Here is a 115,343-nt window from a genome sequence, read left to right on the forward strand (position 1 = left end):
CTTGGCCGTTATCCCGATCCGCCGGGCCGCGCCGACAAGCGCCAGCGCCGACTCCGGGCCGGGGCAGGTGATCTCCAGCGCGCAGGAGCGCCCGGGCTCGGTGAGCGAGCCGTGCGCCATGAACGCGCCCCGCCAGGCCGCGACCGCGCAGCAGGCGTTGCCGGAGATCACGTGGTGCGGGAGTCCGCGCACCGGCCAGCCGCGCACGTCGAGCAGCCCGGTCTGGCGGGCCAGCGCCTCGCCGTCCTTCACCACCCGGACGATGAAGTGGCTGCCCTTGCGCAGCCCACCGGAGGCGAGCACGTGCGTCTCGCTCGAGTAGCCGTACACCTCGGCGATCTCCCGCCGGAGGCGGCGCGCGGCCACGCCCGTGTCGAGCTCGGCCTCCACCACCACGCGGCCGGACACGATGTGCAACCCGCCCGAGAAGCGCAGGAGCGCGGTCATCTCGGCCCGCCGGCAGCACGGCTTCGCCACTTCCACGCGGCTCAGCTCGTCCTTGACGGCTGCAGTCATCGCCATATCGTCGTCACCTCGTGCACGCAATCCTTGAGTTGTGTTGAGCCATCTTCAACGTGACCTGTGTGGCCGGACGACGTGGCGTCGCCCGGCGGTTCGGATGCGCCAGGTTGACAAAAGCTCACTATCTCCGCTCGCCTCGCCCATGGCTTAACGATCGACTCCCAGCACCGGCACCAGCGCGACGCCCAGTGTGACCGGATCATGTCGCGGGCTGCCGTCCGGCACCGCGACGGACGCCAGCACCAGCCTGGCCCCAAGCGATTCTGCCGCACCCGCGACCGGTTCGGGGTCACCGACGGCCGCGGGATCCGCAAGCACCACGTCCGCACGCAGGCCGGGCAGGTACCAGCCGAGCGCGGCCAGATGATCGGCGGCGGAGAGACTGAGTGTCTCCTGTTCCGCCGCCAGGTTGAGCAGCACCGCCTTGCGGGCCCGGCTGCTCAGCACGGCCTCGGCCAGCTCCGGTACCAGCAGGTGCGGGATGACACTCGTGTACCAGCTGCCCGGCCCGAAGATCAGCCAGTCCGCCTCGGCCACGGCGGCGAGCGCCTCCGGGCAGGCGGGCGGGTCCTTCGGCGTGAGCCGGACCTGCTGCACGGTGCCGCGGGTGACCGCGACTGCGTGCTGGCCGTGCACGGTGCTCACCTCGTCCGGCCGGTCGGGGTCCGCGCCGCGCACGTCCGCCTCAAGCTGGACCTTGTGGGTGGACATCGGCAGCACCCGGCCCTGCGCGCGGACCATCCCGGCCGCGTGGTCGAGCGCGGCGACCGGGTCGTCGAACAGCTCCATCAGGCCGCAGAGCAGCAGGTTTCCGACCGCGTGCCCGGTGAGCGGGTCCTCGTCGCCGATCCCGGCCGGGACGAACCGGTGCTGGAACAACGCGGCGGTACGCGCGGAGATCTCGTCCTCCGCGGCGAGCGCGGCGAGCGCCTGGCGCAGATCACCGGGCGGGAGGATGCCCCGTTCGGCGCGCAGCCGGCCGCTGGACCCGCCGTTGTCGCCGACCGTGACCACGGCGGTGATCTCCAGGTCCAGCTCGGGCCGGACGGACCGCAGCGCCCGCAGCGACGCGCCGAGCCCGTGCCCGCCGCCGAATGCGACTACCTTCAAGCTCATTCGCGGCCCAGGTCGCGGTGCTGGGCGTTGGCGGAGAGGCGGGCGTCGCGGAGCCGGGCGGCCATCTCCTCGGTGATTGCCACGCTGCGGTGCTTGCCGCCGGTGCAGCCGATAGCGACCGTGAGGTAGCGCTTGCCCTCGCGCTCGAAGCCGGACGCGGTGGCCGCGATCAGCCCGGCGTAGGAGGCGACGAAGTCGATGGCGCCGTCCTGACCCAGCACGTACGAGCTGACCGCCTCGTCCCGGCCGGTGAACTCGCGCAGCTCCGGCACCCAGTACGGGTTCGGCAGGAAGCGGGCGTCGAGCACGAAGTCCGCGTCCGGGGGCAGGCCGTACTTGAAGCCGAACGACAGCACTGTCACCCGCAGCCGCCGCGCGTCCTCGCCGCCGAACAGCTCCTCGACGCGCCGCCGAAGCTGGTTCACGTTCAGGTGGCTGGTGTCGATGATGACGTCGGCCTCGTCGCGGGCCTCCTCGAGGAGCTTCCGCTCGGCCGCGATGCCGTCCGCGAGCCGGCCGTCGCCCTGCAGCGGGTGCGAGCGGCGCACGCTCTCGAAGCGCCTGATCAGCACCTCGTCGTCCGCGTCCACGAACACCACCCGCGGGTGGAAGCCCTTGTCCCGCAGCGCCTGGATCGCGCCGGTCAGGTCGGTGGAGAACGCGCGGCTGCGCACGTCAAGCACCATGGCGGTGTGCCGGGTGGCAGTGCCGCCGGCGGCGAACGCCAGCTCCGCCATGTCGACCATGAGCGCCTGCGGCAGGTTGTCGACGACGTAGAAGCCGACGTTCTCGAGCGCGCGGGCCACTGTGCTGCGGCCGCCGCCGGAGACACCTGTGACGACGACGAGACTGACCTCGGAGCGTCCCTCCAGCTCCGCCTCCGAGCGGTGCTCGCCGTGCCTGTCGGCCGAAGGCTCCACCGTCCGGTCCGCGGACGATCCCGCCGCCCGGTCGGCGGCGCGCCGTTCGGGCCGATCGGTCGCGGCCTCCTCCACTCGTTCTCCGCCGTGACGGTCGGGCCGATCGGTCACGACCATCCCCCTCAAGTGTCGAAGTGTGTGCGGGCCGGACGCCCGGCCGCCAATCCTAGAGTTCGCCGGTGGTGGCCCGCGCGCCCGCGTCCGCCACAACCTCGCCGGTGGGTGCGCTGTTCCCCGGCACATCCGCCGGTCCGGCCGGTGCGGACCCGGCCGGATTTTCACCCGTCAGGGCGGTGAGGATGGCCTCGGCCGTGCGCGGCCCGATGCCGGGCACCTCGGCGATCTCCTCCACAGAGGCGCCTGCCAGCTTCTTCACCGAGCCGAACTGGCGCAACAGCGCCTTCCGGCGTACCTCACCCAAGCCTGGCACGTCGTCGAGCGCGGAGACCGTCATCCGCTTGGAACGACGCTGACGGTGAAAGGTGATGGCGAAGCGGTGCGCCTCGTCACGGACACGCTGCAGCAGGTAGAGCGCCTCGGAGTTGCGCGGCAGGATCACCGGGAACTCGTCGTCCGGCATCCACACCTCCTCCAGCCGCTTGGCCAGGCCGCAGAGCGCCACGTCGGTGACGCCCATCTCGGCCATCACCGCTGCCACTGCCGCGACCTGGGGCGCGCCGCCGTCGACCACGATCAGATTCGGCGGGTACGCGAAGCGCCGCGGCCGGCCCGTGGCCGGGTCGATGCCGGGCAGCTCGGCGGGCACCGGCTCGCCGCGCGCGGTCAGCTCGACCGGCGCCAGCTCTCCGTCCGGAGTGACCTCGTCGTTCGGAGTGACGCCGTCGGTCGATGTGGCCTCGCCTGCCGGACTGACGTCGCCGGCGCCGGGTGCTGTGGCCCCGGCCGTCGGGCCTCCGGGTCGTACCGTGGCGGCGTTGTCGTTGATCTGGTCTTCCGGCCGGGCGTTGTCGGACTTGAGCCGGGCGAAGCGGCGGCGCATCACCTCGGACATGGCGGAGAGGTCGTCCATGCCGCCGCCGTGCCGGTCGCCGCGGACGATGAACCGCCGGTACTCGCCCTTGCGGGGCAGGCCGTCCTCGAAGACGACCATGCTGGCGACCACGTCGGTGCCCTGGATCTGGGAGACGTCGAAGCACTCGATGCGCAGCGGCGCGGTGTCCATGCCGAGCGAGTCCGCGATCTCCTCAAGCGCCTTGCTGCGGGTGGTGAGGTCGCCGGACCGCTTCAGCTTGTGCCGGGTCAGGGACTCGGCCGCGTTGCGGGCCACGGTCTCCATCAGCGTCTTCTTGTCGCCGCGCTGCGGGATGCGGAGCTGGACACGGCTGCCGCGCTTGTCGGAGAGCCAGTCGGCGAGCGCGTCCGCGTCGTCGGGCAGCGCGGGGACCAGCAGCTCGCGCGGCACGTCGGTCTCGCCCTGCTCCGCGCCGTAGACCTGGGTGCAGAAGTGGTGGACGAGGTCGCCGAGGGACAGCTCCTCGTTCTTCTCCACGACCCAGCCGCGCTGGCCCCGGATCCGGCCGTCGCGCACGTGGAAGACCTGGACGGCGGCTTCGAGTGGGTCGTCGGCGAACGCCACCACGTCCGCGTCGGTGCCGTCGCCGAGCACCACTGCCTGCTTCTCAAGCGCCCGGCGCAGTGCCGCGATGTCGTCGCGCAGCCGGGCGGCAAGCTCGAAGTTCAGCTCGTCGGAGGCGGCCATCATCTCGCGCTCGATCCGCTTGACCATGGTGTCGGTCTTGCCGGCCATGAAGTCGCAGAAGTCGTCGACGATGTCGCGGTGCTGATCCATGCTTACCTGGCCGGTGCAGGGCGCGGAGCACTTGCCGATGTAGCCGAGCAGGCAGGGGCGGCCGACCTGACCGGCGCGCTTGAAGACACCTGCCGAGCAGGTGCGGGCCGGGAAGACGCGGAGCAGCAGGTCGAGCGTCTCGCGGATGGCCCACGCATGCGAGTACGGCCCGAAGTAGCGCACGCCCTTGCGCTTGGCGCCGCGCATCACCTGGAGGCGGGGGTAGTCCTCGTCGAGCGTGACCGCAAGGAACGGGTACGACTTGTCGTCGCGGTACTTCACGTTGAACCGCGGGTCGAACTGCTTGATCCAGGTGAACTCCAGCTGGAGCGCCTCGACCTCGCTGCCGACTGTCACCCAGTCGACGGACGCGGCGGTGGTGACCATCTGCTGCGTGCGCGGGTGCAGTGTGAACGTGTCGGCGAAGTAGGAGTTGAGCCGGCTGCGCAGGCTCTTCGCCTTGCCGACGTAGATCACCCGGCCGGTCGGGTCACGGAACCGGTAGACACCGGGGGCCTCGGGGATGGTCCCGGTTGCGGGGCGGTAGGTCGACGGGTCGGGCACGGGTCCCAGCGTAATCCGGGGGTCTGACAACCAGTCCCCTGCGGCCGGGCATACGAGTGGCCGGGCGCCCGTGCGCCCGGCCACCGTGAGACGGAACTAGCCGAGCACGATCGAGTCGCCCTCGACGGTGATCTGCTTCTGCGCGAGCGCCTTCTTCGCCGGGCCCGAGGTCGGCGAGCCGTCCTCGATCGAGAAGATGCTGTTGTGGCACTTACACGTGATCGCGCCACCGTCCACGCTGGTCACCGGGCAGCCCTGGTGGGTGCAGATGTTGCTGAAGCACTTGAACGTGCCCTCGGTCGGCTGGGTGACGACCACCTTCTGGTCCGCGAAGATCTTGCCGCCGTTGACCGGGATGTCCGCGGTCTTGGCGAGCGCGTCGGCGGTGCTGCCACCGCCGGTCGCCGGTGCGCTGGTCGCCGCGGCCCCGGTCGTCGCCGGCGCGCCCGTGGTCGGGGTCGCGCCGGCGCCCGAGCTGGTGCTCGGCGCGTCCGCCTCGGTGCCGCAGGCCGCGAGCGCGGTGACCGCACCCACGGATCCGACGCCGGCAAGCAGCGTCCGGCGCGACGTGGCGGACGCGAGCATCTGCTCGTTCTTCATGCTGTAAACCCTCCTGTTAGCCCGCGGTACGCCGGCGTCGACGGCCGGTCGCATCCACGTCCATAGACACGGGTGGCGGGTCCGGCCGGTTCAAAGATCCGGCCGAACCAACCCAAGTCCGTTACTCACGGTAGAGAACACACCTGTGGGTAACATAAGAACCCGGACACGGTCTGCTGACTGAGGGTAGGTTTACCTGCCCCTGTTCATCGACTCGCCGTGGCCTTGGCCCGACTAGCACGAGCCTTCGTGGCGGCGGCGGGTTTCACCGAGTTGACCTTTTCACCGTTCGCCTTGGCGGCGCGCGCGGTGGCTTCCTTCGAACCGGCCGGTTCGCCCTCCAGGCCGAGCATCGGGCGCAGGAACTGCCCGGTGTGGCTCTCGGCCACCTCGGCCAGCTCCTCAGGCGTGCCGATGGCCAGCACGGACCCGCCGCGGTGGCCGCCCTCCGGGCCCATGTCGATCAGCCAGTCGGACGACTTGATCACGTCGAGGTTGTGCTCGATCACGATCACCGTGTTGCCCTTCTCGACAAGGCCCTCAAGCACGAGCAGCAGCTTGCGGATGTCTTCGAAGTGCAGACCGGTGGTCGGCTCGTCGAGCACGTAGATCGAGCGGCCGTTGGAGCGCTTCTGCAGCTCGGAGGCGAGCTTGACGCGCTGCGCCTCACCACCGGAGAGCGTCGGCGCGGGCTGGCCCAGCCGGACGTAGCCGAGACCCACCTCGACAAGCGTCTTCATGTGCCTGTGGATCGAGGTGATCGGCTCGAAGAAGGTAGCGGCCTCCTCGATCGGCATCTCCAGCACCTCGGAGATCGTCTTGCCCTTGTAGTGCACTTCGAGCGTCTCGCGGTTGTACCGCGCGCCCTTGCACACCTCACACGGGACATAGACGTCAGGCAGGAAGTTCATCTCGATCTTGATGGTGCCGTCACCCGCGCAGTTCTCGCAGCGGCCGCCCTTGACGTTGAACGAGAAGCGGCCGGGGCCGTAGCCGCGCACCTTCGCCTCGGTGGTCTCCGCGAACAGCTTGCGGATGTTGTCGAAGACGCCTGTGTACGTCGCCGGGTTCGACCGCGGGGTACGGCCGATCGGCGACTGGTCCACGCCGACGACCTTGTCGATCTGGTCGAGCCCGGACACCCGGGAGTGCCGGCCGGGCACCAGCTTCGCCCCGTTGATCTGGTTCGCCAGGACCTTGTAGAGAATGTCGTTGACCAGGCTGGACTTGCCGGAACCGCTGACGCCGGTGACCGAGATCAGCTGGCCGAGCGGGAACGGCACTGTCACGCCGCGCAGATTGTTCTCCCGGGCGCCCTGAACGACCAGCTCGCGCTCGGTACGCGGGCGGCGGACCATCGGGGTCGGGATCTTCTTCCGGCCGGACAGGTACGCCCCGGTCGCCGACTCCTTGTTCTTCAGCAGGCCGGCGAAGGTGCCGCTGTGCACCACGTTGCCGCCGTGCTCGCCGGCGCCCGGCCCGATGTCGACCACCCAGTCCGCCTGGCGGATGGTGTCCTCGTCGTGCTCGACGACGATAAGCGTGTTGCCCAGCTTCTTCAGCCGGAGCAGCGTCTCGATCAGCCGGTGGTTGTCCCGCTGGTGCAGGCCGATGGACGGCTCGTCAAGCACGTAGAGCACGCCGACCAGGCCGGAGCCGATCTGGGTGGCAAGCCGGATGCGCTGCGCCTCGCCGCCGGAGAGCGTGCCGGCCGGCCGGTCCAGCGACAGGTAGTCAAGGCCGACGTCGACAAGGAACCGCAGCCGCGCGTTGATCTCCTTCAGCACCCGCTCGGCGATCATCTTCTGCCGGTCGTTGAGCTGCATCTCGCCGAGGAAGTCCGCACACTCGCCGATCGAGAGGTTGCAGACCTCGGCGATCGACTTGTCGTTGAGCGTGACGGCAAGCACCTCGGGCTTCAGGCGGGTGCCCTTGCACGTGCCGCACGGCACGTCCCGCATGTAGCCCTCGTACTTCTCCCGGGACCAGTCCGACTCGGTGTCCGAGTGGCGGCGCTCGATCCACTGCATGACGCCCTCGAAGCCGGTGTAGTACGACCTGTCACGCCCGTACCGGTTCCGGTACTTGACGTGCACCTGGTCCTCGGCGCCGAACAAAATCGTCTTCTGCGCGGACGAGGACAGCTTGCGCCACGGCGTGTCGAGCGTGAAGTGCTCCTGCTCGCCGAGCGCCTCCAGCAGCCGCAGGAAGTACTCCTGGGTCTGGCCGCCGGCCCACGGCTGCACCGCGCCGTCCCGCAGCGTCCGCTCGATGTCCGGGATGACCAGCTCGGGGTCGATCTCCTTCTTCGTGCCGAGGCCCGTGCACTCCGGGCAGGCGCCGTACGGCGCGTTGAACGAGAAGACCCGGGGCTCCAGGTCCTCGATCGCCAGGGGATGCTCGTTCGGGCAGGCGAGGTGCTCGGAGAAGAGCCGCTCGCGGTCCGGGTCGTCCTCCGGCCGGTCGACGAACTCGAAGATCACCAGGCCGCCGGAGAGACCGAGCGCGGCCTCGACCGAGTCGGTGAGCCGCTGCTTGCCGCTCGCCTTCACGCTGAGGCGGTCGATGACCACCTCGATCGTGTGCTTCTCCTGCTTCTTCAGCTTCGGCGGCTCGGTCAGCGGGTGGACCACGCCGTCGACCCGGGCCCGCGCGTAGCCCTTGGACTGCAGCTCGGCGAAGAGATCGACGTACTCACCCTTGCGGCCGCGGACCACCGGGGACAGCACCATGAACCGGGTGCCCTCCTCGAGCGCGAGGATGCGGTCGACGATCTGCTGCGGAGACTGCTTGGAGATCAGCTCGCCGCAGACCGGGCAGTGCGGCACACCTGCGCGCGCGAAGAGCAGGCGCAGGTAGTCGTAGACCTCGGTGATGGTGCCGACGGTCGAGCGCGGGTTACGCGACGTCGACTTCTGGTCGATCGACACCGCGGGCGACAGGCCCTCGATGAAGTCGACGTCCGGCTTGTCCATCTGGCCGAGAAACTGCCGCGCGTACGAGGACAGAGACTCCACGTAGCGCCGCTGGCCCTCGGCGAAGATCGTGTCGAACGCGAGGCTGGACTTGCCCGACCCGGAGAGGCCGGTGAAGACGATCATCGCGTCGCGTGGCAGATCAAGGGAGACGTCACGGAGATTGTGCTCACGCGCGCCACGAATGATCAGTCGGTCGGTCACAGCCCGCCCACTTCCCAGCTCAAAAAAGTCATATCTGTGGTCTGTGTCACACCCGGCCGGTCGACGGCCCGGGATGTTCCAACGCCCTTCCCCCCGGTTGAACTCCCGCTTCCCCGATCGGGGTACTAACAGCAGGTCAGAACGCAGGCGAGCGCCGGAGCGACGGTACCCGAGGGGTATGACATTTTTCCGTGGGACGGGGTCAGACCGGCAGGTCCGACACCTCCCAGACCCAGGCGCCGCCGACAAGCCTCGGCTCCCGGCCCAGCAGGTCGGTCACCGTCGCCTTGAGCAGGTCCGCCCGCGCGTGCGTCTCCCCGAGCACAAGCGCGCCGGCCTTCCAGTATTTCAGGTCTTCCCGCGCGGCAGCCCGATCGACCGGGGTGACCACAGGTGCGTACCCATAACGGATGATGTTGAACAACATTTCCGAGGTGGGACGCAGTGGCGCGTTCCACGTGCCGGTCGTGTTCTCCTCGCCGTCCGTCGGGCCGAGGAAGTAGCCGCGTGGCACCGGCGCGTCCAGGCCGATGAACGAGGCCATCCGCATGCCCTCGCGGCCGACAGTCACCTCCGGCAGCGGCACCGGCACCAGCGAGCGCCCCTCCGGCACGAACTCCCGCCACTGGCCGGACATGATCAGCTCCGGCACCCGGGTCGGGTAGGCGGTGATCAGCGGCTTCGGCGCGACCGGGAGCAGCGCGACCGCCACCGTGACCCACCAGATGATGACCCGCCGCCCGCCGCCCTCGTTGTCCTTCAGCACCCGGGCGGTCGCGGCGGCAAGCAGGAACGCGCACGCCCAGACCACCGCCATGGTGAAGCGGGTGGTGGTGATCAGGTTGATCACCGGCAGGTGGCTGACGAAGAACAGCGGCATCGGCACGCCGGTGTCGACGCCCCCGGCCCGCAGCGTCGGCCCGGTAGCGATCAGCACGAAGACCAGCCCGGTGATCACCACCGCCCGGGTCGCCTTGTTCCGCCAGGTCAGGATGGTGCACACGACGAGCACCACGACCATCGGCAGGCCGAAGAAGCTGTTGTCCTCGGTCGGGCTCACGCTCAGCGTCTGCGCCACGGCCTCACTGCCGGCGATCGACTGACGCGCGTAGAAGATGTACGACGCGAGGTCTGTGACGTAGACGTCCGGCGTGAACGGCAGACCGTGGTAGTACTGCCGGCCGGAGAACTGCACCATCAGCGGGTACGCCAGGAGCGCGCCGGCGGTGAGCACCGCGACGCCGAGACCCTTCAGCCCGGGAACCAGCGCGGCCCTGAAGTCGCGCCACGCCGCCGGCGCCCAGGCGATCAGGAAGATCGCGCAGGCAAGCGCCACGAAGAGCAGGATCTCCTCGTTGATGAACGCCTGCACGGTGACCACCAGGCCGAGGATGACGCCGTTCCTGAGGCTTCTTCCGTTCTCGCGGAGGGTGGTGACGCGCCAGAACAGGAACGGCACCAGGATCAGCACAGTGAAGTTGATGTGCCCGTTCGCGTGGGAGATCATCGTCGGCGCGAAGCCGCCCCACAGTCCGCCGACGAACGCGGCGCTCCGCGCGTCGACGAAGTGGCGGCTCAGCACCCAGTACCAGGCCCCGGCCGTGCCGCCCAGCCCGATCGTGATCAGCAGCACCAGCGCGACGCCCGGCCCGAACCAGTGCGTGATCGGCGAGATCGGCACCCCGAGCGCCAGGATCGACGTGTTCGCCATCATGTTGATGCCGTCGGGGAAGTTCAGCCGGTCCGTGAAGAGCAGGTTCTCCCCGTGGAAGACTGCGCGCTCCGCGTGGGCGAGCACGAACAGGAAGAAACCGTGATCATCCTCGTTCGCCCGCAGCACCCGGCCGTCCGGATCAGCCCACAGGCGCGACGTGACCAGCACGGCCAGCGCGGTATAGACGACCGCGGCTATCGCGTCCCAGGCTCGGCCGGGCTTGCGCTGGTCGGCGGGCTGCGGTGTCGCCTCCTCGGGCGTACTCTCCAGGACTCGCACCCGCGCATCATGCCAGAACCACGTTCCACGTTTGCTGTGGCTAGGCTGGGTTTGAGTAGATCATCGATGCGGTTGGGGGCGTCATGACGTCATATTCCGGGCATGTCTCACCGGGGTCGGCACCTGCGGTACGCACGCTGCCGGCGTTGACCATCACGAAGAAGTCGGTCGGCGGGAAATACGACAACAACGCCTACCTGCTCCGCTGCACCGCCACCGGCGCCCAGCTGCTGATCGACGCCGCAAACGACGCGGCCGACCTGCTCGCGCTGATCGGCGACGGCGGCCTGGCCACCGTCGTCACCACCCACCGGCACGGCGACCACTGGGGCGCGCTCTCCGAGGTCGTGGACGCCACCCGCGCCGAGTCCGTCGCCCACCGCGACGACGCCGCGGAACTGCCGGTCGTCAGCCGTACCGTGGTCGACGGCGACACGATCACTGTCGGTGAGGTCAGCCTGGAGGTCATCCACCTGGTCGGCCACACGCCCGGCTCGATCGCGCTCCTCTACCAGGACCCGTCCGGGACCGCGCACCTCTGGACCGGCGACTCCCTCTTCCCCGGCGGCGTCGGCAACACCTTCGGCGACAAGACCGCCTTCGACTCCCTCATCACCGACGTCACCACCAAACTCTTCGACCGCCTCCCGGACGACACCTGGTTCTACCCGGGCCACGGCGACGACTCGACGCTCGGCGCCGAGCGCCCCTCTCTTCCGGAGTGGCGCGAGCGCGGCTGGTAGATCAGCGGGTCGTCTCATCGCCTTGGGTGGGTAGCGCGGCGCTGGACGACTCCATCTCCCTCCTCACTGGCATCAGACGCAGCGGACCCTCGCCGTATATACTCAGGACTTGCCCTAGATATACGGGAGGCTCACGTGGCAAAAGTCCTCATCGACATCGACGAGGTCGCGCTCGCGGAGGTGTCCGAGCTGCTCGGCACCAAGACCAAAAAAGATACCGTGAACTCGGCGCTCCGAACGACCGCGCAACAGCTCAAGCGGGCTCAGGCGCTCAGTCGCCTGGCGGAGCTCGGCGAGGCGGGCGCGTTTGACGAACTACTCGATAAGAGCGCCTACCGGGCATGACTCCGGCTAAATTCCTCGTCGACACGAGTGCCGTCGTCCGTCTGTCCCGTGACCCTGTCGTCCGGGAGCGCTGGCAGGGGCAAATCTTCGCCGGCGTGATCGGTCTATGCCCACTGACCGAGCTGGAACTCTTATATACAGCCCGGTCCAAGGCCGATCGCGAGGAGCAGTTGAATCTGCTGAACGCCACGTTCACCTGGGTCGCGGTGCCCGACCGTGTCTACGGCCGGGCCGCCGAGGTCCAGCAACTGCTCACGCATAACGGCACTCATCGCTCAGCCGGCCCTGTCGACCTGCTTCTGGCGGCAACCGCCGAGTTGCAGTCCCTGACGCTCGTCCACTACGACCATGACTTCGAAACGATCGCCAAGGTGACCGGCCAGCCCACCGCGTGGCTGGCGTCACCCGGATCGATCGTCTGACCGCCCTCCTGGCCACCGACTCGGCGACGGCCAGGAGGGCTGCTGGTCAGCTGGCCTTGCCGGTGCCGCGGATCTCGGTGGTGGCCGGGGCGGTGCGGTTGAGGACGATGAAGCGGCCGTCGGTCCAGGTGGTGCGGAAGCCCATCCGGTCGAGTTGGGCCGTGATGAGGGGCATGTCGTCGGGGCCGATGGGGCAGTCGGGGCGGACGGTGTCGAGGATGGCCCAGTCGCCCTTGTCGACGTTGGAGCCGATCAGGGTGACCGTGTTGGTGGGCAGCAGCGGGATCACCATGTTGTTGGTGGCCCGCACGTCGACGCCCTCGGGGACGTGAGAGAGCGCCTGCTTCGCGCCGTCGATCATGCCGCTGCTGTTCTTGAAGTCGACCTGGCCCGCGTGCCACTTGAGAATCCAGTTCTCCTGGTTCTCCTGGATCGTGAAGCCGAGGAAGACCACGGCGGCGACCGCGGCCAGGATCAGCCCGCTGCGGACCTGCCGGGCGGACCGTACCGGAGCCGGTTTCTCGTCGTCGTTCTTCTCGTCGTCGTCGCGCGTCGCCGGCGGCTCGTCACCACCAGAAGATCCCCGCGGGGGTACGGGTGTACCCGCCGAACCCGCGCCGACGAGCACCTCTTCCCGCTCCTCCGTCGACTCCGTCTCGGCGGGCGTGCGAGGCGCCCTGGCCGGGTCCTCGGTCGGGCCGAGGCCGCGGAAACGGTCGATCAGGCTGCCGACCCGGCGGATGCTGTCCGCCACGGCGGCGAACAGGACCGGCATGAGCGGCATGTCGTAGTAGAGGTTCGACGCCCACTGCGTGTCCCGGGACGAGAGCATCCGGCTCATCATGATCGGCACGATGAGCAGTGCGAGGGGCGAGGCGAGCGCGGCGAAACCGACCGGGAGCAGCAGCTTCATCCAGGTCTCGACCTTGGACGGGTGGTCGATCAGGATGCCGATGATCTCCACCGGGTGGGTGATCATGTATGGGATGCCTTCGAGGATCCCGTCCGCGTGCAGGCTCTGCTGGTAGTCGACCGCGTAGGTGAAACCACCGGGGTTGACGGTCGGGATGATCAGCTTCAGCGTCAGCACGAACCACACGACGCCCCAGGCGATCAGGAACGCGCCGTGCCGCCAGCGGCGGTTGAAGAGCGCGAACAGGCCGAGCATCACACAGAACAGGCCGCCGTCCTCCTTCACTGTCACCAGCAGCATGAAGATCGCGGTGGCGTGGTTCCACTTACCGGCGAGCGCGCGCTCCAGGCCCCAGGCGAGCAGCGGCGCGCCGAACATGACCTCGTGCACCGGGAACATGATCGTGCCGGTCACCGCGTGCGCGCCCAGGTAGGCGATGAGCATGCCGGCGCCGACCCAGATGCCGTACCGGCGGCGGAAGATGTGGTAGATCGGGATGCCGGAGAGGCAGATCAGGATGACCTGCGCATACACCAGCACGATCGCGGAATCGTAGATCCACAGGACCGGCGCGAGCAGCGCGAAGATCGGCGAGAAGTGGTCGCCGAGCTGCGGATATCCCTTGATCGGCACGTCCGGCCAGCCGCCGTACGCCCAGCCCTGCACCGCCTGGTGGAAGATGCCGAGGTCGCACGCGCCCGCATCGAAGGTGAGGAACTGCGCGCGCGCCCACCGCCCGAAGATGTAGAGCGCTACGAGCACGATCCAGGTGCACGGCGACAAGGCGGTTCTGATCGCTAATTCACGGACTCTCGACACGAAGGCGGATCTTAGCCAATGCCGGAGGACCGCATCGTCGGGAGAAGAGTCCATTGACGAACCGGGCGCCTCCTGCATAGGACATCGGCGACGAAACGGTCACGCAAAAGACACCTCACTCATCGCGACAGGCGGCGGACAAGCAGTCAGAAGACGGTGTCCACGTCGCGCGGGACGATCTCGTCAGAGCACGTTCCACCGGGGCGGCGACGGCGGTGGCCACCCGCAGTCTGCCCCGCCCGGCGCAACGACGCATGTCGATCACAGGCCGACCATGCCGCGCAGCGAGACCTTGGAGAACTTGCCTGTCGCGGTCTTCGGGATCTCGTCCAGGACGACGATCCGCCCCGGGATCCACCAGGACGCGACCCGGCCGGCCAGATGCGCGCGCAGGTCCCGCTCGTCGATCTCCGCGCCGGGCACCGGCACCACGCAGGCAAGCGGGCGCTCGCCCCAGCGCTCGTCGGCGACCGCGATGACGGCGGCCTCGTACACCGCGGGATGGGCCATGATCTCGTTCTCCAGCTGGACCGAGGAGATCCACTCGCCGCCGGACTTCACCAGGTCCTTCGTCCGGTCGAGGATCTCCAGGTAGCCGTACCTGTCGATCGCACCCACGTCACCCGTGCGCAGCCAGCCGTCCGCGGTGAATGAGGCAGGCGACCCTTCGGCGCCGTAGTAGGCGGCGGCCACCGTGGGCCCGTACGCCTGGAGTTCGCCCTCGTCGCCGGCGATCCTGATCTCGGTCAGCGGCAGCGGCGGCCCGGGGCGGCGGAGCACCTCCCGGCGGGCGTCCGCGTCCAGGCCGTCGTGCACCGTCGCCAGCCGCGCACAGGTCACCACCGGACTGGTCTCGGTCATCCCCCACGCGTTGGTGAGCGGCAGCCCGGCGCCGTCCTGCCACGCCTTGGACAGCGCGCCGGGCACCGCGCCGCCGCCCGAGACGACCATCCGCAGGCTGCTCAGATCCGCGGCGCCGAGCAGTGGTTGCAGCCCGCGCCAGACCGTGGCGACGGCGCCGGAGAACGTCACCCGGTGCCGCTCCAGCTGGTCGATCAGCTCCGCCGGGGCCGTCGCCGGGCCGGGCAGCACCAGGTCGGAGCCGGCGAGCATCGCCGCGTACGGCAGCCCCCAGGCGTTGACGTGGAACATCGGCACGATCGGCATCACCACGTCCCGCTCGCTGATCGCGAAGGTGTCCGCCCCGAGCAGCATCAGCGCGTGCAGCACGATCGACCTGTGGCTGTAGAGCACACCCTTCGGCCGGCCGGTGGTGCCCGAGGTGTAGCAGAGGCTTGCCGCGTCGTTCTCGTCCACCACGGCCGGGCGGGCCGGCTCCCGTACCCGGGAGAGCAGGTCCTCGTAGTCCGCGATCCGCGGGTCGTCCGGCAGATCGGCCCGGCCGCCGTCGTCCATCACCACGATCCGGCGGACCGTGGCCAGCCGTTCGACGATCGGCCAGACCCGCGGCAGCAGCGAGCGGTCGACGAACAGCACGTCGTCGGCCGCGTCACGGATGATGTGGGTGATCTCCTCCGCGAAGAGCCGGTGGTTGAGCGTGTGCAGCACCCGCCCGCTCGCGGGCACGGCCAGGTAGAGCTCCACGTGCCGCTGCGAGTTCCAGCCGAACGTGCCGACCCTGCCCTGATCAGGCACCCCGAGCGTGTCGAGCACCGCGGCCAGCCGCCGCGCGCGGGCGGCCACCTCGGCCCAGGTAGCGACCACCTCGCCGGTCGCGGTCGCGGTGATCACCCGTTTGTGCCCGAAGAGCCGCTCGACCCGGCGCATCAGGCCGGCCACGTCAAGCGGGGACTGCTGCATCAGACCGCGCATCGCTTCTCCTCGCCGGCGCCGCCCACGAGCGCCGAGTAGACACATTGGCTCAGCTCCCGGCGCAGCGGATAGGTGCTCGACGGGGTGAGCTGGCTGAAGAACAACGCGGTCACCCGGTCCACCGGGTCGACCCAGAAACTCGTGCTCGCGATGCCGCCCCAGTGGTACTCGCCGGCGTTGTGCGACAGGCGGCCCGGGACCGGGTCCTGGACGACCGCAAAGCCCAGGCCGAAACCCACGCCGTCGAACGTCGTCTCCGCGAAGCCGCCTGTCGACAACGCGCCCAGGTCCCGGCCGCCGGGCAGGTGGTTGCGGGTCATCAGCCGTACCGTGCGCGGGCCGAGGATCCGGCGGCCGTCCAGCTCACCCTCATTGAGCAGCATCTGGGTGAACCTGTGGTAGTCGCGGGCCGTGCAGATCAGCCCGTGCCCGCCGGCGCGCATGGTGGGCGGGCGCAGCGCCGCCTCGCCCGCACGCCGGTCCGGGACCGCCTGCCCGGTCATGGGATCCGCTGTGTACAGCGTCGCGAGCCGGTCCGCCTCCGCGTCCCGCACCCAGCGCCGGACGCCTGTCATGTCAAGCGGCGCGAAGATCCGCTCCTGGAACACGGTGTCGAGCTCCTGGCCGGACACCACCTCGACGAGGCGCGCAAGCACGTCGGTGGCGACCGAGTAGCCCCAGGCGGCGCCCGGCTGGAAGAGCAGCGGCAGCTCGGCGTACCTGTCGCAGGCGGTGGCGAGATCGAGCAGCCCGGCGTCGAGGCCGGGGAAGGTCTCCCGGTAGAGCCGGTCCACCACCGACGTGTGCAGGAAGCCGTACGTCAGCCCGGCCGTGTGGGTCAGCAGGTGCCAGATCCGGATCGGCTCCACCGCGGGCACGGTGTACGGCGCGAGCGCGGAACCCCTGTCGTAGACCCGCACGTCGCCGAAGGCGGGCAGCCACCGGCTGATCTCGTCGGTGAGCGCGAACCGGCCCTCCTCCCACAGCGTCATCGCGGCGACGGACGTGATCGGCTTCGTCATCGAGTAGATCCGCCAGAGCGTGTCCGGCTCGACCGGCGCGCCCGTCTCCAGGTTCCGGGCACCGTAGACGCCGCTGTACGCGATCCGGCCGTTCCGGGTGACCACGATCTGCCAGCCGGGCAGCAGCTTGTCGTCGACGTACCGCCGGAAGTGCCTGTCGATCGTGCGCAGCCGGTCCGGCGCGAAACCGAGGTCCCCCGGCTCGGCCTCCACCTCCACAGTCACGGTTCTGACCGCACAGACGGCCGCGTGGCGGTGGACTCGCGCCGGACCGCAAGCGCCAGCACGCCCACGACCGCGACGCCGGCGCACGACACCGCGACGATCGTGTAGTACGGCGCGAACAGGCTGCCGGTGGCCTGCTCGATCCGGCCGTACACGTACGGGCCGACGAACGCGCCGGTGATGCCGACTGTGTTGATGAACGCCAGGCCCGCGGCCGCGATCACGCCTGACATCCTCGACATGGCCACCGACCAGAACAGCGGCAGCGCACCGAACCCGAAGAAGCCGGACAGGAAGATCAGGACGACCCGGCCGACCGCGTCCGTGGTCACCAGGAAGCCTGTCATCAGCACGAGCGTGCCGACCGCGCAGACGCCGATCAGCAGCACCTCGTGCCCGTACCGGCGCTTGAGCCACGGGAAGACGAGCACGCCGGCCAGCGCGGAGATGCCACCGCTGCCGGCCACCAACCCGATCAGGAACGGGCTCCGCAGACCCAGCGCCTGGAGTACGGCCGGGAAGTTGAACCCCACGCCGGACATGACCACCTGGTTGACGAAGTAGACCGCGGCGAGCGCAAGGATCACCGGGCGCCCGAACGCGAGCCGGAGATGGCCGCGCACCCGGGTCACCGCGGGAGCCCCGGCGCCCACGGCCCGTTCGGACAGCGCGGCCGCCTCCGCCGGGGTGAGCCACCCGGCATCGTCCGGGCGGTTGGGCAGCGCGAACCAGACCAGGGCGCCGACCAGGACTGTGGCGAGCCCTTCGATCAGGAACATCCACTGCCAGCCCTGCAGCCCGCCGGCGCCGTCCAGCTCCATCAGCGCGCCGCCGATGGGGGCGCCGATCACCGTCGCGATGCACGGCGCGGTGTAGATCAGGCCCACCATGGTCACCCGGTGCTCCTGCGAGAACCAGAGCGTGACCATGTACATCAGCGCCGGGAACAGGCCCGCCTCGGCCGCGCCGAGCAGGAGCCGCAGCAGGTAGAACGACGCCTCGTTCTGCACGAACATCATGGCCGCGGAGACCGCACCCCAGGTGACCGCGATGCGGGTGATCCAGATCCGCGGCCCGATCCGGTACAGGACCAGGTTGCTGGGCACCTCAAGCAGCGCGTAGCTGACGAAGAACAGCCCGGCGCCGAGGCCGTACGCGGCGGCGCCGAGGCCGATGTCCGCCTCGAGCGCGGTCTTCGCAAGCGACACGTTCGTCCGGTCCACGTAGGACATGAAGTACGCGATGCCGATGACCGGCAGCAGCCGCGTCATCGCCTTCCTCGTCGCCAGTGCGTGCAGAGCTTCCGCCGCGACAACCATCCGGCCCTCCCGTAACTGTGGCGCCTGTCACATAGGGGAACTCTATGTTCACGGGGACGCAACAGTGAGGGATCGTCCTTACACTGTCGGCGTCGTGATGGTGCAGAGATCCTCCACCCCGTGAGGAAGAGCCGATGGCACACCTTCGGACGTCAAGCCCGGACCTCGCGTCTTACCGCGTGCGGCGGGAACGGGAACTCAGCTCGCTGTACGCGACCGCCCGATCGCTTACCGCCCTCGGCGAGCTCGACGCGGTACTCGACTCGATCGTCCGGGCCGCGCACGAGCTGATCGGCACCGACTTCACGTACCTCTCGCTCCTCGGCCCGGACGGCGAACTGACGCTTACCGCCTCGCAGGGCACGATCTCCGCGTCGTTCAACGAGGCGCGGGTGCCGGCCGGCACCGGCGTCGGCGGCCGGGTCATCGCCACCGGCGCACCCGCCTGGGTGAGCAACTACCTGAAGACGCGGGACGTCCCGCACGACCGGACCTTCGACGACCTGGTCACCCCGGAGGGCATGGTCGCGCTGCTCGGCGTGCCGCTCCTGGTCGGGGTACGGGTGATCGGCGTGCTGTTCGCCGCCGACCGTACCGAGCGGCCGTTCGAGAACGACGAGGTGGCGCTGCTCAGCGCGTTCGCCGACCACGCGGCGATCGCGCTCAACAACGCCCGGCTCTACGACGAGAGCCGCTCCGCGCTCCGGCAGCTCCAGGCCGCCTACCGCACCATCGAACGCGCCGAGGCCGTCCACGAGTCGCTCGCCACAGTCGTGCTCACCGGCGGCGGCGCCGACGAGATCGCCCGGCTCCTGGTCGACCATCTGAAGGGCGCGGTCACCGTCTTCGACAGGGCCGGCACTGCCATCGCCCGGTGCGCGCCGGATCCCGCGCCGGCGCAGCCCGCCTCGCTCGACGCGGTGACGCGGGCCCGCCGGTCCGGGCGGTGGGCGACAACTGTCGACGACACCGGCCGCTGGCACAGCGCGGCCGCCGTCCAGGCCGGCGACACCCATCTGGGTGCGCTGCTGCTGACCCGGGCCGAGGAGCCCACGCCCGTCGACGTCCGCACGCTTGAACGCGCCGCCCAGATCATGGGCCTGCTCATCCTGAAGGAGACCGCCGTCGCCGAGGCGGAGGAGCGGGTCAGCGGCGAACTCCTCACCGAACTGCTGGTCACCGCGCCACCGGTACGGCCGGCCCAGCGCGCCCGCGCACACGCCCGGGGCATCGACGTCGAGGCGCTGAACGTCATAGTCGTCGCACGGTCCGAGACGGCCTACGCCTCCGAGATCAGCCGCCGGCTCCACGCGCTCTCCGCCGGCTGGCACGGCCTCGCGGGCGAGCATCTGGGCCGGGCCACGCTGCTCGCCGTGACGCCCGATCCCGCCCGGCTCGCCGACGCGGTGCACCGCCGACTGCGCCGCGAGCTGGGGTCACCGGTCCGGGTCGTCGCGGAACGGGTTACTGACGGCGCGTGGGGGCGGGCATTCGACATCGCCGCCAGCTGCTGCGACCTGATGCGCCACCTGGGCGTGACGGACCAGGGGTCGACGACCGAGCCGTACGCCATGTTCGCGCTGCTGTTCGACACCGAGCGGGCGGACGGCCTGGACCGCTTCCTCACCGACTCGCTCGGCCCGCTGCTCGACTACGACACGCGGAGATCGACCCGGCTGGTGGCCACGCTCGCGGCGTACTTCACGCACGGCGGCAACCTCACCCGGACCGCCGCCGCCCTCCACGTGCACCTGAACACGCTGCTCAAGCGGCTCGACCGGGTCGGGAGCCTCATCGGGGACGGCTGGCGCGCCCCGGACCGGGCGCTGCGCCTCCAGGTGGCCCTGCGCCTGCACGACCTGCGCACCCGGACCGCCGGGCAGACCTGAGACACCGGTCAGGCCGCCATCGCATGCCGCAGGCGGTCGCGGCCAGCCGGGCGTCGGCCTCCTCGGCGAACGCCACGTAGTACGCGGCGTGCCGCCCGGCCACGTCCGCCGCCCGGGGCAACCCGTCCGCGTACTGCCTGACCACCTCAAGCAGCCGGTAGCGCTCCGAGTCGCCGTCCGTGCCCGCCTGGACCAGCGACTTGTCGGCCAGCCGGGCGAGCAGCGACAACGCGTCCGGCCCGGCGACGGCCTCGGCCGCGTCGAGGGTGAACCCGCCGCGGAAGACCGCGAGCCGGGCGAAGAGGTCCCGCTCCGGGCCGGGCAGCAGGTCGTAGCTCCAGTCGAGCGCGGCGCGCAGCGTGGCATGCCGGGCGGGCACGTCCCGGTCCGCGGTGACGAGCAGGCCGAACACGTCGTCCAGGCGGTCCAGGATGCGCTGCGGCGGCAGCATCCGGACCCGGGCGGCGGCGAGCTCGAGCGCGAGCGGCATGCCGTCCAGCCGGCGGCAGAGCCGCACTACCGCGTCCGCGTTGGCGGCGTCGACCGTGAACGCGGGGGCGACCCGGCGCGCGCGGTCCGTGAACAGCTGCACCGACTCGTCGCCCGGGAGCCCTTCGACCCACAGGACGTGCTCGCCCGCGACCGCGAGCGGCTCCCGCGAGGTGGTCAGCACGCGCAGCCCCGGGCAGCCGCGCAGCAGTTCGCCGGCCAGCTCGGCGCAGGCCTCGATCAGGTGCTCGCAGTTGTCGAGCACCAGCAGCACGGCGCGCCGGCCGAGCCGATCCACAAGCGCGCCCTCCGGGAGGCCCAGCGCGTCCGCGACCGCGGGCGCGACCGACGCCGGATTGTCCAGCTCGGCAAGCGCCACCCAGACCACGTCCGGGTCGTCGCACACCTCGCGGGCCAGGCGCGTCTTGCCGCTGCCACCCGGCCCGACGAGGCTGAGCAGCCGCGACTCGCCGAGCAGGCGACGGATCTCGGTGACGTCGCGGCGGCGGCCGATGAATCGGGTGAGGAACGGGGCAGTCGTCATCTCCCGACCAGGATTCGACGACCGGCGTCGATGGTCAAGCCGATTGTCGGCTCCGCGATGACCGGTATTTTCTGCACTTCCCCCCACATCACCCCGCGGCTCCCCCCGCACCCGGAAGCCACTGTGGTGACGTCCTTCCGGCGCCCGACATCCGGGCCCGGCGCACCTCAGAAGGGAATCCAGATGCTTCGCAGTGGGATCCGCAGGCGCCTCGTCGCCGTCGCGATCACGGCGGGCGCCGTCTCGGCGGCCCTGCTCCCCACCGGGCCGGCGTCCGCCGCACCGGCCTCGTTCACCAAGATCCAGGGCGCGGCGTCGAACGCGGCAGGACTGCAGCAGACCGTCGACCTGTACCGGACGCTGCTCGGCGAGCCGAACAACGGCAGTCTGGTCGGCACCCAGCCGGCCGGCCGCCGCGAGATCAACTGGGACGGCACCCCGGACGCGCAGTCCTCGCCGAACCAGCTGCCGCGCGACTTCTTCAACACCACAGTGCCGCGCGGCGCCGTGTTCTCCGGCGCGCCGAGCTTCCAGGTCAGCGCGGACAGCTCCAACCCGACCTCGACGCCGGTCCGGTTCGGCAATCTGAACTCGACGTACCCGTCGCAGTTCGGGACGTTCAGCCCGGAGCGGCTCTTCACGCCGATCGAGACCAACCGGACCACGATCCAGTTCTTCGTCCCCGGTACGACCACGCGGGCGGCCGTCAAGGGCTTCGGCGCGGTGTTCACTGACGTGGACAAGGCGTCGACCAGCAAGATCGAGATCTACGACCGGTGGGGCGCACTGCTCTGGTCCGACTGGGTGCCGGCCGGCCCCACCTCGGCGAAGAGCCTGTCGTTCCTCGGCGTGAAGACGGACGCGGACATCTACGAGGTCCGGATCATCACAGGTAACGCCGCGCTCAACGCGTGGACCAACGACACGGCGAGCACTGACGTGGTCGTCCTGGACGACCTCCTCTACGGCGAGCCGAAGGCGATCGCCTGACCACGCACGATGGGGGGAGCCGGTGGCCGGGGCACACGCCCCGGCCACCGGCCGTGCTGGCATTACAGTTGCCCGCGATGGACCCCCGGAAGATCCTCGCCGCGCTCGCCGACCTCGCACCCGCCCGCTCCGATCTGATCTTGGACGTGGCAAGGGCAGGCCAGCCGTTCGCGTGGCTCGACGACCCGGACCGGGCGCCGCGCGGGCGGGTCGGCGACCGGTTCGCCGGCCTGGACGCGCTGCACCGGGAGGAGCGCGTGCTGCGGCGCGGCTGGGGCTGGGTGCTCGGCAGCACGGAGATCGGCGGGGTGCAGCGGCGGGTACGCCAGCCGCTGGTGTCGCAGCCGGTCCGGATCGAACGCGGCCTGCGCGCCCGCCTGCTCCCGGCCGGAGACATGGAGATCACGCCGCTGGTGGCGGACCGGGCGCTGGCGACCCGCTTCGAGGAGGCGTCCGGGCTCGGCGCCGCCGGGTGGCTGACCGCCCCCGGCACGAAGGCGTGGATCTCATCGCTGGCCTGGGCCGCGGACCTGCCGGTGCGTGACGTGCTGGCCCCGCCGGTGAAGAAGGCGCCCGCCGGGCACCTGGTCGCGTACGCCGCGGCCGCGCTCTACATCGCCCGTGACGTGGCCTCGACCGGCCCCCGGGACACGCTGCTGACCTGGGCGAACCAGTCCGGCCTGGAGCAGACCGCGCTTGCCGCCGTCTACACCGGCGCGGCCGCGGAGCAGCCGGACGACCCGCACGTCACGTCCCCGCTTCCGCTGAACGCCGCACAGCGGGAGGTGGTCGCACGCACCCGCCGGGAACGGGTGGTCGTGGTCTCCGGCCCGCCCGGCAGCGGCAAGTCCCACGCGGTGGTTGCGGCCGCGCTCGACACCGTGGACCGCGGCGGCTCCGTGCTGATCGCCACCCAGTCACGGCACGCGGCGGACGTGCTGGGCGGCCTGCTTGAGCGCTATCCCGGCCCGGTGCCGGTGCTGTTCGGCGACGCCGAGCGGCGCGACGAGATCGCCACCACGCTCACCTCCGGCCTCGGCGAGGGCGTCTCCCGCCGGCAGCTGGCCGACGACGCGCAGGCGGCGCGCGCGGCGGTGGAGGCGGTCCGCGCGATCGAGCGCCGGATCACCGCGGCGCTGGAGAAGGAGGCGCTGGCTGAGGAGCTGGAGGACTGGCTCCCGCTGCTGTCGTCGCTGCGCGCGGACGTACCCGCTGCCTTCGCCCCTGATTTTGATCTCGACGAGGCCCGGCGGCTGCGCGACGCCGCGACCCGGGACGCGGACGGCCTGTGGCATCGGTGGAAGCGGTCGCGGGCCGAGCGCCACCTGCACCGACGCCTCCAGGCAGGTACCCACACACCGCCGGCCGGGGATCGCGTCGACCGGGCGTTGCGGGCCGCCGCGAGCCTTCGCGCCTCAAGTGAGCTGGCCTCGACCGGCGGCACCGACCTCGCCGCGGACTGGGCCGCCCTGATCCGCGCGGACGACGAGGTCGCGGCCGCCACCGGCACGCTGATGCGGCACCGGGCCACAAGCGCGGAACGCTGGGACGCCGCCGCCCGCCGCAGCGCCGCCGCGCTCGCCGCTGCGCTGCGGGCCGGCCGGAACCGGCGCCGCGAGTCACTTGCCGCGCTCGATGCCCCCGCGCTTGTCCGCGCGCTTCCGCTCTGGGTCGGCACGGTGACTGACGCGGAGGAGCTGCTGCCCGCCGTGCCAGGCCTGTTCGACCTGGTCATCCTGGACGAGGCCGCGCACATCGACCAGATCCGCGCCGCGCCGGTGCTGGCCCGCGCCCGCCGCGCGCTCGTGGTCGGCGATCCGCGCCAGCTGCGTTTCGTCTCCTTCGTCGGTGACGCCGACGTGGCCGTCACGCTCGGCAAACACCGGCTCAGCGAGTACGCGGACCGCCTGGACATCCGCCGGATCAGCGCCTTCGACCTGGCAGCCGGCTCCGCCGCGGTGACGCTTCTCGACGAGCACTACCGCTCGGTGCCGCACCTGATCGAGTTCTCCGCCCGCCGCTTCTACGACGACCGGATCGCGCTTGTCACCCGCCACCCCCGCACCGAGGACACGGACGCGGTCGAGCTCCGCCGCGTCACCCCGGAGACCGAGATCGACGCCGTGCTCGCCGAGATCCGCGGGCTTCCCGCCGGCACGACCGGGATCGGCGTCATCACCCCGTTCCGCCCGCACGCGGACGCGCTCGAGGCCGCGCTCCTGTCCGCGTTCACGGTCCCGGAGATCGAGGCGATGAACCTGCGCGTCGGCACCGTCCACGCGTTCCAGGGCGCCGAGGCGGACGTGGTGATCGCCTCCCTCGCCCTCTCCGACACCGACCCGCCGGCCCGCCACCGCTTCGCCACCGACCCGAACCTGTTCAACGTGCTGATCACGCGCGCCCGCCACCGCCTGATCGTGGTCACCGCGCTCGGCAGGCCCACCGGACTGCTCGGCGACTTCCTCACCTACGCCGACTCCCCGCCCCGGCCCGCGCACGCGCCTCCGGACGCCGCCAAGGGCTGGCCCGCCCACCTCGGCCGCGAACTTGCCGAATCCGGCATCCCGGTCCGCGCGGACTACCCCGTCGGCCGCTGGACCGTCGACCTGTGCGCCGCCGACACCGGCCTCATCTGCCGCGTCCACCCGCTCGGCCCGGAAGCCCACATCGAACGCCAGCGCACCCTGCTCCGCGCCGGCTGGCACCTTCACGACGCCTTCCCCACCCGCTGGAACGCCGATGCCACCCGCGCCGCCCTGGACCTCGCCCCATAGATCGAAACCTAACGATGACTCAGTCAACAGGCGCCGAACCGTCCTAGATCTGATAGAGATAGTGCGGAGGTGGGGAACAATGGCGTTCTATCGTTCCGTCGGCGAGGTTCCGCCGAAACGGCACACGCAGCATCGACGCCCGGACGGCGGCCTCTACTACGAGGAGCTGATGGGTGAGGAGGGGTTCTCCTCCGACTCGTCGCTGCTCTACCACCGCGAGATCCCGACCGCGATCGTGGGCGCCGAGCCGTGGGACCCGCCAGGCCTCGCCACCACCGCGAACCGGCCGCTGCTCCCCCGGCACCTGAGACTGCACACGCTGTTCAAGGACGGCGAGCGCGCGGACGTGGTGACCGGACGGCGCCTGGTGCTCGGCAACGGCGACGTGCGGATCTCCTACGCGGTGGCCGACACGCCCTCGCCGCTCTACCGCAACGCGATCGGCGACGAGTGCGTCTACGTCGAGTCCGGCTCCGCGACCGTGGAGACCGTGTTCGGGGCGTTGGAGGCGACCGCGGGCGACTACGTGCTGCTGCCGCGCGCCACCACGCACCGCTGGCTGCCGCGGGGGAACGAGCCCCTGCGCGCCTACATCATCGAGGCGAACAGCCACATCGCGCCGGCCAAACGCTACCTCTCCCGGTGCGGCCAGTTCCTTGAGCACGCGCCGTTCTGCGAGCGGGACCTGCGTGGGCCGGGCGCGCCGCCGCTGGCCGAGGGCACGGAGGTGCCGGTGCTGGTCAAGCACCGCGGCACCACAGGCGTGACAGGCACCCGGTACGTCTACCCGAAGCACCCGTTCGACGTGGTCGGCTGGGACGGCTGCCTGTACCCGTACACGTTCAGCGTGCACGACTTCGAGCCGATCACCGGGCGGGTGCACCAGCCGCCGCCGGTGCACCAGGTCTTCGAGGGCGCCGGGTTCGTCATCTGCAACTTCGTACCCCGCAAGGTCGACTACCACCCGCTGGCGATCCCGGTGCCGTACTACCACTCCAACGTGGACAGCGACGAGGTCATGTTCTACTGCGGCGGGAATTACGAGGCGCGCAAGGGCTCCGGCATCGGGCAGGGCTCGATCTCGCTGCACCCGGGCGGGCACCCGCACGGGCCGCAGCCGGGCGCCTACGAACGCTCGATCGGCGTCACCGAGGTCGACGAGCTGGCCGTCATGGTCGACACGTTCCGGCCGCTCGAGCTGGGCGAGGGCGGGACCGCCGCCGAGGACCCGGCCTACCCGTGGAGCTGGGCCCGGTGACGCAGAGCCCCTCAGCATTGGGCGTCTTCAGCGTGGGTGACGGCCCGCCCCGGCTCGGCGCCCGCATCGGCGACCGGGCGGTGGACCTCACCCACCTCTTCCCGGCCTCCTCCCTCAACCCGCTGCTGGCGGCCGGGCCGGCCGTCTGGCGCGAGCTGCACGACCAGCTCACCGCCATCGACCTCGACAAACATTCACACCCTCTCTCGGGGGTACGGATGCACCGCCCGTTCGAGGTCGCCGACTACGTGGACTTCTACGCCTCGGAACACCACGCCACGAACGTCGGCCGGATCTTCCGCCCGGACGGCACGCCGCTGCACCCGAACTGGAAGCACCTGCCGATCGGATACCACGGCCGGGCCGGCACTGTCGTCGTCTCCGGCACCGAGATCCGGCGCCCGTCCGGCCCGCTCGGACCCGGCGAGTTCGGCCCCACCCGGAAGCTCGACTTCGAGGCGGAGGTCGGGTTCGTGGTCGGCGTGCCGTCGGACGGGCCGGTCCGCATCGACGACTTCGCCGACCACGTCTTCGGCGTGTGCCTGGTCAACGACTGGTCCGCCCGTGATGTGCAGCGCTGGGAGGCGACCCCGCTCGGGCCGTTCCTCGGCAAGTCCTTCGCCACGTCGGTCAGCGCGTGGGTCGTACCGCTGCATGCCCTGGACGAAGCCCGGGTACCCGCGCCGCCGCAGGATCCCCAGCCGCTCCCCTACCTGCGGGCGGCCAGGCCGTGGGCGCTGGACCTGGCCCTCCAGGTGCGGATCAACGGCCATCAGGTCTCCGCGCCCCGCTTCGCTGACATGTACTGGACCGCGGACCAGCAACTCGCCCACCTGACCGTCAACGGCGCGACGCTTCGCACCGGCGACCTGTTCGCATCGGGCACGGTCAGCGGGCCGTCCCCGGCGCAACGCGGCTCGCTTCTGGAACTGAGCTGGGACGGGCAGGAACCGCTGACTCTCCCGGACGGCAGCACCCGCACCTACCTGGAGGACGGCGACACGGTAACCATCACCGCGACCACTCCCGGCGGCCTCTCGCTCGGCGAGGTCACCGGCACGATCCGGCCTCACTCCTGGCGACGGCCCACGTAGTAGACGGTCGCGGCGGCCGCGGCCACCATCAGCAGCGAGACCGCGCCCAGGCCGGTGAGCGGCGTCAGCATCGTCTCCGGGGCACGCTCGCTCTCCAGCAGCGACAGCATCGGCGCGATCGGCGGGACCGCCTGGAAGACCACCATCACGCCCACCGCGCCGAGCGCGACAAGCACCGCGACACCTGTGTGCCGGATCAGCAGCCGCGAGCAGAGCAGACCCACCGCGATCCCTGCGAAACCGCTTGTCAGCTGCGCGATCACGCCGACCGTCAGGCCGGGCCCGGTGATCGGGTGCTGGCCGGCGTAGAGCGGGTAGATCAGCCCGATCAGCGTCAGCAGCACGGCGATCAGCGCGGCGGCAAGCACGTTCCCGGCCAGCACACGGGTCTCACCACCTGCCGCGGCCGCGGTCATCGCGCGCTGGGTGCGGTCCTCCGTGTTGATCAGCGCGACGGTCAGCCAGGTCATCGCGATGAACAGCAGGAGCGCGCATGCGGAGTACGCCTCGGCGAGCGGGCCGGCGCCGCCTGTGGTGAACACGCCGACGCCGGCGAAGAACACCACGATCGGGGCGATGTACGCCTGACTGCGGACAAGCATCGACAGCGAGTAGCGGACCAGCGCGATCATCGGGCCTCCTCGGCGACGGGCTTCCGGTCGTCGCCGTCCGTGTCCTTGACGATCGTCAGGTTGGGGCGGGGCCGGGGGCGAGGGGACGGTTTCGACGCGGGCGGCGTACCCACGGGAGGTTGATCGTCCTGGGTGTCCGCTGCCTGCCAGGCGTCGCCGATGCGGGCCTGGTGCGAGCGGCCGTCGCCGGGATCGTCGTCGCGGGTGGGAGCGGGGCCGGGGCCGGACTGGTCGCCAGCGGGGTCGGCTCGCTCGTCGCGGGCCGCACGCTCGTCCCGGGCCGCACGCTCGTCCCGGGCCGCACGCTCCTCCCGGCCCGCCGACTTCTCACGGCGCGCTCGATCCTCACGGGAATCGCGGGTGTCGCGGCCCGCACCCTCGTCGCGGGAATCGCGCTCGTCGGGACCCGCACCGTCGTCCCGGTTCGCGGGCGCCTCGCGCTCATCCGCGTCGTCCCGGCCGTCGTCCGGCGCGTCGAGCGCGTCGGTCTCCTCCGCATCGCGCGGGCCGCGGACCGGCACCGGCGCGGACCGGCGCACCGACTGCACCGCCCATCCGTTCCCAAGCGCCTGGAACATCAGCTCGTCCGCGTAGGTCGCCACGACCTCGAGCCGCACCACCGCGTTCTCCCGCTGCACCTCAAGCACGCCGGGCAGGCGCCGCCACTCCGGCTCGGGGGCGTCAAGCGACGCGTCGACCAGCTCAAGGAACGCCAGCGCCTCGCCGGACGGCGCGGTGGACAGCCGCCCGCCCGAGATCCGGTAGATCACGGACGCGCTTGCGGACACGACCGCCTCACGGTGGTCGGTGAACACCACCGCGCCGCCCTCGCGCGCGGTCTCGTCGATCAGCTCGGCGAGCACGTCGTGCGCGGCCGCGTCCAGCCCGGACCACGGCTCGTCAAGCACCAGCAGCTGCGGCGGGACCATCAGCGCCTGCGCGACCGCCACCTTCTGCGCGTTGCCCTTGGAGAGCCGGCGCAGCTCCGCGTTCGCACCGCCGACCAGGGCAAACCGGGTGAGCAGCTCGTCCGCGCGGGCCAGGGCGGCGGGCGTGCTCAGCCCTCGGATCCGGCCGATGTGCGTCAGGTACGACCGCGCGGAGATGCGGGCCTGGGTGGGGAAGCGCTCCGGCACGTACCCGATGATCCTGGGTTGCGCGATCACCCGGCCGGACGTGACAGGCGAGAGACCTGCGACGATGCGCAGCAACGTGGACTTGCCGGAACCGTTGCCGCCGACCACGCCGACGATCTCACCCGGATATATCACCAGGTCGATATCGTCCAACACGGTGCGTGACCGGTTGTACCGCTTACCGACGCCGCGCAGCTCGACGAGGCCAGCCATGACACCTCCACAGTCGCAGGCATCCGCCCTTCGCCCCGGCCAGCATACAAACCGGCACGCCCGCGCGGGGGGCGCTGTCACCCGCGAGGAACACTCACCCACAGTGATCAGCTGGTGGCGATCAGGTCCACGATGATCAGCAGCGCGACCACGTCCCAGCCCCGCCACAGCTGTCGCAGCAGGTCGATCGGGATCAAACCGAACGGCGTCTCCACCACCGGCCCGTCGTAGACAAGGGCCGGCCTGGTACCCGACCGGTAGACCGCACCGACCACGCCGAGCAGCAACACCACGTGCAGCCACGATTGCCGCACACCGGCAACCGGCTCGGTGACCAGGAAGAACAGCACCGCTGCCACGGCCGGCAGCGCCAGGTGGGCGATCTTCAGCGCGGTGTCGTCGCCACCGAGCGCACGACGCAACCCCGGCGAACGGGTGATCGCCCGCAGCCCGCCGGCCAGCCGGTCACCGGCCAGGAACGCGGTGATCACGTGCGCCGGGCCGGACAATCCGGGCACCGCGAGCGCGATCGCGTACTGCACGAGCACCAGCGCGGCCCATCCGAGCAGCGCCCCGCGCCGCCGTACCGCCCGCCGCAACTCCGCCTGCACAAGCGGCCACCAGAGCGGGCCCGGCCGGAACGGGCGACTTCGCACGCTTCCGACCGCACGCCAGCGCCGCGACTCAAGCAGATCCGCGATCAACGTCGGGTCAAGCATTACGGTCGCGGCCGCCGCACTGCTCGCGAACTGCGCGCCAGTGCTCATGACAGCCTTGTCCACCAGGCGCAACGCCCGCACCGCGAACACGACCACCACCAAGGCCACGATCAACACCAGCGTGGGTACGGCGAGCGGAACGCCGACCTCCGGGCGGGCCATGGTGGCGTCCGCGAAGTGAAGCGTCACGACCGCGGCAGCTGTCAGCGCACCCGCAACGAGCAGCAACCGGCCGGGGAGGTCCGCGGCCCAGCGCGCCCGCCGGACGCCCTGCGCGGCCACGGCACCGGCACCGGCAAGCAGGCCGATCGCCGCACCGAGAAGCATCAGGTCGAGAATCCCGACGCCGGCACTGTGCGCGGTCTGCCAGAGGCTGTCTCCGGCGCCTTGGCCGCTGCCGCCTCCGGTGCCTTGACCGATGCCGCCGCCGGTGCTCTGACTGCTGCCGCCTCCGATGCCTTGGCCGCTGCCGTCTCCGGCGCCCTGGCCGCTGCTGCCGCCGGTGCCCTGGCCGCTGCCGGCCGCGCCCGAGAGCACGCCGAGGGCGAGGCCCAGGACTGCCACGAGCGTGGTCGAGCCGGCCAGGAGGCCGGTGAAGCGGGGCAGCAGAAGGACGCGGCGGTCGATCGGCGTACTCGCCACCCAGGTCTGCAGCGCCGGGCCGACGAAGATCGGGCCCAGCGCGCGCAGCCCGGCCCAGCCGAAACCGGCCGCGGTCAGGACGGCCGCGATCACCAGCCAGCGCTGCTCAGCCGGGTCACCGCCGCCGGCCAGCGGAGACCGCAGGAAGCCACGGCTCGCGTCCAGGAACGCCCAGCCGTAGAGGGCAGCCAGCAGCGCGAACAGGTAGAGGTCGGTCAGGAAGTCGCCGAACGACTTCGAATGGTGGCGCCGCCGCAGGCCCCGCAGCCGGGCCCGGACCGCCCGGACGCGGACCGTGCTCACGCGCCGATCTCGATCCGGACGTCCGTGACCGCGTCGATCAACTCCGCGTCGTGCGAGGCCATCAGCACTGCCACACCTGACGCCTTCTCCCGCAGCAGGCGGTCGGCCAGCCACGCCCGGCCGCGGGCGTCCAGCCGCTGCTCCGGCTCGTCAAGGATCAGCAGGCGACGGGGACGCACGAAGCAGGAGGCCAGCGCGAGCCGCCGGCGCTGCCCACTGGAGAGCGTCGCGGGCAACTGATCACGGGCGCGGTCCAGGCCGAGCTCGGTCAGCACCTCGCCGACCGGCTCCCCGCCACCGCCGTGCGCCATGGCCAGCAGATCGAGGTGCTCCACGACGGAGAGGTCGGGGAAGAAGTCGATATCGTCCAGGGCTGCGGCAAGAATCGATCGCGTCCAGGGATCGGCCTCGTCCAGGCGCTTGCCCCCCGAGGTGATCTCGCCGTCGTCCGGCCGTTCCGCGCCGACGACACAGCGCAGCAGCGTCGTCTTGCCCGACCCGTTCGGCCCCATCACGACGCCCACCTGGCCCGCCTCCACCGCGAAGGTGACGTCGTCCAGCACCACCAACTCACCGAAGCTGCGCCGCAGCCCGCGTACGTTCAGCGCCTCCATGGGCAGCACTCTCCCAGATCACCAGGAGGCAGGTGCCCCCGCCCGTGGGACACGTGAATCGCCGCCCGTGGGACACGTGAATCGCCGCCCGTGGGACACGTGAATCGCCGCCCGTGGGACACGCGAATCGCCGGCGCTCCGGGGCGCGGTCGTGGGGGCCTCCAACTCCGTCGTCGTTGCCACGGATCTCTCGTGCCGCCATCTCCGGCGAAGCGATCCCAGCCGCCAAGCCCTCACGCGTCTCTCGCTCCCCACCCCTCACCCCCTCACCCCTCGTCTCGTCACCCCTCGCCTCCTCGTCTCCTCGTCTCGTCTCCTCACCCCTCGTCTCCTCGGCCTCCCGGCCTCACCTTCTCGGCCCCTCACATCCCTCACCTCCCTCAGCTCCCGACCTCCCCACCTCCCGACCTCCCGACCTCCCGACCTCCCGACCTCCCGACCTCCCCACCTCCAGAGCTCGGGCGCTGCGCGCTCGAAATTTCATGTTTTAGCGGTCTAGGTGGTGTTGGCGGCGGTTTTGCCTCCGGCGGCACTCCGGGGGGAGCACTCCGACTCCGGGGGCGGAACGCGCTTTCAGCTGCGCTGGCAGAGCCTGTCTGTGGTCAGGTTTCGCGCGACCTGTCTGCCCCGTCTGCCATCGACCCGGGCAGAGCCGAGCAGATCATCGGGCAGGGCCGCCAGCTTTTGTCTCATGGGTGGCGGCTGGGCGGGCCGTTACGAGTCTGCTGGTCACGATGGGTGGGCCGGGTTCCGGTTCGCGGGTGGGCGCTTCGTTGCTCGCGTTCGGCGGTGTTGGTTCCGGTCCGTTCGTGGCGGCCCTGCCGATGATCTGCTCCCCGTTGGGCGGGTCGACGGCAGACGGGGCAGCCAGGCGGTCACTTTTGTGTGCTCCGCACCGCGGGGGCGGGTCGAGGACCATTTGACGCGGCGCGGGTGAGGGCGGGATCCGCATCGTGAAGCCTTGTCCGGGTATCGCCGGGTATGGGCGCATATGTGCTCCGCCCGCAAGGAGCGTGCCGGAAATATCGCTTGATGACGGTCAATGCAGAGCGTGAGTGTGAGTCGATCAAGACGGAATGTACATGGGAGTGGTTATGAGTGAGTCATAACCACTCCCATGTACATTCCGTCTTGATCGGCAGCACATTGCCGTGGAGTGGCGGGATCCCTGAAGGTGCGAAAGCCACAAAGCGACAGGCCGCGGCCGGCATTTCTCTGATCAGCGCATACGCGGAGTGATGTGGGATGGTCAGCTCGGCAGGAATGCGACGCCGGCGGCCCGTGCAGCAAATCCGCAGCGGTCATTCGCGGCGACGCGGGCCCTGGCCGGCACGTCCAGAATCGCGATGCTCGCGGGGGCGCGGCTTGGCGCTACGGGATGGTTGCCGCGACGGTGCGTTGCGGCAAGGGCCTTTGACGTGAAAATGCGGGAAAGAGCACCCGGCAACTGAGGGAAAGCCAGCGAGCCCGAGTCTGAGGGCTGGGGTCAGGCGGGGAGGCGGGTGGCGGTGACCATGCGGACGGACCAGCGCCAGCCGTCGACGTAGGCGCGGACGAGGTCGGTGTTGTGGGCGGCGGGGGCTACTGAGGCGAGGTCGCCGCGGGAGAAGGCGTCGACGGTGCGGAGGATGTCGCCCAGGGGGCCGGCGCCTTGGGTGAGGGCGGAGGCGACGTCGTCGGCGAGGGGGAGGCGGTCGGCGAGCATGCCGGGGGTGAGGCCGAGGACTTCGGCTACGCCGCTGATCAGGCCGGCGGTGAAGGCGGCGTCGGGGGAGGCGTTCATGCTGGTGGCCAGGCTTTCGCAGAAGCGGGCGCGGAGCAGGGCGGTGGTGAGTTGTTCGTCTGACGTCTCGACGGCGTCGCCGAGGGCCATGATCATGGCCCATTGGCGGATCTGGGAGAGGCCGAGGAGGACGACGGCCTGGCGGACCGAGGAGACGCGGTGCGAGGCGCCGGACGCGACGGAGTTGCTTGCGCGCAGGACCCGGAGGGCCAGGGCGGGGTCGCTGACGATGATGGTGAGGATGCGGTCCATGTCGGCGGCGCCGATTGCGGGCACGAGTTGGAGCCGGTGCAGGCGGGACGGGGAGAGGCTGGTGGCGCTCATCACGCGGGGGCGGCTGAGCGCGTAGCCCTGGCGCAGTTCGAAGCCGTAGGCGTCCGCAAGCGCGACGTGTTCCTGGGTCTCCAGGCGTTCGGCGACGATCTGCATGCCGGGGTAGGCGCGGCTGACCTCGACGACCTCGGCGAAACGCTCCAGGTCCAGGTCCAGCATGTCGAGCTTGAGGTAGGACGCGAGCGGGAGCAGGCGTTCGTGGCCGGAGCCGTGGACGTAGTCGTCGAGTGCGATCTTGAAGCCGGCCTCGACAAGCGCGGTCACGCCGGCGACCACCTCGTCGTCCGGGTCGACGGTCTCCAGGATCTCCAGGACCACGTTCTCCGGGCCGAACGGGAGCGGGACCTTGCCGACGATGAACTCGCGGGTGAGGTTGATGAAGCACAGGCGGTCGCCGGCCACCTCCTCGATGCCGAACTCGGTGAAGACGTTGATCATGACTTGGCTGGTGGCGTACGCGTCCCGGAACGATGCGTCGACCGCCTCCATGCTGCCGCGGAACAGCAGCTCGTACGCGACGACCACGCCGCGCGCATCGAAGATCGGCTGACGGCCGACGTGGACGCGCTGGGTGATCGACGGCATAGGGTTCACGCGCCGAGGATCGGCCCGGCCGGGGTGCTCCTGAGAAAGACCGGGAGTGAGGCATATTACGTACCCATGCAGGCCTCTTATCTTTTCGCCGCGGCTGCGGTCGCGGACCTACTTGCGGATGAGCGGATCGCGGCCGTCTGGCACCGGCCGAGCGCGCTTGAGCGGATGACTGTCGGCGGGCTGGCCGGCCATCTCGCCCGCGCCGTGACCTCGGTGCCGGCGGTGCTGCGGGCGCCGGAGCCGGACGCCGCGCCGGTCTCGCTCGTCGCGCACTACACCCAGTCTGCCTGGGTGGGCGCGGATCTGGACGCGCCTGTCAACTCCGGCATCCGGACCATCGCGGACGACGAGGCCGCGGAAGGCCCGGCCGCGCTTGCCGAGCGGACCCGGCAGGCGCTTGCGGAGCTGACCGCGCATCTGCCCGGCGAGCGCGCGGGCCGCCCGGTGCTGCTCCCCTGGGCCGGCTGGCCGCTGACGGTCGAGGACTTCCTGGCCACCCGGGTGGTGGAGATCTCGGTCCATCTCGACGACCTCGCGGTCAGTGCCGGCCTGCCCACGCCGGAGCTGCCCCGGGACGTGCTGGACCCGGTGCTCACGCTGCTGCACGAGCTTGCGGTGCGCCGGCACGGGCCGCTCGCGGTGCTGCGCGCGCTGAGTCGTGCGGAGCGCGCCCCGGCCTCGATCGCCGCGTTCTAGGCTCGCCGCGATCGGCCGAAAACGGCCTAGACCAGATCCTCCGCGGGTACGACAGGGGCCGCCGGATCGTATCGGGCCGTGTGCCGCTGCCAGTCGTAGTTGCCGCGGATCAGCGCGTGCAGTGCCAGCCGGACGTACCTGTCGACTGTCGCGTGCTCGGCCGCGGTCAGCCCGATCGCGGCCGCCGCGGCCGGGAGCAGCGTCTCCAGCGCGGCCAGCTCCGCGAGCAGCAGGTGCACGGTCCGCACGGTCTCCCCCACCGCGGCGTCGCGTGCCTGCCCGGTCGCGTCCTGGAGCACGAGCACCGCGTTGTGCCTGGTGCCGCGCCGTTCCTCCTTCTCCACTGACGCCACGTCGTTGCAGAGCGCCGCGATGTCCGCCACGAGCGATCGGAGTCGATGCAGCAGCGGTGTGTGGAACGCGGCGTCCGGCAGTTCACAGCCCTGCACCCGTTCGGCCAGGTCGAGCACCGGGTACGCCCCGACGGTGGGCCGCCGCCGGTCCAGGTGCTCCGCGACCGTTCCGGCCGGCGCGAACAGTTCCTCCACGAGCACGCCAGCGAAGTAGCCGGCCCAGTCGTGCGCGGCCCGGGCCCGCCACGCCGCGGACATCCCGATGCAGCTGCGCTGCCATACGTCCGCCCAGGCCAGCGTGGCCGGTACCGGGTGCGGGGGCGGGGTGCCGGGCGGCTCGTGCAGCAGTGCCAGCAGTTGCCGGGACGCGGCGACCGCGGCGGCGCGCGGCCCGCCGGGGGCGTCGTCGAACTGGTCGTCGAAGAGGAACAGGAAGCATTGCATGTTGGCCGCGAGGAGCAGGTCGTCGCCGTGTGCGGCCGGGTTGAACCGGGCGGCCAGCTCGGTGAGCCGCCAGCCGAGCACCCGGTCGGCCGCGGCCCGGCTGCGGATCAGGCCGAGGTCACGCGCCCAGTCGAGGGTGCCCGCGGCGGCCTTTTCGATCTCGGGCGGGGCCGGGTCGGACGCCTGGTAGGGAATGTCGAACGTGACGCCCTGTGGCAAGGAGACTCCCGGAAAATATCGATTTCCATCGTCTTACCACAAGAATGTACTCAGTCTCCGACACGAGTTCGGCGGAACAATCCGGTCGCCAGCACGGCCACCAGCAGCGCGCCGAACGCGATCGCGAGCGGCACCACGCCGATCCCCTCCAGTGTGGACACCAGTGACTCCTGCACGCCGAGCGCGGCCTCGACGACCGGGTCCGCGCCGGCCCACCGGGCGTCGTAGAGGACGCGCAGCTCGTACCAGCCGTAGTAGGTCACGTAGAGGCCGGCGAGCGCGAGCAGCACACCGCCGACGCGTGGCGCGACCGCACCGGCCCGGCGTACCCGGGACAGCAGCGACGTGCGGACCAGCGCCACCGCGAGCGCGGTCACGCCGACGACAAGCCCCATGCCGCCCGCGTAGGCGAGGAACAGCACGACCGCGTCACCGCTCAGCGACGCGCCGACGATCGCCAGGAACGGCGCGATCGTGCAGCTCACTGACGCGAGCGCGTAGGCAACGCCGAACAGCGCCATGGACGGCAGCGACCGGGTCAGGGCGGGCGCACGGCGGAGCATCGGCAGGCTCGGCAGTTTCCGCCCGGTGGCGAGCAGCACGCCGAGCACGGCAAGTGTGGCGCCGGAGACGAGCGTGAGCCAGGGCAACCGCGGCTGAAGCCAGCTCGCGGCCGGGGCGAGCGCGATGCCGAGCGTGCCGAACACGGCCACGAACCCGGCCGTCATCGCGAGCGTGGAGGTGAGCGCGCGGGCGGCAGCGGTCCACCGGCCGCCGTTCTCGTCCTCGGAGGCGACAAGCACGGAGAGGTACGCGGGCAGCATCGCGAACCCGCACGGGTTGAACGCCGCGAGCATGCCCGCGGTGAGCGCGAACAGCAGCACGGGTCAGGCCGCCAGCCTGTCGAGCCAGGAGACGAGGTCCTGGTCGTCCAGCCAGCCCTTGTGCACCACCGCACCGGAGGCGTCGATCATGACGTAGTAGGACTGCCGGGTGACCTCGAAGCGCCGCCACAGCTCACCGGCGCCGTCGTTGATCTGCGGGATGACACCTACCTCGTACTTGCTGACGAATGTGTTCATCGCGGCCGTGTCGGTGCTCAGCCCGGCGACACCGATGATCGGCACCCGGCCCGCGTAGCGCGGCGCCTCCTCGGCCACGGCCCAGCTCTGGCTGGCGCAGGTCGCGCACCACGGCGCCCAGAACCAGAGCACGGCCGGCTTGTGCGCGAGCGACGCGCCGTCGAAGGTCTTCCCGTCGAGCGTGGTGCCGGTGAAGGTGAGCAGCTCGGGCACCGGGCCGGTGGGGACCGGCTCCGGGCTGCCCGACACGACGGAAGCGACCGGGGCAGCCGGAACCGGGGCCGCCGACGACGCGGGCGACACCCACTCCTCCGGTGGTGACACGCATGCGCTCAACGCCAGCAGCGCGGCTCCCATGACCAACGCCGTCAACCGCCGTGCCCGCATGCCGCCCCCAGATGTCGCCGAAAACCCACTCAACCCTGAGATACGGGGGGTACGGGTCATCCGGTTCAGACACGGGTCCGGCCGGCACGTGGAGACGTGCCGGCCGGAGCGCGGTGATTCAGCGGGTCGCCATCGCCCGGCCTCGGCCGAGTCGGGCGGCGAGCACCTGTTCGATCAGCGACACCAGGATGGTCTTGACCGATTCCCGGGACCGGGCGTCGCACTCGAGGACCGGCACGTGGTCGGCCACGCCGAGCGCCTCCCGGATCTCCCCGAGGTCGAACCGGGTGATCCGGTCGAACACGTTCACCCCGAGCAGGAACGGGATGTTGTGCTCCTCGAAGTAGTCAAGCGCCGGGAAGCAGTCCTCGATGCGCCGCGTGTCCACGAGCACGACGGCGCCGAGCGCGCCGTCGACCAGGTCGTCCCAGAGGAACGCGAACCGGTCCTGTCCGGGCGTGCCGAACAGGTACAGGACGAGCGACTCGTCGAGGGTGATGCGGCCGAAGTCCAGGGCCACAGTGGTGGTGGTCTTGGCCGCGACCTGTGACGTGTCGTCGATGCCGAGCGACTTTTCGGTCATCTCGGCTTCGGTGATCAGGGGCTCGATCTCGGAAATCGCACTCACGAAGGTGGTCTTTCCGACGCCGAAGCCGCCGCTCACCACGATCTTCACCGAAATCGGTGACGTCAGGCGGCTAGAGGGCGCGTACACGATCCCGGATCCTCTCGATCAGCTCAATGGAAAGCTCGTCCTGCTGTTCGGAGACCTGGATGTACTTCTCGGCAATCAGGTCCCCGACCAGCACACGAGTGACGCCGAGCGGCGTGCGCAGGGCGGCGGCGACGTCCGCGAGGGACATCGGCTGCTGGCAGATCTGGACTATTCGCTCCGCCTCGAACCGCAGCGGCGCGGAGAGCGCCGCAGGCAGTGCGAAGAGCAGCGTCTCGATGCGCAGGTTGTCCGCGAGCGGCCGGGTCCGGCCGCCCGTGACCAGGAACGGCCGGATGATCGGGTCTTCCGTCTCGGAGGGCCCGTCAGCCGCGTGCCTGCCGGATTGGTCGTCCGTCCGGTCCCGGTCCGGCTGCTTCTGCTGTTGCTGCCAGTTCGGGAACATGCGCGGATCCGGCATCCGCAGACCGGACTCGGGGTCGCTTGTCACAGGCCCAGGTGACGTCGGGATTCGGCGATCAGGGCCGGCGTGAGCAGCGAGCCGAAGCGGTCGGTCAGCATGGAGATCTCGTAACCGATCAGGCCGATGTCGCTGTCGCCGGTGGCCACCACGCCGAGCACGCTGCCGCCGGTGATGACGGAGACGAGCAGGAAGCCGCGCTTCATCTCGATCATGATGAGTTTGAGGCCCTCGAACTCGTACTTCTTCGACGCGCTCCGGGCCAGACTGGCCATGCTTGAGACGATCGCGGCGAGGTGGTCGGCCTCGGTCCGGTTCAGCCCGTCGGAGGCGGCGATGAGCAGCCCGTCGGAGGAGACGGCGACCGCGTCCTTGACGCCGTCCGTCTGGTGCACGAAGTTGCCGAGGAGCCAGTTGAACTGGTGCCTGTCGGTCTGAGTGTCGACGCTCATGCGCTGCTACCTCCGCCTTCGGTGCCGTTGTGGTCGTTGGTTCGGACATCGGTCTGCCCGCGCTGCATGCCTGCCCGCAGCGCCGTGAGCCGGTTACGGATCTCACCTGGCGAGGAGTCGACCGCCACCGTGGGCGCGGCCGGCGCGGCCTGTGCCGCCGGCGCCTCGGCCGGGGCTTCGGGCTTGGCCGGACGGGCCGCCCGCTTGCGCAGGCCGTTCCGGGTGCGCTCCACCTCGCCGACGTCGATGCTCCGCGGACGCGGTGATGCCTGCTCCGCGACGGCTTCGGCGGCGGCCTCCGCGGCCACGACCTCCGGGGACGGCGGAACGGTCAGGTACTCGACCACGCTCGGCTTGACCCGGCCGCCGATCGCCAGGTACGGCGCGTCCGGCGACTGGGTCGGCGCTCCGGAGCTGACCAGAGGACGGCTGGTCTCCGGCGCGGCCGGCGCGGGGGCCGGCATCTCCGGGAAGGCCGTCGGCATCGAGGCGGCGAGGTCGGGCTTGCCCTCCCGGCCACCGCTTGCCGTGGCGAGCACGCTCACCGGCAGCAGCACGCGGGCGGTGACGCCGGTGACCGGTGAGGACGCCAGCTTCACCTCCGCGCCCATGTCCCGGGCCAGCTGGCCGACCACATAGTGGCCGAGGTAGCGGGCCGGGGCCGTGATGAAGTCGCCCTCACCACGGAGACGCGCGTTCGCGATCTCGATGTCCTGGTCGGTCATGCCGACGCCCTGGTCGACGATGGCGATCAGGTACTGGTCGCCGACCCGGCGGCCCTGGATCTCCACGTCCGAGTCCGGCGGGGAGAAGGTCAGGCCGTTCTCGATCAGCTCGGCGAGCATGTGTGCGAGGCCGCTGACCACCGCGCCGGCGATGAATGCGTCGTCGATGCGGCGGAACGAGACCCGCCGGTACTCCTCGACCTCGGAGACCGCGGCGCGGATGACGTCCGCGATCGGCAGCGGGGCCGACCACTGGCGCGGGCTGGACGAGCCGACGAGAACCAGGAGGCTCTCGGCGTTCCGTCGCATGCGGGTGGCCAGGTGGTCCAGCTCGAACAGGTTGGCGAGGGCCGACGGGTCGGTTTCCTCCCGCTCAAGCGTGGTGATGAAGCCGAGCTGGCGGCGGAGCAGGTTCTGGTTGCGGCGGCCGAGGTTGGCGAGCGACTCGGTGGTCGACTTGCGCAGCAGTGCCTGCTCGGTGGCCAGGGCGTACGCCGTGGCCTGCACGTGGTCGAACGCGTCGGCCACGGACCGGATCTCGGAGGACGCGCCCCGGGCCAGCCGGACCGGGGTGAGCGGTGGCCGCTCCTCGTCCGGCGACAGCTCCTGGGCGATCGCCACGGCCTGCGGCAGCCGGATCTCGGCGATGTGGTCGGCTTCCTGGGCCAGCGCGTCAAGCGGCCGGGTGATCGACCGGGACGCCAGGATCAGCAGCACGATCGCGGCGGCGATACAGGCCACGACGATGACGCTGAGCAGGATGATCTGGCTCACCGCGAGGGACTGCAGCTCGGAGGCGCGGTCCTGGATCTCGGTGGCCGTGGACCCCTGGACTTCTGTCACTCCGGACAGCAGCGTGGTCATCGCGGACGAGAACAGCTGGGTGTCCGCGAAGATCTCACGACCGTCGGCGGAGGTGTCCGCGATGTCCTCGAAGCGCTCGACGGTCCGGGCCGAGCCGGTGTCGAGCACGCGGGCTAGCGCGTCCCGCTGTTCCTGGGTGGCCTGTCCGGCGAACGCGGTCACTGCCGCGTCCTTCCGGGCGACGAGCGCGGCGTACTCCAGGTAGCTGTTGACGCCGTTGAGCTTGAACGTGCCGCGCAGGAAGACCTCGTTGAGGATTGCGGCCTCCTGGGAGGTGCCCTCCTTCAGCGAGCTGAGCGCGTCGAGCACGGCGACGCTGCGCCGCAGCGACTGGTCGTCCAGCCGGTCCAGCGAGAAGTCGATCGTGTTGAACGAGGTGATCCGGTCGGTGAAGAAGACGAGCGCGCTCCTCAGCTTGATCGAGCGCGCGTCCACCTGCCCTCGGGTCGTGTTGAGCGTGCCGAGGCCGGCGATCGTGGACCGAATCCGGGTGTCGACGTCCCCGTCACCGAGAATGTTCGACACGTCGCGGATCCGGGCGTCGACCGCCTCGCGCGCCGGCGCCAGCCGGGCGGCGACCTGCTCATTGCCGGTGAGCAGACCGGCGCTGATGCCGCGTTCGTCCTGCAGCGCCTGTACCAGCGACTGCACGGCGACGGCGAGCGTGACCGCCCGGGTGGTTTCCCGGGCATCGTTGAAGTCCCGGACCTCGCCGATGACGACGACGCCGAGAAGGGCAAGAACACCGGCGAGCGGGACCGCCAGAAGCACGGCGAGGCGCTGACGGATCGGGCGGCCCTGCCGGAGCTTCTGCCCCGGCGTGGTGACGCCCGATCCGCGACCAGGCCTGAGAATCCCGCTCAGCCGCGATGTGCGTTGCACGGCTGCACTCAACACCGACCTCCAGTTAACAGACGCGGACATCGGCTACCTCCCGGTACGGGACCGGGCCGCATCAGCTGTGGCGGTCTAGGTGGCCTGGGTTGCAGTTCGACAGGAATCACGCGTCTCTTAGGGATGCGGGAGCCTATTTCGGAACAATGAACTGCGAACCGCCAGTAATTGAGTCGTCACTCACTGTTGAGTTTACGCGTCACCCAGTCATGAAACTCCGTTATGTGATGTTCGCTCGGCACCAGCACACCACCGGCCGCGTACGCCCGGGACGACATCGCGGGCTGGCAGCGCTCACACGCGTCGAAGTCCTGCCGGTTCACCCGGTCGAACAGCTCCACCGAGCGGCTCACGTCGCGGCCCTCGGCCACCACCTGCGGCAGGTAGAGCCAGTCGCACTCGACGAGCGTCCGGTCGGCCGCGAGCGGAAACATCCGGTGCATGATCACGTGGTCCGGCACCAGGTTGATGAACACCTGCGGTTTGATGGTGATCGCGAAGTACCGCCGGTCCTGCGCCTCGTCCACCGTCGGGATGCGGTCCAGGCCCGCGCTGCCGTCGACGGTGAACCCCTCGATCCGCGGTCCGAACTCCGCGCCGTGCCCGACGAACGACTGTGCCGCGTACCCCCGGGAGAACTCCGGCAGCACGTCGACAAGTTCCGGGTGGATGGTCGCGCAGTGGTAGCACTCCATGAAGTTCTCGATGATCAGTTTCCAGTTCGCCCGCACGTCGTAGCTGATCCGGCGGCCGACCGCGAGGTCCGCGATCTGGTAGTTGCCGATCTTCTCCGCGTCGCCGAGCCGTTCCGTGCACGCGCCGACCACGTCCTCCTCGAACGACGGCGGCGCGTCCGCAAGGCACACCCACACGTAGCCGAGCCACTCCCGTACCGCCACCGTGACCAGGCCGAACTCGGTGCGGTCGATGTCCGGCATGGTCGCCAGGTTCGGCGCGGACGCCAACCGGCCGTCCAGGTCGTAGGACCAGGCGTGGTAGGGGCACCGGAACGTGCGCCTGACCTCGCCGGACTCCTCCGTGCACAGCGTCGCGCCGCGGTGCCGGCAGACGTTGAGGAACGCGCGCGCCGCACCGTCCCGGGAGCGCGTGACGAGCACGCTCTCCCGCCCCACTGTCACAGTCCGGAACTGCCCGGGCCGGCCGATCTCGCTCGACCGGACCACGCAGAACCACATCGCCTCGAAGATGTCCCGCTGTTCCCGCGCGAACACCTCCGGATCCGTGTAGAGGCGTCCGGGCAGCGTCGGCTGCAGACTCGGCGGCAGGCTCACGATCGACATCAGCACACCTCTCTCGATCAAGATCACCATCAAGGGCCGGCGGGGGTACGGTCTTCAAGTCCGGTCAGGGGCGGGTGGTCGGGGGGTCAGAGCGCCCTTTTCGGGTCGAACAGTGCGATCGGGTGCGCGGTCGTGCCGGTGAGGGCCAGGTCTGCCAGGATCTCGCCGACCACAGGCACGAACTTGAAGCCGTGCCCGGAGAAGCCGCACGCCACGGTCACGGTCGCGTGCTCCGGGTGCGCCGCGATGACGAAGTGCTCATCAGGCGTGTTCGTGTACATGCAGGTCTTGGCGCGCAGGAACCGCCCGGCCGCGCCCGGCAGCACCCGGCCCAGGTGCGCGCGAACCGTCTCGATCTCATCCGGGTGCACCTCGCGGTCGATCGTCTCCGGCGTGCAGACCTCGCCCTTGCGGAAGAACGCCACCTTCACACCGCCGTCCGGCCCGTCCAGCGCGGGGAAGCCGTAGATCTGGGTGCCGTCCGCGTCCTCCCAGATCCAGATCGGGTGCCGGTCCAGCCCGAAGTCCGCGATCGGCGTGCGCGGCGCGAACCAGTACTGCACCTGTCGCTCCACCACGAGGCGCACGCCCAGGTCGGCGAGCATGCGCGGCGCCCACGCGCCGGGTGCGACCACCAGGTGCCCGGCCTCGTACACGCCCGCCTCGGTGGTGACCCGGACGCCGCCGCCGGTCGCCGTCCACTCGATCGCCGGTTCACCGAACCGCAGGTCGGCGCCGGCGCGTGCGGCGAGCGCCAGGTGCGCGCGGACCGTGTCCTCCGGGCGGACCAGGCCGGCCTTCGCCTCATAGAGCGCCACGTCGTCCGGACCGGGATTGAGCGTAGGGAAGCGGCGGCGCAGCTCGGGGGCGTCGAGCATCTCGTGCGCCAGGCCCCACTGCTCCGCGCTGCGCCGTGACCCGGCGACCGTGCGGCTGCCGGCCGGCCCGATCATGAGGCCACCGGTAAGCGTGATCACGTCCGCGCCGGAGTCCCGGGACAGCCGGTCCCACAATTCATAGGCCCGGAGCAGCAGGGGTACGTACGCGGGGTCCTCGAAGTACGACTGGCGGGTGATCCGGGACCCGCCGTGGCTGGCGCCCTGGTCGTGTGCCGGGCCGAACCGCTCCAGCCCGAGCACCCGCTGCCCGCGCGCGGCCAGGTGACAGGCGGCGGCGCTGCCCATGCCCCCGAGTCCCAGCACGATCACGTCATACGTCGGCATTCGCGTCCTCTCGCCGTCCCTGCTGCCGCCCCGGCCCCGCCCCTTCATCGGGCTGACGGCCGTACCACGGATGGACCTTGATCTTGATGTCTCAGAGCCGGAGGCGCGAGCCCTTCGGGTCGAAGAGCGGCTCGGCCGCCACAGTCGCCGTGATGCGCCTGCCGAAGTAGTCGATCTCCACAGGCGTGCCGGGCGTGCTCGCGGCCGTGGGCAGCCAGGCGTAGGCGATCGACCTGCCGATCGTGTAACCCCAGGCCGCGCTGGTGACGTAACCGGCGGTGGCGCCGTTCACGAACACCGGTTCCTTGCCCATCAGCACCTGGTCACCGTCGATCAGCAGGCAGCTGAGCCGTCGTTCCGGCGTTTCCCTGCCGCGCAGCGCGTCGTGTCCCGGGTAGGTTCCGGGCTTGACCGCGAAGCCGAGACCGGCCTGGTAGGGGTCGTGCTCGGTGGTCATGTCGACGCCCCAGGCGCGGTAGCCCTTCTCCAGGCGGAGGCTCGTGAACGCGCTGCGACCGGCCGCGACCAGGCCGAACTCTCCTCCGGCACGCCACAGCACGTCCCACAGCCGCAGTCCGAGGTCCGCGCTCGTGTACAGCTCCCAGCCGAGCTCGCCGACGTAGGAGACGCGAAGCATGGTGACCGGCACGCCGCCCAGGTGCGCGCGGCGCGCCGTGAAGTAGCCGAAGCTCAGGTCGTCGTCGGTGATCGACGCGGCAAGCTCGCGTGCCCGCGGCCCCCACAGGCCGATGCAGCAGGTGCCGGGCGTGAGATCGTCGACGCGCACGTCCGGCGGCGCGTGCCGGGCCAGGTGGTCGAGGTCGAGGTTGCCGTTCGCGCCGACCTGGAACCGGTCCTCGGCCAGCCGGGCCACGGTCAGGTCGCTACGGATGCCGCCCGCCTGGTCGAGCATCAGCGTGTACGTGACCGAGCCGACCGCACGATCCACGTCTTTGCTCGTCATCGCGGTGAGATAGGCGGCGGCGCCGGGGCCGGTGACCGCGAGCCGCTTGAGCGCGGTCATGTCGAACAGCGCCACCGACTCCCGGGCCGCCCGCGCCTCCGCACCCGCGATCGGCGACCAGAAACGCGCGGACCACTCGTCCCGGTCCGGCAGCTCCGGGCGGGGCAGGCCCGCGTTCGCCCCGTACCACTGCGGGCGCTCCCAGCCGGACGCCTCCAGGAAGACCGCCCCCAGATCGCATTGCCGCTTGTGGAACGGGCTCACCCGGAGTGGGCGGGCCTTCGCGGGCGGGTCCAGCGGGTGGATGATGTCGTAGACCTCGACGAAGCTCTGCGCACTGCGTTCGGCCACGTAGTCCGGGGCCAGCTGCGGCTCCTCGAAGCGGTGCAGGTCGGCCTCGTGCAGGTCCAGGCTGGGGCGGCCGTCGACGAGCCACTCCGCGACCGCGCGGGCGGCACCTGCCGAGTGCGTCACCCAGATCGCCTCGGCCAGCCAGAAGCCGCGCAGCTGCCGGGACTCGCCGAGCAGCGGGAAGCCGTCGGCGGTGAAGGAGAAGACGCCGTTGAAGCCTTCCCGCCGCTCCGGGATCCCCGGCAGCAGCCGTTTCGCGTCCTCGAACGCGGGGGCGAAGTCGTCGGGTGTGAACGGCAGCATGCTCGGCATCGGCTCGGGGGTGGTCTCGGTGAGGTCGAGCGTGACCGGGATCGGGCGGTGGCTGTAGGAGCCGATGCCGAGGCGGCCGTCGTTGTAGCCGCGGAAGTACAGGTCACGGTCCTGGTGGCGGAGGATCGGCAGGTCGCCTCCGGCTCCGGCGGGACCGGTCGTCGCGTACTGGTGGGCCATCGGGAGCAGCGGCACGGGCTGGCCCACAAGCGCGCCGACGGCCGGGCCCCAGAAACCGGCGCAGGAGACCACGACGTCCGCTGGCCACCGGGTGCCGTCCTCGGTGCGGACGCCGGTGACCCTGCCGCCACTTTGATCAACTGCGATGACCTTCTGCCGGGGTACGAATCGGGCGCCCCGCTCCACGGCCAGGCGGGCCTGCGCCTCGCCTGCCGTGACCGCGCGCACCAGGCCGTCGCCGGGAACGTGCAGCGCGCTCTTCACCAGGGCCGGGTTGAGCAGCGGGAACAGCTTGACGGCCGCCTCGCCGGAGATCAGCCGCGCCTCGATCCCCCACGAGGTGGCGAACCCGTGGCGTCGTTTCAGCTCCGCGACCCGTGCCTCGGTGGTGGCCACCTCCAGGCCGCCCACCCGGTCGAAAGCGTGTATCCCGGCATACTTGGCCACCGTGTAGCGCGCCATCTCGGCAAGCGTCTTCGACGGGTTCGTCTGGAAGACCAGGCCTGGCGCGTGTGAACTGGAGCCGCCGGCCGCGAAGAGCGGGCCGCGCTCAAGCACCGTCACGCCGGTCCAGCCGCGCCGGGTCAGCTCCTCGGCGAGCGCGCAGCCGACGATGCCGGCCCCGATGATCACGACACGTGGGCTGCTCATGCCGCCGGGATCCAGGGCCTCCAGGTGGACTCGTGCTCCGCGACCCACTTCGCGGCCGCCGCGTCCGCGGTCATGCCCTGGTTCGTGATGTAGTCAGCCACCAGGTTCTGATCCTCGTTCGTCCAGGAGAAGTTCTTGACAAGCGTGTACGCGTCGCCGCCGGTGTCCTGGAACGTCTTCGACGCGATCTTGTCCAGCGCGTAGGCCGGGTAGTCGCAGGCGACCTTGGCCGCGTCCGTGTCACACCCCTGGGTCCACGCCGGCAGCGTCACCCGCGCGAAACTCAGCTGCGAGAACAGCCACTGCGGCTCGTAGAAGTAGAAAAGCAGTGGCTTCTGCTGCGCGGTCGCCTGCTGGGCCGCCTTGATCAGCGCGGCCTCGCCACCGGAGTAGACCACCTTGTAGTTCAGGTTCAGGTTCGTCACCAGCGCCTCGTCATGGGTGACGAACGACGGGTCGCCGGAGAGCATCTGCCCCTTGTCGCCGGACTCGGACGTCTTGAACAGGTCCGCGTACTTGTTGAGGTTGTTCCAGTCAGTGATGTCCGGGTACTTGTCGGCCATCCACTGCGGGACGTACCAGCCAATCGCGCCCTGGTTGCCGGTCGGGCCCACAGTGACCGCGACCTTCTTCTCGTCGATGTAGGTCTTCTTCAGATCGTCGTGGCCCCAGTTCTCCACGATCACGTCGACCTCGCCGGTCTCGAAACCCTGCCAGGCCACCTCCTCCTTGAGGCTTTTCTCCTCGACCGTGTAGCCCATCTCCTTCTCAAGCAGATGGGTGAGGACCGCGGCGTTCGCCTCGTACCCGACCCAGGCGTTGATCGCGATGTTGACAGTGCTCTTGTCCGGCTCGTCCCCGGCGCCCGACGACACGCCACCACACGCGGCGGTAAGCGTGAGGGTGGCGGCGATCGCGGCGACTTTCCCGATTCTCATGCGGGTTCCTCTCAGTGGGAGGGTCTGACGGCTGGGCGACCGGCGCCCTGGGTGAGACGGTCGAGAAGCACGCCGAGCAGCACGATCGCCAGCCCGGCCGCGAAACCCCTGCCGAAGTCGGAACGCTGCGCGAAGCCCGCGACCACGTCGTATCCGAGTGCGCCCGCGCCGACCAGCCCGCCGACCACGACCATCGCGAGCGTCATGACGATCCCCTGGTTCGCGGCGAGCAACAGCGCGGGCCGGGCCACCGGCAGCTGCACCTTCCAGAGCAGCTGGGCAGGGGTGGAGCCGGCCGACCTGGCGGCCTCGACCACCGTCTCGGGTACGTCCCGGAGGCCGCGCTCGACCAGGCGCACCACCGGCGGCACCGCGTAGATCACCGACGCGGCGATCGCGGTGAACCGGCTGGCCCCGAAGAGCGCGACCGCGGGCAGCAGGTAGACGAACGACGGCATGGTCTGCGCCGCGTCAAGCACCGGCCGCAGCAGCCGGCCGGCCAGATCGCTTCGCGCGGTCCACACGCCGAGCGCCACACCCGCGAGAAGCGTCAACACGGTCGCCAGCAGCACGGTCGCAAGCGTCTCCATCGTGTGCTGCCAGAGCCCGAGCAGCGCGATCCCGGCCAGCGCGCCGACCGCGATCAGCGCGGCGCGGACGCCGCTGACCAGCAGCCCGAGCGCGAGCACGGCCAGGATGATCAACCAGAACGGCGACCGGGTGAGCACGTCCTGCAGCGGATTGAGCACCCCGGCGGTGAGCACGTTCTTGACGGCCTCTGTGACCGGGTACAGGTGCAGCTCGATCCACCCGACGAGATCGTTCACCACAGGCGCGAACGACCACCGCACCGCCTCCGGAAACTCACTCCCGCCGTTGATCAGCGCGCCGACCAGGCCGATCACTGCGGCGGACGCCCACGGCAACCAGCGCCGGACGCCGGACGCCTCATGCCAGGCGGCAATCGAGCGCCAGGCAGCGGTCGAGCGCCAGCCGGCAGCCGGGCGCCGGGGCTCGTGCCGGGTGGCGTCGGCGCGGTCGGCCGCGTGGGAGGTGATCCGGTCCAGCACGATTGCCATCACCACGATCGCGACGCCCGCGTCGAAGGCCAGGCCCACGTTGACCCGTTCCAGCGCGCGGATGATCACCTGGCCGAGGCCGGGCGCGTCGATAAGCGCGGTCACCACGACCATGGAGAGCGCCATCATGATCGTCTGGTTGACCGCGAGCACGATCGCGCGCCGGGCCATCGGCAGTTGCACGCCGCGCAGCACCTGCCACCGGGTCGCACCGATCGAGGTGGCCGCCTCGACAGTGGTCGCGGAGACGCCGCGGATGCCGAGCGCGCTGATCCGGATCGCCGGTGGGATCGCGTAGATCAGCGTGGCCAGCACGGACGCGGGCTCGCCGATCAGGAACAACAGGGTCATCGGCGCCAGGTACGCGAACGCCGGCATGATCTGCATGACGTCAAGCAGCGGATCGAGAACGGCCCGGACCGCGTTGCTGCGCGCGGACAGCACGCCGAGCGGCAGCCCGATCAGCACCGCCAGCAGCACCGCGGAGAGCGTGAGCGCAAGCGTGTCGACGCTCTCCTCCCAGAGCCCGAGCACGCCGAACGCCAGGAATCCCGCCACCGTGCCCAGCGCGATCCGCCGGCCGGCCAGCACGGCTGCGAGCGCCCCGGCAACCGTGGTCAGCCCGACCCAGCCGAGCCCGGTCAGCAGGCTCTGCACGCCGCCGACAAGCAGCGATACGCCGAAGCGCAGGTAGTTCACAAGGAACAGGAAGATCGGGTTGACGTCCCGGTTGTCGTCGACCCAGTCGCGGAGGTCCGTGAAGATCCGGAAGGCGGCCGCGTCGTTGTCGTGCGGCAGCGTCGCCTGGCCGCGCAGCAGCGCATATCCGGCCACGACCAGCACGACAACAGCACCGAACAGCGCGCCCCGCCCGGGCCGCCAAACGATCCGGGGCGGTGCCGGGACCGCGGTCACGCCACCGCCTCCGCGGACTTCCCGGCCGGCGCGCCGGTCCCGCCCTCCGCCGCCCCTCCACCTGTAGCCGGCTCCGCCCCTGCGCCACCTGTGGCCCGCTCCGCCGCCCCTCCAGGTGTGGCCGGCTCCCCCGCGGTTATCGGCCCGTCGCCGAAAGCGGGAAGCCTGGGTGCGGCTGCGGCGGCCGTTCCGGCCAGGACTGCCAGGATCACGTCGCGGTCGATCACGCCGAGCAGCGTGTCGCCGTCAGTGACCAGGATCGGCTGGCCGGCGCGCAGTACCGTCCCGATCGCGTCTCGGATCAGCAGTGTGCCGGGTACCGACGGGCCGTCGAGCGGCTCGTCCGGCGTGGGTGGCCGGGCGATCCAGCGGCAGGTGAGCACGTCCGCGCGGGCCACGTCACGGACGAAGTCGGCGACGTAGGCGTCAGCTGGCGCGCCGACCAGGTCCTCCGGCGTGCCGACCTGAACCAGCTCGCCGTCGCGCATGACAGCGATCCGGTCGCCGAGTTTCAGGGCCTCGGACAGGTCGTGGGTGATGAAGACCATGGTCTTGCCGACCTCGGCGTGCAGGCGGGTCACCTCAGCCTGCATGTCGCGGCGGATCAGCGGGTCGAGCGCGCTGAACGGCTCGTCGAAGAGCAGCACGCCCGGGTCGGTGGCGAGCGCGCGGGCCAGGCCGACGCGCTGCTGCATGCCGCCGGAGAGCTGGTCGGGGTAGTTGTCCGCGTAGCCGTCCAGGCCGACAAGGCTCAGCACCTCGCCGGCCCGCGCGCGTCGTTCCGCCCGGGGGACGCCCTGGATCTCCAGGCCGTACGCGATGTTGTCGATCACCCGGCGGTGTGGGAGCAGCCCGAAGTGCTGGAACACCATCGCGACCTCGTGCCGGCGCAGGTGCAGCAGCGCCCGCCGGCCCATGCCGGTGACCTCCCCGCCGCCGATGTGGACCTCGCCGCCGGTCGGCTCGATCAGCCGGGTGAGGCAGCGGACCAGCGTGGACTTCCCGCTGCCGGACAGGCCCATGACGACGAAGACCTCGCCCGGCGCGACAGTGAACCCGACGTCGCGGACCGCCACCAGGCAGCCGTGCCGGTCCCGGAGCTCGGCGCGGGTCAGCGCGCTGCCGACGTGCTTGGCGGCACCGGGGCCGAAGATCTTCCAGAGGTGCCGTACCGAGATCGAGCCTTCTTCGCCTCGGTGCGCCGGAGCCGCAGGCCTCTGCGAGGTGGCGGTCGTTCTGCCGGGTCTGCGGTCGCTCGCTGCCACGTCGCCGTTCATCCTGGCTCCTTCGCCGGGCGGATCAGGTCGGCCGCGCGCTCGCCGGCCAGCAGCACCATGACCATCGGGTTGACGCTCGTCATGGTGGGGAAGATCGAGGCGTCCGCGACGCGCAGGTTGGTGGCGCCGCGCAGTCGCAGGTCCGGGCCGACGACGGCGAGCGGGTCGTCCGGCGCGCCCATCCGGCAGGTGCCGGCCGGGTGGTAGACGGTGTGGTGCACGGCCCGGCCGTACGCGGACAGCTCCGCCGCCGTGGTCAGCGCCGGGCCGGGTGCGATCTCCCGCGCGATCCACTCCCGGAACGGGCCGGTGGCGGCGACCTCGCGGGCCAGGCGCAGACCGTCCACAATGGTCTGCTCGTCGTAGCCGTCCGGGTCGGTGAAGTAGCGGAAGTCGAGCGCGGGCTTGGTGTCCGGGTTCGCGTCGTGCAGCCACAGCCGGCCGGATGAGCGGGGCCGTGGCACGTTGGGCGTCATGCCGAAGCCGTGTGCGGGCACGTCGTATCCGAGGCGGGCGGTGTTGAACGTGAACGGGATCTGGTAGAGGTGGAACATCAGGTCCGGCCGGTCCGTACGGGAATCGCGGCGGACGAAAAGACCGGCGTCCGCGTCCATCGCACTGTTCGCCGGGACCGGGCGGGACGCCTCCCACAGGATCAGCGACTCGGGGTGGTCGAGCAGGTGCTCGCCGACGCCGGGCAGGTCGATCGCCACCTCGATGCCGAGTTCCGCGAGCGAGGCGGCCGGGCCGACGCCGGAGAGCAGCAGCAGGCGCGGTGTGTCGATCGCGCCGGCGGAGAGCACGTACTCCCGGGTCGCCCGGATCACGCCGAGCGTGCCGTCCGCGCCTCTCACCCGTACCCCGGTGACCTGATCTTGATCTAGATCCAGCTTGTAGGCCCAGGTGGAGGTGCGGATCGCCAGGTTGGGACGGTCCAGGTGAGGGTGCAGGTAGGCGACGGACGCGGAGCTGCGCAGGCCTGTGGCGCCGTGATATCCGAGCGGGAAGAAGCCGGTCCCGTCCACGAACGGCGCGTCATTGAAGTTCTTGTGCACTGGTACGCCGAGCGCCTGCGCGGCCGACTCCACGAACGCCCTGCTCAGGCCGTTGCGGTCGGCCTCGGCGACCGGCTCGATGTGGATCGCCAGGCGCTCCCAGTACGGCAGCATGTCCTGGTAGTCCCACCCGGCCGCACCTGCCGCGACCCAGTCCGCGAAGTCACCCGGCGGCGGCAGGAAGCTGATCATCGTGTTGTGCGACGAGCAGCCGCCGAGCACCTTGGCGCGGGAATGCCGGATGTGCGAATTCCCCCGCGGCTGCGGGACCGCGCCGTAGTCGTAGTCGAACTCGGTCTCGAGCAGGTTGATCCAGTTCCTCAGGCGGAGAATGCGCTCGTCGCCGACGTCGCTGGGGCCGCCCTCGATCAGGCACACGCGCAGCGCCGGGTCCTCGCTCAGCCGCCCGGCGATGACCGAGCCGGCCGTGCCACCGCCCACGATCACGATGTCGAAGATGTCGGATGAGTCGTCGGAACCGGCCACAGAACACCTCTATCCGTGAGGATTTGGTGCTGATCACAACGCTGCGCCTACGTCGCAACAGCATCGAGTGACGGGCCGCCAACGTCAACAGATATCGATGACTTTTACCGGATGGAAACGAGACGACCCCGCGACCTGGTGGTCGCGGGGCCGCTGCGGGGTGAATCTCAGACCTTCGCCACCTGCTGCGGTTCCGGCGCGACCGCACGCTTCTCGCCCAGGTCCAGGCTGGACCGGAGCGTGGTCGGCTTGAGGAACACCGCGGCCACGATGCCGATCACGCCGATCGCGGCGGAGATCAGGAAGATGTGGCCTGTCGCATCGCCGTAGGCAGCCCGCACGATGTCCTGCACCGCCGGCGGCAGCGCGGCAAGGTTGAGCGCGCTGGTGCCGCCGTTGCCACCGGCCGGGATGCCGGCCGCGGTCAGGTCACGGGTGATCGACTCGGTGACGCGGCGGGCCAGCACCGCGCCGAGCACCGAGACGCCGACCGTGCCGCCGAGCGAGCGGAAGAACGTGACTGTCGCGCTGGCCGCGCCGATGTCCTTGAGCGGCACGTCGTTCTGCACGGCGAGGATCAGGTTCTGCATGGAGAGGCCGACGCCGGTGCCGACAAGCAACATGGCGCCGCCGACCAGGTAGAGCGACGTCTGGTGGTCGATCGTGGACAACGCCAGGAAGCCGATGACGAGCACGATCGTACCCGTGAGGATGTAGGGCTTGACGTTTCCGCTCTTGGTGATCATGCGGCCCGCGATGATCGACGAGACCAGCACGCCGGCCATCATCGGGATGGTGAGCAGACCGGCCTCGGTCGGGCTGTAACCGCGCCCGATCTGGAAGTACTGGCCGAGGAAGACCGCGCCGCCGAACATCGCCATGCCGACCGCGAGGCTGGCCAGGATGGACAGGGCCGGCGTGCGCTGCCGCACGATGGTCAGCGGAACGATCGGCTCCTTGACCCGCGACTCCACCCAGACCGCCGCCGCCAGCAGCGCCAGGCCCACGCCGACCATCGCACCCGTCTGCCAGGAGAACCAGCCGAACGAGTCGTCCACGAACGAGATCCAGACCAGGACGGTGCTGACGCCGGCCGCGATCAGCGACGCGCCCAGGTAGTCGATCTTCACGTTGTCCCGCTTGAGCACCGGCAGCTTGAGCGTCGCCTGCAGCAGGAACAGCGAGACCAGCGCGAACGGGATGCCTGCGAAGAAGCACCAGCGCCAGCCGAGCCAGTCGGTGTCCACGATCACGCCGCCGATAAGCGGGCCGCCGACCGTGGCCAGCGCCATCACGCCGCCGAGGTAGCCGTTGTAGCGCCCGCGCTCCCGCGGCGGGATCATCGCGGCGATCGCCACCTGCACCAGCGCCTGGAGGCCGCCGACGCCGATGCCCATGAACGCGCGGGCCGCGATCAGCTGCGGCGTGTCCTGTGCGAAGCCGCTGATGATCGAACCGAGCACGAAGATCACGATGGAGATCTGGATCAGCGACTTCTTGCTGATCAGGTCCGCCAGCTTGCCCCAGATCGGGGTGGTGACCGTCGAGGTGAGCAGCGTCGCGGTGACGACCCAGGTGTACTGGGTCTGGGTGCCGTTGAGCGCGCCGATGATCTGCGGCAGCGCGTTGGAGACGATCGTGGCGCTGAGCATCGCCACGAAGAGCGCCAGCAGCAGACCGCTGAGCGCCTCAAGGATCTGGCGGTGACTCATGGCCTCCGCGGGCGGAGTAGAGCCTGCGGCGCTCATCGCACCTGAGGCTTGGGTGCTCATCGCACCGGAGGCTGCGGTGCTCATCGCACCGGGGTTTTGGGCGCTCATCGCACCGGAGGCTTGGGTGCTCATCGCACCGGGGGTTTGGGCGCTCATCGCGCGTCCTCCCTGGACAGGTAGTCGGTCATGTCTCGCGAGAAGCGGGCGAGAAGTGCGGTGAAGTCGGCGATCTCCACGGGGGTCCAGTCGCTGAGGGCTTCCGTGATGACCCGGCCGTACCAGGCGTTCATCTCGGCGAGCGCCTCCCGGCCGGGCGGCGTCACGGCCAGCACGCTGGCGCGGCGGTCCTCAGGATCCGGCGCCCGCTCCACGAAACCGAGCGTGACCAGCTGCGCGACCGCGCGGCTGACAGTCGACGGATCGAGGAAGGTGCGGGCGGCCAGCTCCTTCGAGTGGCACTCCGCGCCGCTGAGCCGGTCCAGTTCCCCAAGAAGACCGACAAGCCCCGGGGGTACGCCCGGGGAGGGCCGGATCTGCTTGGCGAGCCGCAGCACGCGCTGCTGCTCCTGCATCCGGCGGATCAGCTCGGTCTCCATAAGGACCGCCCCTCATGTGGTTGTCACATGCAAGCATCCGCCGAACGTGCCCACTGCGCAAGTTTGCCCATTGGGAAACGGATCACAGTCTGACCGGCCCGTCCGCTCGCTAGGATCTCGACCATGGATCCGCAGCCGTCCGGCCTCCGCGAACGCAAGAAGGCCGCGACGCGCCTCGCCCTGCACGAGGCCGCGCTGCGCCTGGTGCTCCGCGACGGGCTGGCAAACGTCACGGTCGAGGCGATCGCGGACGCGGCCGACGTCTCCCGGCGCACCTTCTCCAACTACTTCTCGGGCAAGGAGGAGGTGCTGCTCTACGGCGACCAGGCCCGCATGCGCGACTTCCTGGACACGATCCACGCCCGCCCGGCCGACGAGACACCGTGGATCGCGATGCGCGAGACCATGCGCTCGCTGCGCGGCACGTTCGGCGCCCACGGCCCCGGCGCCACCGCCCAGCTGCGCCTGCTGCGCACCCAACCGGCACTGATCTCCCGGCAGGGCGCGATCTTCGCGGAGCTGGAACGGGAGCTGACGCTCGAGTTCGCGGCCCGCGGCGCGACGCCCGCACTCCGCGCCCACCTGCTGGCCGGCACCTGCCTCACCGCGGTCCGGATCGCGACCGCGCAGTGGATCGAGGAAGACGGCGCCACGCCGCTGCCCGACCTGGTCGACGAGGCGCTACGAATCCTGCGCCCCGCGTTCGGCGAATAGGCGCTGCATCGAGGTGGGGGTGGAGCCGCAGACAGGCGCTAGGATCCCGCTGTGGCACGTATGACCCGGGCGGAGATGCAGGAACACAACCGCCGGAAGGTGATCGCGGCCGCGCGCGTCGAGTTCCTCGCCAGGGGCTTCCGGGACGCGAAGATCGACGACATCGCGGAACGGGCCGAGCTGACCCGGGGCGCGGTCTACTCCAACTTCACGAGCAAGCGCGCGCTCTATCTGACGGTGCTGCTGTCCGCGCTCGAAGCCCCGGCGCCGGGCGCCGCGCCACGGACCGTGGCGGACGCGCTGGCCGCGTTCGCCCGCGCCTGGACCGCCCGGCTCCCGCTTGTCGCGGACGCGATGCGCCTGGACGCCGAACTGCTGCCCGAGGTGCTGGTGTCGAAACCGCTGCACCTGCCGTTCGCGCAGCTCACCGGGCTGGCGGCGGTCACGCTCGGGCTGGTGCTGGAACAGATGGACGACAGCCGGGACCGCATGGTCCGCACCGCCGAGGCCGCGCTCACCACGCTGCACGGGGCGAGCCAGCTCGCGGCCGCGGCCCCGCACTTCGTCGACCCGTTCGCGGTCGTCGCGGCCGTCGGGCATCTGGCCCGCCTCGACCTCGGCGACGGCTGGCCACCGCCACACCTGCAGTTCATCCCGTCCGCGACGCCCTGTGACGACCCGTGGTCGCCGCCGGTGGGCGTGATCGACGCGCTGCGGGAGGCGCCGGCACCGCTGGAGTCGGACGGCCTCGTCGCGGTCCTCGGCCTGAACCGGCTGATCGCGGTCGAGGAGGCGCTCCGCGGGGTTTCCGCAGCGTCGGGGTCACCGGAGCAGGTCACGCTGGTGCTGGTGACCGCGGACCCCGGCGAGCTGGGCCCGCTCGCCCGCCTCTGCGTCGCGGACCTCGCCGCCTGCCTGCGCGCCACGGTTCCGCCGTCCGGGCTCCCGCACCTGCGCATCGTGCACGACGAGACCGGCGAGATCGCGGCGGCGGCAGCGGTGCACGCGCCTGCGGACGGCACCGAGGCCGCGCTCCGCATCGCCGGCGGCCGGGTCATCGCCCGCGCCACCGGCTACGGCGCCTGCCACGCGGCGGCGTCCTACCACTGATAGGGCAGGAACGTCCCGTCAAGCGTCACCACGACACGGCCCCCGGCCGGGTCCGGCTCGCTCCGCACGTTGATCGTGCTCTTCGTCAGCATGTGCGCTCCCTCCGTTGCCAAAAGACATCGATGATCATCGGTCACCGGAGCAATGCGCGTCTCGACCGTCTACGGCTTCCTAGGAGGCTGGGCTTATCGTCCTGGCGAAGGGGCAGTGGGCCGGCCGCTCAGTGCAGGGACAGCACGTGGGCGTTTATCCGGCGTACCTCGTCGGCCAGGTCTTCGAGGTGGGTGACCTGGACGCCGCAGGCGGTGAGGAGGGCGGCGCCGTCGCCCTCGACGAAGACCGGCGGCTCGCGGAGGGCGTAGACGACGCGCGGGATGCCGGCCTCGAGAATCAGTTCCGCACAGGTACGCGGATGCGAGGCGCGGCGGCTGCAGGGTTCCAGGGAGCTGTAGATGGTGGCGCCGGTGAGGTCGACGCCGCGGAGTTTGCGGAGCGCGGTCTCCTCGGCGTGGTCGTGCGGGCCGCTCTCGCGGGAGTAGCCGGTGGCCAGCTCGTGGCCGTCCGGCGCGACTATGACCGCGCCCACGGCGAAGGCGGTTTCGGAGACCGGGCAGAGACGGGAGAGTTCGACGGCGCGGGCCAGCCAGAGCAGGTCCGTCGTCACACCGGCACCTCGAAGCGATCGGTGAGGAGGTAGCGCAGCAGCACCACGTCGTCGATCTTGCGGACCTCGGCGACGGTCATCCGGCGGTCGGAGGGCCAGGAGAGCGCGCCACCGCCGGCGAAGCGGGGGGCCGCGGGGTCGCCGACCAGGAAGGGCGCGACCACCAGCTGCAGCTCGTCGACGAGGCCGGCGGTGAGAAACTCGGCGTGCACGGCGGCGCCGCCCTCGACCATCAGGCGGTGGATGCCGCGCGCGGACAGGTCGGCGAGCACCCACTCGAGCGCGACGTCGGGCCCGGCGTCGACGACTGTGGCCAGGCCGTCCAGGCTCGCCTCCAGGGCCGGGGTCGCGGTGGAGGAGGCGTAGACGAGCTTGCGGGAGTCGCCGGCGGTGAAGAAGTGGGCGGCCGGGTCGAGATTGCCGGAGCGGGTGAGCGTGACCTTGACCGGTGACGCGGGCTGGCTGCGGGCGAGCCGGTCGGCGGAGCGGGTGCGGGAACGCACCACAAGCCGGGGGTTGTCGCGGCGGACCGTGCTGGCGCCGACCAGGATCGCGTCGCAGGTGGCGCGGATCAGGTCGACGCGGTCGAGGTCCGCGTCGTTCGAGAGGATCAGGCGCTCGGCGGAGGCGTCGTCAATGTAGCCGTCGACGGACATCGCGCAGCTGAGCAGCGTGTACGGGCGCGGGCGCGGTGCTTCGGCGGCGCGGACCGGCTCGGTGGCAGGCTGCGACCTCATGGCACAACCCCCCGGCGCGCGACGAACCCGACACCGCAAGCGTAGTGGTCCGGCGGGTCCGGAAATGCGCTAACGCCCGTGACACACGTCAAAAACGCGCCTCGGCAAGCAACCGGTCCGCGGCGATCAGGCGGTCGACGGCGTCCGCGGTGATCGGCCGGGAGAAGTGGTAGCCCTGCCCGAGGTGGCAGCCGAGGCTGTGCACCAGGCGGGCCTGGTCCGCGGTCTCCACGCCCTCCACCACAGTGCCGAGCGCGAGACTGCGGGCCAGGTCGATGATCGCGCGGATCAGCGACACCTGCTGGGCACCCTCCGGGCCCTCGACCGGCACGAACGCCTTGTCAATCTTGATGCTGTCGATCGGCAGGTGCTGCAGGTACGCAAGCGACGAGTAACCGGTGCCGAAGTCGTCGACCGCGACCTTCACCCCGGTCCGGCGCAGCGCGGCGAGGTGGGTGAGCGCCTGCCCGCCGCCGTCCGCGACCAGCACGCTCTCGGTGATCTCCAGGGTGAGCGCGTGCGCGGGCAGTCCGGAGGCCTCCAGCGCCTCGCGCACCACCTGCTCGAAGTCGGGCTCGCGCAGCTGGCGCACGGAGACGTTGACTGACAGCCGCACGCCGTACCTGTGGTGCCAGGCGACCGCGTCCAGGCAGGCACGGCGCAGCACCCAGGCGCCGATCGGCACGATCAGCCCGCTGTCCTCGGCGACGGAGATGAACTGGTCCGGGCTGATCTGCTGGCCGTCGCTCGGCGTCCACCTGATCAGCGCCTCGACTGCCACCGTCTGCTCGTCGCGCAGGTCGACAAGCGGCTGGTAGTGCACGGCGAAGTCGGCGCGGTCGATCGCGGCGCGCAGCCCGTCGACTGTGCGCGTGCGGTGCAGCTGCTCGGCGCGCAGCCGTTCGTCGAAGCTGACCACCTGGTCCTTGCCGGCCGCCTTCGCCGCGTAGAGCGCCAGGTCGACGTCGCGAAGCATCTCGGACGTGTTCAGCCGGGGGTCGAGCGTGCGCAGGCCGAGGCTGGCGCTTGTGTGCAGCAGGTGGTCGCCGACCTCGACCGGCCGCCGGACCAGCGCGACCAGCTTCTCGCCGATCTTCACCGCGTCGAGTCCGTGGACGTCCTGCAGCAGCACCGCGAACTCGTCGCCACCCAGCCGGGCCAGCGTGTCGCCGGCCCGCAGCCCGGTCTGCAGCCGGTCCGCGACCACGGCGAGCAGCGCGTCCCCGGTCGGGTGCCCGAACCTGTCGTTGACGTCCTTGAACCCGTCCAGGTCCAGCATGATCAGCGTGGCCGGCCCGCCCGCGGTGAGTGCCGCCTCGACGCGCTGACGCAGCAGCAGCCGGTTCGGCAGGCCGGTAAGCGAGTCGTGCAGCGCCTGGTGGCTGAGCTGGTCCTGCAGCGACTCCTGCCGGGCGAGCGCGCGTTCCAGGGCCGCGCCACGCCGGTCCAGCGCGCGGGCCCGCGTCTCCGCGATCGTGGCGATCTGGGTCAGCCGGGTCACCAGCAGCACGAGCGTGACGGCTGTCGCGCCCATCGGCACCGCGACGTCCACCGTGCTGATCGAGCCGTCATGCAGTTCGGTGAGGAGCGAGACAGTGGTGGCGGCCGGCACGATGAGCACAAGCGCCAGGTAGCTGGCGAACGCCCAGTGCGGGTGGGTGCGCCGCACGTCCGTCAGCCGGCCGCCCGCGGACATCGCCGGGTGCAGCGCGGCCGTGCCGACAAGCACCGCGCCGGCCAGCCAGCACAGTGAGGCGGGGAGCAGGTTGAGCCGCCCGTCGCCGCCGTCCACCACGTGGATGAAGAACGTGGTGTCACCGACCGCGAGGCTCAGCCCGGCCAGCACGACGAGCGCGCTCCAGCCCGCGCGCCCACTGCCGATCAGCGCGAGCCGCACCGCGCCACAGATGATCAGAAGATCCATCAGGGGGTACGCCAGCGCGAAGCACCCGGCCGAGGTCAGCTCCGCGCCCCGGTTGTTGAGCACCGGGTCGACAAGCGCGGTCCAGTAGAGGACCGCGCCCGCGCAGGCGAAGATGCCCGTCTCGAGCGTCCCGGCCCGCCAGGCGCCCTTCCCGCCGCGTTCCGGAAGCGCCAGCAGGCCCGCGATGATCAGCGGATACATCAGGTAGTAGAACGCGTCCATCGGGCCGGGATAGCCGGCCCGGCCGCCGGACGAGGCGGCCACGATCCAGGAGACGTTCGCGATCAGCGGCACGGTCAGCCCGGCAAGGATGCACCACCAGGGCGTCATCCGGCGCGGCCGGTGCAGACGCATCCCGGTGCCGATCGCGGCGATCGCGGCGATCTCGGTGCCCAGGAACGCGAGCGGCCGGGTCGCCGGCAGGACCGCGCCGAGCATGACGAGCGCGGCACACCCGAGCACGAACCACAGCCACAGGTACGGCCGTGGCCGTGCGACCCGCTCTGCGATCGTCACGGCGGCCTCCGGGGAATTCGGTCTCTCCTGCTGTGACCATCGGCCGCCCAGCGGTCGACATATGCGATTTCCCTGATCGGCACGTGGCCATCGTCACCCTTGGTCACCACTGCGGGTGACAGCTATAGTCGTCCACGCGAAGGGGAGTAGCTCCCAATGTCGTGGTCGACATACTGACGCCCCGAGGCTCCCGACGGGTGTCCGGCCACGCGGCCTCGGTCTCACGACCGGGGCGGGCGAGACCTTCGACTCAGGCTGGCGCACATCAGTGCGCAGACAACAGCCGGGTCGAGGTCGCCCGCGCCCTTTGATCCGGCCTGACACACCGGAAAGGGCTTCATGGACGGCTTCCTTGTCGCGTTCCTCGTCAGCTTCGGCGTCATCTTCGTCGCGGAGCTCGGCGACAAGTCACAGCTGATGGCGATGACGTTCGCTCTGCGTTACCGCGCCTGGCCGGTACTTATCGGCATCACGATAGCGACCTCTGTGGTGCACTTGGCGTCCGTCGGCATCGGGTACGGCCTCGGCGCCGCGCTCCCCACCGGCTGGATCGCCCTGATCTCCGGCATCGCGTTCATCTTCTTCGGCGCGTGGACGCTGCGCGGCGACGTGCTCACCGACGACGAGAAGAAGAAGGCCGAGGCGTCTACCGGGTCCGCGATCATCGCGGTGGGCGTCGCGTTCTTCATCGCCGAACTCGGCGACAAGACGATGCTTGCCACGATCACGCTCGCCACCCAGTACGGCTGGTTCGGCACCTGGCTCGGCTCCACGGTCGGCATGGTGGCCGCGGACGCGCTGGCGATCCTGGTCGGGCGCCTGCTCGGCCGTCACCTCCCGGAGAAGGCCATCAAGATCGGCGCGGCCGTGCTCTTCGCGATCTTCGGCATCTGGATGATCGCAGAGGCGATCATCGAACTGTCCTGACCCCCGTGCCCGGGGCGTCCGCCGGCACCACCCGACCGACGCCCCGCTCACTCACAGGAAGCGGCTGTAGAACGCGGCCAGGTCGTCGCGCAGCCCGTCGACCGAGTACCTGTCCCGGATGTGGTGGGCGGCCAGGCGCCCCATCGCCCGTACCCCGCCGGGATCTGTCTCATAGGTCTCGAGCGCCTGCGCGGCGCGCTTGGCGAACGCGAGCACGTCGTCCTCCGGCACCGGCACGCTGAACATCTCGTCGAAGAACTCGCGGCCGCCCAGCCCGGTGAAACCGACAACGTAGGCGCCGCTTGCCATCGCCTCGGCCGGTGGCAGGCCGAAGCCCTCGCGCTCGCTGAAGCTCAGGAAGACCGGGCAGCCGCGCAGCAGCTCCGCGATGCCGGACTCCGGCACGCCGTCGATCGGGACCAGCTCCCAGCCGGTCAGCGCGCCGCGCGCCCGGAGCAGGTGCAGCACCTGCTCCGCGTCGGCCCGGCGGCGGCGCGGCAGGTAGGCGATGCGGCGCGCCGGGATCTCGTCGCGGTCGCCGGGGAAGAACACGTCCGTGTCCACCACCACGCGTGCCCGGCCGACCGGGACCTGCGGGAACGCGTACCTGAGGAACTCCTCGTTGTCCTCGGAGACGGCGAGCAGCGCCAGCACGTTCGCCACGCCGGCCAGCGGTGCGCCGGGAGGTGTCGCGTCGAACGGCTGCTGATCGAACGTCCGGTACGCGTTCTGGTTGAAGATCACTTTGCGCAGGCCGGCCGGGAGTCTGCCGAGCGCCGGCCCGTACCACTCGGCCACCACAAGCAGGTCCTCGGGCGTGAGCACGGCCTCGGCCGCGGACGTGACGCGCGTGTCGTTCGGGAACCAGTCGCAGCGGAATCCGCGCTCGTGATGCAGCACCGCGGCCGCGGTCCCGGACGCGTTGAGCAGGTCAACGTGCCGGTAGATCTGGCGCAGCCCGCCGGACGGCTTCGGGTTGTCAGGCGTCAGGTAGTAGATCACCGGCTGGCCGGACGGCGGCCCGGTCCTGATCGCCGGCGGCTGCCGCACCTTGACGTCCTGCGCCCGCTGCACCGCGTGTGCCACCCGACGTGCCGCGCCCATCACCATGAAGCCGCCTCAGATCTTGTCGAACCTGGTCAGATCGTAGTGGCGCATGATGTAGATCAGATTGTCCGCGTACGTCGGCGAGGTGGCGTATCCGGCCTTGTGGATGGCGCGGGCGAACCGCTCCGGCGCGTACCCGAGCGTGAACGCGGGCGCGTACCGCGGGTTGACGGTCAGGAACCGCCCGTGGTCGACCATCGAGCCGGACGCGTTCCGGTACGCCCGGAACGACGCGCGGGTCCGGAAGCAGTCCTTCTTGTTGCACTCGCTGGTCTCGTACGACCGGCAGCCGACCGCGGTCTCCCCAGGCGTGCCGAAGCACTTGATCCCGAAGTAGTTGTGGTCGCGCCGGGTCAGCCCGCTGCTCCCCCACCCCGACTCCAGGATCGCCTGCGCGATCGTCACTGACGCGGGCACGGCGAAGCGCCGCATGCCCTCCCTGGCCGGCTCCGCGACGCGGGCGATGAACGCCTCGGGCGTGCCCGCCGGCACTGTCGGCGGCGCCTGCCCGCACCAGGGCAGCGTGGGCGAGGACGGCCACATCACGTTCGCGTCCGCCACGTACCCGCCCTCGGCGAGCTTGTTCCAGGCCGCGCTCGACCGCTGGGTGCCGGCCACCGCCTCGCCCCAGTCCTGGCAGACCACGTGAAGCGTCTCGCCGTTCCTGATCTCGCGCAGCTCGCGGCCGCCGGTGTTGGAGACGGACCGCACGTTGAGCCCGGACGCGCCGCCGGGCCGGGCGAGCGGCACTGTCGCGGCGTCCGGCCCGCACCAGGGCACCTGCGGCCGGGACGGGTTCCAGCGCACGAACCCGTCCGAGACGTATCCGCCGCCGCCGAGCCGCAGCCAGTACGGCGTCTTCCGCACGGTGCCGTTGATCTGCTGGCCGAAGATCTGGCAACTCACCTGCAGCGCGGTGCCGTCGGCGAGCGAGCCGGTCCGCTTGGAGTCGTTCGCGCCGCCGGTGCGCACGTTGAGCGGCGCGCCCGGGCTGTGCACGGTGCTGCTGACTGTCGCGCCAAGCGCCTCGACCGGCACGCCGCCGAGCGCGGCAAGCGTCCCGGCGAGCGCCAGCGCCATCGGGCCGAGCCGGCGTATGCCTGCCGCGCGCCGAACCCGGCCCCTGGTGCGACGATGGTGCCCCGTGCCCGTTCTGAGGTGCCGTGCCGTAGAACCGCTGCGCATGCCGGTTCCCCCCTTCCGACATAGACGAATCCGCCACCGAGCGTAAGCGCCTGTTTCGGGTTATATGAGGGAAATTAGCTTTTTGTCTCGGCGACGGCCGCCGTCTCCACCGGCAGGAACAGCGCGGAACGGCGCACCCCGTCATGGAAGACCCGGCGGCGGGCGGACCGCAGTGTCACCGCGGCCCCGAGCGGCTCGCCGGTACCGGGATTCCGCGCCCAGCGCGGATGCGCACCGCCGCTGACCTGCACGCGAAGCCGGTGCCCGGCGCGGAACACGTGCCCGATCGGCCACAGCGGCACTGTCACCCGGCACACCCCGTCCGCCTCCTCCGGGAACCGCCCGGGCGCCACCCGCACCAGCCCGTCACACACGTTCCGTGAGACACCCGCCGGATCAACATCACAGAGCCGGACAAACACGTCACGGTACGGGAGGGAGCCGCTCTCCCAGATCTCCGCCCGAACCGGCCCGATCGCGGTCAGGTCGTGCTCAAGCGGCGCGCCGGTCCAGGTCAGCACGTCCGCCCGCGCCTCAAGCCCGGAGTTGTCGGCCGGCCCGGCACGGTGTGCGACAAGCACCGGCCCGCCCACGGACGGCGTCGGATCCGCCGGGTCGTAGGTGAACTCGTCCGGCGCGCTGTCCGGCGCCACCGCACCGCTCAGCCCACCGCCCGGCTGCAGGTGCCAGGCCGTGGGCGTGGACGCGGCCGGCCAGGCGTGCCGGCGTTCCGGGCGGCCGGTGAGCGTGATGTCGACCGCGGCCGCCGGTCCGTCGCCGGTCAGATGCCCGACCAGGAACGGGATCCCGGTGCGGAGCGTGGCCGCGAACAGGCCGGGGCTGCCGTGCGTCCACGGCCCGATCGTCAGGCTCGGCCGCGCGCCCGCCTCGCTCAGCACCTGGAAATCGTCAAGCTGGGCGGGCAGGAAGATGTCGTGCCAGCCGGCCACCATCGCCACCGGCGCGGTCACCTCGGCCAGCCGCCCGTCGAACACCCGGTCCCGCCAGTACGCCGCGCCCGCCGCGTGCTCGGCCAGCCACTGCTGGAAGAACGGCACCGTCCCGCCGGTCGCCACCAGGTCCGCCTCGGCCAGCGGCAGATGCGCGAACCCGGCCGTGAGCCGGGGCTGGCCACGCCGCAGCTCCACCTGCCGGGCCAGCCACGGCACGGTCTGCGCCTCAAGCAGCTCGGTCCAGGTGAGCACCGTGTCAAGCGAAAACGCCTCGCCCGCGTAGGTCAGGTCGCGCATCGCGGAGGTGGTCACCACCGCCACCACCGCGGCCAGGTCCGGCGCCGCGTCCGCCGCGATCGCCCAGTGCGCCGCGCCCTGGTAGCTGATGCCGAGCATGCCGAGCCGGCCCGTGTACCAGGGCTGGCGGCGCAGCCAGTCAAGCGTGTCCACGCCGTCGTCGCGCTCGTGGATCAGCGGCTCGAACCGCCCGTCCGACCCGAACGTTCCCCGGCACGACTGCACCACCACGTGCAGGCCCCGCGTCGCGCACAACCGGCCGATCAGTGCCGCTGCGGCGCCCCGGCCGTAGGGCGTGCGGATCAGCACGGCCGGGCCGTCCTGATCCGGCGCGTAGTGGTCGGTACGCAGGATCGCGCCGTCGCGGGCGCGTACCGACAGGCCTCTCCTGATCTTGATCTTGTGATCCGCCTTCGGCAGGCCGAGCGCGGCCGACAGCATTCGCTCCCCGATCACCCCGGGACTCCCTTCGTCACCGCCTCCGGATGTACCCCGGACGTGAGACCTGTCACCGCCGGGCCCGGGCCAGCCGGCGTCCGATCACGGTCAGCGCCACCACGGCCGCGATCAGCGCAAGCACCACGCCGGTCGCCTGCCCGAGCACCGCGGACATCCGCCGGTACGACTCGCCCGCCGCATATCCGGCCAGGATCGACGCCCCGGCCCAGCTCGCCACGCCCGCCAGGTTCCACGGCAGGAACCGCCGGTACCGCATGCCGCTGCTCCCGGCCAGCCGCGGCGCGAGCGTGCGCACGAACGCGAGCCAGCGCGCGAGCATCATGGCCGCGCCGCCATGCCGCACGATCAGCTCGTCCGCGCGGCGCCAGCGGTCCTCCCCGACCCGCCGGCCCAGGCCGCTCGCACGCAGTCTCGGCCCGTACTTCCGGCCGGCCCGGAACGCGAGCGAGTCACCGGCCGCGGCCGCCGTGATCATCGCCACCAGCGCGGCGCCCAGCTCCAGCCGTCCCTCGAACGCCAGAAAGCCGACGAGCAGCAGCGTGGCCTCGGCCGGCACGGTGAGCCCGATCAACGACCCGGTCTCCAGGACCAGCAGCGCGGCCGCGACCAGGTAGATCAACCCCGGTGGCAACGACGCCAGGCGGTCTACCAGGCCTTCCATGACGCTCCCCAGGTCATCGGAGAAGCATCCCAGTCCTCATCCGTCACTCCTTACCCGGTATCGACCCCCGATTAGACGGATTGATCGCAGGTTCGGGACACTAAAGGTATGCAGACCCGCTCCGACCTCCGTAACGTCGCGATCATTGCCCACGTTGACCACGGCAAGACCACGCTGGTCGACGCCATGCTCACACAGGGTGGCGCATTCTCCGCCCGGGCCGAGGCCGCCGACCGGGTCATGGACTCCATGGACCTGGAGCGCGAAAAGGGCATCACGATCCTGGCGAAGAACACCGCCGTGCGCTACGTGCCCCCGACCGGCGACCCCGTGACCATCAACATCATCGACACTCCCGGCCACGCCGACTTCGGCGGTGAGGTCGAGCGCGGCCTGACCATGGTCGACGGTGTCATCCTCCTCGTCGACGCGTCCGAGGGCCCGCTCCCGCAGACCCGCTTCGTGCTCCGCAAGGCGCTCAAGGCCCGCATGCCGATCATCCTGGTGATCAACAAGGTGGACCGCCCCGACGCCCGGATCAAGGAGGTCGTGGACGACACCTACGAGCTCTTCCTCGACCTCGACGCGGACGAGGAGCAGATCGACTTCCCGATCGTCTACGCCTGCGCCCGCGACGGCATCGCCTCGCTGACCCAGCCCGCCGACGGCCAGGTCCCGGAGGACAGCGACTCGCTGCTCCCCCTGTTCACCACGCTGCTGAACACCATCCCCGCCCCGTCCTACACCGAGGGCGCCCCGCTGCAGGCCCACGTGACGAACCTGGACGCCTCGCCGTTCCTCGGCCGTCTCGCGCTCTGCCGCGTGCACGAGGGCACCATCACCAAGGGCTCGACCGTCACCTGGTGCAAGACCGACGGCACCATGTCGAAGGTCCGCATCTCCGAGCTCCTGATGACCGAGGGCCTGCAGCGCAAGCCGGCCCTCTCGGCCGGCCCGGGCGACATCATCGCGGTCGCCGGCATCCCGGAGATCATGATCGGCGAGACGCTCGCCGACGGGGAGAACCCGATCGCCCTGCCGCTGATCACCGTCGACGAGCCGGCCATCTCGATGACCATCGGCACCAACACCTCGCCGATGGTCGGCCGGGTCAAGGGCGCCAAGGTCACCGCCCGCATGGTCAAGGACCGCCTCGAGGCCGAGCTGGTCGGTAACGTGTCGCTTCGCGTCCTCCCGACCGAGCGGCCGGACGCCTGGGAGGTCCAGGGTCGTGGCGAGCTGGCGCTGGCCATCCTGGTCGAGCAGATGCGCCGCGAGAACTACGAGCTGACCGTCGGCAAGCCGCAGGTCGTCACGAAGGAGATCGACGGCAAGACCTGCGAGCCGGTCGAGCGCCTCACCATCGACGCGCCTGACGAGTACCTCGGCGCGATCACCCAGCTGCTCGCCACCCGCAAGGGCCGGATGGAGCAGATGGTCAACCACGGCACCGGCTGGATCCGGATGGAGTGGCTGGTCCCGGCGCGCGGCCTGATCGGCTTCCGCACCGAGTTCCTCACAGACACCCGCGGCACCGGCATCCTGCACCACGTCTTCGAGAAGTACGAGCCGTGGTTCGGCGAGCTGCGCACCCGCAACAACGGCTCGCTTGTGGCGGACCGCTCCGGCCCGGTCACCGCGTTCGCCATGACGAACCTGCAGGAGCGCGGCAGCCTGTTCGTGGAGCCGACCACCGAGGTGTACGAGGGCATGATCGTCGGGGAGAACTCGCGCTCCGACGACATGGACGTCAACATCACCAAGGAGAAGAAGCTCACCAACATGCGGGCCTCGACCTCGGACGAGACCGAGAAGCTGATCCCGCCGCGCAAGCTCTCCCTGGAGCAGGCGCTTGAGTTCTGCCGCGAGGACGAGTGCGTCGAGGTGACGCCGGCTGCGGTGCGTATCCGTAAGGTGATCCTCAATCAGCAGGAGCGTGGGCGGGCTACGGCTCGTCGTAAGCACAACAACTGAGTTTGTTTTGCTTCGGTTTGCCGGTGGGCACGCTGGGGATTTCGGGGGCAGGTGCCTCACTTCGGCCGGTCAGGCTTGATCCCTACGTGAGGCACCTGCCCCCGAAATCCCGTCGTGGTCACGTAAGAGGGCCGGTACCACTTTAAAAAGGCAGGGTGTAAAGAACCCCGGCGACAGCAAAGAACGGCTCCACCCTCACGTAGGGGTGGAGCCGTTTCACTTGGCTACGTCCTCGGGCCGTACCCCCGCAGGCCCTTGATCTGCTTGATGCACTTCCTGAACATTTCCGGGACGGGTACGGCCACCGGAGGGTGGAAATGTTCGCGCTCTTCCGTTTCGGCTACACCAAGCTTTTTAAAAAGTGGGCCGTGACCCTTACTGGACCACAAACCGCACCACATCAAGCCTTGAGAACCGGCTCAGAAGACTCCTCCGCCAACCGAGCAGCCTTCCGGTCATCGGACGCGCTCTTGACCAGGCTGAGAACCGTAGCGAGGACAAGCGTGCCGAGAATGACGAGCAACGAGAGCCAGATCGGAATAACAGGCGCCCACTCGATGTGCTCGCCGCCGTTGAGGAACGGCAGGTTGTTCTCGTGCAGCGCCTCGAGGATCAGCTTGACGCCGATGAAGCCGAGGATGATCGCCAGGCCCTTGGAGAGGTAGACCAGGCGCTCAAGCAGGTTGCCGAGCAGGAAGTAGAGCTGGATCAGGCCCATCAGCGCGAACACGTTCGCGGTGAAGACCAGGTAGGGCTCCTGGGTGATGCCGAAGATCGCCGGGATCGAGTCGAGCGCGAAGATCAGGTCGGTGGTCCCGATCGCGATCATGACGATCAGCATCGGCGTGAAGACGCGGCGGCCGAGGTGCACAGTGGTGAGGCGGGCGCCGTCGAACGACGGGGAGATCGGCAGCGCGCGCCGGCTCCAGCGGATCAGCACGTTCTCCTTGAAGTCCTCGGCCTCCTCGTCGAGTCCCTCACGCGCGAAGTTGATCGCGGTGTAGATGAGGAACGCGCCGAAGATATAGAACACCCAGGAGAACTGGCTGATCAGCGCCGCGCCGGCCGCGATGAAGCCGCCGCGCATGACAAGCGCCAGGATGATGCCGACGAGCAGCACCGTCTGCTGGAACTGCCGCGGGACCGCGAACCGGCCCATGATGAGCACGAAGACGAAGAGGTTGTCGGCTGACAGGCTGTACTCGGTCAGCCAGCCGGTGTAGAACTGCCCAGCGTACGACGGGCCGGCGAAGAACCACACGCCGACGCCGAAGAGCAACGCCAGGCTGACGTAGATGGCGACCCAGATGCCTGACTCGCGCGCACTTGGTTCGTGCGGGCGTCGCCCGATGATGACCAGGTCCATGACCAGGACGGCTGCCATCACTGCGAGCGTGACGGCCCAAACCCACGGGGGTACGTTCAACGGAATCCTCCGGCAGACACAGCACTTCGCCGCGGTGGCCTCTCCCCTGACTCAATGTAGGGGTGATACCCACTCACGGCGATGCACACGCTGAATGTGACTGTCCGGAGGTCTCTTCCGCCACGATCCGTGAGTGAATCGTGACCGACGGCGCCGGGTGTCCGCCCCTGTCCGGGCTTCTTCCGTGCTGACGACACCGCCGAGGGGGAATACTCCCCTCCTTCGGGGGCAATTGTGCCTCATCCATACGGCAGCCGTCACAGTGCCCTTGGACACCTTCAGCCTCCGTCCTAGGAGGCTAGGGGCATTCCCTCCGTGCGAGACTTCCGGACATGGTTCTTGAGGTTGCGTTGATCGACATTCAGCCCGGGCGCGAGGACGACTTCGCGGCGGCGTACGCCCAGGGACACCCGGTCCTGGCCGGCGCACCCGGGTGCCGTTCCGTACGGATGACCCGGGGCATCGAGACGCCGGACCGCTTCGTGCTGCTTGTCGAGTGGGACTCGGTCGAGGCGCACGAGGAGAACTTCCGGGCCACCGACCGCTTCACCACGTGGCGTGCGCTGATCGGGCCGTTCTTCGCGGGCCCGCCGCGCGTCGAGCACTTCACTGACGTGCCCGCCTGATGCCGTGGTGCGGGAGGTCGCCCTCCCGCACCCACTAGCGCGTGACCCTGTCGAGGAACGCGCGCCAGGCCGGGGCCGTGATCCGGAGCCGCGGCCCCGGATCCTTCGAGTCCCGGACCGCGACCGATCCGGGCGCCGCGGCGACCTCGACACAGTTACCGTTCGCGTGACTACGGCTGCTCTTCACCCAGCGGCCGTCCAGACGTACTCCCATTGCCTCCCCAACTCACCCGACACCGTTGACCCCGCGCTGAGCGGGGACCACCCGCGCCTGCTCCGGCCGGGTGGTCTCGGCCACCCGGGTCAGGAACGCGCGGGACTCCTCCTCCGGCAGCGCGGCCGCCCGCAGCCAGTCCGCCACCAGCAGATAGCGCGACACCTCGTCCTCGTCGGTCAGGTGCACGTCTTCGCTCATGGTCTCCAGCACGACCGTGCGAGGGTCGGCCGGATCAGGGAACGAGTACACCGAGAACGCGGTGTGCGGCACGTACGCGTCCTGCAGCACGGTCCGGAACGGCAGCACGCGGAGCACCACGTTCGGCAGGTCGGCCATGGCGAGCAGGTGCCGCATCTGGCCGCGCATCACCTCCGGCGGCGCGACCTGCCTGTGGAACGCTGACTCGTCGATCACGGCCTCGTAGCGGGGTGGCGCCTCCCGGCGCAGCACCACGTGCCGGGCGGCGCGGGCGCGACTGTCCGCATCCAGGTCCAGGGCCGGATAGAGCGCGCGGCCGGAACGGACCCGGACCCTGCCGTACTCGGGGGTCTGCAGCAGCCCTGGCACCACGTACTGGTGGAACTCGAAAATGTCGGCGGCGCCGGTTTCCAGCTCCGCATATCGCCGCTGGCGGGGACCCATGTCACCGAGCGCCTTCCACCAGCCGCGCGCGGCGGCGGCGTCCCGGGCGATCACGATGAGTTTGTCCCGGTCGTGGCCGTCAACGTCGTAGACGTCAAGCAGGTCCATGATGTCGGCCAGGTCGGGCCGGCTCTGGCCCAGCTCGATCCGGGACAGCTTCGAGGTCGAGGCCCATCCGAGCCGGTCACAGACCTGCTCCAGGGTGAGGGCCGCCGCGCGCCGCAGCTGGCGTAGCTCCGAGCCCAGACGCAACCGACGGACCGTAGGACTTTTGGGGGGTGGCATTAGTTCTCCCGGCGCCGATGTCGTGGCGAGAAGGAGATTACAGCCAGCAACGTTGCGGTAGCCATCCGCAATAAGACACTCCGCTTCGCATGTTTAGTGATTCGCACATCCCGGCGCAGCACTTCCCGGCCTGGCGCGAATGCCCCGGCCGCCAGGTCCACCACGCGCCCGACCTGCGACGTTACGCATCGATAAAGTCCAGCGGCACGCGATTTCGGGGCGTCACGCAGCGGGTCGGAGGGGCGGCACGCCCGCCACGGAAAGTTGTTGATCCACATAGTGCGCGCGAAACGGCGAATCGGCGCTAATGGCCGTAAACCTAACCGCTCTCACCCATGCGGGTGACCTGCGCAAACGGTCCGTCCATCCAGGAGGGTGCAGCGGCATCTGCGGTCGCAGGTGCCGCTGCACGTGCAGGAACAAAACCCCACAAAGCGTCGCGGGTACGGTGTCGCAGAGTCACATCAGTCGCCTACTGTCCGTCACAGGCGTCGATTCGGATGGTGGCTGCGGCAGTATCGACCCCGCTTCAGGCTCGGCCGGGCCGCCCGTGGAAGGCGCCGCGAGCCGACCCGACAGCGTTGAGAGCTGCGCCGGCCGGCCGGACCGTGTCCTACGGGCGGCTGAACCGTGTCCCGGCGGTCCCGCACCCGGCGGGCCGTATCTCGGCGGTCCCGCAGCCGTATCTCGGCGGTCCCGCAGGCCAGCGGGCCGTAGCCCGGCGGTCCCGCAGGCTGTAGCCCGGCGGTCCCGCAGGCCGGCCGGCCGGACCGCGGCCCGGGTCGGCCGGACCACAGTCCGCAGACCGTGGCCCGAGCGGCCGGACCCTGGCCCAGGCGGCCGGACTGTAGCCCGCGCAGCCGGGCCGTGGCCCGCAGACCGAAGACCCGCCAGCGTCGGCCCGCAGGTCGCAGCCAAACCGTGGCCCGGGCCGGCAGGACCATGGCCCGCAGACCGCGGCCCCGGCCGACCGGACCGCGGCAGGAAAGGGTCCGGCCAGGCTTCGGTGCGGCCCGGCCGCCGGCTTACTTGACGCCCGCCGCGTCCATGCCGCGGAGCTCCTTCTTCAGCTCGTGGATCTCGTCGCGGATGCGAGCTGCCAGTTCGAACTGCAGCTCGCGTGCGGCGCCGAGCATCTGGTCGTTCAGGTTCTGGATCAGGTCGGTCAGCTCGGCACGGGCCATGCCGGCGCGGGCCGGCGTGGCCGCGGCCTTGCCGCCCTTGGAACGGGTCTCCGGCACCGGGGCCTTGCCGCGGGACATCTGCCGCCCGGCGCCGCCGACGATCGGGCCGCCGAGTGCGGACTCGGTGTCCTCCGCCTCGCGGTAGATGTCGTCGAGGATGTCGTGGATCTTCTTGCGCAGCGGCTGCGGCGAGAGCCCGTGCTCCTCGTTGTACGCCACCTGCTTGGCCCGGCGCCTGTCGGTCTCGTCGATCGCCAGCCGCATCGACGGCGTGATCTTGTCCGCGTACATGTGGACCTGGCCGGAGACGTTACGCGCGGCGCGGCCGATGGTCTGGATCAGCGAGGTGCCGCTGCGCAGGAAGCCTTCCTTGTCCGCGTCCAGGATGGCGACAAGCGACACCTCGGGCAGGTCGAGGCCCTCACGGAGCAGGTTGATGCCGACAAGCACGTCGTAGTCGCCCTTGCGCAGCTCGCGCAGCAGCTCGACGCGGCGCAGCGTGTCCACCTCGGAGTGCAGGTAGCGCACCCGGATGCCGTGCTCAAGCAGGTAGTCGGTGAGATCCTCGGACATCTTCTTGGTGAGCGTGGTGACAAGCACCCGCTCGTCCCGCTCGGTGCGCAGCTTGATCTCGTACATCAGGTCGTCGATCTGGCCCTTGGTCGGCTTGATCACGACCTCCGGGTCGACCAGGCCGGTCGGGCGGATGACCTGCTCGACGAACTCGCCCTGAGCCTGCTGCAGCTCCCAGTTGCCGGGGGTGGCGGAGAGGAAGACCATCTGGCCGACCCGCTCCAGGAACTCGTCGAAGCGCAGCGGCCGGTTGTCACCGGCGGACGGCAGCCGGAAGCCGTGATCGATAAGCATGCGCTTGCGGGACGCGTCGCCCTCGAACATGCCGCCGATCTGCGGGATCGTCTGGTGCGACTCGTCGATGACGGTGAGGAAGTCGTCCGGGAAGTAGTCGAGCAGGCAGTGCGGCGGGCTGCCGGGCAGTCGGCCGTCGATGTGCATCGAGTAGTTCTCGATGCCGTTGCAGAAGCCGACCTGCTTCATCATCTCCAGGTCGTAGGTGGTGCGCATGCGCAGCCGTTGCGCCTCGAGCAGCTTGTTCTGCCGCTCCAGCTCGGCGAGCCGCTCGGCCAGCTCGGCCTCGATGTCGCCGATCGCGCGCTCCATGCGCTCCTGGCCGGTGGCGTAGTGGCTGGCCGGGAAGATCATCGCGGTCGGGACCTCGCGGACCACGTCGCCGGTGAGCGGGTGCAGGTACGAGATCTTCTCCACCTCGTCACCGAACAGCTCGATGCGCAGCGCCAACTCCTCGTACGCCGGGATGATCTCCAGGGTGTCGCCGCGCACCCGGAACGTACCCCTGTTGAAGGCCATGTCGTTGCGGGTGTACTGGATCTCGACAAGCCGGCGCAGCAGCTTGTCGCGGTCGACCTCCTGGCCGACCGAGACCCGGGCGGCGCGCTCGAGGTACTCCTGCGGGGTGCCGAGGCCGTAGATCGCGGAGACGGTGGCGACCACGATCACGTCCCGCCGGGTGAGCAGCGACATGGTGGCGGAGTGCCGGAGCCGCTCCACCTCCTCGTTGACCGACGAGTCCTTCTCGATGTAGGTGTCGGTCTGCGGGATGTATGCCTCGGGCTGGTAGTAGTCGTAGTACGACACGAAGTACTCGACAGCGTTGTTCGGCATCAGCTCGCGGAACTCCTTGGCGAGCTGCGCGCAGAGCGTCTTGTTGTGCGCGAGCACGAGCGTCGGGCGCTGCACGCGCTCGATCAGCCACGCGGTGGTGGCGCTCTTGCCGGTGCCGGTCGCGCCGAGCAGCACGCTGTGGCGCTCGCCGTCGCGCACCCGGCGCTCCAGCGCGTCGATGGCCGCCGGCTGGTCACCGGAGGGCACGAAGTCGCTGATGACCTGGAAACGGTTGTCGAGCCGGGGGATGTCAAGCGCCATGACCCCACGGTACGCCCGGGGTCCGACAACTTTTCCGGTCACGCCCGGTGCTCGATCAGCTTCGATATTACGATTGTGTGGCCCACCCCGGCGGTCTACCGTGAACCGGTAGGCCGCTCGCGGCGGCCGTCCGGCAACCGAGCGGCCCCCACACCGGTCGCTCGACCGGCGCACAGCTGTCGCAGCCTCGGGTTCATCACCCGGTGAGCGCGCTCCGTGCGGTGGCGCCAATGGCGCATACCGGCCGCCGCGAGCGCGCCCGCCGATCTCCCGTGGCGCGCCTGAGCGCTCCGTCGCTCGTTCACTTCTCCGTGAGCGACTCCCGCATCAGCATGAAACGGCGCGTGATCACGCTGCTGTCCCTGGCCGGCCTGGTCGGCAGCGGCGCGGCCGGGCTGCTCGGCGGCCTCGGCTCGTGTGCGCCGGCCGGCAGTGCCCCGGCCGCCCGCCCGCTCTCCGCCGCGGAGGCGGACCGGCTGGCCGGCATGCGGGTGCGTAACCACCGCGACGGCACCGCCGGCGTGACCGCGACGATCGGCGACCAGCTGCGCGCCGAGGGCTGGGTGGACTGGCGCCGGCAACTCGCCTACCTGCGGGTCACCCGTCCCGGGGCGGCGTCCGCGCTGGTCCAGGCCGTGCCGGGTCTGGTCGCCACGGTCACCGAGCCGGGCAGCGGCGGCCGGGCCGGGACCGGGTCGCCGCCGGTCGATCCGCCTGCCGGCGACTGGCGGGTGCGGGCTGCGGTGCCTGGTACCGACGACAACTCGGCCACCGCCTCGATGGACGGGCTGCTCAACCTCCTGTTCGGTGCCGCCTCGACCCGCCCGGACGCGGCCGGGACGCTCCGCGCCAGCGACTCCCGCTGGCTCGGCTCGGAGAAGGCGGACGGCGACGTGGTAGACGTGTTCCTCGGGCCGGCGGTCCCGCCCGCGCAGGCGTCGACGCCGCCGCCGACGTCGCTCGCCGACATGGGTGGCGGGGTCAGGTACTGGCTGGCCCGGGACGGCGGCCTGCGGCGGATGGCGGCCACGCTGCCCGGGAACCTGCCGGTGGAGATCGGGCTGCGGCGGGGTGAGCAGACCGGGTTCGGTGCGGTGCCCGCGTTCGGCGGCGCGCCGATCACGCCCCGGAAGGTGACGGCGGACGAGGCGAAACTGCTGGCCGGGCTGCGGGTGGCGGACCTGCGCGCGGGTGGCGGCCGGATCTCACTCGCACTCCCGGCCCGGGACGGCACGCTGCGCCGGGGCGAGGGCTGGCTGGACTGGGAGCGCACCCGCGCCTATCTGCTGCTGCGCACGACCGGTGGCGAGGCGCCGGCCGAGCTGATGCTCGCCACCTCGTCCGCGGTGGCGATCCGGCCGGTCCCGAAGGACGCGGCCGGCTGGGTGCTGCCGCCGCTGCAGGCGCCGCGCGGGAAGTGGACGACCACGCCGTGGGTGGAGCGCGCGGACGAGATGGGCGGTTTCGACCTGGACCTGCTGGTCACCGAGGCGATGGCGCTTGGCGGCACCGGGCGCGGGAAGCCGGCCGTGGTCCGCGAGTCCGCCCGGCACCTGCGCGACGACACGGTGAACGGCGTCCCGGTGGGCGTGTTCGAGATCCCGAAGGCGGCGGAGGCCGGGGCGGCGCCGGGGAACGCGCGGATGCGCTACTGGGTCGGCGCGGACGGCGTGCTGCGGCGGGTGGAGCTGCTGACCCGCGCGGCCGGGTACGCCCAGCTGGACCTCACGCCGGACGAGAACGTGCCGGATCTGCCGCCGCTTCCCTGAGCCGGGCCCAGAGCGCGTCCACGGCCTCGGCCAGCTCCTCCCGGGTGCCCGCGTTGCTGATCACCACGTCCGCGACCGCGCGGCGCTGCGCGTCCGTGGCCTGCGCCGCGATCCGGGCCCGGGCCGCCTCCTCGGTCAGCCCGCGGTCGCGGACAAGTCGCGCGATCCGGACCGGCTCGGGCGCCTCGACCACGACGACCAGCTGGTAGAGCGGGGCGAGGCCGGACTCGACAAGCAGCGGCACATCGTGCACCACGATCGCGTCGTCCGGCGCGGCGTCGGCAAGCGCGGCGCTGCGGGCGCGCACCCGGGGGTGGATCACGCCCTCCATCCGGCGGCGGGCGTCCGCGTCGCCGAAGACGACCGTGCCGAGCGCGGCCCGGTCGAGCGCGCCGTCCGGGAGCAGGATGCCGTCGCCGAAGTGTGCGACAAGCTCGGCGAGGCCGTCGGTCCCGGGCGCGACGGCCTCGCGGGCCAGCAGGTCGGAGTCGATGATCACCGCGCCGTGCACGGCGAGCCGCGTGGAGATCGCGGACTTGCCCGCGCCGATGCCACCTGTCAGTCCCACTGAGAGCATGACGGCGATCCTAGCCGCCTGTTCATGGCAAGAGCCCCGGTCGCGCGTCCGCGACCGGGGCTCTCAATGCCTTACCAGGGGCTTACTTGCCGCCGGCGAGCTTCTCCCGCAGCGCGGCAAGAGCCTCGTCGGTGGCCAGCGTGCCGGCCGGCTCCTCGCCCTGGCGAGCCGGGGTGGAGGAGGAGGACGACGACGACGAGCTGGTCACGCCGCCACTCGTGGGAGTGGAGGTGGTGATGCCCGCTGCCGCGTTCGCAGCGGCCTCGGTGTCGGCGGTCCGGGCGGCCACGACCTGCTTGGTGTGGGCCTCCCAGCGCGTCCGCGCCTCGGCGTACTGCGTCTCCCAGGTCTCGCGCTGCTTGTCGAAACCTTCCATCCACTCGCCGGTCTCCGGGTCGAAGCCGTCCGGGTAGATGTAGTTGCCCTCGGTGTCGTACGTGGCAGCCATGCCGTAGAGGGTCGGGTCGAAGTGCTCCTCGCCCTCGACGAAGCCCTCGTTGGCCTGCTTCAGCGACAGCGAGATGCGGCGACGCTCGAGGTCGATGTCGATGACCTTGACCATCACGTCCGAGCCGACCTGCACGACCTGCTCCGGGATCTCCACGTGGCGCTCGGCCAGCTCGGAGATGTGCACCAGGCCCTCGATGCCGTCGTCGACGCGGACGAACGCGCCGAACGGGACGAGCTTCGTGACCTTACCCGGCACGATCTGCTGGATCGCGTGGGTGCGGGCGAACTGACGCCACGGGTCCTCCTGCGTCGCCTTCAGCGACAGGGAGACACGCTCGCGGTCCAGGTCGACGTCCAGGACCTCGACCTCGACCTCCTGGCCGACCTCGACAACCTCGGACGGGTGGTCGATGTGCTTCCAGGAGAGCTCCGAGACGTGCACCAGGCCGTCGACGCCACCCAGGTCCACGAAGGCACCGAAGTTGACGATCGAGGAGACAACGCCCTTGCGGACCTGTCCCTTCTGCAGCTTGTTGAGGAACTCGGTGCGCACCTCGGACTGGGTCTGCTCGAGCCAGGCGCGGCGGGAAAGAACCACGTTGTTGCGGTTCTTGTCCAGCTCTATGATCTTCGCTTCCAGCTCGCGGCCCACGTACGGCTGCAGGTCGCGGACGCGCCGCATCTCGACCAGGGAGGCCGGGAGGAAGCCCCGGAGTCCGATGTCGAGGATCAGGCCGCCCTTGACCACCTCGATGACGGAGCCGCGAACGACGCCGTCCTCGTCCTTGATCTTCTCGATGGTGCCCCACGCGCGCTCGTACTGCGCACGCTTCTTCGAGAGGATCAGACGCCCCTCCTTGTCCTCCTTCTGGAGGACGAGGGCCTCGATGTGGTCACCGACCGACACCACTTCCGCGGGGTCCACGTCGTGCTTGATCGACAACTCGCGCGAGGGGATGACGCCCTCGGTCTTGTAGCCGATGTCGAGCAGGACTTCATCCCGATCGACCTTAACGACGGTTCCTTCGACAATGTCGCCGTCGTTGAAGTACTTGATGGTCTCATCGATCGCGGCGAGGAATGCCTCCTCGCTGCCGAGGTCGTCGATGGTAACCCGGTTGGCGCTCGAGGTGGCCTCGATGCTGCTCGTCATGTGGACAGTTGCTCCGAACGGATGGTGTCGCGGCTGGTGCTTGCGCCCGCGGCTTGCCGGCGGGCACAGTCGGGACATCCGGGGCAGTGGCGGCATACGAGGTCGACGGCGTTGAGGTCGAAAAGCATGCGGGTTCACTGCTGCAACGGGGCCTACTGAAACAGCCGACCGCGGACCTGCTCCCTGCCGAGGCACACGATCCGCGAGCGCATCGACTAGCTTACCCTGTGCATTACCACAGCGTGCAAGGCCTCCCGCCGTCTGAACCGAGACGGACCTCTGATTGGCCGCCAAACGCCCCGTAAAGTCCCTGATGTCACCCCTGTCACACTGTTCCCGCGGGTCGGAAGTAGCCTCCCGCTGGTGAGCGAACCCATGGACGGCGTCGAGATCGGCACCGAGGTCACCCGCCGGAACGTGACCGACGACGAGAGCCGCCGCGCCAGCCGGCACTGGTGGGACATCGACGCCGACGACTACCAGGCCGAGCACGGCGGGTTCCTCGGCGCGGCCGACTTCGTCTGGTGCCCTGAGGGTCTGCGCGAGGCCGACGCACGGCTGCTCGGCGACGTCTCCGGCCGCCGCGTCCTCGAGCTCGGCGCCGGGGCCGCCGCGGGCGCCCGCTGGCTCGTCTCCCAGGGCGCGTCAGTGGCCGCGCTTGACCTGTCCGCGGGCATGCTGCGGCACGCCGCCGCCGGGAACGCCCGGACCGGCATCACCGCGCCGCTTGTCCAGGCGGACGCGCTCGCGCTCCCGTTCGCGGACGGCGCATTCGACGTCGTCTGCACCGCGTTCGGCGCGATCCCGTTCGTCGCGGACTCCGCCGCCGCGCACCGCGAGGTCTTCCGGGTGCTGCGCCCCGGCGGCCGCTGGGCGTTCAGCGTCACCCACCCGATGCGCTGGATCTTCCTCGACGACCCGGGCGAGGGCGGGCTGCAGGCGGTGCACTCGTACTTCGACCGCCGCCCCTACGTCGAGGAGAACGTCGACGGCGAGCCCACCTACGTCGAGCAGCACCGCACGCTCGGGGACCGGATCCGCGAGCTGGTGGCCGCCGGCTTCGTCCTGCACGACCTGATCGAGCCGGAGTGGCCCGACGGCCACGACGCGATCTGGGGCCAGTGGAGCCCGCTGCGCGGCCGTCTCTTCCCCGGCACCGCCATCTTCCTCGCCGACAAACCACACAACACATGATCTAGCGGGTACGCCGTAAGCTGCTCTGGTGAGCGCTGAACCGGCCGGACCCCACGCGACGGTGTGGCAGCCTGACCCCGTGCGTCAGGCCCTTGCCAACTACACGCTCCAGGACCTGCTCAATCTTCCCCCTGACGCCCCGCGCGTCGAGCTCGTTGACGGAGTAATCCGCGTGGCCCCTCGACCGACTCCCGCCACCAGACGATCGCCAGACTGCTGAGCAACTGGTTCGACGCCCACGCGCCGGCTGAATCGAGTTCTCGGTCTCGGAGATCGTCCGGCGCCCTCGCGGCACGCGTTAGACCCGGCCTCGACCGGGTAAGCCCTGGTCATGACGGGGAAGAGTGTGCGCAAGGGGCAAAAGGTCAGCTGGCGGTCGCACGGCGAGACCGTGCACGGGACCGTGCAGGAGAAGATCACCGAGCGGACCGAGAGTGCCGGGCGCACAGTGGTGGCGTCGGCCGAGGAGCCGCAATATCGGGTGACAAGTGACAAGACGGGGAAGGACGCCGTGCACAAGCCCGGCGCCCTCCACCCGGAGTAGACAGGTTCAGTGGTCGGCGGTGTGCCAGTCGCGGCCGGCGCCGACCGAGACCGCGAGCGGAACGGACATCGTGTAGGCGTTGCCCATCTCGCGCCGGATCAGCTCCTCCAGTTGCTCGCGCTCACCGGGCGCGGCCTCCAGGACCAGCTCGTCGTGGACCTGCAGCAGCAGGCGGGAGCGCAGTCCGGCGTCGCGGAGCGCGGTGTCGACGTGAAGCATGGCGACCTTGATGATGTCCGCGGCGGAGCCCTGGATGGGGGCGTTGAGCGCCATCCGCTCGGCCATCTCGCGGCGCTGCCGGTTGTCGCTGACCAGGTCCGGCAGGTAGCGGCGGCGGCCGAGGATGGTCTCGGTGTAGCCCTGCTGGCGGGCCTCGGCCACGATCGACTGCAGGTAGTCGCGGACGCCGCCGAACCGGGAGAAGTACTCGTCCATCAGCCCGCGCGCCTCCTCGGTGGAGATGGTGAGCTGGTTGGACAGGCCGAACGCGCTCAACCCGTACGCCAAGCCGTAGTTCATGGCCTTGATCTTGCGGCGCTGGTCCGGCGTGACCTCAGCTATCGGGACCCCGAAGACTGACGACGCGGTGGCCGCGTGGAAGTCGGCGCCGGAGTTGAACGCCTCGATCAGCGCCGCGTCCGCGGACAGGTGCGCCATGATCCGCATCTCGATCTGACTGTAGTCCGCGGTCAGCAGCGTCTCGAAGCCGTTGCCGACCACGAACGCGCGCCGGATCCGGCGGCCCTCCTCGGTACGGATCGGGATGTTCTGCAGGTTCGGCTCGGTGGAGGAGAGCCGGCCCGTGGCGGCGACGGTCTGGAAGTACGTCGTGTGGATGCGGCCGTCGTCGGACACGGCCTTGAGCAGCCCGTCCACGGTCGTCTTCAGCTTCGCCACGTCGCGGTGCCGGAGCAGGTGCGCGAGCAGCGGGTGCTCGGTCTGCGCGTAGAGGCTCTGCAGCGCGTCCGCGTCCGTGGTGTAGCCGGTCTTGATCTTCTTGGTCTTCGGCAGGTTCAGCTCGCCGAACAGGATCTCCTGCAACTGCTTGGGCGAGCCGAGGTTGAACTCCCGGCCGATCACCGCGTGCGCGGCCTGGGCGGCGGACTTCACCTCGGCCGCGAACTCGGACTCCAACTCGGACAGGTAGCCGGTGTCGGCCGCGATGCCGACCCGCTCCATCGCGGCCAGCACCTCGACAAGCGGCAGCTCCACCTCGGCCAGCAGCCGGCGGGACGGGCCCTCGCCCGCCTCGGCGTACCGGTCGAGCTCGGAGTCGAGCGCGGCGGCCAGGTCGAGCGTGGCGCGGGCCCGGAGCATCAGGTTCTGCTCGGCCTCGGCCTCGTTGCCGCCGAGCCCGTCCAGCGTGAGCTGGCCGGTCTCCGGCGCATCCACCCTCAGCTCGCGCTGCAGGTAGCGCACGGCCAGGTCGGCCAGGTCGTAGGAGCGCTGGTCGGGGCGGGCCAGGTAGGCGGCGAGCGCGGTGTCGTGCGTGACGCCGGCAAGCGTCCAGCCGTACTCGGCGAACGCGATCCGCGCGGGCTTGCTGTCGTGAAGCACCTTGTGCCGCGCCGGGTCGGCGAGCCAGCCGGCGACAGCGGTCCCGTCCGCCTGGTCGAGCGCGGCCGGGTCGAACCAGGCGGCCGGCCCGTCCGCGGTGGCGAGCGCGACGCCGACCAGCACGCCGTTGCCCCTGTGGAACGAGCCGGTGATGGTGACCGCCACGCCGACCTCGGCGCCGTTGGTGTGCGCGGCCAGCCAGGGCGCGACCGCGCCGGCGCCGAGCACCGTGCCGTTCAGGTCGAAGCCGGCCTCCGCCTCCGGCTCGACCGCGTCGAGGTACTGGTAGAGGCGGTCGCGGAGCACCCGGAACTGGAGCGCGTCGAAGACCTGGTGGACGGCCTCGCGGTCCCAGCCGTGCCAGCGGGTGTCCTCCGGCGTGAGCTCCAGCTCGAGGTCGGACACCAGCAGGTTGAGGTCGTAGTTGCGGATCACATCGGACAGGCCCTCGCGCAGGCTGTCGCCGGCCTTGCCCTTGATCGCGTCCGCGTGCGCGATGACGCCGTCCAGGCCGCCGTACTGGTTGATCCACTTGGCGGCCGTCTTCGGGCCGACGCCGGGGATGCCGGCCAGGTTGTCGCTGCTGTCGCCGACAAGCGCGGCCAGGTGCCGGTAGTGGTCGGGGCCGACGCCGTACTTCTCCGTCACGGCGGCCGGGTCCATCCGCGCCAGGTCGGAGACGCCCTTACGCGGGTAGAGCACCGTGGTGTGCGCGTCGACCAGCTGGAACGCGTCGCGGTCGCCGGTGCAGATCAGCACCTCCATGCCCTGGGCGCGGGCCTGGGTGGCGAGCGTGGCGATCAGGTCGTCGGCCTCGTAGTTGGCGCGCTCCAGGAACGGGATGCGCATCGCCTCGAGCACCTCCTTGACCAGGCTCACCTGGCCGAGGAACTCGGACGGGCTCTCCGAGCGGCCGCCCTTGTACTCCGCGTACTTCTCGGTGCGGAAGGAACGGCGGGACACGTCGAACGCGACAGCGATGTGCGTGGGCTTCTCGTCACGCAACACGTTGATCAACATCGAGGTGAAGCCGTAGACCGCGTTGGTCGCCTGCCCCGTCGACGTCGAAAAGTTGTCCACCGGGAGGGCGAAGAACGCGCGATAGGCCAGTGAGTGACCGTCGAGCAGCAACAACCGGGACTTTTCAGCGACAGCAGCATTCACGTCTGAGGACTCTAGTCGTCCCCTCCGACAACTTCTGGCGCGCCACAGCACCCTGACCCGGCCGAATACGCGATCATGGGGGTTGGTCACCCTCGGCAACCGGCACCGGATTGTCACGACTGCACAACAGCCTTGTACCAGCGTGTTACAAGTGCTGGTGCGCGGGCGGTGTGGTCATTAGCTTGGCCTGCAACAGCGTTCATGCATGGGCGCTCACCCGCACCCTGACGCTGGACTCATAAGGAGACTGCATGATCCGCCCGAACCTCGCATGGCGTAGCGTCGCCGTGCTGAGCGCCGCTGCTCTCGCGCTCACCGCATGCGCCGACGATTCGGAGGACACGCCGACCCCCGGCGGCTCGTCCGCCGCTGCCGCCGCGGTCGGTGACGGCACGCTGAAGATCGGCTCGCTGCTTCCGCAGACCGGCTCGCTGGCCATCCTGGGCCCGCCGGAGATCGCCGGCGTGAACCTCGCCATCTCGGAGATCAACGCCGCCGGTGGCGTGCTCGGCAAGCCGGTCGTGGTCAGCCACACCGACTCCGGCGACACCTCCACCGACATCGCGACCCAGTCGGTCAACAAGCTGCTGGCCGAGGGTGTCGACGCGATCGTCGGCGCTGCCTCCTCGTCCGTGTCCCTCTCCGTGATCGACAAGATCACCGGTGCGGGCGTCGTGCAGTTCTCGCCGGCCAACACGTCGGACGAGTTCACCACGTACGCGGACAAGGGCCTCTACTTCCGGACCGCCCCGCCGGACCAGCTGCAGGGCCGGGTCCTCGGTGACCTGATCATCCAGGACGGCAACGCCAAGGTCGGCCTGCTGGTCATGCAGGACTCGTACGGCACCGGTCTCGCCAAGAGCACCCGCGCCGCCGTCGAGGGCGCCGGTGGCCAGATCGCCGCCGAGGCCGTCTACGACCCGAAGGCCGCCGACTTCTCCGCCGAGGTCGACCAGATCAAGACCGCGAACCCGGACGCCATCGTGCTGATCGGCTTCGACGAGGTCTCGAAGATCATCCCCAAGCTGGTCGAGGCCGGTCTGACCACCGACAAGAAGAAGTGGTACTTCGTCGACGGCAACCTGTCGAACAAGTACACCTTCCCGGCCGGCACGCTGAAGGGCGCCAAGGGCACGCTCCCGGGAGCGGCCGCCGGTAAGGACTTCGAGGAGAAGATGAAGAAGATCGACCCGTCGCTGGTCGACTTCTCCTACGGCCCCGAGTCGTACGACGCCACCAACCTGATCGCGCTCGCCGCCGAACTGGCCAAGTCCGACGCGCCCGCCGCGATCGCCGCGAACCTGAAGGCGGCCTCCGAGGGCGGCACCAAGTGCAAGGACTTCGCCAGCTGCCTCACGCTGATCAAGGCCGGCACGGACTTCGACTACGACGGCGTCAGCGGCCCGGTGTCGTTCAACGCCGCCGGTGACCCGTCCGAGGCCACCATCGGCATCTACCAGTACGGCGACGACAACAAGTACACCAACGTCGACTACAAGTCCGGCAAGATCTGATCTTCGCCTGACCACAGCGACACCCGAGAGGGCCCGGCCGATCTGGCCGGGCCCTCTCTCTGTGCCGGGCCGGAAAACCCAGAATCAGGACCAGGCCACGGGGGTACGCCGGGGCGGCGCACCCCCGTCGCAGGGGGAACGGAGGTGCGCGCCGTCCCACTACGAGCGGCCACACCCCCGGGTACTTCCCTCCGGGACGGCAATGCGCACTCAGGATGCCGCCGACGACGGTGGCCCACCGTCACACGAGCTGCGGACCCGGCGGCGGAGGGAGCGGCGGTGCAGCGCCGGACGGGTTTTTCGTGCCCACCCACGGCACCTGCGGCCCGCGGGAGCACGCGGGGCTTGACCACCGCGGGAGCGGGAAAATGGAATGTGAAAGGCCCGGTCGCGGAATGCGACCGGGCCTTCGACGGGACGTGCTACGCCGTGGCGAGCGTGCCCAGGTAGAGCTCGATGACCTTCGGGTCGTGCATCAGATCCTGGCCCGACGCCGTGTAGGCGTTACGGCCCTGGTCCAGCACGTAACCGCGGTCGCAGATCTGCAGGCAGCGGCGGGCGTTCTGCTCGACCATGATGACCGTGACGCCTGTCGCGTTGATCTGCTTGGTACGGCGGAACACCTCGTCCTGCATGGCCGGCGAGAGACCCGCGGAGGGCTCGTCAAGCAGCAGCACGCTCGGCTCCATCATCAGCGCCCTGCCCATCGCCACCATCTGCCGCTCACCGCCGGAGAGCGAGCCCGCGCGCTGCTTGCGGCGGGTGCCCAGGGTCGGGAAGAGGCCGGTGACGAAGTCGAAGCGCTCCTTGAAGCGCTTCGGCCGCAGGAACGTGCCCATCTCGAGGTTCTCCTCGATGGTCATCGTCCCGAACACGTTGTTGTTCTGCGGCACGAACCCGATGCCGCGCGCGACCAGGTCGTGCGCCTTCAGGTTGGTGATGTCCGTGCCGTCCAGCGTGACCGCGCCGGTACGCACGTTCACCAGGCCGAACAGGGCCTTGAGCAGCGTCGACTTGCCGGCGCCGTTCGGGCCGATGATGCCGACCAGCTCGCCGCTGCGGGCGTACAGGTCGCAGCCGTTCAGGATGTTCACGCCCGGCAGGTAGCCGGCGACCAGCTCGTCGCAGCGGACGAGCGCGCCCTCGGCGGAGGAGACGTGCTCGCTGCGGTCGACGACGTGCACACCTGCGGTGTCGTCGGCGAGCGCCTCGGCCTGAGTGACCTCGTCCGTCATGCCTTCTCCTCCCCCGCCTGCTTGTCAGCGGCGGTCTCGGGCTTGTCCACGGGGGTGACCGTGGGCTCGGCCACAGGCGTGACGGCGGGCGTCACCGCAGGTGTCACTGCGGGCGTCGGCGCCGGCGTCACCGCAGGTGTGACCGCGGGCGTCGGCGCGGGCGTGACCGCGGGCTTGTCAGCCACGATCGCGACCTGCTCGGCCGCGGCCTCCTCGGGCTCCTCGTCGTGCTGCGCGCCCAGGTAGGCGTCGATGACGCGCGGGTCGGCCATCACCTCGTCGGGCGTGCCCTCGGCGATCACCGCTCCCTGGCCCATCACGATCACCCAGTCGCTGATGTCGCGGACCATGTCCATGTCGTGCTCGACGAACAGCACGGTCATGCCGTCCTCGCGAAGCGCCTTGACGTGGCCGAGCAGCGACTGCGTCAGCGCCGGGTTGACCCCGGCCATCGGCTCGTCGAGCATGACCATGTCCGGCCGGACCATCAGCGCGCGCGCCATCTCAAGCAACTTGCGCTGGCCGCCGGAGAGGCTGCCAGCGAAGTCGTTGCGCTTCGCGTCCAGCTTGAAGCGGACCAGCAGTTCCTCGGCCCGCGCGGTGATCTCCCGCTCCTGGGAGCGCCAGATCGCCGGGATGAGCGCCCGGAAGAAGTTCTCACCCTTCTGGCCGGTCGCGCCGAGCAGCATGTTGTCCATCACCGTGAGGCGGTTGAGCGCCTTGGTGAGCTGGAACGTGCGGACCATGCCGAGCCGGGCCACCTTGTGCGCGGGCACGCCGCCGAGCGTCTTCCCGTTGAACGTCCACGTGCCCTCGTCGGGCTTGTCGAAGCCGGTCAGCAGGTTGAAGAAGGTGGTCTTGCCGGCGCCGTTCGGGCCGATCAGCGCCGTGATCCGGCCGCGCGGGATCTCCAGGTGGCCGACGTTTACCGCGGTCAGGCCGCCGAAGCGGCGAACCACGCCGTCCGCGACCAGAATGGCGTCCGGCTTCGCGGCCCCCGGCTGGCGGGGGACGTCGGCCAGTGAGGGCAGTGTCTCAGCGGGCATCGAGCATGACCTCCTTCTTGTCGCCGAAGATTCCCTGCGGGCGGAAGATCAGCAGGCTCATCAGGCCCAGGCCGACCAGGATGTACCGGACGGAACCGGCCTGGTTCGGGTCCATGATCGCGGTCGGGATCGCCCCGGCCTCGATCAGCTCGATCAGCAGCGCGTCGATGAAGACGATCAGGAACCAGAAGATCACCGCGCCGACGACCGGGCCGAAGACGCGAGCCGCGCCACCCAGGATCAGGATGGTGTACGCGAAGAACGTCAGCTCCGTGCCGTACGTGTCCGGCTGCACCGCGGCACGGCTCAGCGCGAACATGAAACCGCCGAGCGAGCCGAGCACGCCACCCAGGATCAGCGCCTGGATCTTGTAGGAGAACACGTTCTTACCGAGGCTGCGGACCGCGTCCTCGTCCTCCCGGATCGCCTTCAGCACCCGGCCCCACGGGCTGCGCATCAGCAGCCAGACGATGAGACAGGCCAGCGCGACCAGGATCCAGCCGACCGTCAGCACCCACAAGTCGCGGGAGTCCATGTCGATGAACGGCAGGAGCCTGAGGCCGCCGCTGTACGGGTTCATCGCGTAGAAGTCGTCGGAGAACCGCTGCAGGCCGTCCGAGCCACCAGTCCACTCGGCCAGGCTCACCGAGCGGAACAGCAGGCGGATGATCTCCGCCGCCGCGATCGTCACGATCGCCAGGTAGTCCGCGCGGAGTCGCAGCGTCGGCACGCCCAGCAGCAGCGCCAGGACGACGGCGCCGATCAGGCCGACCGCGATGCCGGCCCAGAACGGCAGGCCGAACGTGGTCACCGACATCGCCAGGCCGTACGCGGCGACGCCGAGGAACGCGGACTGACCGAAGTTGAGCAGGCCGGTGTAGCCGAAGTGCACGTTCAGGCCGATCGCGGCCAGTGCGTAGATGATCGCCGTCGAGCCGATGATCGACTCGAAGGAGACCTGGATGATCAAATTCCAATCCACGGTGTGTCCCCCTTAACCGATCCGCTCGCGGCGGCCCAGGATGCCCTGCGGCCGGATGAGAAGGATGATGATCAGTGCGACAAGCGCGCTGACGTTCTTGAGCTCGGTCGGCACCCACAGCGTCGAGACCTGGGTGACGACGCCGACCACCATGCTGCCGAGCAGCGCGCCGAACGCGGTACCCAGACCGCCGAGCGTCACTGCCGCGAACACGAGCAGCAGAATCTGGAAGCCCATCTGGAAGTTGACGCCCTGGAACATGCCGAGCATGACGCCGGAGAGCGCGGCAAGCGCACCACCGATCGTCCAGATCAGTCGAATGATCTTGTCCACGTCGATGCCGGACGCGGCCGCGAGCGCCGGGTTCGTCGACACCGCGCGCGTCGCCTTGCCCAGGCGCGTCTTCAGCAGCGCGAACGACACAGCGATCAGCACCAGGATCGCGACCAGGTCCATGATCAGGTTCTTCGGCGCGATCAACAGCGGGCCGATCTCCACACCCGGCTGCGCGGCGTAGTCCGCGTACTGCCGCGTGTCACCACGGAACTGGAACAGGAAGATGTAGCGCAGCACCATCGCCAGGCCGATCGACACGATCATCATGCCGACCAGGCCGGTACGCCGCTTCCGCAGCCACCCCCAGAAGAACCGGTCCTGCAGCCAGCCGAACGCGCCGCCGACCACGACCGCCAGGACCAGCGCCAGCCACAGCGGCAGGCCGACCGTGCTGTTGAAGATGAACGCCGTCAGCGCGCCGAACGTGATCAGCTCGCCGTGCGCAAAGTTCGTCAGGCCCATCGTGCCGAAGATCAGCGAGACGCCAAGCGCGCCGAGCGCCAGGATCAGGCCGATGTGCACGCCGGTGTACACCAGGTTCGGCAACCGGTCCAGCATCGTGGGCTCGGACTCCGGCGGCGGCGCGTTCGCGCCCACCGGGCCCAGCGGGAACAACACGTTACGCATTGCACCCTCGAACACTTCCAGACTCCGGGACGGCCCCGCCGCCCCCTGGAGTCCGACATTCTCCGGAAGGGTGCTCTCGTCGAGGACCACCTCGTACTTGCCGGGCGGCACGGAGAGCGTCCACTTCCCGTCGGCCCCCGACACGACCGATCCAATCGGCTGGCCATTCTGAGTAGCGTTGATCTTGACCCCAGCCACCGGCTGGTTCGCACTGCTCAACGCTCCCTGCAGACCCTCACCCTCGGCGGCGTAAGCGCTTGTGGCGTTCACACCAAGGGCGAAGAACAGGGCTCCCAGAAGGGCCGTGAACATGATCACGGCTCTACGCAACGGTGCTCCTCGAAGTCTCTGACGCGGGTCCTGACGGTGTGTCACCTCAGGACTGGCGGATCATAGCCCGCGTCACAGCCGCTCAACGCCGTGTTATCAATCAGTTATCGGCGTTTAACAAAAAGCACGAGAAGTACCCCCGCAGAGGCCCTGGTCAGGCGCTCGGCGTCTCCGCGAGGATCCGCTCGGCGACCTCTTTCATAGTCATCCGGTGATCCATGGCGGTCCGCTGAATCCACTTGAACGCCTGCGGCTCCGTCATTCCATAGGTGGCCATGAGCGTGCCCTTGGCGCGCTCGACCACCTTCCGCGTCTCCAGCCGGTCCGTCAGGCCCGCCACCTCGGACTCCAGCACCGCGATCTCCGAGTACCTCGACAGCGAGATCTCGATCGCCGGCACCAGGTCCGACTTCTGGAACGGCTTCACCAGGTATGCCATGGCGCCTGCCGCACGGGCCCGCTCCACCAGGTCACGCTGGCTGAACGCGGTCAGGATCACCACCGGCGCGATCCGGCCGCCGGCGATGCGCTCCGCGGCCGCCAGCCCGTCCATGATCGGCATCTTGATGTCCAGGATCACCAGGTCCGGCTTCAGCTCCTCGGCCAGGCGCACGGCAGTCTCGCCGTCACCCGCCTCACCCACGACGTCGTAACCCTCCTCGACCAGCATCTCGGCGAGATCGAGCCGGATCAGCGCCTCGTCCTCGGCGATCAGCACCCGCCGACGCTCCGCACCCGCCTGCATGTCGGCCACGCGAACAACCCCCAACGCCCTCGGAACCTGACACCCGGCCGGTCGGGTGTCGTCGCCAACAGCGTAGTGGGTACGCTAGGTTTGCTCAGCGCGGCGTAACGAGGTTTTACATGCCGTGCGACGCCGGGTTGGAGGAACGGCATACTCGGGGCACTCAAAATGCTCTGCCTGAAAGGGCTTGCGGGTTCGAATCCCGCACCCGGCACTCTGCAGTCGCCATACACAGGATGTTGATGCGTCGATGCATCCACTCGAAATCCGCGAACGCGCGATCGCCATGCACGCCGCCAACGTCCCCTTTCGCCAGATCTGGCAGACTCTCGGCCTGCCCAAGCACACGGTCGGCAACTGGCTCTACGGCGAACGCGCCCGCCGGCATCGCGAGCGGCAGCTGGACGAGCGCTGCCCCCGCTGCGCGGATCCGCCGCGATCGCCGGACGCACCCGCTGCCTACGCCTACCTTCTAGGGCAGTACCTCGGCGACAGCCATGTCGTGCATGCCCGGCGCACGATGCTGCTGGCGGTCTACTGCGACAACAAGTATCCCGGCATCATCGCCGAGATCGGCGCCGCGATGCGCGAGTGCGGCGCCCGCTCGGTGTACCACCGGGCGAAGATCGGATGCACCGCGGTCAGCACGCATTGGAACCACTGGCCGTGCCTGCTGCCCCAGCACGGCCCCGGCCCCAAGCACGCCCGCCGGATAGAACTGACGGCCTGGCAGCAGCCGATCGTCGATACGCACGCCGAGGCTTTCATCCGCGGCCTGATTCACTCGGACGGGTGCCGATTCACCAATCGGGTAACAGTGAGCGGGCGCACATACGAGTACCCGCGGTACATGTTCACGAATGAGTCGGTCGATATCATGAACATGTGCGGCCGGTCACTAAACCGGCTCGGCATAGACTGGCGAATGAGCAGGCGAAACACGCTTTCGGTGGCGAAACGGGCGGCTGTCGCGCGGCTTGATGAGTTCGTCGGGCCGAAGTCGTGAAACCGGCTGAGATCGGGATCACTCGGGCGAAGCGCTTCGAAACATGATCTTCATCCCTGTGTCACCCGGAATCGGTGCAGGACCGCGTAAGGTTTTTCATGTCGCTGCGGAACGCTCGCGGCCAGGGACTTTCCCCGCTCTGCACGACCGCCACGGGTCGGGCTAGGCGGCGCTCCGGTGCGCCACGCACCGACGGAGCCGGTGGAGGTAGGTGCCCACCTCCACCGGCTCCGATGCGCCCCTTCTCACTGCGGGTGACGCCATTTCGACGCTATGCACAAAATGCGCTGACGATATCGACCGTTGACGTTTCGTGTGCGTCTCGGCACAGTCCCTGGAATGGATCTTCACACCGATCTCCGCCCGGCACGCGAGTGGGAACAAGCGATGATCTCCGGAAACGGGCGTCAGGGCCTGTTGTTCTGGGGCGGGCCGGAGGCGATCCGGCTCACGCTGTCGCACGAGCGCCTGTTCCAGCCGGTCTCCGCGCCGCTCCCCCCGCCGGACACGGCCGCGATCCTGCCCGAGTTGCGCGGCCTGCTGAGCGAGGGACGCTTCCAGGACGCGGCGGACCTGGTGTGTGCGCACGCGTCCGCCGGGGAGCCGGGTTACCGCGAGCTGCGCTGGGTGGATCCGCTGATCGGCGCGGCCACGCTCACGTTCACCCCACGATCCACATCACAGACCCCCGGTGGGTACGCCCGGAGCACTGATTTCGCGACAGGCGTGGTGACGCAGCGCTGGGGCGGGGTGGTGTGCGAGGCGTTCGTGTCCCGGGCGGACGACGTGGTGGTGCTGCGCGTCTCCGGCACCGGCGGTGAGCTGACGCTCGCGCCGGTCGACGGTGTTCCGGAGCGGCCGATCGACGTGCGGGTGGACGGCCTGACGCTCGACGCGGTCTTCCCGGGTGCGGACTGGCCGGGTGCGCTGCCTGGTTACCGGGTGGAGTGCCGTGTGGAGCGCTACGACGACGGCCTGCTGGTGTTGGCACGGACCGTGGTCGGGGCGCTCCCTGTCGTACCCCCGTGGCCTGATCGTGGTTTTGATGAGCTGCTTGCGGCGCACGTGGCGGTGCACGGTGAGTGGTATCGGCGCTTCCGGCTGGATCTGGGCGGCGATCACATCGGGCTGCTTGTGAACGCGTGCCGGTATGCGGCGATCTCCGCGTCGGGTGAGTTGCCGCCGACGTTGCAGGGTGTGTGGAGTGGTGGTTTCCGTCCGCCGTGGCGGAGCGCCTTCACGCTTGACGGTAATCTGCCGGCCGCGGTGCAGGGGTTCGCGCCGACCGGCACGCCGGAGTTGCTGCTGCCGGTGTTGGCGCTTGCCGAGGCGCGGCGTCCGGACATGCGGGTGAACGCGCGCCGCCTGTACGGCGTGGGCGGGTTGCTGGCTCCGGCGCATCAGAGCACGCATGCGCTCGTGAACCATTTCGGCCCGCGCTGGTGTCAGACGTTCTGGACCGCTGGTGCGGCGTGGCTGGCGCGGCTGTTCACCGAGTATTACGAGCACACCGGCGACGAGGTGTTCCTGCGGGAGCGGGCGGTGCCGTTCCTGGCCGAGGTGGCGGAGTTCTACCTCGATTTTGTGACGGTTTCGGCGGGCAGGGCGCGGTTCGCGCCGTCGTATTCGCCGGAGAACGCGCCGGTCGGCACCGGTTCGCAGGCGTGTGTGGACGCGACGATGGATGTGGCGGCCGCGGGCGGCCTGTTGCGGGATCTGCTGCGGTTCGCGCCGGGCGATCCGCAGGCGCCGCGCTGGCGGGCGTTGCGTGACGCGTTGCCGCCGTTCCGGGTGTCCGGGGACGGTCTGCTTGCGGAGTGGGTGGATCCGGCGTTGCGTGACGCGCCCGGTCACCGGCATGCGAGTCACCTGTATCCGCTCTGGTACGGCGGCGATCCGGCCTTCGACGATCCGCGGCTCGCGCGGGCCGCCGGTGCGGCGATCCGGGCGCGTCTGGACTGGTGGGACGGCCAGGAGGCGGATGAGATGGCCTACGGTCTGGCGCAGCTCGGGATCGCGGCCGCGCATCTGGGCCTGCGGGACGAGGCCTTTCGTGCGCTGTCCCGGCTGGCCGAGCGGTATTTCCGGCCGAGCCTGGTGCCGACCCACAATCGGGATGCCGTCTTCAACGTGGACATCGCGGGCGCGTTGCCGGCGCTGGTGGCCGCGATGCTTGTCCGCTCGCGCCCCGGCCGGGTGGATCTGCTGCCGGCGCTGCCGCGGGAGTGGCCGCGTGGCGAGGTGTCCGGCCTGGTGGCGCGCGGACCGGTGCACATCGTCCGGCTGGCCTGGTCGCCGGACGGTTTCGAGGCGGTGCTGACCGCGCCGCGCCCGCTGCGCACGGTGCTTGCCGGACCCGGCTTGACATCAATCGAACTCGATTTAAATCCGGGCATCGAAACCGCCGTGAACTGTTGACACTTAGTTTGGATACCAGGAAAAATTAGTGCTGCGTGGCGCGCCATGGTGGGGGCGTCCGCGCAAGATCGGGGCGCCGGCAGCAGCCGGCGCCCCGATCGCACATCCGGGTCAGCCCTTGACCGCGCCGATGATCACGCCCTTCGTGAAGTGGCGCTGAATGAACGGGTACACGATGAGCGCGGGTACCACCGTGACGATGACGACCGCCATCTTGATGGCGAGGCTCGGCGGCGCCGCATATCCGATGCCCGGGATATGGACGACCGCACCGCCTCCCACGTTGGCCGGGGCCTGGCCGAGCAGGATGTATCCCTGAAGCAGGCGCTGGAGCGGCTGCAGGTCGTTGCGGTCGATGTAGAGGATCGCGTTGAAGAACGCATTCCAGTACCCGACCGCGTAGAACAGCCCGATGACGGCGACGACGGCCTTGGAGAGCGGCAGCACGATCCGGGCGAGGATGCGGAACTCCCCCGCCCCGTCGATCCGCGCGCTGTCGATCAGCTCGCCGGGGATGTTCATGAAGAACGCCCGCAGGACTACCAGGTTGAACGCCTGGATGGCGGTCGGGAGCGTCAGCGCGAGCAGGTTGTTCTTGAGGCCGAGGCCGGTGACGACCAGGTAGGACGGGATCATGCCGGGGTAGATCAGGAAGGTGAGCAGGAAGTAGAAGAGCAGCGGGCGGTGGCCGATCGAGTCGGTGCGGGACAGCCCGTAGGCGGCGAGCACGGTGAGCGCGAGGCTGATCGACGTGCCGATCGCGGTGATCAGGATGCTGACCCAGACCGCGCGGCCGATCAGTCCGCCGGAGAAGATCACCACGTAGGCGGACGGGTCGAACTCGCGCGGGATCACCACGTAGCCGCCGGCCGCGTTGATGGTCTTGGCGGAGGAGAGGCTGGTGACCAGCACGACCCAGAGCGGCACCAGCACGGCGGCGGTGACCAGCGTAAGGATGGTGCCCTTGCCGAGCTGGCCGACGATGCTCGGTTTCTCTTCCCAGACCGGCCGGACGCTCATGATCGAGCCGTTTCCAACGTGGTCCCCACCCGTGCGCGCCCGCCCGTGGCGTCGGCCCGGTCGCCAGGTTGACGATTGCTCATCTCTGGTAGATCCCCTGCTCGCCGAAACGGTGTGCGATCTTGTTGGCGGTCAGGATGAGCACCAGCCCGACCGCGGCCTTGAACAGGCCCGCCGCGGCGCCGATGCCGTACTGCTGCACCACCACGCCGCGGTAGTAGACGTAGGTGTCGAGCACCTCGGCCGCCTGCCGGCCGACCGCGTCCCGTTGCAGGATGAACTGCTCGAAGCCGACGTTGAGCGCGTCACCGAGCCGCAGGATGAGCAGCAGGATGATGACCGAGCGCAGGCCGGGGAGGGTGATGTGCCAGAGGCGGCGCCAGCGTCCGGCGCCGTCGGCGGCCGCGGCCTCGTAGAGCTGCGGGTCGATCGCGGCGAGCGCGGCCAGGAAGATGATCATGCCCCAGCCGGCGTCCTTCCAGACCGCCTGCGACGTGACCAGCACGATGAAGGTGTCCGGATTCGTCATGATCTCCGGCGGGGTGTAGCCGGCGCCGCGCGCCACCTGGGCGAGCAGGCCGGCGCCGCCCAGCATCAGCTGGAAGAACGACACGACGAGCACCCAGCTGAAGAAGTGCGGCAGGTAGACGACGCTCTGGATGAACGACCGCAGTTTCGGCGAGAGCACGCTGTTGAGCAGCAGCGCCAGCAGGATCGGCAGGGGGAAGTAGAACACCAGCTGGAAGGCGAGGAGCGCGAGCGTGTTGCGCAGCGCGTCCCAGAACGACGGGTCCTTGAACAGCGCCTCGAAGTTGCCGAAGCCGATCCACTCGCTGTAGAGGAACGCCTCGAACGGGTTGGCGCCGGCGAACGGGTTGTAGTCCTGAAAGGCCACCACGTTGCCGAGCGTGGGTACGTAGTGGAAGACCAGGACCAGCAGGAACGCGGGCGCGACCATGAGCAGGAGCGGCCAGTCGCGGCGGAGGCGGTGCCTTTTCGGTACGGGCGGCCGCCTGGTCACGGCCACCCGCTCGCGAACGGGTGCGCTCATCGGCCGTTGTCTGCGAGGACTTTGGCGTAGAACTCGCGGGCCTCGTCGCCGCCGGTGTTGCGCCACTCGGTGACGACCGCCTCCAGGTCGGAGAGGGGGCGGCGGCCGCGCTTGATGTCGGTCAGCTTGTCCTCGGTGGGCTGCGCGATGGTGGCGATCTTGGTGGGCGTCTCGACCTTGATGCCGGTCCACGGGTCCGGCTCGATGTACTTCACCGTGTCGTTGCACCAGGCGAGCATGTCCTGCGCGTAGTGCGGCACGTCCGCGCCGCCGACGATCACCGCGGGGCGTCCGCCGAGGAAGCCGAACTGGTTCGCGAACTCCTTGGTGTACAGGTCGTTCGTGACCGGGGTGCCGTCGGCCGCGCGGGTGAAGTGGGTGCCCTCCACGCCGTACTCGCGCAGCTCGTACTCCTTGGTGCCGAACGGGGCGGCGTTCCAGTTGAGCACGCGCAGCAGCTCCTCGACGCGGGCCTGGCCCAGGTCCTTCTTGATGAACGTCCAGATGATGCCGGGCGTGCCCTGCCAGCGGACCGGCTTCTGCCCGGCGGCCGCGCCGAACACCTTGATCGGCTGGAGGTTGAACGCCGGGTTGTTGCGGCTCTCGTCGCGTTGCATGCCGCGCCAGACGCCGAGGCCGCCCTGCCAGCAGATCACCTTGCCGGCCCGGAGCAGCGCATTGGCGTCGCCGCCCTTGCTGCCGGCCAGTTCCGGGTGCATCAGGCCGTCCTTGAACACCCTGATCATGAACTCGACGGCCTGCTTGTACTCGGGCGTCTCGTACTTGTGGGTGAGCGTGCCGTCCGCGTTCCTGCGCCAGCCCTGCTGCGAGCCGGGCACGCCGAGCGCCTGCTCGACCTCGGCGGAGATGTCACCGAACGCCCAGACGCCCTTGCCCGGGTCGGTGAGCTTCTTGCCGTACGCGTACAGCTCCTCCAGGTTCGCCGGGTCGGCCACCCCGGCCGCCTCCGCGAGGTCCTTGCGGTGGAACAGCGCCCACGGGAACGGGTTGTCCGTCGGGAACGGCACGCCCATCAGCTTCCCGCCCCAGACCGAGTCCTTCCACGCGGGCGTGGGCAGCCCGGCCAGCATCGGGTAGTTCGCACCCTTCTCCTTCGCCAGGTACGGCGTGAGGTCCTCGAAGAGCACGTGCGAGCCCTCGGAGAAGCGGGCGATCCGGCCGATGTCCCAGCCCGGGATGACAAGCAGGTCCGGCACGTCGCGCGCGCCGACCATCGCGTTGACCTTCTCGCTGTAGGTGTTGCCGTCCTGCACGCTGAACTCGACGGGTACGCCGAGCGCGGCGTTGACCGCGTCCACGTAGGCGTTCTGGCCGGTGGCGGGCGGTGGCGGGCCCCACCACGGCGTCGTCGCCCTGATCGCCTGGCCGCTGGTGCCGGGCTTATCGGTGATCGCCGCGACAGTGGTCTTCGGGTAGTTCACGTAGCCGTCCACCACCGGCGGGACACCCTTGATGTCCGGCTGGACAAGCTGCACCGGCTTGTAGTCGGGCACCACGGCCGAGGCCGCGTCTGCGTTCGTCGCGGTGCCGGTCGAGCCCGGTTCCCGGCTGCAGCCGCTCAGCAACGGGCCACCGGCCACGGTGGCCGCGCCCATGCCGACCAGTCCCAGAAAAGTCCGGCGGTTCGTGCTCACGGCCTGCCCCTCTCATATGGTTGCGCTAGAGTTAGTTCGTCTGGTGACTAAACAAAGTAGCCGACGGTCCAGGCCCCCACAAGGGAGCTGCCGTACGGCGCATGGGGCATGATGGTCGGGACACCGGGGAGCAATGTTGATCACCATGCAGTCCGGCCCGCAGCCGGCCGACTTCGCCGACGTGCGGGCGACCAACCTGGCCGTCGTGCTGCGCCACGTGCGCGCCCACGGTCCCGTGTCCCGCGCCGGCATCGCGGCCGCCACCGGGCTGAACAAGGCGACGGTCTCCAGCCTGGTCGCGGACCTGATCGAGCGCCGGCTGCTGCGCGAGACAGGTCTCGCCGAGAACCGGATCGGCCGGCCGGCCACGATGCTCGTGCTGGACGGGTCCGCCTACGCGGCGATCGGGCTCGAGGTCACCGGCGACCACCTCACCGCGGTCGCGGTCGACCTGGCCGGCGAGCAGCTGCTCTCCTGGCGGCGGGCGTTCACCGGCGCCACCGACGCCGGCCGGGGCGTCAGCGGCATCGCGGCACTCGCCGGGCGGGCCGCCTCCCGGGTCGCGGCACAGGGGCGCCAGGTCCTCGGGCTGACCGTCGGCGTGCCCGGCCTGGTGGACGAGAGCGGCACGGTACGACGCTCAGCCGCGCTGGCCTGGTCCGATGTGGATCTCCGCGGTGATCTGATCAAGGCGCTGCGCAAGCCGGAGTACGAGGTGGCGGTCGACAACGACGCCAACCTCGCCGCACTGGCCGAGCAGCGGTACGGCGGGCACGACGGCGGGCGCAATCTGATCTACGTCGCCGGCGAGACCGGGCTCGGCGCGGGCCTGATCGTCGACGGGCGGCTGCTGCGTGGCGGGCGCGGGTTCACCGGCGAGATCGGGCGCCTCCAGCTGCACGGCGGCACGCTCGAGGAACTGGCGGGCATCGAGTCGCTGATCCAGCGCGCCCTGCCGGACGCGGACGCCGACGGGGCGATCACGGACTTCGCGCCGGAGGTGGAGCGGGTGGTGATCGCGGCCCGGAGCGGGGATCATCGGGCGCTCGACGCGCTCCGCGATGTGGGCCGGCACCTCGGCGGCGGGTTGTCGCTGCTCACCAACGTGCTCAACCCTGAGGTGATCGTGCTGGGGGGTTACTTCGTTCCGCTTGCCGAGTGGCTGCTCCCGGCCGCGGCGGCGGAGATGGCGGCGCACACGCTCGCGGCCGAGGCCGGTGGCGCGGTGCTGGCCGTCTCGGTGCTCGGCCCGGGGGCGGCGGCGATCGGCGGGGCGGCCCGGGTGCTCGACGCGCTCGACACCGGGCATCTGCCCGCGCTGACGGCCTGACCCGCCGCAGCGCCGGGGAGAACCGCGTTTCAGGTGTCAAGGCCCGCTGAGAGCGAGAGCGCCGGGCGCGCCGAGGCGGTGCTGGCCCGGGCCGTGAGGCGGGGGTCCAGCAGCGTGGCGTCCGGCACCGCTTCCCCCTCCACCTTCGCGATCAGCAACGCCACCGCCTGACGGCCGAGCTCCTCGGCCGGGATCAGCACCGAGGAGAGCGCCGGGCTGGACCGCTCCGCGACCTCGTCCGGGCAGATCGCCACGACCGAGATGTCGCCGGGCACGTCGCGGCCCAGCGACGGGAGCGCGGCCAGCACGTGCGCGACAGCGGCCTCGTTGTGCACGACCAGGCCGGTCACGTCGGGCCGCTCGGCGAGCAGCTGGGCGAGCCCTTCGCGTACCGCCGGGTAGTGCTCCTCGCACGGCCGGGCTGTCGCGGTCGCGCCGTGACGCCGCGCGGTCTCCAGGAAGCCGGACCGGGTGCGCCGCGCGAACCCGGTGTCGCGCTCGTAGACGACCGAGGGCGCGCCGAGCAGCGCCAGCGACCGGTGGCCGAGCGCGGCAAGGTGCTCCACGCACGCGGCGCCGGCCCGGTAGAAGTCCAGGTCGACGCAGGTCAGGCCGCCCGCGTCGGCCGGGAAGCCGATCAGCACACTTGGGCGCTCCAGCTCGTGCAGCAGCGGCACCCGCGGGTCGCGCATCTCCACGTCCATCACGATGAGGCCGTCGACCATGGCGGACGCGGCTATCCGGCGCAGGCCGCTCGGGCCCTCGTCCGCGGTCACCAGCAGCACGTCGTGGTCGTACTGCCGGGCGGAGGTGACGACGGCTGTCGCGAACTGCATCAGGACCGGCAGGTGCATGCCACTGCGCAGCGGCAGGACCAGGGCGATCACGTTCGCCCGGCGGCTGGCGAGCGCGCGGGCGCCGGCGTGCGGGTGGTAGCCGAGCGTGCGGATGCTGGCCAGCACCCGTTCCCTTGTCACCGCGGAGATCGCCCGCTTGCCGCTGAGCACGTAGGAGACGGTGCTGACCGCGACACCCGCGTGCTTGGCCACGTCCGTGATGGTGACCATGTCCGGGCGTTTCGGGCCGGCGCGCCGGCCCGTGGTGCGGCGCGCGGGCGCCGGCCGGCCGTCATCCGACGAACCGCCCTGCACAGGCACCGGTAATGCCGGCCCTTCACCCACCGTGTCCCCCTCCGGCAGCGTCGAACACCACGTCGCTCACCGTAACGCCTGCGGCGCCGTAGACGAGGAACAGGTCGCGTACACCGTGTGCGCCGTCCACCCGGACGGTCACCTCGACGGGTGCGGGGGCGGCGGGCAGCTCCGCGGTCGCGATCACCGGGCCGGCCGGATCGTCCAGGCGCAGCGTCACAGTGCCCGGCCCGGCGCCGCGGACCCGTACCCCCGTGATGTCGGTGTGGAAGTCGACGCCCTCGAACGCGGCCCACGCGTCGGGCCGGGTGGACACGAGCGTGTCGTGGTCCGCGGGCAGCACGCCGTCGTAGTCGTCGTTGTCCACCGCGGGCAGCGGGCGCGCCGGGTCGCGGTCCGGGATGTGCTCGCCGCGCACCGCGAGCGTGGTGGTCAGCACGAGGTCGGTGCTGGAGCGGCCGACCGCGACAGTGTGCCGCGCGGCCTCGATCACCGGACGGGAGCGGGTGACGTCCCAGAACGCCAGGTCGGCCACGGGAAGCGGGATCGTCACCCGCGTGCTCTCGCCGGGCGCGAGCCGGACCCGGGCGAAGCCGCGCAGCGCCCGGAGCGGCTGCTTGACCCGGGACCGCTGCTGGCGGGTGTAGAGCTGGACCACGTCCTGGCCCGGCCGGGTGCCGGTGTTCGTCACCTCCACCGACACCTCCACGGTGTCGTCCGGGCCCGCCGAGGCGGTGGAGACGCGCAGGTCCCGGTAGGCGAAGCGGGTGTAGCTGAGGCCGTGCCCAAACGGGAACAGCGGCGTGCCCCGGTAGTAGAGGTAGGTGGCGTCGGTGGCGATGATGTCGTAGTCGAGCAGGTCCGGAAGTTCCGCGTCGGACCGGTACCAGGTCTGGGTGAGCCGGCCCGCCGCGTCGACCGGGTGCCCGGCGGCATCCGCGCCGTAGAGCACGTCCGCGAGCGCGGCGCCGTATTCCTGGCCGCCGTGCGCGGACCACAGCACCGCCGGCAGGTGAGCCGCGGCCCAGGTGATCGAATACGGATAACTGCTTGTCAGGACGAGTACGGTGCGCGGGTTCGCCTCGTGCACGGCCGCAAGCAGCGCCTGTGCGGACGCGGGCAGGTCAAGGCCCGGCCGGTCCTCCGTCTCCCGGCCGTTGACAAGCGGATGGTTGCCGAGCACCACCACGGCGACGTCGGCCCCGGCGGCGGCGTCGGCCGCGGCCCGCCGGCCGTCGGTGATCAGCTCCACGGTGAGCGGCACCGCGTCGGCCGGGGTCCCGGCGGACGCGTGCAGCAGCCCGTCCGCGCCGAGCGCCACCCACCGGCCGGTCTGCACGTGCCGCAGGCGGATGCGGCCGCCGCCCGCGTCCGAGGTCGCGAACGTCTCGTGCACCTCCCAGCCGTTCGGGCCGGGCTGGTCGTTGACGAGCGGGCCGCCGGGCTCGAAGACGGCCGCGACCCTGCCGTTCGCCACGGCCCGCAGCGCGATCACCTGGTGGCCGTAGTCAAGGACGTCGAAGTGGCCGGGCGTCGCCGCATCGCCGCGGAGCGGCCCGCCGTCCGGTGAGTCTGGCGCCTCGACCCAGCCGGCCGGGGTCCGCAGCGCGACCCGGTCGACGCCCTCGGCGAACACGGTGCCGAGGGCCGACCGCGCCGCGATCGCCCGGTAGGGCGTGACCCGGTACGGCAGACCGCCGGAGTACCAGTCCTCGTGCACCGCGTCCGCAAGCGGGCCGATCACCGCGACGCGCAGGTCGCCGGTGAGAGGCAGACACTCGTTCTTCAGCAGCACCACTGACGCGCGCGCGGCCTCCCGGGCCAGCTCCTGGTGTGCGGTGCAGTTGATCGCGTCCTCGGTGACCACGGCGAACGGGTTGCGCTCCGGCGGGTCGAACTCGCCCAGCCGAAACCGCACGGACAGGATGTGGCGCACCGCGGCGTCCACGTGTGACTCGTCGATCAGGCCGCGGGCGAGCGCCTCGGTCAGGAAGCCGCGCGTCGGGGCGCCGTCCGCGCCGTCCTCGGTCATGCAGTCCACGCCGGCCCGGAGCGCCGCGGCGAAGCCGGCCACGTGGTCTTCCAGGTAGCGCTGGTCGCGGGCCAGGTTCGAGACCGCGGCCGCGTCGCCGACCACCATGATGTCGTCGCCGGTGAACCCGCGCAGCACGTCGTTGATCAGCGGGCTGACGTGGGTGGGCCGCCCGTTGATCAGGTTGTAGGAGGCCATCACCGCGACCGCGGCCCCGTCCGCGAGCGGCGTGCGGAACGCGGGCAGCTCGTACTCGTGCAGCACGCGCGGCGGCAGGTTGCTCGAGGTGAGCGCGCGGCGGGTCTCGTTGTTGTAGGCCAGGAAATGCTTGAGCGTGGGCGCGGTCCGCAGGTAGAACGGGTGGTCGCCGCGCAGGCCCCGGGCGTAGGCGGCGCCGATCAGGCCGGTCAGCCACGGGTCCTCGGCGTAGCCCTCCTCGTTGCGGCCCCAGCGCGGGTCGCGCAGCGGGTTGACCACCGGGGCCCAGACGTTGAGGCCCACGCCGCCGGGGTCCTTGTGGTGGAACGCGCGCACCTCGTCGCCGACGGCCGCGCCGACCCGGCGGACCAGCTCCGGGTCCCAGGTGTGGGCCAGGCCGACGGCCTGCGGGAAGACGGTGGCGGCCCCGAGCCAGGCAACGCCGTGCAGCGCCTCGGTGCCGGTCCGGAAGCCGTCCAGCCCGAGCCGCGGGACCGGCGCCTGGTGCTGGTGCAGCAGCGCGATCTTCTCCGGCAGGCTGAGCTGGTCGATCAGGTCCGCGATGCGCGAGGAAAGCGCTTGCTCGGCATCGCGAAAAGGGCTGCGCTGAAGTTCGCTCACGGTGGGTCATCCTTTGACTGCGCCGTATAGCTCTGGTGGGAGCGCGTGCTCTGCCTCGAAGCGTTTCGATGAACGTTCGAGAAAAGCTCCGGGGATCCACGGTTTCAGGCGTGTTACACCCGGAGCAACCTGAGGTTTGCACTCCTGCCCACACCCGGTCAAGGGGTGAGCAGCATCGATTCCATGTCTGTGGATCTCTTGTCTGGGACCGCTCCCATCGCAGCCTGCGGCTATATCCAAGATCAATGAAACAGTTCTTGTAACGCGCGCCGGGCAACAAAAGGCGTTACTAAGGTTCCGGGGCCGCCGACCTGGGCTTAAGGCACGTTCAGGACGGGAGGCCCTTCGGGGGTGGGCACCACGCGGGTACCGGCACAGGGCTAGCCTGATGGTTGTGACACGCCGCGCGAAAATCGTCTGCACTCTCGGCCCCGCGACCTCGTCCCCGGAACGCATCCGGGGCCTCGTGGAGGCCGGCATGGATGTGGCCCGGCTGAACTTCAGCCACGGCGACCACTCCGATCACGAGCAGGTCTACCACCTGGTCCGGGAGACCGCGAAGGCCACCGGCCGCGCCGTCGCCGTCCTGGCCGACCTGCAGGGCCCGAAGATCCGGCTCGGCCGGTTCGAGAACGGTCCGCACGAGTGGCGCACCGGGGACTCCGTGGTCATCACCGGCGATGACATCATCGGCTCCGCCACCCGGGTCTCGTGCACCTACCGCAAGCTTCCGCAGGAGGTCAAGGTCGGCGACCGCCTCCTGATCGACGACGGCAGGGTCGCCGTCGAGGTCACCAACGTCGAAGACAACGACATCCACTGCCTCGTCATCGAGGGCGGCAAGGTGTCGAACAACAAGGGCGTCTCGCTGCCCAACGTGGCCGTCAGCGTGCCCGCCATGTCCGAGAAGGACGCGGAGGACCTGCGGTTCGCGCTGCGGCTCGGCGCCGACATGATCGCGCTGTCCTTCGTCCGCGCGCCCGAGGACATCAAGCTCGTGCACAGCGTCATGGACGAGGAGGGCATCCGCCGCCCCGTCCTGGCCAAGGTGGAGAAGCCGGAGGCGGTCACCCACCTGGAGGCGATCGTCGACTCGTTCGACGGCGTCATGGTCGCCCGCGGTGACCTCGGCGTGGAGATGCCGCTCGACCAGGTGCCGCTCGTGCAGAAGCGCCTGGTCCAGCTGTGCCGGGAGAGCGCGAAGCCGGTCATCGTGGCCACCCAGATGCTCGACTCCATGATCGAGAACTCGCGCCCCACCCGCGCCGAGACCTCCGACGTGGCGAACGCGGTGCTCGACGGCGCGGACGCGGTCATGCTCTCCGGCGAGACGAGCGTCGGCAAGTTCCCGGTCCTGACGGTCAGCACCATGGCACGGATCATCGAGACGACCGAGGGCGGCGCGTTCGGCGTGCCGCGGCTGCAGCACGACCCGCGCACCCACGGCGGCGCGCTGACCGTGGCCGCGTCGCAGATCGCGCGGAACATCGGCGCCAAGGCGCTTGTCGCGTTCTCCCAGACCGGCGACACCGTGCGCCGCCTGGCCCGCCTGCACTGCGAGCTGCCGCTGCTGGCCTTCACCCCGATCACCGAGGTGCGTGACCAGCTGGCGCTCAGCTGGGGTGTGCAGACGTTCGAGACCGCGTTCGTGCAGCACACCGACGACATGTTCCGCCAGGTCGACCAGGCGCTGCTCGGTCTCGGCCAGTTCAAGGCCGGCGACTACGTGGTCGTCGTGGCCGGCACCCCGGCGGGCACGCCCGGCTCGACGAACACGCTTCGCGTGCACCAGCTCGGCTCGCTCTCGGCGAACTGAGCGCTGTGACTGACACCCCGGCAACCGGGCAGACTGACAGCCCGGCAACCGGGCAGGCCGCGGTGGACCAGCTGCTGGAGATGCTCGACCTTCAGCGGCTGGGCCCCTCGGCGTTCCGGGGCACCAGCCCGCGCGTCTCCCGCCAGCGCATCTTCGGCGGGCAGGTCGCCGCGCAGGCGCTTGTGGCGGCCGGGCGGACCGTCGACGCCGACCGCACCGTGCACTCGCTGCACGGTTACTTCGTGCGGCCCGGCGACCCGGCCGTGCCGATCGACTTCCAGGTGGAGAACATCCGGGACGGGCGCTCGTTCTCGGTGCGGCGGTCGGTGGCGTACCAGCACGACAAGGTCATCTTCTTCATGTCCGCCTCCTTCCAGGTGCACGAGGAAGGGCTGGACCACCACGAGCCGTTCCCCGCGGACATCCCGGCGCCGGACGAGACGCCGACCATCGCCGAGCGGATGGCGCGGTACCCCGAGCGGCTGGCCGTGATCGCCGCGACCGCGCCGCGCGCGATCGACGTGCGCTACCTGGGCGAGACCGGCTGGGTGCCGCCCGGCGACCGCCCGGTCAACGCGGAGCCCCGCGCCTGGATGCGCATCGACGGCAAACTGCCGGACGATCCGCTGATCCACGCGGCCGCGCTCACCTACGCGTCCGACATGACGCTTCTGGACGCGGTGCTCGCCACGCACGGCGAGGTCTGGGGCCCCGGCGGCGTGGTCGGCGCGAGCCTGGACCACGCGCTCTGGCTGCACCGGCCGTTCCGGGCCGACGAGTGGTTCCTCTACGACTGCTCCAGCCCGAACGCATCAGGTGCGCGCGGGCTCGCCTCCGGGCGGATGTTCGCAGTCGACGGCCGGCTGATCGCCAGCGCGGTCCAGGAGGGCCTGCTGCGCCGCGTCGGCCGCGACTAGGCGCTGTATCGAAGTGGGGGTCGGAGCGAGGCGCGGTCCAGGGGTCGCCTGGGTGCGCGGCGCGGACGCCCTCATACCGGTGTTGTATGTGGGCGTTTGCGACGTGCGGCCAGGCGGCGCCTGGGCCTCGCCGCAGCCCGGCATCCCACGTCGATACAGCGTCTAGGTTGATCACGAGTTTCCCTATGCGGATACTCTTCTTTTATGCGTCTGTCCGCCCGGGTCGACTATGCGCTTCGCGCGGTCGCCGAACTCGCCCTCGCCGCCTCCGACGCGGCATCGGAGCCCACCTCGCGCTCGCCGCGCCCGGGTAACCCGCTGACCGCCGAACGCATCGCGCGGGCGCAGGAGATCCCGCCGAAGTTCCTGGAGAGCATCCTGCTCCAGTTGCGGCGCGGCGGCATCGTGCACGCCCAGCGCGGCCCGGAGGGCGGCTACTGGCTGGCCCGGCCGGCAGTGGAGATCTCGCTCGCGGACGTGATCCGGGTGATCGACGGTCCCCTTGCGAACGTGCGCGGCCAGCGCCCGGAGGACCTCGGCTACGCCGGCGCCGCGGTCGCGCTGCAGGAGGTCTGGATCGCGTTGCGGGCCAGCGAACGGGAGATCCTGGAGCTGGTCACGCTTGCCGACATCGCCGGCGGGAAACTGCCGGACCGGGTGCAGGAGCTGGCCTCGGACCCGCGCGCCTGGGTGTAGCCACGGTTCTCAACTTCTGGACGATGCTCGACCGCGGCCCTAATCTCCACTAATCTGATCGACATTGTCTGACAGATGGGTGGTGTGGGGATGCGCAAGCTCGTCGTACTTGCACTTGTCGGGTTCGCGGCACAGCTCGTCGACGGCGCGCTCGGCATGGGCTACGGCGTCACGTCCAGCACGTTGCTTCTGGTCGCGGGCCTGAGCCCGGCGTCGGCGTCCGCCTCCGTGCACCTGGCCGAGATCGGTACCACGCTCGCGGCCGGCACCGCGCACTGGCGGTTCGGCAACGTCGACTGGAGCGTGGTCCGGCGCATCGCGCTGCCCGGCGCGGCCGGCGCGTTCCTCGGCGCCACCCTGCTCAGCAACCTCTCCACCGAGGCCGCCGCGCCGTGGATGGCCGGCATCCTGCTCACGCTCGGCGTCTACCTGCTGGTCCGCTTCGCCAGGCCGATCGGCCGGGCGATCAACCGCTCGCCGCTGCGCAGCCGCTTCCTGGCACCGCTCGGCCTGGTCGCCGGCTTCGTCGACGCGACCGGGGGCGGCGGCTGGGGCCCGGTCGCCACGCCGTCCCTGCTTGTCAGCGGCCGGATGGAGCCGCGCAAGGTGGTGGGTTCGGTGGACACGTCGGAGTTCGTCGTCGCGCTCGCGGCCAGCGCCGGCTTCCTCCTCGGGCTCGGCACCACCGGGTTCGTCTGGGGAACTGTGCTCGCGCTGCTGGCCGGCGGGCTGGTCGCCGCACCGATCGCGGCCTACCTGGTCCGGATCGTGCCGGCACAGCTGCTCGGCGCCGCGGTGGGCGGGCTGATCGTGCTGACGAACGCGCGCACCATGATGAAGACGTTCGACATCACCGGCGGCGTCAACACCGCGGTGTACCTACTGATCATTGCCGCCTGGGTGACTGCGGCCGTGCTGGCGGTGCGGGCACTGCGCCGCACCCGGCAGGCGGAGGCCCAGGCGCCCGCGCCCGACCGGGAGCTCGCGGCGGTCTAGGTGTCCAGGCCGGCCAGCGTCCGGGCCAGCAGCGCGGTGAGCGTCTCACGGTCGGCCGGTGACAGCGCGGCCAGCAGCGCCGCCTGGGCCGCGTCGAGGCGCACCTCCAGGCGGGCGAGCAGCTCACGTCCTGCCCCGGTGAGCGTGACGACGTTGCGGCGGCGGTCGGCCGGGTCGGGGGCGCGCTCGACGTACCCCCGATCGGCAAGGCTGTTGAGCGTCGCGACCAGGTCACTGAGGTGGATGCCGCTGCGCCGGCCGAGCGTCGCCTGGCTGGCCGGGCCACCGTCCGCGAGCGAAGCAAGCACCCGGTACTCGTAGGGTTTCGCCTGCTCGGCCCCGAACTGCTCGGTGAGCAGCCGATAGCCGTGGATCGACAGCTGCCCGATCATCCAGCTCGGCGTGCGGCGGAACCGCTCGTCACCCCACGTCCCGTCATCGTGCACGCCGCAAGCGTAGCGAAACCGTTTGGCGTCCGAACGTTCGACCGCTATCGTTAGGCGGGCAAACGTTAGGCACTCTAACGGTTTTTGGAGGGACGCGTCATGCCCACGATCGCCTCGATGCACTACGTCGACGCCGGCCAGGGCGGCCGGCCGGTCGTGCTGCTGCACGGCAATCCCACCTCGTCCCACATCTGGCGGCGGGTGATCCCACACCTCACCGATCACGGGCCGGTACTCGCGCCGGACCTGATCGGCATGGGCCGGTCCGCACGGCCGGACATCGACTACCGGTTCGACGACCACGCACGGCACCTGGAGGCCTGGTGCGACGCGCTCGGCCTCGACGACGTCGTGCTGGTCGGGCACGACTGGGGCGGCGCGCTCGCGCTCGACCTGGCCGCCCGCCATCCGGGCAGGGTCGCCGGCGTAGCGCTGATCGAGACGTTCCTGCGGCCGATGACCTGGGAGATCTACGCGCCGGCCGCTGTCGAGCTGTTCCAGCGGCTGCGCACGCCCGGCGTGGGCGAGACCATGGCGCTCGACGAGAACTGGTTCATCGAGTCGTCGCTGCGCCTCACCATCCCTGACCTCTCCGACGAGGATCTGGCGGTCTACCGTACGCCGTACCCGGACCGGGATTCCCGCCGGCCGCTCCTGCAGTGGCCCCGGGAGATTCCCATCAACGGCGAACCGGCCGACGTGCACGCGCGGGTCACCGCCTACGGCGAGTGGATTGCGACCACGCCGTCAGTGCCGAAACTGCTGATGCTGATCGAGCCGTCCAGCGGCCTGGTCCAGCCGGCCACCGAGAAGTGGGCCCGCGAGACCATCGCCGCGCTTGAGGTGGAGAGCATCGGCGAAGCCGGCCACCAGGCGCCCGAGCAGCGGCCCGACGAGATCGGCCGCGCGGTCGCATCCTGGCTCGCCCGGCACGATCTCTAGAGGTCAGGAGCTACCACCACAAAAGCGGATCTTCCCACTCCGCGGGTGGTCGCGACCCGCACGCTCCCGCGGGCTCACGTCCCGCGGTGGTCGGGAAGACCAGGCCGGCGGCCACAGCCGGGGCGACGGCCACAGCCGGGGCGACGGCGGCCGCTCGGGGTGGCGGCGGCCGCTCGGGGCGGAGGCGGCCACTCGGGGCGGAGGCGGCCGCTCGGGGTGGCGCTATGCGGCCGTCACCACGTCGAAGGCGAGGTCGATCAGGGTGGGAACGGACGGGTGAGTGACCGGCTCGGGCCAGGCGAGGACCACCTCGACCGGCGGGGCGTCGGTGAGCGGAAGATAGGCGACGTCCGGGTTGGGATAGACGGCGACGGTGGCCTCCGTGCTGACGCCGACGGCACGGCCGGCCGCGATGGCGACCAGCCAGTCGTCGGTGTTGCCCACCTCGACCACGCGGGCCGGGCCGGCGCCGGGCGGCCAGAGGCCACGAGTGGTGCTGCCGGTGAGCGGGTTCATCGCGACCGGCTCGGTGGCCAGGTCGGTAAGCGAGAGGGCGGTGTGCGTCGCCAGCGGGCCGTCCACGGGCACCACGGCGAACCGCCGCTCGCTCAGCAGCCGCGCGGTGCGCATGCCCGGCACCGGGCCCGGGTCACGGAGGATCGCCACGTCGCAGCGGCCCCGTGCCAGGCCTGCGGTCCGGTCGTCGTCGATGCGAAGCAGTTCCAGCGGTACGTCCGGGTGGGCGCCCGCCCAGCGGCGCAGCAACGTGGTGGTGTGCACGCCCAGCGCGGACCAGGCGTGGCCCACGCGCAACGGCCAGGCGCCGGCCGCGGCCGGGTCGAGCGTCGCGTCCACGGCGGCGACCGCGGCCTCGGCCCGCTGCCGGTACCGCTCCCCCGCGCCGGTCAGCGCCAGATGGTGAGTGGACCGGTCGACAAGGCGCACGCCGAGGTGCTGCTCCAGCTGCCGCAGCGTCCGAGACAGTGCGGGCTGGGTGACGTGCAACCGGGCGGCGGCGCGGGTCACGTTCCCCTCGGCGGCGATCGCCAGGAACGCGCGCAGGTGCCGCAGGTCGGCGGTCATAACGTCAGAGCATAACCGTGCCGGGTTCGGCATTTCCGTGTCGGAGGCCGCGCGCCTAGCGTGACACGCGTGCTCCTCGCACCCCGGACGACCACCACGGCCCCGCAGACCCCCACCGCACCCGGTTCCCCTACCGCACCCCGTTCCCCCACCGCACCCGGTTCGCCCGCCGCCCAACGACGCGGAGGCAGGCGTGGCGAACTTGGCGCGGTGGGCCTTGTCCTGGCCGGCGCGGTGTCGGTCCAGTTCGGCTCCGGCGCGGCCACGCTGCTGTTCCCGCGGGCCGGCGCGGCAGGCATGGTCGCGCTCCGGCTCACCGTCGCGGCAGTGCTCATGCTGGCGATCTGCCGCCCCCGGCTGCGCGGCCACTCCCGCGCGGACTGGGCCGCCGTGATCGGGCTCGGTCTGGTCTTCGCGGTGATGAACTCCGTGTTCTACCAGGCGATCGCCCGCATTCCGCTCGGCCCGGCCGTCACGCTCGAGGTGCTCGGGCCGCTGATCCTCTCGGTCGTGCTCGCCCGCCGCGCCGCCACCTGGCTGTGGGCCCTGCTCGCACTGGCCGGTGTCGCCCTGCTCGGCGCCGGCGGCCTCGGCCGTCTCACCGTGCCCGGCGTGTTGCTGGCGCTCACCGCGGGTGCGCTCTGGGCCGCCTACATCCTGCTCAGTGCCGCGGTCGGCGGGCGCTTCCCGCGCGCGGACGGCGTGGCCATCGCGCTCGCCGTGGCCGCCGTCATCACGCTCCCGATCGGCGCGTCCACCGCCGGGACCGTGCTGCTCGACCCGCCGGTACTCGCGCTCGGCGCCGGGGTGGCGGTGCTCAGCTCCGTGCTGCCCTACACGTGCGAGCTGTTCGCGCTTCGCCGGCTGCCGTCGTCCACGTTCGCGGTGATGTCCAGCCTCGGCCCCGCGATCGCCTGCCTGGCCGGTTTCGTCGTGCTCGGCCAGTCCCTCACCGCACTCGAGGCGCTTGCGGTCCTGCTGGTCATCGCGGCCACCGCCGGTGCGGTTGTCGCCCCTTCCTGACCCCGGCGGGACCGGAAGGGAGGCCGCCTGCGGCCGACCGGGGCCCGCGGGAGCGTGCGGGCCGGACCACCGCGGGAGCGGGAATATGACGTTGGGGCGTCAGCCCGCTTTGGGGGTCTTCACGGCGCGCAGCTTGCGGCCGACCTGTCCCTCGCCGAGGTCCGGCACCGCGCCGAAACGGCCGGCCAGGTAGGACGTCGGGAGGTCCTCGTGGCGGCCGGGCTGGGCGGCGGTGAGCGGGAAGATGTCGCTGCAGCCGATCTTGTCCTTCTCGACGAGCCAGACCTGGCCCGGTTCGAGAAGGCGTTTGCCGCTGGGTGTGCTGAGCACGCTGACGTCGTGGGCGGTGAAGAGCAGCTGGGCGTCGTTCGTGTTGACCTCGGGGTCCTGGAAGAGGCGGACGACCTCGGCGGCGAAGCGCGGGTGGAGGCTGGAGTCGAGCTCGTCGACGAGCAGGACCGCGCCCTCGTCAAGCGCGAGCAGCATCGGGCCGAGCATCGCGAACCAGCTGCGGGTGCCGAACGACTCGGACTCCCAGGGCATCGGGTACGCGGTGCCGTCCGCGCCGGTGTGGATGAGCTGGACGTCTGTGACGGTGCGCCCGGCGACGCGCGTCTCGACCGGCTCGACGCCCTCGATGCCGAGGTCTGCCGCGCGCAGCAGTGCCTCGATCCGGTCGCGCTGTGGGCCGAGGACGGCCTGGCGGGTGAACTCCTCGCGCTGGTAGCGCTCGTCCTCCGGGGTGAGGAACCAGAGGTTGCGCTCGAACCAGTAGAAGACCGGCGTCAACTCGGGGTGGTTATTTGTAGCGGCGACGGTGAGGAAAAGCGCGTTCGGCCGGGTCAGCTTCACCATTGCGGCGCGGTCCTTGAGCCGGTCGCCGGGGAATTCGAAAGGCTGGCGGCGGGACGCGTCGCGGTCGAACCACACCTGGCGGCGGCCGCGGGGATAGGCGTGCAGCCATTCGGCGACGACCCGATCCGGGCCGAGCTCGAAACCGTAGGTGTAGCGGATTCCGTCGTTGACGAAATCGAGCTCGTATAGCGAGGTCTCGCGCTCGGCGGCGGGGTCGAGCGCGAACAGCTCGCGGGGGACGCCGCGCTGGGTGGCCCACTGATAGTACGAGTCGAGCACTGCGGTGCGCATCTCGACGAGGCCTTTGAGCAGGTTCGACTTACCTGATGCGTTGGGCCCGAAGATGCCGATCAGCGGGTACACGTCGAGCTGCCGGCCGCCGGCCACCGGAAGCTGCCGAGCGGCGCGTGCCGTTTTTCCGGCCGGGACGGCGAAGGCCAGCTCCCGCTCCTCGCGGAAGGACCGGACATTGGCGACCCGGAACTTCAGCAGCATCTGATCTCCTCAGCCGCGATCAGCGTTGCCTGCCCTGTGGAATCTGATTCGCTGTCAGGTCGGTGCTCGGTGCGCGCGCCGGGCACCCTTGGGCAAGGCGCGCATACGGCAGCACCCAGAGATGATGCCAGCACGGAGCGAAATCAACAAGATCGTTCGCGTTTTGGTTACCGGTGGGTTCGAATACGTCACGGAATGCTGAAGCCGCACCCCGAAATGAGTGACGGGATGCGGCTTCAGACTGTTTATTTCCTAGATCGAAAGCGAGTGCGCCGCCGCCCCGACCGGCGCGGGCAGCTCGCCCGGCGCGCCCAGGTAGCTGTGCACTGCCGCGGCGGCCGCCCGGCCCTCCGCGATCGCCCAGACGATGAGCGACGCGCCGCGGTGCATGTCGCCGGCGACGAACACGCCCTCGGCAGCGGTCTGCCAGGTGTCGTCCGCGTCGATCGCGCCACGCGGGTTACGCGCGATGCCGAACTGCTCCAGCAGCGGCTGCTGCTCGGTGCCCTCGAAGCCGATCGCCAGCAGCACCAGGTCGGCCGGGAGCACCCGCTCCGAGCCGGGCTTGACGGTCAGCACCCGGCGGCCGTCGACCCGGGTGACCTCGACCTCGGCGATGCGCACGCCACTGACCCGGCCTTCGCCGTTGTCGACGAACTCCTGGACCGCGACCGCGAACTCGCGGACGCCGCCCTCCTCGTGCGCCGGGTAGTTGCGGATCACGTAGGGCCAGGTGGGCCACGGGTCCCGGTCGCCGACCCTTGCCGACGGCGGCTCCGGGTAGATGTCCAGCTGGAAGACCTCGGACGCGCCCTGCCGGTGTGCGACGCCCAGGCAGTCAGCGGCCGTGTCGCCGCCGCCGATGATCACGACTGACTTGCCGGCCGCGTCGATCGGGGTGCTGTCCTGCAGGCCGGCGACCACGCGGTTCGCCGGGACCAGGTGGTCCATGGCGAGGTGGACGCCCTTGAGGCCGCGACCCGGCGTCTCCGGCGCGTCCCGGCCGGCGAGCGCGCCGGCCGCGAGCACGACCGCGTCGTAGTCGTTCTTGAGGGATTCGGCTGTCACATCGATCCCGACGTTGACGCCGGTCCGGAAGGACACGCCCTCGGCCGACATCTGCGCCATCCGGCGGTCGATGTGCTCCTTCTCCAGCTTGAAGTCCGGAATGCCGTAGCGCATCAGGCCGCCGATGCGGTCGTCGCGCTCAAGCACCTCCACGTCGTGACCCGCGCGGGCCAGCTGCTGGGCCGCGGCCAGCCCGGCGGGACCGGAGCCGACCACCGCGACCCGCTTGCCTGACTTCGACACCGGCGGCTGCGGCGTGACATAGCCGTTCGCGAACGCCCGGTTGATAATCTCGACCTCGACCTGCTTGATCGCCACCGGGTCGTCGCCGATGCCGAGCACGCAGGCGCCCTCGCACGGCGCCGGGCACAGCCGCCCGGTGAACTCCGGGAAGTTGTTCGTGGCGTGCAGCGACTCGATCGCCCGCGCCCAGCCGCCGGTCCGGACCAGATCGTTCCAGTCCGGGATGCGGTTGCCGAGCGGGCAGCCCTCGTGACAGAACGGGATGCCGCAGTCCATACAGCGGGTGGCCTGCTCCTGGACGAGCTGGTCGCTCGCCTCCGGGTAGACCTCCCGGTAGTCGCGGATCCGCACCGGCACCGGGCGGCGGGCCGGCAGCTGCCGGCCGTAGCGCAGGAAACCGTTCGGATCAGGCACGTGCCACCTCCATAACCGCCTCGTCGACGTCACGGCCGGCGGCTTCGGCGGCACGGATCGTTTCGATCACTCGCTTGTAGTCACGCGGCACCACCGCGACGAACTCCTCCACCGCGTCCTGCCAGCGCTTCAGCAGGCCGTCCGCGACGGCGGAGCCGGTCTCGGCGTGGTGCCGCCGGACGAGGCCGTGCAGGAGGACCTGCTCCTCGTCCGAGAGCGTGGTCAGCTCGACAAGCTCCGGGTTGATCCGGCGCTTGTCCGGCCGCCACAGGAACGCGGTGCCGCCGGACATGCCGGCCGCGAAGTTACGGCCGTGCCCGCCGAGCACCACCACGGTGCCGCCGGTCATGTACTCGCAGCCGTGGTCGCCGATGCCCTCGACGATCGCTGTCGCGCCGGAGTTGCGGACCGCGAACCGCTCGCCGGCCCGGCCGCGGATGAACAGCTCACCGCGGGTCGCGCCGTAGAGGATCGTGTTGCCCGCGATGATCTGGTCCTCGGCCGTGAACGGCGCGGACTCGTCCGGGCGGATGATCACCCGGCCGCCGGACAGGCCCTTGGCCACGTAGTCGTTCGCGTCGCCGAAGATCCGCAGCGTCACGCCGCTCGGGACGAACGCGCCGAACGACTGGCCTGCGGTGCCGTGCAGCGTCACGTCGATGGTGCCGTCCGGCAGGCCCGCGCCGCCGAAGCGCCGCGCCACCTCGCCGCCGAGCATCGCGCCGACGCTGCGGTGGTCGTTGCGGATCTTGACCTCGATCGTGACGGGCTCACGCGAGTCCAGCGCCGGCTTGGCGAGCGCGATCAGCTCGTTGTCAAGCGCCAGCTCCAGGCCGTGGTCCTGGTCGCGGACCTTGACCCGGGCCGCGCCGTCCTCCAGCTGCGGCACGGCGAGCACCGCGCGCAGGTCAAGGCCGCGGCCCTTCCAGTGGTCGATCGCCGGTGCGAGGTCCATCGACTCCGCGTGGCCGATCGCCTCCTGGAGCGTACGGAAGCCCAGCTCGGCCAGGTATTCGCGCACCTCCTCGGCGATGAACATGAAGAAGTTCTCCACGAACTCCGGCTTGCCGGTGAACCGCTCGCGCAGCACCGGGTTCTGCGTGGCGATGCCGACCGGGCAGGTGTCCAGGTGGCAGACGCGCATCATGATGCAGCCGGAGACGATAAGCGGCGCGGTCGCGAAGCCGAACTCCTCCGCGCCGAGCAGCGCGGCCACGATCACGTCGCGGCCGGTCTTGAGCTGACCGTCGACCTGCACGGTGATCCGGTCGCGGAGCTTATTGAGCAGCAGCGTCTGCTGCGTCTCGGCCAGGCCCAGCTCCCACGGCGTACCCGCGTGCTTGAGGCTGTTGAGGGGTGAGGCCCCGGTGCCGCCGTCGTGGCCGGAGATGAGCACGACGTCCGACTTCAGCTTCGCCACGCCGGCCGCGACAGTGCCGACGCCGGACTCGGACACCAGCTTCACGTGGACGCGGGCGGCCGGGTTGACGTTCTTCAGGTCGTGGACCAGCTGTGCCAGGTCCTCGATCGAGTAGATGTCGTGGTGCGGCGGCGGCGAGATGAGGCCGACGCCGGGCGTGGCGTGCCGGGTCCTGGCCACCCAGGGGTAGACCTTGTAGCCGGGCAGCTGGCCGCCCTCGCCGGGCTTCGCCCCCTGCGCCATCTTGATCTGGATGTCGTCCGCGTTGACCAGGTACTCGGTGGTGACGCCGAAACGGCCGGACGCGACCTGCTTGACGGACGAACGCCGGGCCGGGTCGTAAAGACGTTCGACGTCCTCGCCGCCCTCGCCGGTGTTCGACTTGGCGCCGAGGTTGTTCATCGCGATCGCGAGCGTCTCGTGCGACTCGGCGGAGATCGAGCCGTACGACATGGCACCTGTGGCGAACCGCTTGACGATCTCACTCGCCGGCTCGACCTCGTCAAGCGGGATCGGGGTGCCTTTTCGCAGCTGGAACAGGCCGCGCAGGTGTCCGCCCTCGGCGGCCAGCGCGTCCACCTTCGCCGTGTAGCGGCGGAAGACGTCGTACTGCTTGGAGCGGGTGGCGTGCTGGAGCAGGAACACCGTCTCCGGGTTGAAGAGGTGCGTCTCGCCCTCGCGCCGCCACTGGTACTCGCCGCCGACCTCGAGCGCGCGGTGCGTGCGCTCGGCCGGGTTCACCGGGTACGCCTTGGCGTGCCGGACCGCGATCTCCGCGTGGATCTCGGCCAGGCCGGCGCCGCCGATCCTGCCGGGCGTGCCCGCGAAGTACCGCTCGACGAGCCGCCGGTCCAGGCCGACCGCCTCGAAGACCTGCGCGCCGCAGTACGACGAGACAGTCGAGATGCCCATCTTGGACATGATCTTCTGGACGCCCTTGCCGAGCGCCTTCACGTAGTTGCGGACCGCCTTGCCCGGCTCCACGCCGGACAGCGCGCCCGTGGCGATCAGGT

At 70.5% G+C, this 115,343-nt stretch carries 87 protein-coding genes, 1 tRNA gene and 2 pseudogenes (2 of these 90 running past the window's edge); 28 read left to right on the forward strand and 62 right to left on the reverse strand.

Annotated elements, in window-relative coordinates; genetic code table 11:
• From whiA to ACIA8K_RS01020, 7 genes are all read right to left on the reverse strand, one after another.
• A protein-coding gene (gene whiA / locus ACIA8K_RS00990; protein ID WP_396053562.1) for a DNA-binding protein WhiA crosses the window boundary here: on the reverse strand, positions 1–522 show its 5' portion. Its footprint begins 459 nt before the window's first position; 522 of the gene's 981 nt are visible here — the first part of the coding sequence; its start codon is at positions 520–522; its stop codon lies beyond the left edge, outside the window.
• A gap of 147 nt (positions 523–669) precedes the next feature.
• A complete protein-coding gene (yvcK, locus tag ACIA8K_RS00995; protein WP_396053564.1) occupies positions 670–1,638 on the reverse strand; it encodes a uridine diphosphate-N-acetylglucosamine-binding protein YvcK in 969 nt (322 codons plus the stop codon).
• Positions 1,635–2,510 (reverse strand): RNase adapter RapZ, encoded by an 876-nt coding sequence (gene rapZ / locus ACIA8K_RS01000; RefSeq protein WP_396054452.1) that lies wholly within the window; start codon positions 2,508–2,510, stop codon positions 1,635–1,637. Before rapZ ends, yvcK begins: the two co-directional genes overlap by 4 nt.
• A gap of 214 nt (positions 2,511–2,724) precedes the next feature.
• Positions 2,725–4,932, reverse strand: a complete 2,208-nt coding sequence (gene uvrC / locus ACIA8K_RS01005; protein WP_396053566.1) for an excinuclease ABC subunit UvrC — start codon at positions 4,930–4,932, stop codon at positions 2,725–2,727.
• A gap of 96 nt (positions 4,933–5,028) precedes the next feature.
• Positions 5,029–5,532: a Rieske (2Fe-2S) protein gene (locus tag ACIA8K_RS01010; protein WP_396053568.1), complete on the reverse strand. Its 504-nt coding sequence runs from the start codon at positions 5,530–5,532 to the stop codon at positions 5,029–5,031.
• A gap of 206 nt (positions 5,533–5,738) precedes the next feature.
• Positions 5,739–8,711, reverse strand: a complete 2,973-nt coding sequence (gene uvrA, locus ACIA8K_RS01015; RefSeq protein WP_396053570.1) for an excinuclease ABC subunit UvrA — start codon at positions 8,709–8,711, stop codon at positions 5,739–5,741.
• Between the two features lie 202 nt (positions 8,712–8,913).
• A complete protein-coding gene (locus ACIA8K_RS01020; RefSeq protein ID WP_396053572.1) occupies positions 8,914–10,704 on the reverse strand; it encodes a hypothetical protein in 1,791 nt (596 codons plus the stop codon).
• A gap of 83 nt (positions 10,705–10,787) precedes the next feature.
• On the opposite strand from ACIA8K_RS01020, the gene ACIA8K_RS01025 reads away from it, so the two are divergent.
• The 3 genes from ACIA8K_RS01025 to ACIA8K_RS01035 all read left to right on the forward strand — a co-directional run bounded on the left by ACIA8K_RS01025 (position 10,788) and on the right by ACIA8K_RS01035 (position 12,214).
• Positions 10,788–11,447 (forward strand): MBL fold metallo-hydrolase, encoded by a 660-nt coding sequence (locus ACIA8K_RS01025; RefSeq protein WP_396053574.1) that lies wholly within the window; start codon positions 10,788–10,790, stop codon positions 11,445–11,447.
• 135 nt (positions 11,448–11,582) lie between these two features.
• Entirely contained in the window at positions 11,583–11,792 is a 210-nt protein-coding gene (locus ACIA8K_RS01030) for a type II toxin-antitoxin system VapB family antitoxin (protein ID WP_033340347.1), read from the forward strand.
• A complete protein-coding gene (locus ACIA8K_RS01035; protein ID WP_396053576.1) occupies positions 11,789–12,214 on the forward strand; it encodes a PIN domain nuclease in 426 nt (141 codons plus the stop codon). The genes ACIA8K_RS01030 and ACIA8K_RS01035 overlap by 4 nt, the downstream gene beginning before the upstream one ends.
• 46 nt (positions 12,215–12,260) lie before the next feature.
• On the opposite strand, the gene ACIA8K_RS01040 is transcribed toward ACIA8K_RS01035, so the two are convergent.
• The 4 genes from ACIA8K_RS01040 to ACIA8K_RS01055 form a co-directional block, all read right to left on the reverse strand.
• Positions 12,261–13,946, reverse strand: a complete 1,686-nt coding sequence (locus ACIA8K_RS01040) for a DUF2079 domain-containing protein (RefSeq protein ID WP_396053578.1) — start codon at positions 13,944–13,946, stop codon at positions 12,261–12,263.
• A 261-nt stretch (positions 13,947–14,207) separates the two neighbouring features.
• Entirely contained in the window at positions 14,208–15,779 is a 1,572-nt protein-coding gene (locus ACIA8K_RS01045; RefSeq protein WP_396053580.1) for a long-chain fatty acid--CoA ligase, read from the reverse strand.
• On the reverse strand, positions 15,767–17,026 hold the full coding sequence (locus tag ACIA8K_RS01050) for a serine hydrolase domain-containing protein (RefSeq protein WP_396053582.1): 1,260 nt from the start codon (positions 17,024–17,026) through the stop codon (positions 15,767–15,769). The genes ACIA8K_RS01045 and ACIA8K_RS01050 overlap by 13 nt, the downstream gene beginning before the upstream one ends.
• Positions 17,023–18,297, reverse strand: a complete 1,275-nt coding sequence (locus tag ACIA8K_RS01055; protein ID WP_396053584.1) for an MFS transporter — start codon at positions 18,295–18,297, stop codon at positions 17,023–17,025. Before ACIA8K_RS01055 ends, ACIA8K_RS01050 begins: the two co-directional genes overlap by 4 nt.
• A 182-nt stretch (positions 18,298–18,479) precedes the next feature.
• Here ACIA8K_RS01055 and ACIA8K_RS01060 point away from each other — a divergent pair, with 182 nt between their 5' ends.
• A complete protein-coding gene (locus ACIA8K_RS01060) occupies positions 18,480–20,234 on the forward strand; it encodes a helix-turn-helix domain-containing protein (RefSeq protein WP_396053586.1) in 1,755 nt (584 codons plus the stop codon).
• Here ACIA8K_RS01060 and ACIA8K_RS01065 read toward each other — a convergent pair.
• Entirely contained in the window at positions 20,137–21,267 is a 1,131-nt protein-coding gene (locus tag ACIA8K_RS01065) for an ATP-binding protein (RefSeq protein ID WP_396053588.1), read from the reverse strand. The genes ACIA8K_RS01060 and ACIA8K_RS01065 overlap by 98 nt on opposite strands.
• A gap of 183 nt (positions 21,268–21,450) precedes the next feature.
• On the opposite strand from ACIA8K_RS01065, the gene ACIA8K_RS01070 reads away from it, so the two are divergent.
• The 4 genes from ACIA8K_RS01070 to ACIA8K_RS01085 all read left to right on the forward strand — a co-directional run bounded on the left by ACIA8K_RS01070 (position 21,451) and on the right by ACIA8K_RS01085 (position 27,383).
• A complete protein-coding gene (locus tag ACIA8K_RS01070; protein ID WP_396053590.1) occupies positions 21,451–22,257 on the forward strand; it encodes a hypothetical protein in 807 nt (268 codons plus the stop codon).
• A gap of 77 nt (positions 22,258–22,334) precedes the next feature.
• Entirely contained in the window at positions 22,335–25,031 is a 2,697-nt protein-coding gene (locus ACIA8K_RS01075) for an AAA domain-containing protein (RefSeq protein WP_396053592.1), read from the forward strand.
• 79 nt (positions 25,032–25,110) lie between these two features.
• A complete protein-coding gene (locus tag ACIA8K_RS01080) occupies positions 25,111–26,289 on the forward strand; it encodes a homogentisate 1,2-dioxygenase (protein WP_396053594.1) in 1,179 nt (392 codons plus the stop codon).
• Positions 26,286–27,383 (forward strand): fumarylacetoacetate hydrolase family protein, encoded by a 1,098-nt coding sequence (locus ACIA8K_RS01085; protein ID WP_396053596.1) that lies wholly within the window; start codon positions 26,286–26,288, stop codon positions 27,381–27,383. Before ACIA8K_RS01080 ends, ACIA8K_RS01085 begins: the two co-directional genes overlap by 4 nt.
• Here ACIA8K_RS01085 and ACIA8K_RS01090 read toward each other — a convergent pair.
• The 5 genes from ACIA8K_RS01090 to ACIA8K_RS01110 all read right to left on the reverse strand — a co-directional run bounded on the left by ACIA8K_RS01090 (position 27,359) and on the right by ACIA8K_RS01110 (position 34,343).
• Entirely contained in the window at positions 27,359–28,015 is a 657-nt protein-coding gene (locus ACIA8K_RS01090; protein ID WP_396053598.1) for a hypothetical protein, read from the reverse strand. The genes ACIA8K_RS01085 and ACIA8K_RS01090 overlap by 25 nt on opposite strands.
• Entirely contained in the window at positions 28,012–29,364 is a 1,353-nt protein-coding gene (locus ACIA8K_RS01095; protein WP_396053600.1) for an ATP-binding cassette domain-containing protein, read from the reverse strand. Before ACIA8K_RS01095 ends, ACIA8K_RS01090 begins: the two co-directional genes overlap by 4 nt.
• A gap of 107 nt (positions 29,365–29,471) precedes the next feature.
• Entirely contained in the window at positions 29,472–31,028 is a 1,557-nt protein-coding gene (locus ACIA8K_RS01100) for a DUF6297 family protein (protein WP_396053602.1), read from the reverse strand.
• Positions 31,025–31,642 (reverse strand): ATP-binding cassette domain-containing protein, encoded by a 618-nt coding sequence (locus ACIA8K_RS01105; RefSeq protein ID WP_396053604.1) that lies wholly within the window; start codon positions 31,640–31,642, stop codon positions 31,025–31,027. The genes ACIA8K_RS01100 and ACIA8K_RS01105 overlap by 4 nt, the downstream gene beginning before the upstream one ends.
• 1,486 nt (positions 31,643–33,128) lie before the next feature.
• Positions 33,129–34,343 carry an EAL and HDOD domain-containing protein gene (locus tag ACIA8K_RS01110; RefSeq protein ID WP_396054454.1) on the reverse strand — a complete coding sequence of 405 codons (1,215 nt, stop codon included), beginning with the start codon at positions 34,341–34,343 and terminating at the stop codon, positions 33,129–33,131.
• Positions 34,344–34,418: 75 nt separating this feature from the next.
• Between ACIA8K_RS01110 and ACIA8K_RS01115 the strand changes: the two genes are divergently transcribed.
• A complete protein-coding gene (locus ACIA8K_RS01115; protein ID WP_396053606.1) occupies positions 34,419–35,048 on the forward strand; it encodes a maleylpyruvate isomerase N-terminal domain-containing protein in 630 nt (209 codons plus the stop codon).
• A gap of 26 nt (positions 35,049–35,074) precedes the next feature.
• On the opposite strand, the gene ACIA8K_RS01120 is transcribed toward ACIA8K_RS01115, so the two are convergent.
• The 16 genes and pseudogenes from ACIA8K_RS01120 to ACIA8K_RS01195 all read right to left on the reverse strand — a co-directional run bounded on the left by ACIA8K_RS01120 (position 35,075) and on the right by ACIA8K_RS01195 (position 54,641).
• Positions 35,075–36,064, reverse strand: a complete 990-nt coding sequence (locus ACIA8K_RS01120; RefSeq protein ID WP_396053608.1) for a hypothetical protein — start codon at positions 36,062–36,064, stop codon at positions 35,075–35,077.
• A 50-nt stretch (positions 36,065–36,114) separates the two neighbouring features.
• On the reverse strand, positions 36,115–36,948 hold the full coding sequence (locus ACIA8K_RS01125; RefSeq protein ID WP_396053610.1) for a cytochrome c biogenesis CcdA family protein: 834 nt from the start codon (positions 36,946–36,948) through the stop codon (positions 36,115–36,117).
• A gap of 3 nt (positions 36,949–36,951) precedes the next feature.
• On the reverse strand, positions 36,952–37,503 hold the full coding sequence (locus ACIA8K_RS01130) for a redoxin family protein (protein WP_396053612.1): 552 nt from the start codon (positions 37,501–37,503) through the stop codon (positions 36,952–36,954).
• Between the two features lie 148 nt (positions 37,504–37,651).
• Positions 37,652–38,248, reverse strand: coding sequence for a GTP-binding protein (locus ACIA8K_RS01135; RefSeq protein WP_396053614.1), 597 nt, complete (start codon positions 38,246–38,248; stop codon positions 37,652–37,654).
• The gene (locus ACIA8K_RS01140) at positions 38,232–38,696 is read right to left on the reverse strand and encodes a DUF742 domain-containing protein (RefSeq protein ID WP_396053616.1); all 465 of its coding nucleotides are present in this window, start codon (positions 38,694–38,696) and stop codon (positions 38,232–38,234) included. Before ACIA8K_RS01140 ends, ACIA8K_RS01135 begins: the two co-directional genes overlap by 17 nt.
• Positions 38,693–39,118, reverse strand: coding sequence for a roadblock/LC7 domain-containing protein (locus ACIA8K_RS01145; protein ID WP_033340331.1), 426 nt, complete (start codon positions 39,116–39,118; stop codon positions 38,693–38,695). The genes ACIA8K_RS01140 and ACIA8K_RS01145 overlap by 4 nt, the downstream gene beginning before the upstream one ends.
• Complete coding sequence (locus ACIA8K_RS01150) at positions 39,115–41,589, reverse strand: nitrate- and nitrite sensing domain-containing protein (protein ID WP_396053618.1); 2,475 nt, start codon at positions 41,587–41,589, stop codon at positions 39,115–39,117. The genes ACIA8K_RS01145 and ACIA8K_RS01150 overlap by 4 nt, the downstream gene beginning before the upstream one ends.
• 188 nt (positions 41,590–41,777) lie before the next feature.
• Positions 41,778–42,902, reverse strand: a complete 1,125-nt coding sequence (locus ACIA8K_RS01155) for an aromatic ring-hydroxylating dioxygenase subunit alpha (protein ID WP_396053620.1) — start codon at positions 42,900–42,902, stop codon at positions 41,778–41,780.
• Positions 42,903–42,988: 86 nt separating this feature from the next.
• Entirely contained in the window at positions 42,989–44,125 is a 1,137-nt protein-coding gene (solA, locus tag ACIA8K_RS01160) for an N-methyl-L-tryptophan oxidase (RefSeq protein WP_396053622.1), read from the reverse strand.
• A 91-nt stretch (positions 44,126–44,216) separates the two neighbouring features.
• On the reverse strand, positions 44,217–46,583 hold the full coding sequence (locus tag ACIA8K_RS01165; protein WP_396053624.1) for an FAD-dependent oxidoreductase: 2,367 nt from the start codon (positions 46,581–46,583) through the stop codon (positions 44,217–44,219).
• Positions 46,580–47,521 carry an ABC transporter substrate-binding protein gene (locus ACIA8K_RS01170; protein ID WP_396053626.1) on the reverse strand — a complete coding sequence of 314 codons (942 nt, stop codon included), beginning with the start codon at positions 47,519–47,521 and terminating at the stop codon, positions 46,580–46,582. The genes ACIA8K_RS01165 and ACIA8K_RS01170 overlap by 4 nt, the downstream gene beginning before the upstream one ends.
• An 11-nt stretch (positions 47,522–47,532) precedes the next feature.
• The gene (locus ACIA8K_RS01175; protein WP_396053628.1) at positions 47,533–49,515 is read right to left on the reverse strand and encodes an ABC transporter permease; all 1,983 of its coding nucleotides are present in this window, start codon (positions 49,513–49,515) and stop codon (positions 47,533–47,535) included.
• Positions 49,516–49,688: 173 nt separating this feature from the next.
• Positions 49,689–50,792: pseudogene (locus ACIA8K_RS01180) on the reverse strand (glycine betaine/L-proline ABC transporter ATP-binding protein); the annotation flags it as partial.
• On the reverse strand, positions 50,789–52,333 hold the full coding sequence (locus tag ACIA8K_RS01185; protein ID WP_396053630.1) for a GMC family oxidoreductase: 1,545 nt from the start codon (positions 52,331–52,333) through the stop codon (positions 50,789–50,791). The pseudogene ACIA8K_RS01180 and the gene ACIA8K_RS01185, both read right to left, overlap by 4 nt.
• Positions 52,334–52,500: 167 nt before the next feature.
• Positions 52,501–54,081 (reverse strand): MDR family MFS transporter, encoded by a 1,581-nt coding sequence (locus ACIA8K_RS01190; RefSeq protein WP_396054456.1) that lies wholly within the window; start codon positions 54,079–54,081, stop codon positions 52,501–52,503.
• A gap of 116 nt (positions 54,082–54,197) precedes the next feature.
• On the reverse strand, positions 54,198–54,641 hold the full coding sequence (locus tag ACIA8K_RS01195) for a MarR family winged helix-turn-helix transcriptional regulator (RefSeq protein WP_396053632.1): 444 nt from the start codon (positions 54,639–54,641) through the stop codon (positions 54,198–54,200).
• A gap of 123 nt (positions 54,642–54,764) precedes the next feature.
• Here ACIA8K_RS01195 and ACIA8K_RS01200 point away from each other — a divergent pair, with 123 nt between their 5' ends.
• Positions 54,765–55,355 (forward strand): TetR/AcrR family transcriptional regulator, encoded by a 591-nt coding sequence (locus ACIA8K_RS01200; RefSeq protein WP_396053634.1) that lies wholly within the window; start codon positions 54,765–54,767, stop codon positions 55,353–55,355.
• Between the two features lie 60 nt (positions 55,356–55,415).
• Positions 55,416–56,465: a TetR/AcrR family transcriptional regulator gene (locus ACIA8K_RS01205; RefSeq protein ID WP_396054458.1), complete on the forward strand. Its 1,050-nt coding sequence runs from the start codon at positions 55,416–55,418 to the stop codon at positions 56,463–56,465.
• A gap of 220 nt (positions 56,466–56,685) precedes the next feature.
• Here ACIA8K_RS01205 and ACIA8K_RS01210 read toward each other — a convergent pair whose 3' ends face one another.
• From ACIA8K_RS01210 to ACIA8K_RS01220, 3 genes are all read right to left on the reverse strand, one after another.
• Positions 56,686–57,129, reverse strand: coding sequence for a deaminase (locus ACIA8K_RS01210; RefSeq protein WP_396053636.1), 444 nt, complete (start codon positions 57,127–57,129; stop codon positions 56,686–56,688).
• Positions 57,126–57,866 (reverse strand): RibD family protein, encoded by a 741-nt coding sequence (locus tag ACIA8K_RS01215; RefSeq protein ID WP_396053638.1) that lies wholly within the window; start codon positions 57,864–57,866, stop codon positions 57,126–57,128. Before ACIA8K_RS01215 ends, ACIA8K_RS01210 begins: the two co-directional genes overlap by 4 nt.
• An 88-nt stretch (positions 57,867–57,954) precedes the next feature.
• Complete coding sequence (locus ACIA8K_RS01220) at positions 57,955–60,306, reverse strand: putative bifunctional diguanylate cyclase/phosphodiesterase (RefSeq protein ID WP_396053640.1); 2,352 nt, start codon at positions 60,304–60,306, stop codon at positions 57,955–57,957.
• A gap of 339 nt (positions 60,307–60,645) precedes the next feature.
• Here ACIA8K_RS01220 and ACIA8K_RS01225 point away from each other — a divergent pair, with 339 nt between their 5' ends.
• Positions 60,646–61,233 (forward strand): TMEM165/GDT1 family protein, encoded by a 588-nt coding sequence (locus ACIA8K_RS01225; RefSeq protein WP_396053641.1) that lies wholly within the window; start codon positions 60,646–60,648, stop codon positions 61,231–61,233.
• 51 nt (positions 61,234–61,284) lie between these two features.
• Here the strand turns inward: ACIA8K_RS01225 and ACIA8K_RS01230 are convergent, their stop codons facing one another.
• The 4 genes from ACIA8K_RS01230 to ACIA8K_RS01245 all read right to left on the reverse strand — a co-directional run bounded on the left by ACIA8K_RS01230 (position 61,285) and on the right by ACIA8K_RS01245 (position 65,895).
• Positions 61,285–62,337: a glycosyltransferase gene (locus tag ACIA8K_RS01230; protein ID WP_396053643.1), complete on the reverse strand. Its 1,053-nt coding sequence runs from the start codon at positions 62,335–62,337 to the stop codon at positions 61,285–61,287.
• Positions 62,338–62,352: 15 nt separating this feature from the next.
• The gene (gsmA, locus tag ACIA8K_RS01235) at positions 62,353–63,420 is read right to left on the reverse strand and encodes a sporangiospore maturation cell wall hydrolase GsmA (protein WP_396053645.1); all 1,068 of its coding nucleotides are present in this window, start codon (positions 63,418–63,420) and stop codon (positions 62,353–62,355) included.
• 179 nt (positions 63,421–63,599) lie between these two features.
• Entirely contained in the window at positions 63,600–65,216 is a 1,617-nt protein-coding gene (locus tag ACIA8K_RS01240) for a CocE/NonD family hydrolase (RefSeq protein ID WP_396054460.1), read from the reverse strand.
• A gap of 67 nt (positions 65,217–65,283) precedes the next feature.
• A complete protein-coding gene (locus ACIA8K_RS01245) occupies positions 65,284–65,895 on the reverse strand; it encodes a DedA family protein (RefSeq protein WP_396053647.1) in 612 nt (203 codons plus the stop codon).
• A 108-nt stretch (positions 65,896–66,003) separates the two neighbouring features.
• On the opposite strand from ACIA8K_RS01245, the gene typA reads away from it, so the two are divergent.
• Positions 66,004–67,869: a translational GTPase TypA gene (gene typA, locus ACIA8K_RS01250; RefSeq protein ID WP_396053649.1), complete on the forward strand. Its 1,866-nt coding sequence runs from the start codon at positions 66,004–66,006 to the stop codon at positions 67,867–67,869.
• 400 nt (positions 67,870–68,269) lie between these two features.
• Here the strand turns inward: typA and ACIA8K_RS01255 are convergent, their stop codons facing one another.
• On the reverse strand, positions 68,270–69,253 hold the full coding sequence (locus ACIA8K_RS01255) for a TerC family protein (protein ID WP_396053650.1): 984 nt from the start codon (positions 69,251–69,253) through the stop codon (positions 68,270–68,272).
• A 374-nt stretch (positions 69,254–69,627) separates the two neighbouring features.
• On the opposite strand from ACIA8K_RS01255, the gene ACIA8K_RS01260 reads away from it, so the two are divergent.
• Positions 69,628–69,921, forward strand: coding sequence for an antibiotic biosynthesis monooxygenase family protein (locus ACIA8K_RS01260; protein WP_396053652.1), 294 nt, complete (start codon positions 69,628–69,630; stop codon positions 69,919–69,921).
• Positions 69,922–69,955: 34 nt separating this feature from the next.
• Here the strand turns inward: ACIA8K_RS01260 and ACIA8K_RS01265 are convergent, their stop codons facing one another.
• From ACIA8K_RS01265 to uvrB, 3 genes are all read right to left on the reverse strand, one after another.
• Entirely contained in the window at positions 69,956–70,135 is a 180-nt protein-coding gene (locus ACIA8K_RS01265) for a DUF397 domain-containing protein (RefSeq protein ID WP_396053654.1), read from the reverse strand.
• A 12-nt stretch (positions 70,136–70,147) separates the two neighbouring features.
• Positions 70,148–71,065, reverse strand: a complete 918-nt coding sequence (locus tag ACIA8K_RS01270) for a helix-turn-helix domain-containing protein (protein WP_396053656.1) — start codon at positions 71,063–71,065, stop codon at positions 70,148–70,150.
• Between the two features lie 1,025 nt (positions 71,066–72,090).
• On the reverse strand, positions 72,091–74,211 hold the full coding sequence (uvrB, locus tag ACIA8K_RS01275; RefSeq protein WP_396053658.1) for an excinuclease ABC subunit UvrB: 2,121 nt from the start codon (positions 74,209–74,211) through the stop codon (positions 72,091–72,093).
• 332 nt (positions 74,212–74,543) lie between these two features.
• Between uvrB and ACIA8K_RS01280 the strand changes: the two genes are divergently transcribed.
• Complete coding sequence (locus tag ACIA8K_RS01280; RefSeq protein WP_396053660.1) at positions 74,544–75,980, forward strand: hypothetical protein; 1,437 nt, start codon at positions 74,544–74,546, stop codon at positions 75,978–75,980.
• Between the two features lie 4 nt (positions 75,981–75,984).
• Here the strand turns inward: ACIA8K_RS01280 and coaE are convergent.
• Both coaE and rpsA read right to left on the reverse strand, forming a co-directional pair.
• Positions 75,985–76,557 (reverse strand): annotated as a pseudogene (coaE, locus tag ACIA8K_RS01285) (dephospho-CoA kinase); the annotation flags it as partial.
• Between the two features lie 82 nt (positions 76,558–76,639).
• Positions 76,640–78,160 (reverse strand): 30S ribosomal protein S1, encoded by a 1,521-nt coding sequence (gene rpsA, locus ACIA8K_RS01290; protein WP_396053662.1) that lies wholly within the window; start codon positions 78,158–78,160, stop codon positions 76,640–76,642.
• A gap of 375 nt (positions 78,161–78,535) precedes the next feature.
• Between rpsA and ACIA8K_RS01295 the strand changes: the two genes are divergently transcribed.
• Together ACIA8K_RS01295 and ACIA8K_RS01300 are read left to right on the forward strand one after the other, a co-directional pair.
• Positions 78,536–79,354 (forward strand): class I SAM-dependent methyltransferase, encoded by an 819-nt coding sequence (locus ACIA8K_RS01295; RefSeq protein WP_396054462.1) that lies wholly within the window; start codon positions 78,536–78,538, stop codon positions 79,352–79,354.
• Between the two features lie 331 nt (positions 79,355–79,685).
• Positions 79,686–79,898 (forward strand): DUF2945 domain-containing protein, encoded by a 213-nt coding sequence (locus ACIA8K_RS01300; protein WP_396053664.1) that lies wholly within the window; start codon positions 79,686–79,688, stop codon positions 79,896–79,898.
• A gap of 6 nt (positions 79,899–79,904) precedes the next feature.
• Here the strand turns inward: ACIA8K_RS01300 and polA are convergent, their stop codons facing one another.
• Complete coding sequence (gene polA, locus ACIA8K_RS01305; protein ID WP_396053666.1) at positions 79,905–82,619, reverse strand: DNA polymerase I; 2,715 nt, start codon at positions 82,617–82,619, stop codon at positions 79,905–79,907.
• Between the two features lie 251 nt (positions 82,620–82,870).
• Between polA and ACIA8K_RS01310 the strand changes: the two genes are divergently transcribed.
• Positions 82,871–84,133: an ABC transporter substrate-binding protein gene (locus ACIA8K_RS01310; RefSeq protein WP_396053668.1), complete on the forward strand. Its 1,263-nt coding sequence runs from the start codon at positions 82,871–82,873 to the stop codon at positions 84,131–84,133.
• A 422-nt stretch (positions 84,134–84,555) separates the two neighbouring features.
• On the opposite strand, the gene ACIA8K_RS01315 is transcribed toward ACIA8K_RS01310, so the two are convergent.
• The 5 genes from ACIA8K_RS01315 to ACIA8K_RS01335 all read right to left on the reverse strand — a co-directional run bounded on the left by ACIA8K_RS01315 (position 84,556) and on the right by ACIA8K_RS01335 (position 89,434).
• Positions 84,556–85,368: an ABC transporter ATP-binding protein gene (locus tag ACIA8K_RS01315; RefSeq protein ID WP_396053670.1), complete on the reverse strand. Its 813-nt coding sequence runs from the start codon at positions 85,366–85,368 to the stop codon at positions 84,556–84,558.
• Positions 85,365–86,414 carry an ATP-binding cassette domain-containing protein gene (locus tag ACIA8K_RS01320; RefSeq protein WP_396053673.1) on the reverse strand — a complete coding sequence of 350 codons (1,050 nt, stop codon included), beginning with the start codon at positions 86,412–86,414 and terminating at the stop codon, positions 85,365–85,367. Before ACIA8K_RS01320 ends, ACIA8K_RS01315 begins: the two co-directional genes overlap by 4 nt.
• Positions 86,404–87,396 (reverse strand): branched-chain amino acid ABC transporter permease, encoded by a 993-nt coding sequence (locus ACIA8K_RS01325; protein ID WP_396053675.1) that lies wholly within the window; start codon positions 87,394–87,396, stop codon positions 86,404–86,406. The genes ACIA8K_RS01320 and ACIA8K_RS01325 overlap by 11 nt, the downstream gene beginning before the upstream one ends.
• Before the next feature lie 12 nt (positions 87,397–87,408).
• On the reverse strand, positions 87,409–88,503 hold the full coding sequence (locus tag ACIA8K_RS01330) for a branched-chain amino acid ABC transporter permease (RefSeq protein WP_396053677.1): 1,095 nt from the start codon (positions 88,501–88,503) through the stop codon (positions 87,409–87,411).
• A gap of 340 nt (positions 88,504–88,843) precedes the next feature.
• A complete protein-coding gene (locus tag ACIA8K_RS01335; protein ID WP_396054464.1) occupies positions 88,844–89,434 on the reverse strand; it encodes an ANTAR domain-containing response regulator in 591 nt (196 codons plus the stop codon).
• Positions 89,435–89,565: 131 nt separating this feature from the next.
• Here ACIA8K_RS01335 and ACIA8K_RS01340 point away from each other — a divergent pair.
• From ACIA8K_RS01340 to ACIA8K_RS01350, 3 genes are all read left to right on the forward strand, one after another.
• A tRNA-Leu gene (locus ACIA8K_RS01340) sits at positions 89,566–89,648 on the forward strand.
• A 36-nt stretch (positions 89,649–89,684) separates the two neighbouring features.
• On the forward strand, positions 89,685–90,440 hold the full coding sequence (locus ACIA8K_RS01345) for a transcriptional regulator (protein ID WP_396053679.1): 756 nt from the start codon (positions 89,685–89,687) through the stop codon (positions 90,438–90,440).
• Between the two features lie 339 nt (positions 90,441–90,779).
• Positions 90,780–92,858 carry a glycosyl hydrolase family 95 catalytic domain-containing protein gene (locus tag ACIA8K_RS01350; protein WP_396053681.1) on the forward strand — a complete coding sequence of 693 codons (2,079 nt, stop codon included), beginning with the start codon at positions 90,780–90,782 and terminating at the stop codon, positions 92,856–92,858.
• Between the two features lie 111 nt (positions 92,859–92,969).
• Here the strand turns inward: ACIA8K_RS01350 and ACIA8K_RS01355 are convergent, their stop codons facing one another.
• The 3 genes from ACIA8K_RS01355 to ACIA8K_RS01365 form a co-directional block, all read right to left on the reverse strand.
• The gene (locus ACIA8K_RS01355) at positions 92,970–93,878 is read right to left on the reverse strand and encodes a carbohydrate ABC transporter permease (RefSeq protein ID WP_396053683.1); all 909 of its coding nucleotides are present in this window, start codon (positions 93,876–93,878) and stop codon (positions 92,970–92,972) included.
• Positions 93,879–93,957: 79 nt separating this feature from the next.
• Entirely contained in the window at positions 93,958–94,929 is a 972-nt protein-coding gene (locus ACIA8K_RS01360) for an ABC transporter permease (protein ID WP_396053685.1), read from the reverse strand.
• Positions 94,926–96,584, reverse strand: coding sequence for an extracellular solute-binding protein (locus ACIA8K_RS01365; protein WP_396053687.1), 1,659 nt, complete (start codon positions 96,582–96,584; stop codon positions 94,926–94,928). Before ACIA8K_RS01365 ends, ACIA8K_RS01360 begins: the two co-directional genes overlap by 4 nt.
• A gap of 133 nt (positions 96,585–96,717) precedes the next feature.
• Between ACIA8K_RS01365 and ACIA8K_RS01370 the strand changes: the two genes are divergently transcribed.
• On the forward strand, positions 96,718–97,914 hold the full coding sequence (locus ACIA8K_RS01370; protein ID WP_396053689.1) for an ROK family protein: 1,197 nt from the start codon (positions 96,718–96,720) through the stop codon (positions 97,912–97,914).
• A 29-nt stretch (positions 97,915–97,943) separates the two neighbouring features.
• Here the strand turns inward: ACIA8K_RS01370 and ACIA8K_RS01375 are convergent, their stop codons facing one another.
• Positions 97,944–98,981, reverse strand: coding sequence for a LacI family DNA-binding transcriptional regulator (locus tag ACIA8K_RS01375; protein WP_396053691.1), 1,038 nt, complete (start codon positions 98,979–98,981; stop codon positions 97,944–97,946).
• Positions 98,982–99,087: 106 nt separating this feature from the next.
• Positions 99,088–101,916, reverse strand: a complete 2,829-nt coding sequence (locus ACIA8K_RS01380) for a glycoside hydrolase family 3 C-terminal domain-containing protein (protein WP_396053693.1) — start codon at positions 101,914–101,916, stop codon at positions 99,088–99,090.
• Between the two features lie 388 nt (positions 101,917–102,304).
• On the opposite strand from ACIA8K_RS01380, the gene pyk reads away from it, so the two are divergent.
• From pyk to ACIA8K_RS01400, 4 genes are all read left to right on the forward strand, one after another.
• Positions 102,305–103,732 (forward strand): pyruvate kinase, encoded by a 1,428-nt coding sequence (gene pyk, locus ACIA8K_RS01385; RefSeq protein ID WP_396053695.1) that lies wholly within the window; start codon positions 102,305–102,307, stop codon positions 103,730–103,732.
• Between the two features lie 80 nt (positions 103,733–103,812).
• The gene (locus ACIA8K_RS01390; RefSeq protein WP_396054466.1) at positions 103,813–104,649 is read left to right on the forward strand and encodes an acyl-CoA thioesterase; all 837 of its coding nucleotides are present in this window, start codon (positions 103,813–103,815) and stop codon (positions 104,647–104,649) included.
• Between the two features lie 204 nt (positions 104,650–104,853).
• Positions 104,854–105,345 (forward strand): RrF2 family transcriptional regulator, encoded by a 492-nt coding sequence (locus ACIA8K_RS01395; protein WP_396053697.1) that lies wholly within the window; start codon positions 104,854–104,856, stop codon positions 105,343–105,345.
• Positions 105,346–105,435: 90 nt separating this feature from the next.
• Positions 105,436–106,341 (forward strand): sulfite exporter TauE/SafE family protein, encoded by a 906-nt coding sequence (locus ACIA8K_RS01400; protein WP_396053699.1) that lies wholly within the window; start codon positions 105,436–105,438, stop codon positions 106,339–106,341.
• Here the strand turns inward: ACIA8K_RS01400 and ACIA8K_RS01405 are convergent.
• Positions 106,338–106,787 carry a MarR family winged helix-turn-helix transcriptional regulator gene (locus ACIA8K_RS01405; protein ID WP_396053701.1) on the reverse strand — a complete coding sequence of 150 codons (450 nt, stop codon included), beginning with the start codon at positions 106,785–106,787 and terminating at the stop codon, positions 106,338–106,340. The two genes, ACIA8K_RS01400 and ACIA8K_RS01405, sit on opposite strands and share 4 nt — an antisense overlap.
• 99 nt (positions 106,788–106,886) lie before the next feature.
• Here ACIA8K_RS01405 and ACIA8K_RS01410 point away from each other — a divergent pair, with 99 nt between their 5' ends.
• Positions 106,887–107,729, forward strand: a complete 843-nt coding sequence (locus ACIA8K_RS01410) for a haloalkane dehalogenase (protein ID WP_396053703.1) — start codon at positions 106,887–106,889, stop codon at positions 107,727–107,729.
• Positions 107,730–107,951: 222 nt separating this feature from the next.
• On the opposite strand, the gene ACIA8K_RS01415 is transcribed toward ACIA8K_RS01410, so the two are convergent.
• A complete protein-coding gene (locus ACIA8K_RS01415; protein ID WP_396053705.1) occupies positions 107,952–108,812 on the reverse strand; it encodes a LysR family transcriptional regulator in 861 nt (286 codons plus the stop codon).
• A gap of 210 nt (positions 108,813–109,022) precedes the next feature.
• Between ACIA8K_RS01415 and ACIA8K_RS01420 the strand changes: the two genes are divergently transcribed.
• Positions 109,023–109,835: an EamA family transporter gene (locus ACIA8K_RS01420; protein WP_396053707.1), complete on the forward strand. Its 813-nt coding sequence runs from the start codon at positions 109,023–109,025 to the stop codon at positions 109,833–109,835.
• A 99-nt stretch (positions 109,836–109,934) separates the two neighbouring features.
• Here ACIA8K_RS01420 and ACIA8K_RS01425 read toward each other — a convergent pair whose 3' ends face one another.
• The 3 genes from ACIA8K_RS01425 to gltB form a co-directional block, all read right to left on the reverse strand.
• On the reverse strand, positions 109,935–111,185 hold the full coding sequence (locus ACIA8K_RS01425) for an ATP/GTP-binding protein (protein WP_396053709.1): 1,251 nt from the start codon (positions 111,183–111,185) through the stop codon (positions 109,935–109,937).
• A gap of 252 nt (positions 111,186–111,437) precedes the next feature.
• The gene (locus ACIA8K_RS01430) at positions 111,438–112,910 is read right to left on the reverse strand and encodes a glutamate synthase subunit beta (RefSeq protein WP_396053711.1); all 1,473 of its coding nucleotides are present in this window, start codon (positions 112,908–112,910) and stop codon (positions 111,438–111,440) included.
• Positions 112,903–115,343: the 3' portion of a glutamate synthase large subunit gene (gene gltB / locus ACIA8K_RS01435; protein WP_396053713.1), read on the reverse strand. The gene runs 2,170 nt beyond the window's last position; the window shows 2,441 of its 4,611 coding nt (coding positions 2,171–4,611); its start codon lies beyond the right edge, outside the window; the stop codon is at positions 112,903–112,905. The genes ACIA8K_RS01430 and gltB overlap by 8 nt, the downstream gene beginning before the upstream one ends.

This window comes from Catenuloplanes sp. NPDC051500 (genome assembly GCF_044454585.1).
Lineage (GTDB): Bacteria > Actinomycetota > Actinomycetes > Mycobacteriales > Micromonosporaceae > Catenuloplanes.

Coding starts and splice junctions, on each gene's coding strand:
- ACIA8K_RS01240 (WP_396054460.1), bottom strand. CDS start 65,216: ATGCTGTCGGCCGCGCTCGGCCTGCCGAAGGCGGATCACAAGATCAAG.
- ACIA8K_RS01360 (WP_396053685.1), bottom strand. CDS start 94,929: ATGAGCGCACCCGTTCGCGAGCGGGTGGCCGTGACCAGGCGGCCGCCC.
- ACIA8K_RS01225 (WP_396053641.1), top strand. CDS start 60,646: ATGGACGGCTTCCTTGTCGCGTTCCTCGTCAGCTTCGGCGTCATCTTC.
- typA (WP_396053649.1), top strand. CDS start 66,004: ATGCAGACCCGCTCCGACCTCCGTAACGTCGCGATCATTGCCCACGTT.
- ACIA8K_RS01200 (WP_396053634.1), top strand. CDS start 54,765: ATGGATCCGCAGCCGTCCGGCCTCCGCGAACGCAAGAAGGCCGCGACG.
- ACIA8K_RS01130 (WP_396053612.1), bottom strand. CDS start 37,503: ATGGGAGCCGCGCTGCTGGCGTTGAGCGCATGCGTGTCACCACCGGAG.
- ACIA8K_RS01355 (WP_396053683.1), bottom strand. CDS start 93,878: ATGAGCGTCCGGCCGGTCTGGGAAGAGAAACCGAGCATCGTCGGCCAG.
- ACIA8K_RS01375 (WP_396053691.1), bottom strand. CDS start 98,981: ATGGTCACCATCACGGACGTGGCCAAGCACGCGGGTGTCGCGGTCAGC.
- ACIA8K_RS01300 (WP_396053664.1), top strand. CDS start 79,686: ATGACGGGGAAGAGTGTGCGCAAGGGGCAAAAGGTCAGCTGGCGGTCG.
- ACIA8K_RS01055 (WP_396053584.1), bottom strand. CDS start 18,297: ATGACGCGGCTGCTGCCGGTCATCGGCATCGCGTACTTCATGTCCTAC.
- ACIA8K_RS01115 (WP_396053606.1), top strand. CDS start 34,419: ATGCAGGCCTCTTATCTTTTCGCCGCGGCTGCGGTCGCGGACCTACTT.
- solA (WP_396053622.1), bottom strand. CDS start 44,125: ATGCCGACGTATGACGTGATCGTGCTGGGACTCGGGGGCATGGGCAGC.
- ACIA8K_RS01395 (WP_396053697.1), top strand. CDS start 104,854: ATGCGTCTGTCCGCCCGGGTCGACTATGCGCTTCGCGCGGTCGCCGAA.
- uvrB (WP_396053658.1), bottom strand. CDS start 74,211: ATGGCGCTTGACATCCCCCGGCTCGACAACCGTTTCCAGGTCATCAGC.
- ACIA8K_RS01425 (WP_396053709.1), bottom strand. CDS start 111,185: ATGCTGCTGAAGTTCCGGGTCGCCAATGTCCGGTCCTTCCGCGAGGAG.
- ACIA8K_RS01415 (WP_396053705.1), bottom strand. CDS start 108,812: ATGACCGCCGACCTGCGGCACCTGCGCGCGTTCCTGGCGATCGCCGCC.
- ACIA8K_RS01320 (WP_396053673.1), bottom strand. CDS start 86,414: ATGCCCGCTGAGACACTGCCCTCACTGGCCGACGTCCCCCGCCAGCCG.
- ACIA8K_RS01070 (WP_396053590.1), top strand. CDS start 21,451: ATGCTTCGCAGTGGGATCCGCAGGCGCCTCGTCGCCGTCGCGATCACG.
- ACIA8K_RS01350 (WP_396053681.1), top strand. CDS start 90,780: ATGGATCTTCACACCGATCTCCGCCCGGCACGCGAGTGGGAACAAGCG.
- ACIA8K_RS01230 (WP_396053643.1), bottom strand. CDS start 62,337: ATGGGCGCGGCACGTCGGGTGGCACACGCGGTGCAGCGGGCGCAGGAC.
- ACIA8K_RS01390 (WP_396054466.1), top strand. CDS start 103,813: ATGCTCGACCTTCAGCGGCTGGGCCCCTCGGCGTTCCGGGGCACCAGC.
- ACIA8K_RS01075 (WP_396053592.1), top strand. CDS start 22,335: ATGGACCCCCGGAAGATCCTCGCCGCGCTCGCCGACCTCGCACCCGCC.
- yvcK (WP_396053564.1), bottom strand. CDS start 1,638: ATGAGCTTGAAGGTAGTCGCATTCGGCGGCGGGCACGGGCTCGGCGCG.
- ACIA8K_RS01400 (WP_396053699.1), top strand. CDS start 105,436: ATGCGCAAGCTCGTCGTACTTGCACTTGTCGGGTTCGCGGCACAGCTC.
- ACIA8K_RS01270 (WP_396053656.1), bottom strand. CDS start 71,065: ATGCCACCCCCCAAAAGTCCTACGGTCCGTCGGTTGCGTCTGGGCTCG.
- ACIA8K_RS01205 (WP_396054458.1), top strand. CDS start 55,416: ATGACCCGGGCGGAGATGCAGGAACACAACCGCCGGAAGGTGATCGCG.
- ACIA8K_RS01190 (WP_396054456.1), bottom strand. CDS start 54,081: ATGAGCGCCGCAGGCTCTACTCCGCCCGCGGAGGCCATGAGTCACCGC.
- ACIA8K_RS01195 (WP_396053632.1), bottom strand. CDS start 54,641: ATGGAGACCGAGCTGATCCGCCGGATGCAGGAGCAGCAGCGCGTGCTG.
- rpsA (WP_396053662.1), bottom strand. CDS start 78,160: ATGACGAGCAGCATCGAGGCCACCTCGAGCGCCAACCGGGTTACCATC.
- ACIA8K_RS01080 (WP_396053594.1), top strand. CDS start 25,111: ATGGCGTTCTATCGTTCCGTCGGCGAGGTTCCGCCGAAACGGCACACG.
- ACIA8K_RS01105 (WP_396053604.1), bottom strand. CDS start 31,642: ATGGAGGCGCTGAACGTACGCGGGCTGCGGCGCAGCTTCGGTGAGTTG.
- ACIA8K_RS01245 (WP_396053647.1), bottom strand. CDS start 65,895: ATGGAAGGCCTGGTAGACCGCCTGGCGTCGTTGCCACCGGGGTTGATC.
- ACIA8K_RS01060 (WP_396053586.1), top strand. CDS start 18,480: ATGGCACACCTTCGGACGTCAAGCCCGGACCTCGCGTCTTACCGCGTG.
- ACIA8K_RS01110 (WP_396054454.1), bottom strand. CDS start 34,343: ATGCCGTCGATCACCCAGCGCGTCCACGTCGGCCGTCAGCCGATCTTC.
- ACIA8K_RS01315 (WP_396053670.1), bottom strand. CDS start 85,368: ATGACGGACGAGGTCACTCAGGCCGAGGCGCTCGCCGACGACACCGCA.
- ACIA8K_RS01035 (WP_396053576.1), top strand. CDS start 11,789: ATGACTCCGGCTAAATTCCTCGTCGACACGAGTGCCGTCGTCCGTCTG.
- ACIA8K_RS01215 (WP_396053638.1), bottom strand. CDS start 57,866: ATGAGGTCGCAGCCTGCCACCGAGCCGGTCCGCGCCGCCGAAGCACCG.
- ACIA8K_RS01165 (WP_396053624.1), bottom strand. CDS start 46,583: ATGAGCAGCCCACGTGTCGTGATCATCGGGGCCGGCATCGTCGGCTGC.
- ACIA8K_RS01280 (WP_396053660.1), top strand. CDS start 74,544: ATGAAACGGCGCGTGATCACGCTGCTGTCCCTGGCCGGCCTGGTCGGC.
- ACIA8K_RS01010 (WP_396053568.1), bottom strand. CDS start 5,532: ATGAAGAACGAGCAGATGCTCGCGTCCGCCACGTCGCGCCGGACGCTG.
- ACIA8K_RS01370 (WP_396053689.1), top strand. CDS start 96,718: ATGTTGATCACCATGCAGTCCGGCCCGCAGCCGGCCGACTTCGCCGAC.
- ACIA8K_RS01410 (WP_396053703.1), top strand. CDS start 106,887: ATGCCCACGATCGCCTCGATGCACTACGTCGACGCCGGCCAGGGCGGC.
- pyk (WP_396053695.1), top strand. CDS start 102,305: ATGGTTGTGACACGCCGCGCGAAAATCGTCTGCACTCTCGGCCCCGCG.
- ACIA8K_RS01310 (WP_396053668.1), top strand. CDS start 82,871: ATGATCCGCCCGAACCTCGCATGGCGTAGCGTCGCCGTGCTGAGCGCC.
- ACIA8K_RS01295 (WP_396054462.1), top strand. CDS start 78,536: ATGGACGGCGTCGAGATCGGCACCGAGGTCACCCGCCGGAACGTGACC.
- ACIA8K_RS01095 (WP_396053600.1), bottom strand. CDS start 29,364: ATGGCTGGCCTCGTCGAGCTGCGCGGCGTCGGTAAGCGGTACAACCGG.
- ACIA8K_RS01345 (WP_396053679.1), top strand. CDS start 89,685: ATGCATCCACTCGAAATCCGCGAACGCGCGATCGCCATGCACGCCGCC.
- ACIA8K_RS01090 (WP_396053598.1), bottom strand. CDS start 28,015: ATGATCGCGCTGGTCCGCTACTCGCTGTCGATGCTTGTCCGCAGTCAG.
- ACIA8K_RS01255 (WP_396053650.1), bottom strand. CDS start 69,253: ATGGCAGCCGTCCTGGTCATGGACCTGGTCATCATCGGGCGACGCCCG.
- ACIA8K_RS01145 (WP_033340331.1), bottom strand. CDS start 39,118: ATGAGCGTCGACACTCAGACCGACAGGCACCAGTTCAACTGGCTCCTC.
- ACIA8K_RS01260 (WP_396053652.1), top strand. CDS start 69,628: ATGGTTCTTGAGGTTGCGTTGATCGACATTCAGCCCGGGCGCGAGGAC.
- ACIA8K_RS01065 (WP_396053588.1), bottom strand. CDS start 21,267: ATGACGACTGCCCCGTTCCTCACCCGATTCATCGGCCGCCGCCGCGAC.
- gsmA (WP_396053645.1), bottom strand. CDS start 63,420: ATGGCGCTGGCGCTCGCCGGGACGCTTGCCGCGCTCGGCGGCGTGCCG.
- ACIA8K_RS01265 (WP_396053654.1), bottom strand. CDS start 70,135: ATGGGAGTACGTCTGGACGGCCGCTGGGTGAAGAGCAGCCGTAGTCAC.
- ACIA8K_RS01170 (WP_396053626.1), bottom strand. CDS start 47,521: ATGAGAATCGGGAAAGTCGCCGCGATCGCCGCCACCCTCACGCTTACC.
- ACIA8K_RS01155 (WP_396053620.1), bottom strand. CDS start 42,902: ATGTCGATCGTGAGCCTGCCGCCGAGTCTGCAGCCGACGCTGCCCGGA.
- ACIA8K_RS01335 (WP_396054464.1), bottom strand. CDS start 89,434: ATGCAGGCGGGTGCGGAGCGTCGGCGGGTGCTGATCGCCGAGGACGAG.
- ACIA8K_RS01045 (WP_396053580.1), bottom strand. CDS start 15,779: ATGCGCGGTCTGATGCAGCAGTCCCCGCTTGACGTGGCCGGCCTGATG.
- ACIA8K_RS01025 (WP_396053574.1), top strand. CDS start 10,788: ATGACGTCATATTCCGGGCATGTCTCACCGGGGTCGGCACCTGCGGTA.